103 protein-coding genes, 3 tRNA genes and 1 pseudogene (2 of these 107 running past the window's edge) are annotated in these 113244 nt (G+C 67.7%); 38 read left to right on the top strand and 69 right to left on the bottom strand.

Features of this window, described 5'->3' with window-relative positions; translation table 11 throughout:
* The 5 genes in view from era to nagZ are tightly spaced (at most 6 nt apart) and all read left to right on the top strand, a layout consistent with a single transcriptional unit that may run on beyond the window.
* Window positions 1-311, top strand: partial view of a GTPase Era gene (gene era, locus BC358_RS08350; protein ID WP_079365462.1) — the 3' end only. It extends 721 nt beyond the left edge of the window; the window shows 311 of its 1032 coding nt (coding positions 722-1032); the start codon falls outside the window, past its left edge; the stop codon is at window positions 309-311.
* A 6-nt stretch (window positions 312-317) separates the two neighbouring features.
* Window positions 318-1118 (top strand): DNA repair protein RecO, encoded by an 801-nt coding sequence (gene recO / locus BC358_RS08345; protein ID WP_079365461.1) that lies wholly within the window; start codon window positions 318-320, stop codon window positions 1116-1118.
* 2 nt (window positions 1119-1120) lie between these two features.
* The gene (locus tag BC358_RS08340; protein WP_179130037.1) at window positions 1121-1897 is read left to right on the top strand and encodes a pyridoxine 5'-phosphate synthase; all 777 of its coding nucleotides are present in this window, start codon (window positions 1121-1123) and stop codon (window positions 1895-1897) included.
* Window positions 1894-2286 (top strand): holo-ACP synthase, encoded by a 393-nt coding sequence (gene acpS, locus BC358_RS08335; RefSeq protein ID WP_066157797.1) that lies wholly within the window; start codon window positions 1894-1896, stop codon window positions 2284-2286. The genes BC358_RS08340 and acpS overlap by 4 nt, the downstream gene beginning before the upstream one ends.
* 1 nt (window position 2287) lies before the next feature.
* A complete protein-coding gene (nagZ, locus tag BC358_RS08330; protein WP_079365459.1) occupies window positions 2288-3379 on the top strand; it encodes a beta-N-acetylhexosaminidase in 1092 nt (363 codons plus the stop codon).
* Here nagZ and BC358_RS08325 read toward each other — a convergent pair whose 3' ends face one another.
* The 9 genes from BC358_RS08325 to BC358_RS08285 all read right to left on the bottom strand — a co-directional run bounded on the left by BC358_RS08325 (window position 3380) and on the right by BC358_RS08285 (window position 13218).
* Window positions 3380-4039 carry an LON peptidase substrate-binding domain-containing protein gene (locus BC358_RS08325; RefSeq protein WP_079365458.1) on the bottom strand — a complete coding sequence of 220 codons (660 nt, stop codon included), beginning with the start codon at window positions 4037-4039 and terminating at the stop codon, window positions 3380-3382. It abuts the gene before it with no gap.
* Window positions 4036-4914, bottom strand: coding sequence for an acetyl-CoA carboxylase, carboxyltransferase subunit beta (gene accD / locus BC358_RS08320; protein WP_079365457.1), 879 nt, complete (start codon window positions 4912-4914; stop codon window positions 4036-4038). The genes BC358_RS08325 and accD overlap by 4 nt, the downstream gene beginning before the upstream one ends.
* A 52-nt stretch (window positions 4915-4966) precedes the next feature.
* On the bottom strand, window positions 4967-5776 hold the full coding sequence (gene trpA, locus BC358_RS08315) for a tryptophan synthase subunit alpha (RefSeq protein WP_079365456.1): 810 nt from the start codon (window positions 5774-5776) through the stop codon (window positions 4967-4969).
* Window positions 5773-7065, bottom strand: coding sequence for a tryptophan synthase subunit beta (gene trpB / locus BC358_RS08310; protein ID WP_079365455.1), 1293 nt, complete (start codon window positions 7063-7065; stop codon window positions 5773-5775). The genes trpA and trpB overlap by 4 nt, the downstream gene beginning before the upstream one ends.
* 42 nt (window positions 7066-7107) lie before the next feature.
* A complete protein-coding gene (locus tag BC358_RS08305; RefSeq protein ID WP_079365454.1) occupies window positions 7108-7782 on the bottom strand; it encodes a phosphoribosylanthranilate isomerase in 675 nt (224 codons plus the stop codon).
* 4 nt (window positions 7783-7786) lie between these two features.
* Window positions 7787-8584 (bottom strand): tRNA pseudouridine(38-40) synthase TruA, encoded by a 798-nt coding sequence (gene truA, locus BC358_RS08300; RefSeq protein WP_079365453.1) that lies wholly within the window; start codon window positions 8582-8584, stop codon window positions 7787-7789.
* 47 nt (window positions 8585-8631) lie between these two features.
* Complete coding sequence (locus tag BC358_RS08295) at window positions 8632-11244, bottom strand: FimV/HubP family polar landmark protein (protein WP_306292789.1); 2613 nt, start codon at window positions 11242-11244, stop codon at window positions 8632-8634.
* Between the two features lie 282 nt (window positions 11245-11526).
* A complete protein-coding gene (gene asd / locus BC358_RS08290; RefSeq protein ID WP_066157830.1) occupies window positions 11527-12657 on the bottom strand; it encodes an aspartate-semialdehyde dehydrogenase in 1131 nt (376 codons plus the stop codon).
* A gap of 243 nt (window positions 12658-12900) precedes the next feature.
* Window positions 12901-13218 carry a DUF2322 family protein gene (locus tag BC358_RS08285; RefSeq protein ID WP_079365567.1) on the bottom strand — a complete coding sequence of 106 codons (318 nt, stop codon included), beginning with the start codon at window positions 13216-13218 and terminating at the stop codon, window positions 12901-12903.
* A gap of 43 nt (window positions 13219-13261) precedes the next feature.
* Here BC358_RS08285 and BC358_RS08280 point away from each other — a divergent pair, with 43 nt between their 5' ends.
* On the top strand, window positions 13262-14200 hold the full coding sequence (locus BC358_RS08280) for a M14 family metallocarboxypeptidase (RefSeq protein ID WP_079365451.1): 939 nt from the start codon (window positions 13262-13264) through the stop codon (window positions 14198-14200).
* On the opposite strand, the gene BC358_RS08275 is transcribed toward BC358_RS08280, so the two are convergent.
* Window positions 14197-14826 (bottom strand): hypothetical protein, encoded by a 630-nt coding sequence (locus tag BC358_RS08275; RefSeq protein ID WP_066158161.1) that lies wholly within the window; start codon window positions 14824-14826, stop codon window positions 14197-14199. The genes BC358_RS08280 and BC358_RS08275 overlap by 4 nt on opposite strands.
* A gap of 169 nt (window positions 14827-14995) precedes the next feature.
* On the opposite strand from BC358_RS08275, the gene BC358_RS08270 reads away from it, so the two are divergent.
* Window positions 14996-15955, top strand: a complete 960-nt coding sequence (locus tag BC358_RS08270) for a chemotaxis protein (RefSeq protein ID WP_079365450.1) — start codon at window positions 14996-14998, stop codon at window positions 15953-15955.
* 19 nt (window positions 15956-15974) lie between these two features.
* On the opposite strand, the gene BC358_RS08265 is transcribed toward BC358_RS08270, so the two are convergent.
* Window positions 15975-17522 (bottom strand): PAS-domain containing protein, encoded by a 1548-nt coding sequence (locus BC358_RS08265; protein ID WP_179130036.1) that lies wholly within the window; start codon window positions 17520-17522, stop codon window positions 15975-15977.
* Window positions 17523-17651: 129 nt separating this feature from the next.
* On the opposite strand from BC358_RS08265, the gene yghU reads away from it, so the two are divergent.
* A complete protein-coding gene (gene yghU, locus BC358_RS08260; protein WP_079365448.1) occupies window positions 17652-18476 on the top strand; it encodes a glutathione-dependent disulfide-bond oxidoreductase in 825 nt (274 codons plus the stop codon).
* 27 nt (window positions 18477-18503) lie between these two features.
* On the opposite strand, the gene BC358_RS08255 is transcribed toward yghU, so the two are convergent.
* Entirely contained in the window at window positions 18504-18908 is a 405-nt protein-coding gene (locus BC358_RS08255; protein ID WP_066157845.1) for a hypothetical protein, read from the bottom strand.
* Window positions 18909-19003: 95 nt separating this feature from the next.
* A complete protein-coding gene (locus BC358_RS08250) occupies window positions 19004-19825 on the bottom strand; it encodes a hypothetical protein (protein ID WP_079365446.1) in 822 nt (273 codons plus the stop codon).
* A 140-nt stretch (window positions 19826-19965) separates the two neighbouring features.
* Here BC358_RS08250 and BC358_RS08245 point away from each other — a divergent pair, with 140 nt between their 5' ends.
* A complete protein-coding gene (locus tag BC358_RS08245; RefSeq protein WP_079365445.1) occupies window positions 19966-21729 on the top strand; it encodes a DUF2235 domain-containing protein in 1764 nt (587 codons plus the stop codon).
* 58 nt (window positions 21730-21787) lie between these two features.
* Window positions 21788-22702, top strand: coding sequence for a DUF3014 domain-containing protein (locus tag BC358_RS08240; RefSeq protein ID WP_079365444.1), 915 nt, complete (start codon window positions 21788-21790; stop codon window positions 22700-22702).
* A 26-nt stretch (window positions 22703-22728) separates the two neighbouring features.
* Here BC358_RS08240 and BC358_RS08235 read toward each other — a convergent pair whose 3' ends face one another.
* Genes BC358_RS08235 through BC358_RS08225 form a run of 3 tightly spaced genes read right to left on the bottom strand, consistent with a single transcriptional unit; the run spans window position 22729 to window position 24287 of the window.
* Complete coding sequence (locus BC358_RS08235; RefSeq protein ID WP_066157851.1) at window positions 22729-23052, bottom strand: hypothetical protein; 324 nt, start codon at window positions 23050-23052, stop codon at window positions 22729-22731.
* A 16-nt stretch (window positions 23053-23068) separates the two neighbouring features.
* Complete coding sequence (locus BC358_RS08230; RefSeq protein ID WP_079365443.1) at window positions 23069-23779, bottom strand: nucleotidyl transferase AbiEii/AbiGii toxin family protein; 711 nt, start codon at window positions 23777-23779, stop codon at window positions 23069-23071.
* Window positions 23772-24287, bottom strand: a complete 516-nt coding sequence (locus BC358_RS08225) for a helix-turn-helix transcriptional regulator (protein WP_079365442.1) — start codon at window positions 24285-24287, stop codon at window positions 23772-23774. Before BC358_RS08225 ends, BC358_RS08230 begins: the two co-directional genes overlap by 8 nt.
* 233 nt (window positions 24288-24520) lie before the next feature.
* Here BC358_RS08225 and BC358_RS08220 point away from each other — a divergent pair.
* A pseudogene (locus tag BC358_RS08220) lies at window positions 24521-26341 on the top strand (DEAD/DEAH box helicase).
* 128 nt (window positions 26342-26469) lie between these two features.
* On the opposite strand, the gene BC358_RS08215 reads toward BC358_RS08220, so the two are convergent.
* The 9 genes from BC358_RS08215 to BC358_RS08180 form a co-directional block, all read right to left on the bottom strand.
* Window positions 26470-26976 (bottom strand): DUF523 domain-containing protein, encoded by a 507-nt coding sequence (locus BC358_RS08215; RefSeq protein WP_079365441.1) that lies wholly within the window; start codon window positions 26974-26976, stop codon window positions 26470-26472.
* A 44-nt stretch (window positions 26977-27020) separates the two neighbouring features.
* On the bottom strand, window positions 27021-27815 hold the full coding sequence (locus BC358_RS08210) for a hypothetical protein (protein ID WP_143434227.1): 795 nt from the start codon (window positions 27813-27815) through the stop codon (window positions 27021-27023).
* The gene (locus BC358_RS22490; RefSeq protein ID WP_079365439.1) at window positions 27803-28339 is read right to left on the bottom strand and encodes a dCMP deaminase family protein; all 537 of its coding nucleotides are present in this window, start codon (window positions 28337-28339) and stop codon (window positions 27803-27805) included. The genes BC358_RS08210 and BC358_RS22490 overlap by 13 nt, the downstream gene beginning before the upstream one ends.
* A complete protein-coding gene (locus BC358_RS08200; RefSeq protein ID WP_079365438.1) occupies window positions 28326-28997 on the bottom strand; it encodes an HD domain-containing protein in 672 nt (223 codons plus the stop codon). The genes BC358_RS22490 and BC358_RS08200 overlap by 14 nt, the downstream gene beginning before the upstream one ends.
* A gap of 232 nt (window positions 28998-29229) precedes the next feature.
* Window positions 29230-29667: a hypothetical protein gene (locus BC358_RS21795; RefSeq protein ID WP_179130034.1), complete on the bottom strand. Its 438-nt coding sequence runs from the start codon at window positions 29665-29667 to the stop codon at window positions 29230-29232.
* Between the two features lie 112 nt (window positions 29668-29779).
* Entirely contained in the window at window positions 29780-30709 is a 930-nt protein-coding gene (thyA, locus tag BC358_RS08195; protein ID WP_079365437.1) for a thymidylate synthase, read from the bottom strand.
* Window positions 30710-30788: 79 nt separating this feature from the next.
* A complete protein-coding gene (locus BC358_RS08190) occupies window positions 30789-32705 on the bottom strand; it encodes a glutamine--tRNA ligase/YqeY domain fusion protein (protein ID WP_079365436.1) in 1917 nt (638 codons plus the stop codon).
* Between the two features lie 119 nt (window positions 32706-32824).
* On the bottom strand, window positions 32825-33169 hold the full coding sequence (locus BC358_RS22485) for a hypothetical protein (protein WP_179130033.1): 345 nt from the start codon (window positions 33167-33169) through the stop codon (window positions 32825-32827).
* Between the two features lie 94 nt (window positions 33170-33263).
* Complete coding sequence (locus BC358_RS08180) at window positions 33264-33869, bottom strand: DUF924 family protein (protein ID WP_079365434.1); 606 nt, start codon at window positions 33867-33869, stop codon at window positions 33264-33266.
* A gap of 133 nt (window positions 33870-34002) precedes the next feature.
* Here BC358_RS08180 and BC358_RS08175 point away from each other — a divergent pair, with 133 nt between their 5' ends.
* The gene (locus BC358_RS08175) at window positions 34003-34437 is read left to right on the top strand and encodes a hypothetical protein (protein ID WP_079365433.1); all 435 of its coding nucleotides are present in this window, start codon (window positions 34003-34005) and stop codon (window positions 34435-34437) included.
* Between the two features lie 18 nt (window positions 34438-34455).
* Here BC358_RS08175 and hutG read toward each other — a convergent pair whose 3' ends face one another.
* From hutG to BC358_RS08145, 6 genes are read right to left on the bottom strand one after another with little or no spacing between them, the layout of a single operon-like run.
* A complete protein-coding gene (gene hutG / locus BC358_RS08170) occupies window positions 34456-35406 on the bottom strand; it encodes a formimidoylglutamase (RefSeq protein ID WP_079365432.1) in 951 nt (316 codons plus the stop codon).
* Window positions 35403-36617: an imidazolonepropionase gene (gene hutI / locus BC358_RS08165; RefSeq protein ID WP_079365431.1), complete on the bottom strand. Its 1215-nt coding sequence runs from the start codon at window positions 36615-36617 to the stop codon at window positions 35403-35405. The genes hutG and hutI overlap by 4 nt, the downstream gene beginning before the upstream one ends.
* On the bottom strand, window positions 36614-37198 hold the full coding sequence (locus tag BC358_RS08160) for a HutD family protein (RefSeq protein WP_079365430.1): 585 nt from the start codon (window positions 37196-37198) through the stop codon (window positions 36614-36616). The genes hutI and BC358_RS08160 overlap by 4 nt, the downstream gene beginning before the upstream one ends.
* 5 nt (window positions 37199-37203) lie before the next feature.
* Window positions 37204-38745, bottom strand: a complete 1542-nt coding sequence (gene hutH / locus BC358_RS08155) for a histidine ammonia-lyase (protein ID WP_079365429.1) — start codon at window positions 38743-38745, stop codon at window positions 37204-37206.
* Window positions 38746-38765: 20 nt separating this feature from the next.
* Complete coding sequence (hutU, locus tag BC358_RS08150; RefSeq protein ID WP_079365428.1) at window positions 38766-40463, bottom strand: urocanate hydratase; 1698 nt, start codon at window positions 40461-40463, stop codon at window positions 38766-38768.
* A gap of 40 nt (window positions 40464-40503) precedes the next feature.
* Window positions 40504-41829 carry a YjiH family protein gene (locus tag BC358_RS08145; RefSeq protein WP_079365427.1) on the bottom strand — a complete coding sequence of 442 codons (1326 nt, stop codon included), beginning with the start codon at window positions 41827-41829 and terminating at the stop codon, window positions 40504-40506.
* 123 nt (window positions 41830-41952) lie between these two features.
* Here BC358_RS08145 and hutC point away from each other — a divergent pair, with 123 nt between their 5' ends.
* Window positions 41953-42654: a histidine utilization repressor gene (hutC, locus tag BC358_RS08140; RefSeq protein WP_066157897.1), complete on the top strand. Its 702-nt coding sequence runs from the start codon at window positions 41953-41955 to the stop codon at window positions 42652-42654.
* A gap of 437 nt (window positions 42655-43091) precedes the next feature.
* Here hutC and BC358_RS08135 read toward each other — a convergent pair whose 3' ends face one another.
* The 3 genes from BC358_RS08135 to BC358_RS08125 are packed head-to-tail and all read right to left on the bottom strand — an operon-like array spanning window position 43092 to window position 45551.
* On the bottom strand, window positions 43092-43886 hold the full coding sequence (locus BC358_RS08135) for a LytTR family DNA-binding domain-containing protein (RefSeq protein WP_079365426.1): 795 nt from the start codon (window positions 43884-43886) through the stop codon (window positions 43092-43094).
* On the bottom strand, window positions 43883-44977 hold the full coding sequence (locus BC358_RS08130) for a sensor histidine kinase (RefSeq protein ID WP_079365425.1): 1095 nt from the start codon (window positions 44975-44977) through the stop codon (window positions 43883-43885). The genes BC358_RS08135 and BC358_RS08130 overlap by 4 nt, the downstream gene beginning before the upstream one ends.
* A gap of 37 nt (window positions 44978-45014) precedes the next feature.
* On the bottom strand, window positions 45015-45551 hold the full coding sequence (locus BC358_RS08125) for a DUF6622 family protein (protein WP_079365424.1): 537 nt from the start codon (window positions 45549-45551) through the stop codon (window positions 45015-45017).
* 183 nt (window positions 45552-45734) lie between these two features.
* Here BC358_RS08125 and BC358_RS08120 point away from each other — a divergent pair, with 183 nt between their 5' ends.
* From BC358_RS08120 to BC358_RS08110, 3 genes are read left to right on the top strand one after another with little or no spacing between them, the layout of a single operon-like run.
* Window positions 45735-46310 carry a DUF1439 domain-containing protein gene (locus tag BC358_RS08120; RefSeq protein ID WP_143434225.1) on the top strand — a complete coding sequence of 192 codons (576 nt, stop codon included), beginning with the start codon at window positions 45735-45737 and terminating at the stop codon, window positions 46308-46310.
* Between the two features lie 10 nt (window positions 46311-46320).
* Window positions 46321-47145, top strand: coding sequence for an undecaprenyl-diphosphate phosphatase (locus BC358_RS08115; RefSeq protein WP_079365422.1), 825 nt, complete (start codon window positions 46321-46323; stop codon window positions 47143-47145).
* Between the two features lie 28 nt (window positions 47146-47173).
* Window positions 47174-48445, top strand: coding sequence for an MFS transporter (locus tag BC358_RS08110; protein ID WP_143434224.1), 1272 nt, complete (start codon window positions 47174-47176; stop codon window positions 48443-48445).
* A gap of 15 nt (window positions 48446-48460) precedes the next feature.
* Here BC358_RS08110 and BC358_RS08105 read toward each other — a convergent pair whose 3' ends face one another.
* The 4 genes from BC358_RS08105 to mutS are packed head-to-tail and all read right to left on the bottom strand — an operon-like array spanning window position 48461 to window position 54678.
* Window positions 48461-50365, bottom strand: coding sequence for a PAS domain S-box protein (locus BC358_RS08105; RefSeq protein ID WP_079365421.1), 1905 nt, complete (start codon window positions 50363-50365; stop codon window positions 48461-48463).
* Window positions 50366-50399: 34 nt separating this feature from the next.
* On the bottom strand, window positions 50400-51254 hold the full coding sequence (locus BC358_RS08100; protein ID WP_079365420.1) for an alpha/beta fold hydrolase: 855 nt from the start codon (window positions 51252-51254) through the stop codon (window positions 50400-50402).
* The gene (locus tag BC358_RS08095) at window positions 51254-52081 is read right to left on the bottom strand and encodes a proteasome-type protease (protein WP_079365419.1); all 828 of its coding nucleotides are present in this window, start codon (window positions 52079-52081) and stop codon (window positions 51254-51256) included. Before BC358_RS08095 ends, BC358_RS08100 begins: the two co-directional genes overlap by 1 nt.
* Entirely contained in the window at window positions 52078-54678 is a 2601-nt protein-coding gene (mutS, locus tag BC358_RS08090; protein WP_079365418.1) for a DNA mismatch repair protein MutS, read from the bottom strand. Before mutS ends, BC358_RS08095 begins: the two co-directional genes overlap by 4 nt.
* 205 nt (window positions 54679-54883) lie before the next feature.
* On the opposite strand from mutS, the gene BC358_RS08085 reads away from it, so the two are divergent.
* Window positions 54884-58120, top strand: a complete 3237-nt coding sequence (locus BC358_RS08085; RefSeq protein WP_179130032.1) for a PAS domain-containing protein — start codon at window positions 54884-54886, stop codon at window positions 58118-58120.
* Between the two features lie 7 nt (window positions 58121-58127).
* On the opposite strand, the gene BC358_RS08080 is transcribed toward BC358_RS08085, so the two are convergent.
* Window positions 58128-59054 carry an inositol monophosphatase family protein gene (locus BC358_RS08080; protein ID WP_079365416.1) on the bottom strand — a complete coding sequence of 309 codons (927 nt, stop codon included), beginning with the start codon at window positions 59052-59054 and terminating at the stop codon, window positions 58128-58130.
* A gap of 117 nt (window positions 59055-59171) precedes the next feature.
* Here BC358_RS08080 and BC358_RS08075 point away from each other — a divergent pair, with 117 nt between their 5' ends.
* Together BC358_RS08075 and cysE are read left to right on the top strand one after the other, a co-directional pair.
* The gene (locus BC358_RS08075; RefSeq protein WP_079365415.1) at window positions 59172-59921 is read left to right on the top strand and encodes an RNA methyltransferase; all 750 of its coding nucleotides are present in this window, start codon (window positions 59172-59174) and stop codon (window positions 59919-59921) included.
* A 31-nt stretch (window positions 59922-59952) separates the two neighbouring features.
* On the top strand, window positions 59953-60723 hold the full coding sequence (gene cysE / locus BC358_RS08070; RefSeq protein WP_066157937.1) for a serine O-acetyltransferase: 771 nt from the start codon (window positions 59953-59955) through the stop codon (window positions 60721-60723).
* Here the strand turns inward: cysE and BC358_RS08065 are convergent, their stop codons facing one another.
* Genes BC358_RS08065 through yjgA form a run of 5 tightly spaced genes read right to left on the bottom strand, consistent with a single transcriptional unit; the run spans window position 60724 to window position 65329 of the window.
* Entirely contained in the window at window positions 60724-62544 is a 1821-nt protein-coding gene (locus tag BC358_RS08065) for a chorismate-binding protein (RefSeq protein WP_256861447.1), read from the bottom strand.
* On the bottom strand, window positions 62541-63017 hold the full coding sequence (locus BC358_RS08060) for a peptidylprolyl isomerase (RefSeq protein ID WP_066157942.1): 477 nt from the start codon (window positions 63015-63017) through the stop codon (window positions 62541-62543). The genes BC358_RS08065 and BC358_RS08060 overlap by 4 nt, the downstream gene beginning before the upstream one ends.
* A gap of 19 nt (window positions 63018-63036) precedes the next feature.
* Window positions 63037-64026: a hypothetical protein gene (locus BC358_RS08055; protein ID WP_079365414.1), complete on the bottom strand. Its 990-nt coding sequence runs from the start codon at window positions 64024-64026 to the stop codon at window positions 63037-63039.
* 54 nt (window positions 64027-64080) lie between these two features.
* The gene (gene mog / locus BC358_RS08050; RefSeq protein WP_079365413.1) at window positions 64081-64674 is read right to left on the bottom strand and encodes a molybdopterin adenylyltransferase; all 594 of its coding nucleotides are present in this window, start codon (window positions 64672-64674) and stop codon (window positions 64081-64083) included.
* Complete coding sequence (yjgA, locus tag BC358_RS08045; protein WP_079365412.1) at window positions 64667-65329, bottom strand: ribosome biogenesis factor YjgA; 663 nt, start codon at window positions 65327-65329, stop codon at window positions 64667-64669. Before yjgA ends, mog begins: the two co-directional genes overlap by 8 nt.
* Before the next feature lie 42 nt (window positions 65330-65371).
* Between yjgA and pmbA the strand changes: the two genes are divergently transcribed.
* Complete coding sequence (pmbA, locus tag BC358_RS08040; protein WP_079365411.1) at window positions 65372-66796, top strand: metalloprotease PmbA; 1425 nt, start codon at window positions 65372-65374, stop codon at window positions 66794-66796.
* 71 nt (window positions 66797-66867) lie between these two features.
* Window positions 66868-67806: a DMT family transporter gene (locus BC358_RS08035; RefSeq protein WP_256861446.1), complete on the top strand. Its 939-nt coding sequence runs from the start codon at window positions 66868-66870 to the stop codon at window positions 67804-67806.
* 10 nt (window positions 67807-67816) lie between these two features.
* Here BC358_RS08035 and BC358_RS08030 read toward each other — a convergent pair whose 3' ends face one another.
* From BC358_RS08030 to lysA, 3 genes are all read right to left on the bottom strand, one after another.
* The gene (locus tag BC358_RS08030; RefSeq protein ID WP_079365409.1) at window positions 67817-69016 is read right to left on the bottom strand and encodes an ABC transporter substrate-binding protein; all 1200 of its coding nucleotides are present in this window, start codon (window positions 69014-69016) and stop codon (window positions 67817-67819) included.
* A gap of 96 nt (window positions 69017-69112) precedes the next feature.
* Complete coding sequence (locus tag BC358_RS08025; RefSeq protein ID WP_066157959.1) at window positions 69113-69559, bottom strand: GatB/YqeY domain-containing protein; 447 nt, start codon at window positions 69557-69559, stop codon at window positions 69113-69115.
* A 40-nt stretch (window positions 69560-69599) separates the two neighbouring features.
* Window positions 69600-70850, bottom strand: a complete 1251-nt coding sequence (gene lysA, locus BC358_RS08020; protein WP_079365408.1) for a diaminopimelate decarboxylase — start codon at window positions 70848-70850, stop codon at window positions 69600-69602.
* A 70-nt stretch (window positions 70851-70920) separates the two neighbouring features.
* Here lysA and BC358_RS08015 point away from each other — a divergent pair, with 70 nt between their 5' ends.
* Window positions 70921-71853 (top strand): LysR family transcriptional regulator, encoded by a 933-nt coding sequence (locus tag BC358_RS08015; RefSeq protein ID WP_079365407.1) that lies wholly within the window; start codon window positions 70921-70923, stop codon window positions 71851-71853.
* A gap of 54 nt (window positions 71854-71907) precedes the next feature.
* Here BC358_RS08015 and rpsU read toward each other — a convergent pair whose 3' ends face one another.
* The 8 genes from rpsU to nirB all read right to left on the bottom strand — a co-directional run bounded on the left by rpsU (window position 71908) and on the right by nirB (window position 82180).
* Entirely contained in the window at window positions 71908-72120 is a 213-nt protein-coding gene (gene rpsU, locus BC358_RS08010) for a 30S ribosomal protein S21 (protein WP_056273869.1), read from the bottom strand.
* Between the two features lie 147 nt (window positions 72121-72267).
* Entirely contained in the window at window positions 72268-73470 is a 1203-nt protein-coding gene (locus tag BC358_RS08005; protein WP_079365406.1) for an NAD(P)/FAD-dependent oxidoreductase, read from the bottom strand.
* Window positions 73471-73474: 4 nt separating this feature from the next.
* On the bottom strand, window positions 73475-74542 hold the full coding sequence (locus BC358_RS08000; protein WP_373270136.1) for a sterol desaturase family protein: 1068 nt from the start codon (window positions 74540-74542) through the stop codon (window positions 73475-73477).
* Between the two features lie 141 nt (window positions 74543-74683).
* Entirely contained in the window at window positions 74684-75502 is an 819-nt protein-coding gene (gene cobA / locus BC358_RS07995; protein WP_079365404.1) for a uroporphyrinogen-III C-methyltransferase, read from the bottom strand.
* A 2-nt stretch (window positions 75503-75504) separates the two neighbouring features.
* Window positions 75505-76452: a DNA-binding protein YbiB gene (gene ybiB, locus BC358_RS07990; protein ID WP_079365403.1), complete on the bottom strand. Its 948-nt coding sequence runs from the start codon at window positions 76450-76452 to the stop codon at window positions 75505-75507.
* A gap of 36 nt (window positions 76453-76488) precedes the next feature.
* Window positions 76489-79287, bottom strand: coding sequence for a nitrate reductase (locus tag BC358_RS07985; protein ID WP_079365402.1), 2799 nt, complete (start codon window positions 79285-79287; stop codon window positions 76489-76491).
* 4 nt (window positions 79288-79291) lie between these two features.
* On the bottom strand, window positions 79292-79675 hold the full coding sequence (gene nirD, locus BC358_RS07980; RefSeq protein WP_143434242.1) for a nitrite reductase small subunit NirD: 384 nt from the start codon (window positions 79673-79675) through the stop codon (window positions 79292-79294).
* A 51-nt stretch (window positions 79676-79726) separates the two neighbouring features.
* On the bottom strand, window positions 79727-82180 hold the full coding sequence (nirB, locus tag BC358_RS07975; protein WP_079365400.1) for a nitrite reductase large subunit NirB: 2454 nt from the start codon (window positions 82178-82180) through the stop codon (window positions 79727-79729).
* Between the two features lie 370 nt (window positions 82181-82550).
* Here nirB and BC358_RS07970 point away from each other — a divergent pair, with 370 nt between their 5' ends.
* Window positions 82551-83846 (top strand): type IV pili methyl-accepting chemotaxis transducer N-terminal domain-containing protein, encoded by a 1296-nt coding sequence (locus tag BC358_RS07970; RefSeq protein WP_079365399.1) that lies wholly within the window; start codon window positions 82551-82553, stop codon window positions 83844-83846.
* A gap of 47 nt (window positions 83847-83893) precedes the next feature.
* Window positions 83894-85666, top strand: a complete 1773-nt coding sequence (locus BC358_RS07965) for a bifunctional protein-serine/threonine kinase/phosphatase (RefSeq protein ID WP_079365398.1) — start codon at window positions 83894-83896, stop codon at window positions 85664-85666.
* Window positions 85667-85720: 54 nt separating this feature from the next.
* Here BC358_RS07965 and BC358_RS07960 read toward each other — a convergent pair whose 3' ends face one another.
* Window positions 85721-86080, bottom strand: coding sequence for an arsenate reductase (locus BC358_RS07960; RefSeq protein ID WP_079365397.1), 360 nt, complete (start codon window positions 86078-86080; stop codon window positions 85721-85723).
* A 46-nt stretch (window positions 86081-86126) separates the two neighbouring features.
* On the opposite strand from BC358_RS07960, the gene pip reads away from it, so the two are divergent.
* From pip to BC358_RS07910, 10 genes are all read left to right on the top strand, one after another.
* Window positions 86127-87074 (top strand): prolyl aminopeptidase, encoded by a 948-nt coding sequence (pip, locus tag BC358_RS07955; protein ID WP_079365396.1) that lies wholly within the window; start codon window positions 86127-86129, stop codon window positions 87072-87074.
* Window positions 87075-87110: 36 nt separating this feature from the next.
* The gene (folC, locus tag BC358_RS07950; protein ID WP_143434223.1) at window positions 87111-88460 is read left to right on the top strand and encodes a bifunctional tetrahydrofolate synthase/dihydrofolate synthase; all 1350 of its coding nucleotides are present in this window, start codon (window positions 87111-87113) and stop codon (window positions 88458-88460) included.
* Window positions 88461-88494: 34 nt separating this feature from the next.
* The gene (locus BC358_RS07945) at window positions 88495-89178 is read left to right on the top strand and encodes an SPOR domain-containing protein (protein WP_066158005.1); all 684 of its coding nucleotides are present in this window, start codon (window positions 88495-88497) and stop codon (window positions 89176-89178) included.
* Window positions 89179-89209: 31 nt separating this feature from the next.
* The gene (locus BC358_RS07940) at window positions 89210-89695 is read left to right on the top strand and encodes a CvpA family protein (protein ID WP_079365394.1); all 486 of its coding nucleotides are present in this window, start codon (window positions 89210-89212) and stop codon (window positions 89693-89695) included.
* A gap of 33 nt (window positions 89696-89728) precedes the next feature.
* Entirely contained in the window at window positions 89729-91234 is a 1506-nt protein-coding gene (gene purF / locus BC358_RS07935; RefSeq protein WP_079365393.1) for an amidophosphoribosyltransferase, read from the top strand.
* Window positions 91235-91240: 6 nt separating this feature from the next.
* Complete coding sequence (locus BC358_RS07930; RefSeq protein ID WP_079365392.1) at window positions 91241-92455, top strand: O-succinylhomoserine sulfhydrylase; 1215 nt, start codon at window positions 91241-91243, stop codon at window positions 92453-92455.
* A 17-nt stretch (window positions 92456-92472) separates the two neighbouring features.
* Window positions 92473-93855 (top strand): glutamate--tRNA ligase, encoded by a 1383-nt coding sequence (gltX, locus tag BC358_RS07925; RefSeq protein ID WP_066158017.1) that lies wholly within the window; start codon window positions 92473-92475, stop codon window positions 93853-93855.
* A gap of 85 nt (window positions 93856-93940) precedes the next feature.
* A tRNA-Ala gene (locus tag BC358_RS07920) sits at window positions 93941-94016 on the top strand.
* Window positions 94017-94076: 60 nt separating this feature from the next.
* Window positions 94077-94152: transfer RNA gene (locus BC358_RS07915), tRNA-Glu, on the top strand.
* A gap of 54 nt (window positions 94153-94206) precedes the next feature.
* Window positions 94207-94283: transfer RNA gene (locus BC358_RS07910), tRNA-Asp, on the top strand.
* A 76-nt stretch (window positions 94284-94359) separates the two neighbouring features.
* Here BC358_RS07910 and BC358_RS07905 read toward each other — a convergent pair.
* From BC358_RS07905 to BC358_RS07895, 3 genes are all read right to left on the bottom strand, one after another.
* Window positions 94360-95265: a DMT family transporter gene (locus BC358_RS07905; protein WP_079365391.1), complete on the bottom strand. Its 906-nt coding sequence runs from the start codon at window positions 95263-95265 to the stop codon at window positions 94360-94362.
* A 61-nt stretch (window positions 95266-95326) separates the two neighbouring features.
* The gene (locus tag BC358_RS07900; protein WP_079365390.1) at window positions 95327-95854 is read right to left on the bottom strand and encodes a methylated-DNA--[protein]-cysteine S-methyltransferase; all 528 of its coding nucleotides are present in this window, start codon (window positions 95852-95854) and stop codon (window positions 95327-95329) included.
* Window positions 95838-97391, bottom strand: a complete 1554-nt coding sequence (locus BC358_RS07895) for a DNA-3-methyladenine glycosylase 2 family protein (RefSeq protein ID WP_079365389.1) — start codon at window positions 97389-97391, stop codon at window positions 95838-95840. Before BC358_RS07895 ends, BC358_RS07900 begins: the two co-directional genes overlap by 17 nt.
* 107 nt (window positions 97392-97498) lie before the next feature.
* Between BC358_RS07895 and BC358_RS07890 the strand changes: the two genes are divergently transcribed.
* Genes BC358_RS07890 through BC358_RS07875 form a run of 4 tightly spaced genes read left to right on the top strand, consistent with a single transcriptional unit; the run spans window position 97499 to window position 101881 of the window.
* A complete protein-coding gene (locus BC358_RS07890; protein WP_079365388.1) occupies window positions 97499-98881 on the top strand; it encodes a phosphomannomutase/phosphoglucomutase in 1383 nt (460 codons plus the stop codon).
* Window positions 98871-99794 carry a glycosyltransferase family 2 protein gene (locus tag BC358_RS07885; protein WP_256861445.1) on the top strand — a complete coding sequence of 308 codons (924 nt, stop codon included), beginning with the start codon at window positions 98871-98873 and terminating at the stop codon, window positions 99792-99794. The genes BC358_RS07890 and BC358_RS07885 overlap by 11 nt, the downstream gene beginning before the upstream one ends.
* Window positions 99787-100581 carry a glycosyltransferase family 2 protein gene (locus BC358_RS07880; RefSeq protein ID WP_066158028.1) on the top strand — a complete coding sequence of 265 codons (795 nt, stop codon included), beginning with the start codon at window positions 99787-99789 and terminating at the stop codon, window positions 100579-100581. Before BC358_RS07885 ends, BC358_RS07880 begins: the two co-directional genes overlap by 8 nt.
* Before the next feature lie 49 nt (window positions 100582-100630).
* Window positions 100631-101881 carry an O-antigen ligase gene (locus BC358_RS07875; RefSeq protein WP_066158031.1) on the top strand — a complete coding sequence of 417 codons (1251 nt, stop codon included), beginning with the start codon at window positions 100631-100633 and terminating at the stop codon, window positions 101879-101881.
* Here BC358_RS07875 and BC358_RS07870 read toward each other — a convergent pair.
* From BC358_RS07870 to mdeB, 10 genes are all read right to left on the bottom strand, one after another.
* Window positions 101863-103866 carry a 3-deoxy-D-manno-octulosonic acid kinase gene (locus BC358_RS07870; RefSeq protein ID WP_079365387.1) on the bottom strand — a complete coding sequence of 668 codons (2004 nt, stop codon included), beginning with the start codon at window positions 103864-103866 and terminating at the stop codon, window positions 101863-101865. The two genes, BC358_RS07875 and BC358_RS07870, sit on opposite strands and share 19 nt — an antisense overlap.
* The gene (locus BC358_RS07865) at window positions 103857-104597 is read right to left on the bottom strand and encodes a glycosyltransferase (RefSeq protein ID WP_066158037.1); all 741 of its coding nucleotides are present in this window, start codon (window positions 104595-104597) and stop codon (window positions 103857-103859) included. Before BC358_RS07865 ends, BC358_RS07870 begins: the two co-directional genes overlap by 10 nt.
* A gap of 80 nt (window positions 104598-104677) precedes the next feature.
* Window positions 104678-106021: a TolC family outer membrane protein gene (locus tag BC358_RS07860; RefSeq protein ID WP_079365386.1), complete on the bottom strand. Its 1344-nt coding sequence runs from the start codon at window positions 106019-106021 to the stop codon at window positions 104678-104680.
* 32 nt (window positions 106022-106053) lie between these two features.
* Window positions 106054-106401 carry a rhodanese-like domain-containing protein gene (locus BC358_RS07855; RefSeq protein ID WP_079365385.1) on the bottom strand — a complete coding sequence of 116 codons (348 nt, stop codon included), beginning with the start codon at window positions 106399-106401 and terminating at the stop codon, window positions 106054-106056.
* Window positions 106402-106412: 11 nt separating this feature from the next.
* Window positions 106413-107102 carry a protein-L-isoaspartate O-methyltransferase gene (locus tag BC358_RS07850; RefSeq protein ID WP_079365384.1) on the bottom strand — a complete coding sequence of 230 codons (690 nt, stop codon included), beginning with the start codon at window positions 107100-107102 and terminating at the stop codon, window positions 106413-106415.
* A 56-nt stretch (window positions 107103-107158) separates the two neighbouring features.
* Window positions 107159-110326 carry an efflux RND transporter permease subunit gene (locus BC358_RS07845; protein WP_079365383.1) on the bottom strand — a complete coding sequence of 1056 codons (3168 nt, stop codon included), beginning with the start codon at window positions 110324-110326 and terminating at the stop codon, window positions 107159-107161.
* A gap of 10 nt (window positions 110327-110336) precedes the next feature.
* Window positions 110337-111524, bottom strand: a complete 1188-nt coding sequence (locus tag BC358_RS07840) for an efflux RND transporter periplasmic adaptor subunit (RefSeq protein ID WP_079365382.1) — start codon at window positions 111522-111524, stop codon at window positions 110337-110339.
* Between the two features lie 27 nt (window positions 111525-111551).
* The gene (locus tag BC358_RS07835) at window positions 111552-112193 is read right to left on the bottom strand and encodes a TetR/AcrR family transcriptional regulator (protein ID WP_079365381.1); all 642 of its coding nucleotides are present in this window, start codon (window positions 112191-112193) and stop codon (window positions 111552-111554) included.
* Between the two features lie 26 nt (window positions 112194-112219).
* Window positions 112220-112831: a DUF2239 family protein gene (locus BC358_RS07830; RefSeq protein WP_066158056.1), complete on the bottom strand. Its 612-nt coding sequence runs from the start codon at window positions 112829-112831 to the stop codon at window positions 112220-112222.
* Between the two features lie 74 nt (window positions 112832-112905).
* On the bottom strand, window positions 112906-113244 hold the 3' end of the coding sequence (gene mdeB, locus BC358_RS07825; protein WP_373270135.1) for an alpha-ketoglutarate dehydrogenase. 2235 nt of this gene lie beyond the right edge of the window; only the last 339 of its 2574 coding nucleotides appear in the window; its start codon lies beyond the right edge, outside the window; it ends in the stop codon at window positions 112906-112908.

Raw genomic sequence — 113244 nt, 5'->3', positions numbered from 1 at the left:
CCGAGATGGTGCGCGAGAAGCTGTTCCGACTGACCGGCGACGAGCTGCCCTACACGTCGACCGTGGTGATCGACAAGTTCGAGGAAGAGGGCGGGCTCAAGCGCATCGCGGCCACCATCGTGGTTGAGCGCGAGGGACACAAGGGCATGGTGATCGGCGAAAAGGGCGAGAAGCTCAAGCGCATCGGCACGGAGGCCCGCCAGGAGCTCGAAAAGATCTGGGACTGCAAGGTGTTCCTGGAGCTGTGGGTCAAGGTGCGCTCCGGCTGGGCCGACGACGACGCGCGCGTCCGGTCGTTCGGTTACGAGTGACGGGTCATGGCCACGCGCCGGACTTCTGAAGAACCCGCATTCGTCCTGCACCGCTACGACTGGAGCGAGTCCAGTCTCATCCTGGAAGTCTTCACCCGCCACCACGGACGCATCGCCCTGGTGGCCAAGGGGGTCAAGAAGCCGACTTCGCAGTTCCGTCCCGTGCTGCTGCCCTTGCAGCCGCTGGCCCTGAGTTGGGGTGGAGACGCCGAAGTGCGCACGCTCAAGGCGGCACAGTGGCAGGGCGGGCACGTCATGCCCACCGGCGATGCGCTGCTTTCGGGCAGTTATCTCAACGAGCTGCTGATGCGCCTGCTGGCGCGCGACGACCCGCACCCCGGCCTGTTTGACCACTACGCGCTGGCGGTGCAGCTGCTGGCCGAGCGGTCCGATGCGCAGCAGCTGGTCCTGCGCGCCTTCGAGCTGCTGCTGTTGCGCGACACCGGACTGCTGCCCGATCTGTCTTGCGAAGGCAGCACGCTGGCGCCTCTGCAGGAGGGGACTTCCTATGTGCTGGGCGCCGAGTCCGGACTGCGTGTGGCGCACGGCGACGATGTGCACTCGCTCGAAGCCAGCCAGTGGCTGCTGTTGCAGACCGCGCTGAATGACCGTGACCCGCTGATCGCCAGCCTGCGCGCCTGCGCTGGCTGCCAGCAGAGCCTGCAGCCTCAGTTGCGCGCACTGCTGCACTACCATAGTGGCGTCCGGGTGTTCCGGACCCGCCAGCTGTTGCTGGACCTGCAGTCGCTGGTCCGGCCGAAAGCGGTTCCTGATCCGGTTGCTTCTTTCGGCCCCACATCCTCCTGACCATGGCTCACGCTGCTCACCACCCGACCGCGCTGTCGGTCAATCTCAACAAGGTCGCGCTGGTGCGCAACACGCGCCACCTGGGCATTCCGTCCGTCACCCGCGCGGCCACCCTGTGCCTCGAAGCCGGTGCGCGAGGCATCACGGTGCATCCCCGGCCGGACGAGCGCCACATCCGCAGCCACGACGTGTTCGATCTCGCCGAGCTGATGCAGGACTGGCCGGACCGCGAATACAACATCGAAGGCAATCCGTTCCACAACCTCATGGATGTCGCGCGCGAGGTCCGGGCGCGTGGCCTGCCGCTGCACCAGCTGACCTTCGTGCCCGACAGCGAAGGCCAGTTCACCAGCGACCACGGCTGGAGCTTTCCTCAGGACGCCGACCGGCTGCGGCCCGTGATCGCGCAGGCCCAAGCCCTGGGCGCTCGTGTGAGTCTGTTCATGGACCCGGAGCCCGGACAGATGGCGGCGGCCCGGGCCGTGGGGGCTGACCGAGTGGAGCTCTACACCGAGCCCTATGCCGCCGCCTGGCACACCCCTGACCGTGGGCAGCAGCTCGAACGCTACCGCTCTGCGGCGCAGGCGGCCCTGGAAGCAGGGCTGGGTGTGAACGCGGGCCATGACCTCAACCGCGAGAACCTCACCGCGTTTCTCAAGGTGGTGCCGGGCGTGGCCGAAGTGTCGATCGGTCACGCTCTGATCGCCGATGCGCTGGAGCGGGGTTACGCCGCCACCGTGACCGACTACAACCGCTGCATCGCCGAAGCGTTCCGATGATCTTCGGCATCGGCACCGACGTCTGCGATATCCGGCGCATCGAAGCGACCTTCGAGCGCCAGGGCGAGCGCTTCGTGCGGAAGGTGCTGGGCGAGCAGGAACTGGCGATCTGGCAGCGCCGAAGCGAGCGCTGGCCCGGGCGCGGACTGCGCTACCTGGCGACGCGGTTTTCCGCCAAGGAGGCGTTCTCCAAGGCCATCGGCCTGGGCATGCGCATGCCCATGACCTGGCGGGCCTGCGAAATCCTCAACATGCCCAGTGGTCAGCCGGTGATCGTGCTGCATGGCACGCTGAAAACCTGGTTCGAGGCCCAGGGCCTGCGCGCACACGTGACCGTGACCGACGAGACCGACTACGCCGCGAGCTTCGTGGTGGTGGAGAGAGACTGACATGCACACACACGCCCCGTTGATCATCGACGTCGCCGGGTTCGAGCTGACCGACGCCGACCGCCAGCGCCTGGCACACCCCCTGGTCGGCGGAATCATCCTCTTCGGCCGCAACTGGCAAAGCCGGGAGCAGCTGACGGCGCTGTGCGCCCAGGTCAAGGAGGTACGAGAGGACCTGCTGATCGCTGTCGACCACGAGGGCGGCCGCGTGCAGCGTTTCCGCACCGACGGATTCACCCACCTGCCCCCCATGGCGGCGTTCGGACAGCTGTGGCTCTCGGCTCCCGCGCGGGGCGAGTGCGAGGGCGGTTCTGCGATGCGGGCCACCAATGCGGCCACCGCGGCCGGCTACGTGCTCGGTGCCGAACTGCGCGCCTGCGGTGTCGACCTGAGCTTCACGCCGGTGCTGGATCTGGACCACGGCGAAAGTTCGGTGATCGGCGACCGCTCGTTCGGCCGCGACCCTCGGATGGTGGCGGTGCTGGCACAGGCGCTGATGCATGGCCTGCGCACCAGTGGCATGGGCAACTGCGGCAAACACTTCCCGGGCCACGGCTTTGTGAAAGCCGATTCGCACCTGGCCATTCCCGTCGACCGGCGCAGCCTCAAGGCCATCCTGGCCGACGACGCGGCGCCCTACGGCTGGCTGTCGGCCAGTCTGGACGCGGTGATGCCGGCGCATGTGATCTACCCGAAGGTGGACAGCCGGCCCGCAGGCTTTTCAGCACGCTGGCTGCAGGAGGTGCTGCGGCACCGCCTGGGGTTCACCGGCGCGATTTTCAGCGACGACCTGAGCATGGAAGCCGCGCGCCACATCGACGGCCGGGGCGTGAGCTTCACCGAGGCGGCGCTGGCAGCGCTCGGTGCGGGGGGCGACATGGTGCTGCTGTGCAACCAGAGCGTCGTGGAGGGCGGCGCGCCCATCGACGAAGCGATTGAGGCATTGTCCAAGGCGCTGGTGCAAGGCGACTGGGTGCCCAACCCCGCCAGCGAAGAGCGGCGGCAGGCCCTGCTGCCGCAGGGCCCTGCCATGGACTGGGACCTTCTGATGGTCAGCGCGCGCTACATGCAGGCGCTGTCGCTGATCCCCTGACTACCGCTCGACGCCGAGCTTGTCCAGCAGATCCGAAATCAGCTCCAGCCGCAGCATCGGGTTGTCCAGCGCCATCAACCGTTGTTTGAGTTCGGCCGGTGCGGGCAGCAGTTCGGCCCAGCGGTTGGCGACCCAGCCGCTGTCGTCCCACTGGTAGGGCGGCTGCAGCGGCAGCTCGTTCATGGATCCGGGTTCGCGCTCGCGCAGGTTGGCCAGCACGCGTTGCAGAGCGTCCCGCGTGCTGCGCAGGTGTTCCGGGACCGCCACGACCCGCTCGGGCTCGTCGAGCCGCACGTCGGCCACCCACAGTCCATGGGGCAGGCGGCGGCTGGCGGTGATGTGAAAGCGCTGCTGGCCGCGGCAGTGGATGAGCATCAGGCCGGCCTGCGGGTGCTCGACCTGTTCGATGCGGGCGATGGTGCCGACCTGGTGGAACGCCTCATGCGCAAAGCCGTCGGGCGAGGCGGGGTCGGCGCGCCGCACCTCGCTGCCTTCGCTGAGGCACACCACGCCGAAGGGCGCGCCCGCCGCGTGGCAGCGCTTGATCATGTCCAGGTAGCGCACCTCGAAGATGCGCAGCGGCATCCAGCCGCCGGGAAACAGAACGGTCTGCAGCGGGAACAGCGGCAGCTGGTTCAGCGTCAGCGGCGTTTCGCTCAATCCGGCACCACCGCGTCGGCGCTCTGGCGCTGCAGCATGGCCAGGGTGCTGGCCACGGTCCGGCGCAGCTCGCGGCGGTCGCAGATGAAGTCCACCGCCCCCTTGGTCTGCAGGAACTCGGCGCGCTGGAAACCTTCGGGCAGCTTCACACGCACGGTGTTTTCGATCACACGCGGGCCGGCAAAGCCGATCAAGGCCTTGGGCTCGGCGATCACCACATCGCCCACGAAGGCGAAGCCGGCGGAGACTCCGCCCATGGTCGGGTCGGTCAGCACACTGATGTAGGGCAGGTTCTTCTTGGCCAGGCGGGTCAACGCCGCGTTGGTCTTGGCCATCTGCATCAGCGACAGCAGGCCTTCCTGCATGCGCGCGCCGCCGGTGGCGGTGAAGCAGACGAAAGGCACCTTCTGGGCAATGGCCTCTTCGACGCCGCGCACGAAACGCTCACCGACCACCGAGCCCATGGAACCACCCATGAAATCGAACTCGAAGCAGGCGACGACCAGGCTGATGCCTTGCACCGCACCACCCATGACGATGAGTGCGTCGGTCTCACCCGTGGTTTCCAGGGCTTCCTTCAGGCGCTCGGGGTACTTGCGGCTGTCCTTGAACTTCAGCGCGTCGACCGGCAGCACTTCCTGCGCCAGCTCGTAGCGGCCTTCGGCGTCCAGGAAGGCGTTCAGGCGTGCGCGAGCGCCGATGCGGTGGTGGTGGCTGCAGTGCGGGCAGACGTTCTGATTCTTCTCGAGATCCGTCTTGTAGAGCACGGCCTCGCAGCTGGGGCACTTGATCCACAGACCCTCGGGCACGCTGCGGCGCTCGGCCGGGTCGGTGTGCGTGATCTTGGGCGGCAGCAGTTTTTCAAGCCAGGACATCGGAAACTCCTAACGATGGGCCGGACTCTGGGGCCGGCTTAAAGATGGCGGATTATGCGTCCAGCGCTTTCCGGATGGTGCGCATGAAGTGCGCCGCCACCGGCACCACCTTCTCGAAGGGCTCGTCCTCGATCAGCTGGATGATCTTGCTGCCGATCACCACCGCATCGGCGGTCTTGCCGATGGCCTTGGCGGTCTCGGCGTCGCGGATGCCGAAGCCCACGCCGACGGGGATGCTCACGTGCGCGCGGATGCGCGGCAGCATGGCCTCGACCTGACCCACGTCCAGCGTGCCGGCGCCGGTCACGCCCTTGAGCGAGACGTAGTAGACATAACCGCTCGCCACGCGCGCGACCTGCGCCATGCGCTCGTCGGTGGAAGTGGGGGCCAGCAGGAAGATCAGGTCCATGTTCGCGGCGCGCAGCGCGGCCGCGAACTCCTCGCATTCTTCGGGCGGGTAATCCACCACCAGCACGCCATCCACGCCGGCGGCCGAGGCGTCGCGCACGAAGCTGCCCGCACCGTGCTTCTGATCGTAGCGCTCGATGGGGTTGGCATACCCCATCAGCACCACCGGCGTGCGGTCGTTCTCCTTGCGGAATTCGCGCACCATGGCGATCACCTGCGCCAGGCCGATGCCCAGCGACAGCGCGCGGTCGCCCGCTTTCTGGATCACCGGGCCGTCGGCGGACGGGTCGGAGAACGGGACGCCCAGTTCGATGATGTCGGCACCGCCTTCGACCATGCCGTGCATCAGCTTGGGCGTGATGTCGGCATACGGGAAGCCAGCGGTGACGAACGGGATCAAGGCCTTGCGGTTCTGGGCCTTCAGGTCGGCCAGGGTTTTTTCGATGCGGCTCATTTGGACACCTTCACAACGGAATCGGCGCCGCCCTTGACGGACTGGCCGCGACAGCTGGGTCGGCAGTAGAAGTCGGCGTTGGACAGGTCGGCCACGGTGCCGATGTCCTTGTCGCCGCGGCCGGAAAGGTTGACCAGCACCGACTGCGTGGGCTTCATGGTCTTGGCCAGCTTCATGCCATAGGCAACAGCGTGGCTGGATTCGAGAGCGGGGATGATGCCCTCGGTGCGGCAGAGGTAGTGGAAGGCTTCGAGGGCTTCCTGGTCGGTGATGCCGACGTATTCGGCGCGGCCGATGTCCTTGAGGAAGGCATGCTCGGGGCCGACGCCGGGATAGTCGAGGCCCGCGCTGACGCTGTGCGTTTCGGTCACCTGGCCGTTGTCGTCCTGCAGCACGTAGGTGCGGTTGCCGTGCAGCACGCCGGGGCTGCCCTTTTGCAGGGACGCCGAGTGCTTGCCGCTGTCCAGGCCTTCACCCGCGGCTTCGACGCCGATCAGGCGTGTGGCGGTGTGGTTGATGTAGGGGTAGAAGATGCCCATGGCGTTGCTGCCGCCGCCCACGCAGGCGACCACCGCGTCGGGCTGCTCGCCCACACAGCCGGCTTCTTTCAGCATTTGCGGCATCTGCACCAGGCATTCGTTGCCGATCACGCTCTGGAAGTCGCGCACCATCATCGGGTAGGGGTGCGGGCCGGCCACGGTGCCGATGATGTAGAAGGTGTTGTCCACGTTGGCGACCCAGTCGCGCATGGCTTCGTTGAGCGCGTCCTTCAGCGTCTTGCTGCCCGACTCGACGGGCACGACGGTCGCTCCCAGCAGCTTCATGCGGTAGACGTTGGGGCTCTGGCGCTTGACGTCCTCGCTGCCCATGTAGACCACGCACTCCAGGCCGTAGCGGGCGCAGATGGTGGCGGTGGCCACGCCGTGTTGTCCGGCGCCGGTCTCGGCGATCACGCGCGGCTTGCCCATGCGCTTGGCGAGCATGGCCTGGCCGATCACGTTGTTGATCTTGTGCGCGCCGGTGTGGTTGAGGTCTTCGCGCTTGAGGAAGATTTGCGCACCGCCGACCTCGCGGCTCATGCGCTCGGCGTGGTAGACGGGGCTGGGCCGGCCGACGAAATGGGCCAGTTCCTTGCGGAATTCGGCCAGGAAGGCAGGGTCGTGCTGGTACTTCGCGTACGCGTCCTTGAGTTCGTTGATGGCGTGGGTGAGCGTCTCGCTCACGAAGCTGCCACCGTAGATGCCGAAGTGGCCGCGGGCGTCGGGTTGCTGGTAGGTGCCGGTGTCCATGTGGGGTGTCTCGTTGCTGGGCCCGAGCCACCCGAAGACGGGTCAGCTGGGGCGGGGGTTCTGTGCATCGGCCGCGCGCACGGCGGCCACGAAGGCGAGCATCTTGTCTGGGTCCTTGATGCCTTTGGCGGCTTCGACCCCGGAGCTCACGTCAACGGCCCAGGGCCGCACGAGGCGAATGCCATCGGTCACGTTTGCAGGCGTGAGTCCACCAGACAAAACGAGGCGAGAGCTGGCGTTTAGTTGCGGATGTGACCAAGGGAAAGCGTTCCAGTCAAAGGATTGACCACCTCCGCCGTAGCCCTCGACATGGGCATCGAGCAGGATCGCCTGCGCGGCGGTGAAGTCGGACGCGTATTTTAGGAGATCGAAGCCCGCGCCGGCCGGGCCAGGGGGAATGCGCGCGGCGCGGACGAACGGTCGGCAGGCGGCTGTGCAGTCGGCGGGCGTTTCGTCGCCGTGGAATTGCAGTAGGGCGTTGGGCACAGCGGCCAGACCCTGGGTGATGAACTCGGGGCTGGCGTTGACGAACAGCAGCACGGGCGTGACGAAGGGCGGTAGCCGGCGAGCCAGTTCGCCCGCTCGTTCCGGACTGACAAAGCGCGGGCTCTGCGGGTAGAGCACGAAGCCGATGGCGTCGGCCCCGGCATGGACGGCGGCGTTCACATCGGCCTCGCGCGTGAGGCCGCAGATCTTGATGCGGGTCCGGTGGGGCATGGGCTCAGGGCAACCAGTCGAAGGCGGGTGTGCGGTCCGGGATGTTCCAGGACGCATCGTAGACCGGACCCAGGAAATACAAGCCGTCGGGTGCAAAGGTGGGCGCGGCGGCGTCGCGGCTTTGGGCGGCCAGCACCTCGGCCATCCACGACGGCGGGCGGTTCCCGGTCCCGACAGCAATCAGGCAACCCATGATGTTGCGGATCATGTGGTGCAGGAAGGCCGAGGCTTCGAATTCGAAGCGCCAGTAGGCACCGCGCCGGGCGATCTCGATGCGGCGCATGTCCTTGACCGGGCTGTGAGCCTGGCATGCCGAGGCGCGGAACGAGGTGAAGTCGTGTTCGCCCAGCAGCGCGTTGGCCGCGCTTTGCATGGCTTGCTGATCCAGCGGACGGAACACCCAGCCCACCTGTCCGTGGTCCACACTGGGGCGCACGGGCGATTCGAGCAGCACATAGGCGTAGCGCCGGCCGGTGGCGCTCGCGCGCGCGTGAAAGCCCGGTGGAACGATCCGGGCCCACTGCACGGCGATGTCGGGCGGCAGGAAGCTGTTGGTGCCTCGCACCCAGGCACTCTCGGGCCGCACCAGCGGGCTGTCGAAATGCACCACCTGGTTCAGTCCGTGCACGCCAGCATCGGTGCGCCCGGCGCACAGGGTATTCACCGCAGGCACATCCAGAAAGCGGGCCAGGGCCCTTTCGAGCTTGTCCTGGACCGTTTGGCCGCTGGGCTGGCTCTGCCAGCCGTCGTAGTTCCGGCCGTTGTAGGACACGCCCAATGCGATGCGCCCACCGGCCGGCAGCGGGGCCGGTGTGGGCGCGTCGGGGAGGGGGGCAGAGAGGGCGAGGATCAGGAGAGGTCTGCCAGGAAAGCGCTGGCCTTGGTCTTGAGCGAGCCCGATGCTTCTGCCAGCACCTCTTCTGCCAGGGAGCGCGCGCCTTCCAGATCGCCGATGGCGCGGAATTCTTCTGCCAGCGAGAGCTTGGTTTCCAGCGGGCTTTCCGCGCCCAGCTCGTTGCCTGCCAGCGGATCGCCCGCCTCGGGTTTGCCATTGAGGTCGAGGCTCAGGTCGCCCAAATCAAAGGACATCAGTTCCGGAGAGGCTGGTGCAGCTGCGGGCGCACTCGCCGGTGTCTCGATGTCGAAGTCGGGCAGGACTTCCGCATGGTCGAAAGTAGGCTGCTCTGCCGCGGGCATTGAGGTCAGCGGCATGGGGTCCGACGGGAAGTCAAGATCGAAATCCATGGGCCGCGACGCCGGGTCGGCCAACTGGGCGGGCTCAGGGGTCAGGGCGTCGGTCTGGGACAGGTCGTCCATTGCCGACACCGGAGCGTCAGCCTTGCCGTTGGCGGCAGCCAGCGGCGAGCGCGAGGACTCTTCCATGAAGTCCAGATCGAGATCCAGGTCGCCTGCGTCTCCCGACTTGGCGTTGTCTCCCAGCGTGCTGCTGCCAAACGGGATGGTGGCGCCGGTGGCCATCGGCACGGCCGCGCCGGGTTTGACCGCCGGACTTCCTCCGGGCTGGTACAGCGGGTTGGCAGGATCCAGTTCCTTGCCCAGTTCGCAGGCGTGCTCCCACTCCGGTCCCTGGCCTTGCGTGAGTGCATAGGCCTCCGTGGCGACCACCTCGAAAGCCTTCGAGTCGCGGCGCTTGGCATAGATCTCGAGCAGCTTGTTGTGAATGGCGACCCTGGTGGGTGCGCTGCGCATGGCTTCTTTGAGGATCTCCTCGGCTTGCAGGTCCCTGCCGTAGGCGAGGTAGACGTCGGCCTCCGCCACGGGATCGACATCACCGGCGGCGTCCAGCTGACTGGGCGAATACACCATGGACGATCCGGACGCCGCGGCTTCGTTGGTGTCGATGCGTTGCCCCCCGCTGGAGCCAAAGAACGAGTCGGGCTGCAGGCGGCTTTCCAGGAAGGAGCTGTCGACGCCGCTGCCCTTCTTCTTCTGGCGCGTGCGGTAGAACGCGAAGCCTCCGAGCAACGCCAGCAGGGCGGCCGCGCCAGGCAGCACCATGGGGTTGTCCATCAGCTGGCCGACAAACGACGGCTCTTCGACAGGCGCGGGGGCAGGCGCTGGACGTGGTTTCGGTGCAGGAGCTGGGGCTGGTGCCGGAGGGGGAGCAGGAGGCTCAGCGGCGGCAGGTGCCTCGGGCGCCGGAGCAGGTGCAGATTCCGCGGCAGGGGTTGGGGTGGCCGGGGCTGCGGCCGGTTCCGGGGAGGGTGCGGCAGGTGTGGCGGCCACAGGTGCGGGCGCCGCAGCTGGTGCGGTTGGAGCCCCCACAGGCAGAGACGGGGCCGGGGTGCTGGCGGCGGGTTTGGCTGCAGGAGCCGCTGGCGCACCCGATGCCGCGGCCGGTCCCAGCTTGGACAGCTCGTCGATGTTGCGAGAAAGCTCTGCCACCCGGGTCGATGCTTCCTTGGCCTGGCGTTCCTGGGCGATCTTGTCTTCCTTGGCATCCTGGCCCGCAACCGCGCCCTTGGACAGCGTCAGCTTGTCCTGAGCCGACTGGGCCGGCTTCTTGTCTTCGACTTCGGTTTGCACCTTGCCGGACGCCTGGCGGTCGGCGGCCGCCACAGGTGCTTCGGGGACTGCACCCGCCAGCCGGCGACGGAACTCGTTGAAGTCGCGGCTCTGGGCCGCCACGATGCGCTTGGCTTCTCCGGCAGAGACGTCGATGGATGCTGCTTCGGTCGGCAGGTTCAGGATCGCGCCGGCTTTCATCCGGTTGACGTTGTTGCCGATGAACGCCTGCGGATTGGCGCGGAGCATGGCCACCAGCATCTGGTCAAGCGATGCATTGGCGGGCAGGTTGGCCGCTGCGATGCGGCCAGCGGTGTCGCCAGCCTTGGTGGTGACCTGTTTGGACGGGCCGTCGGCGGAGGGCGCTGCTGCCGGCTTGGCCGCCGCAGGGGCTGCCGCAGCGGGCTTGTCTGCCTTGGGGGTTGCGGCCGCCGATGGGGTGGCCGCTCGGCTCGGGGCAGCGGGTGCTGCGGCGGCATTGCTGCGAGCCGCCGGGGCTGGCGCAGGTGCTGCCGCGGCAGCGTTGAGCGGTGCTGGTGGCGCCGCCGTGGTCTTGGGTGGGTCCAGCAGCAGTGTGTATTCCCGCACCAGCCGGCCGGACGACCAATTGGCCTCCAGCACCATGTCCACGAAGGGCTCGTTGACAGGGCGCGAGCCCACCACGCTCAGGTATGCACGGCCGTCTGCCCGGCGCTGCAGGGTGATCTGGAGCCCGGCGATGGCCGAACTGAGGTCCATGCCCGAGGACCTGAAGGCTTCAGGTGCCGCCAGTCCGACACGCAGGCTGGAGGCCTCTTCCTGCGTGATTTCGAGCACATCCACCTCGGCCCGCAAAGGCTCGCCCAACGAGGACTGCACCGCCACGCGACCAAGCGCGAGAGCGAGCGCGTCGTCGTGCTGCATGAGGCCGGCAGACAGCAGTGCAGCTGCTGCCACGGCATGTAACCGCGAAGTTCCTCTGCGACCGACGCCCCCGAGGGTGGTCATGGTCCCGAACAAGGGGGTATGGCGGGTGGATTTGGGCACTTGAACCTCGACGTAAAAAACCGAGAATTGACCTTAACATCAACGCATTACGGTGACAAGCTGAGAATCCGCTTGAGTTTCCGGGGTGGCCTTTGGTCGGCCCACGGGCGTTGTTCGCGTTGCGGCGTCACAACGACAAAGCCGGCGCGCAGGCCGGCTTTTTTGTGAATGTAAGTAAGAAGTAGTGACGAATCAGGCGTCGAGAAGGATGCGCAGCATGCGGCGCAGCGGCTCGGCGGCGCCCCACAGGAGCTGGTCGCCGATGGTGAAGGCGCCCACGTACTCGGGGCCCATGGCCAGTTTGCGGATGCGGCCGACCGGGATGCTCATGGTGCCGGTCACGGCCACCGGCGTCAGGTCCCTGATGGTGGCTTCGCGGGTGTTCGGCACCACCTTGGCCCAGGGGTTGTCGGCGGCGATCATGGCCTCGATGTCGGCCACCGGCACATCCTTCTTCAACTTGAAGGTCAGGGCCTGGCTGTGGCAGCGCATGGCGCCCACGCGCACGCAGAACCCGTCCACCGGGATCGGCGCCGAGCCGAAACCTTCGCCCATGCCCAGGATCTTGTTGGTCTCGGCCATGCCCTTCCACTCTTCCTTGGACATGCCGTTGCCCAGGTCCTTGTCGATCCAGGGGATCAGCGAACCGCCCAGCGGCACGCCGAAATTGGCGGTCTCGGCGCCGCTCAGGCTGCGCTGCTTGGCGATGACCTTGCGGTCGATTTCCAGGATGGCGCTCTTGGGGTCGTCCAGCAGGGCCTTCACCTCGGCGTTCAGCGTGCCGTACTGCGTCAGCAGTTCGCGCATGTGCTGGGCGCCGCCGCCCGAGGCTGCCTGGTAGGTCTGGGTGCTCATCCATTCGACCAGACCGGCCTTGTACAGCGCGCCCACGCCCATCAGCATGCAGGAGACCGTGCAGTTGCCGCCGATCCATTCCTTGCCGCCCTTGGCCAGGGCGTTCTTGATCACCGGCATGTTGACCGGGTCGAGCACGATGACGGCGTCCTTTTCCATGCGCAGGGCGGAGGCGGCGTCGATCCAGTGGCCGTTCCAGCCGGCGGCGCGCAGCTTGGGGTAGACCTCGTTGGTGTAGTCGCCACCCTGTGCGGTGATGATGATTTCGCAGCGCTTGAGGGCGTCGATGTTGTTCGCGTCCTGCAGCGTGGTTTCGTTCTTCGCCATGGCAGGCGCCTTGCCGCCGGCGTTGGAGGTGGAGAAGAACAGCGGCTCGATCAGGTCGAAGTCCTTTTCCTCGACCATGCGATCCATCAAAACGGAGCCGACCATGCCGCGCCAGCCGACCAGACCAACCAACTTGCTCATTGAGAATGCCCTTTCAAGTGAATAAACAGGTCCAGACCAGACCGACTTGCCCGGCTCGTCTGGCCGGGGAGGGCGCACGACGAACCAGGCTGGATCAGCCCTTAATGGTCGTGGTTTTGATGGAGATTGCGCGCGCAGCAACACCGGCCATGGCGGCGGGTGCGGTGTTCAGGGAGAACGGGCTGGCGTCAAACATAGCCCGCAATTGTAGTTCACGCCCCTTGACGTGAATCTGACCGCCGGTCAGGCGTTGTGCGGCCGCACCAGATAGATGGCCGTTCCCTGCGACCAGGCCAGCAGCCGGTCGATGTTGGGGTGCTTGCCGGGGTTCGCCAGGGCGTCCGCCGTGTGTTCTCCGTACCACTGCAGGCCCAGTGCCGCGGCTTCGGGCGTGATGGTGCCGCCGTACTGCTTGGCCAGCGCGTGGTAGATCGCCAGCGAGCCGGCCTGGCCAGGCTGGTTGTGGATGCTCGCCACCAGGGCGCCGCTGGCGTCGAGCAGGTCCAGCGACGCGAGGTGGGCGACCGACGGAAGGGTTCTGAGGTGTTCGGCAAAATTCATGGCTGCATTGTCGCTGCGCCACCGCACCACAGAAAGTCCGTCCATGACGTCTTCAGAGGCCACCACATCCTTCTATCCCATCGGAACGCCGGGCAAGCCCTGGGGCCCGGAAGAGCGGGCCCTCTGGCGCTCGCGCCAGCGGCGACAGCGCTCCCACCGCGACGACGTGGTGGCGGCGGTGGACCGGTTGCGCGGTCATTTCGACGTGCAGACCTATGGAGAGGTGGAGTCCGGCGACGGGCGTCTGCCGTTGCTGGCCGTTCGCAGTCGGGGGTGGGGCAGCGACTTGCCGGTCGTCCTGGTCACCGGCGGTGTGCATGGCTACGAGACCAGTGGCGTTCATGGCGCCCTGCAGTTCCTGGCGCAGGATGCCGCGGCGTTCAGTGACCGGGTCAACCTGCTGGTGGTGCCTTGCGTCAGTCCATGGGCCTATGAGCGCGTCCAGCGCTGGAACCACGATGCCGTCGACCCCAACCGCTCGTTCCGCGAGCCGAGCCCGGCGCCCGAGTCGGCGGCGCTGATGCGTCTGGTCGCGCCGTTCAAAGGGCAGTTCATCGCGCACATCGACCTGCACGAAACCACCGACAGCGACGAATCCGAGTTCCGGCCGGCCAAGGCGGCCCGCGACGGCGAGACCTTCGAACCCGGCACGATTCCCGATGGCTTCTATCTGGTGGACGACACCGAGAACCCCCAACCCGGGTTCCAGCAGGCCATCATCGACGAGGTCTCCAGGGTCACGCACATCGCGCCCGCAGATGCGGCTGGTGGCATCATCGGCTCGCCCTTGGTGGCGCCCGGTGTGATCCGGTATCCGTTGCGCGAGCTTGGCCTGTGCGCCAGCATCACGGGCGCGCGCTACACCACGACCACCGAGGTGTACCCGGACAGCCCGCGGGCGACACCGTCCCAATGCAATCTGGCGCAGACCACGGCAGTGCGCGCAGCGATCAGCTTCGCACTCGCCAGCCGGGGTGGCTAACCGTCGATCTCCACCGCTTCCACCTCGATCACGCCCTCGAACAGGTCGATGGCCGTGGCTGCGACCTGTGCGGTGTCGTAGTACGCGTAGGCCCCCATGCCGACAGCGCCGACCACCGGAATCCAGCGCGCCACGCCTCTGCCCGCGGCCTTCTGTGCCAGCCTGGCGCCGATCCGCCGCGTGATCGTGCGGATCAGCACCGGCGAGGCGCGCCGCACCAGCGTGCGCTGGCCGACACGGACCACCAGGTCGCGCACCCCTTGCGCCGCTGTGTGCTGGAACAGGCAGTACACCACCTGCTCGGGCGTGAGCGTGGCGTGTTTGCCGTAGAGCGCTGCGATGTCGGCCACCATCTGCCGCTGGATCTTCCAGACGCCCATCATCTCCGGCAGGATGGTCAGCCAGCCCACCACGCCGGGTGGCAGCGCCAGCGCGCCTGCGGCCAGCGCGGCCTTGGCCGCCGCAGCGTTGGCCGCCTTGCGGGCGTCGTCCATGGGTGCGCTGCTCACCGGCTCCCGGGAGGAGGGCACCTTGCCGATCAGCGACAGCAGCGCCCGACCGATGGGCGAAGCGTCCGGAATGCTGGCGGGTTCCGCGTCGATGGCTTTTCGGGGGCGTCGGGTCATGGCGGGAGCGGGTGGGTTGGCGGCGGGCATGAACTGTGAATCAAGTGTCCTCCGTTTTGCGGCTGGTGCACAGGGCGAGTGAATAAGCGGGTTTTCGCCGCGCTGATCCGGACTTAGGCTTGGGCGCTTGCTTCGTATCCTGCAAGTGATATTCCCTCCGGAGCCCCCCATGAGCCTGAGTACCACGCTGCACGACGTCAACGAGCGCGCGCAGCTCACCAGCAACAACCAGTTCGAGCTGATGCTGTTTCGCCTGGGCGAGGCGCCCGGCAGCGACCGCCGCGAGCTGTTCGGCATCAACGTCTTCAAGGTGCGCGAAATCCTGGTCATGCCCAAGATCACGGGCATCGCCAACGCACCGCCACAGGTGCTGGGCGTGGCCAACATCCGTGGCCAGATCATTCCTGTGATCGACCTGCCCGCCATGGTCGGCTGCACGCCCAAGCGCGGGCACAGCATCCTGATGGTCACCGAGTACGCCCGCACCACCCAGGCCTTTGCCGTGGAGGAAGTGGATGAGATCGTGCGGCTGGAGTGGAGCGACGTGCTGGCCGCCGAAGGCAATGGCGGTGACCTGGTGACCAGCATTGCCAAGCTGGCGGGCGAGAACGGCAGCACGCGTCTGGTGCAGGTGCTGGACGTGGAGCAGATTCTGCGCAGCGTGATGCCCGCAGCCGCCAACGAGACCGCCCTCGACGCCGTGGGCGACCAGGTGGTCCTGCCTCCCGGTTCGATCGTGCTGGCCGCCGACGATTCGCCGGTCGCGCGCATGCTGATCGAGCAGGGGCTGGGCGCCATGGGGGTGAGCTTTGTCATGACCAAGACCGGGCAGGAGGCCTGGGACCGGCTGCAGTCGATCGACGACGAAGCCCGCGCCGAGGGTCGTTCGGCCGCCGACCGGGTGGCCCTGGTGCTGACCGACCTGGAGATGCCGGTCATGGACGGCTTCACACTCACGCGCAACATCAAGCAGGACCCGCGTTTCAGGTCCATCCCGGTGGTCATCCATTCCTCCCTCACCGGTTCGACCAACGAGGCCCATGTGCAGTCCGTGGGCGCCGACGCCTACGTGGCCAAGTTCGTGGCTTCCGAGCTGGCGTCGGCCCTGAGAAAGGTGCTCGTGCACTGAGCCCCAGGTCCCGGGCGGTTCAGAGTCCCTGGGGCGCCTGGGCCTGCACGCAGGGCAGGCAGAAGCGGAAGAGTGCACCCTGGCCGATCTCGGCCTGTCCGTTGATCGAGCCCCCGTGGCGCTGCAGGATGCGCTGCACGATTGCCAGCCCGATGCCCGTGCCCTCGAACTCGTGCGGACGGTGCAGCCGCTGGAAGGGCTGGAACAGCTGGTCGGCGTACTGCATGTCGAATCCGGCGCCGTTGTCCTGCAGCTCGAACCAGCACATGCGGTCGATCTCGCCGCTACCACTCAGTTCGATCACCGCCATGTCCCGCCGCGCGGTGTACTTCCATGCGTTGCCCAGCAGGTTCTGCAGCACCAGTCGCAGCAGCCCCGGATCGGCCTGCACCCACAACCCGGGCACGATGCGCCAGTCGGCCTGACGGTCCGGGTCGGCCCGCTGCAGCTCGTTGGCGACCCCCTGCGCCATGGCGCTCAGGTTCACCTGCTGCAGGTCCAGATCCCCCCGGCTGTGCTGGGCCATGGACAGCAGATCGGTGATCAGCGAGCCCATGCGGCCGGCGTTGGACTGGATGCGCTGGAGCGAAGTGCGGCCCTGCTCGCTGAGCTTCTCCGCCTCGGTCTCCAGCAGCAGCGTGGAAAAGCCCTGGATGCTGCGCAGCGGCGTGCGCAGGTCGTGCGACACCGAGTAGGTGAACGACTCCAGCTCCTTGTTGAGGTCCTGCAGCGCCCGTGTGCGCTCGGTCACCCGCTGGTCCAGCTCGGCGTTCAGTCGCTCCAGGGCTTGCTGGGCTTCGCGCAGCTCGGTGACGTCGGTGTAGGTGGTGACAAAGCCGCGGATCTGCCCGTCGATGCTCAGGGCGCTGCCCACGATCTCCAGCGTGCGCCCGTTCGGGCGCTGGCGGATCAGCCGGTGCGGCAGGAACTGGCGCGCCAGCGCAGCCGCTTCGACCACCTTGGCCTCCACGTCCACTTCACCGTACTCGCCGCGCTGGGCGTTGCTGCGGGCCACATCCTCGAAGGTCACCCCCGGTTTCATCAGACCCTCGGGCAGGTCCAGCAGCTGCTCGAAACTGCGGTTCCACAGCCGGATCACCAAGTGCTCGTCGATCACCGTCACGCCCTGCGGCAGCGCGTTGATCACGGCGTCCAGATAGACCGCCAGGCGGCGGGTTTCCTGCTCGGAGCGCTTGCGTTCGGTGACGTCGGTGTAGATCGAGACGAATCCGCCGGTGGGTAAGGGGGTGCCGCGAATTTCGATCACGGTGCCGTCGGGCCGCTGGCGTTCGAACACATGCGGTTGCAGTGACCTGGCGCGATCACTCACCGCCTGTGCCTGCTGTTCGGGGTTGCCTGGTCCGTATTCACCCCGCCGTGCGTTGAACAGGGCAAAGTCGTACAGCGTGGGCATGCCGTGGGCGAACAGCTCGTCCGGAAAATCCAGCAGCTTGCGCGCTTGCTGGTTGTAGGCCACCAGACGCTGCCCGGCATCGAACATCGTGACCCCGCTGGGCAGGTGGTCGATGATGCTTTGCAGAACGGTGTGGTGGAGGGTGGACAGCATGGACCCGGGCGTCTGGTCAGGTCGGTGGCGGATCTTCCCGGAGCAGGCTATCACAGGGCCTCTGCGCTTGCCACACCTCTTTGGGGTTGTGCCATGGCAGGGTTTCTGCCGCTGGACTAGCATGGGCTCATGAGCACCAACACCCCTTACATCCCCCCCGCTGTCTGGACCTGGGACCAGGCCAATGGCGGTCAGTTCGCCAACATCAACCGCCCCATCGCCGGCCCCACGCACGACAAGGCCCTGCCGGTGGGCAAACACCCGCTGCAGCTGTATTCGATGGCCACGCCCAACGGCGTGAAGGTGACCGTGATGCTCGAAGAGCTGCTGGCTCTGGGCCACAGCGGCGCCGAATACGACGCCTGGCTGATCAAGATCAGCGAGGGCGACCAGTTCTCCAGCGGCTTCGTCGAGGTCAACCCCAACTCCAAGATCCCGGCCCTGCTGGACCGCAGCACCGAACCGCCGACGCGCGTGTTCGAGTCTGGCTCCATCCTGCTGTACCTGGCCGAGAAGTTCGGCGAGCTTTTGCCCAAGGCCCACGGGCCGCGCACCGAAGCGCTGAACTGGCTGTTCTGGCAGATGGGCTCTGCACCCTACCTGGGCGGCGGTTTCGGGCATTTCTACGCCTACGCGCCCGAGAAGTTCGAGTACCCCATCAACCGCTTCGCGATGGAAACCAAGCGCCAGCTCGACGTGCTCAACCGCCACCTGGCCACGCACACCTTCATGGCGGGTGACGAATACAGCATCGCCGACATCGCCATCTATCCGTGGTACGGCGCCCTGGTCGAGGGCAAGATCTACAACGCGGGCGAGTTCCTCTCGGTGCACGAGTACACGCACGTGCTGCGCTGGGCGCAGACCATCGGCGAACGCCCGGCCGTGCAGCGTGGCCGCCGCATCAACCGCGTGTGGGGCGACGAGGCAGGGCAGGTGCCCGAGCGGCACTGAAGCGGCCCCGCCAGCGGTGCTTCGGAGTCAACGCGCGGCGTCGACCGGCGTCGGGGCGGGCACCGTCACCGTGAGCTCGCGCAACACACCGCCGCTGGCCACATCACCCTGCACCCGGCCTTCGCCCCGCACCATGCGTTCGCACATGTCGCGCTCGGTGCCCGCCGGGTGCACCTGGCAGCGCACCAAGGCGTTGCGGGTCAGGGTGGCGGCATCGGGTGTGGGCGCACGCTGACCCTGCAGCGCCTCCTGGCGCACCGCTCCGGCTTCTCGCAGGCAGTCCTGCCGCGCCACGGGATCGGTGAGCAACAGGCAGGCCTGGCGGTCGGCCTGGTATTGCGCCTGCACGGACGGCCGGTCGCCCGCGGCCCACGCAGGGACGAGGGATCCACAGAGGGCGACGGAGAAAACGCTGCAAGCCAGTGCATTCATGGTGGGTCTCCTGTGATGGTGGACCGATCATCCCTGAACCCGCAGAGCCCGCGCGTCCGACGAAGCCTGAGGCGCGTGTAGGACAAAGCCGCAGGTCAGCAGGCAAACACGCTCAGGTACAGGGGCGTGGCGTTGTTCACGGGCCTCAGCGGCAGCCGGGTGCCGCCGGTGGAGAGGATGCTGGCCAGCTCTTCGGCGGCGCGGGCTTCCGTGGCGGTTTCATATCGCACCTCGCTGCGGGTGATGCCATAGCCCGGACTGGCGTTGATGGACGGCGCCAGTTCCCTGACCCGCACCTGTATGCCAGCGATGCGTTCCCTGAGCGTTTTCTGGACCCACTGGGCCTTGCTTTCATTGGCGGCCGCCGACACCCCGGCGCAGTAGAAGACATCCACCCGGTATGCAGCCAGGGGGCTCTCCCGTGCAAAGGGCTTTTCCGCCCGCCGCAGCACGTCGGCTTCCAGTGCCTTCTGCTCGGTCCTGAAAGTCGCTTCCTTGTTGGCGGCCTCGATCAGCTCCTGTTGCTTGGCCGGCGGCGCGCCCAGGGACAGCGCGCGGATCAGGCCCACCCGGAGCTCGGACTCGACCGGGTCGTTCGTGGACAGCAGGCTTTCGACCAGCGCGCGCGCCGCCTCGACATGCCGGTCCTCGCCTTTCTGCAGGGAGACCGACACCTTGTCGAACAGCTGCAGCCGCATCTGCTCGCGCGAGCCGCGCTCCTCGCGCTGATCGCGGTTCGTGGCCAGCAGGGACTGCAGCTTTTCGATGGCCAGCTTCTGCTCGTCGAAGGCCAGCTTCTGCTGCTGGGAGTTGAAGTTCAGCCAGAAACCCAGTGCCGCCAGCACCATCGTCAGCACCAGATTCAGCTTGACCAGCCAGCCCTCTTTGGCCGGTGGCTTGTCGTTCGTGTCGCCCATGGAAACCTCCGAATGGTTGGTGAGAGGTGCTGCCAAGCTACTCCTCAACGCAGGCCTGCGCCTCCCTCATTCAGGGGGGAGTGGCCGGTCATTTTTCGGATCACACTTGCAGCTCCCACGGCTTGTGAAGGAGCAGACCCATGAACGCTTCGACGCCACGCCAGATCGTGCTCTGCTGCGACGGGACCAACAACAACCTCACTGGTGGCGAGAACGACACCAACGTCGTGCGGCTGTGCCAATTGCTCCGCACCCACGGCGATGAGCAGCAGCTGGTGTTCTACGACCCCGGCGTCGGCAACCCGGGCGAGCTGCCCGGCGCCACCGTGTGGGACAGCATCAACCGCTACGGCGAGCGGCTGGCCGGCCTAGCCTTCGGCCGCGGGGTCTACGAGAACATGGCCGAGTGCTACCAGTTCCTCATGTCGAGCTACCAGCCCGGCGACGAGCTCTACGTCTTCGGCTTTTCGCGCGGGGCCTTCACGGCGCGCAGTGTGGCGGGGCTGGTGAACATGTTCGGCATCCTGCAGCCGCACATGGTCTCGATGGTGCCGTCGCTGCTGCACGTCTACTTCTCGGACCGCGACAGCCGCGGCGAGAGCGCGCGCCGCATCGCCCGGCAGGCCACGCAGCTGTTCGCCGACCCCTTCGAACAGCACGTCAACATCCATTTCGTGGGCGTCTGGGACACGGTGGCGTCCGTGGGCATGCCGCCGTTCTCCAAACAGTTCACCGCGCGCGCCGACGTGGGCGGCAAGCGCTTCCTCAACGTCCGGCAGGCGCTGGCCCTTGACGAATACCGCGCGCAGTTCGCTCCCCGGCAGTACGTCGACCCCAACGGCCAGTACCGGTCCGACCGCGGTCTGCCCGTGTCGCTGAAACAGCTCTGGTTCTCTGGCGCTCATTGCGACGTGGGGGGCGGCTACACGCCCGACCGACTGGCGCTGGCCGACCGGGCCATGGGGTGGCTGGTGGGCGAAGCCGTGCAATGTGGCCTTCGCCTGAGTGCGGCAGACGGCCAGCCCATGACCGACCAGCAGGTGCTGGAAGCGCTGTACGCCGACCTGCCCAGCCCCAAGCCGCTGGTGCCCGTGGCCCACAGCGAACTGCACCGCACCCCGTTGTGGGCCGTCACCGGCATGGCGGTGCGCACGCCGGGCCGGGTCGACGACGGCGCCGGCGGCCGGCAGACCATCCCCGCCGAAGAACACCCCAGCGTCCAGTCCCTTGCCGTGGCCTTCCCGAAAGACACCGACTGGGCGCGGCCCCGGCCCTGGCTGCCCATCCTCGGCTGGTGCCTGGCCTTCCTGGTGCTGTACGGCGGCATCGGGCAGATGCTGCTGAAGTCCGAACACTATGCGCAACTGAGCTTCCGGGCCGACCTGTGGCAGGCGGTCTCCAGTTACCCGGCGTTCCTGGCCACCAACCTGGACTTTGTGCGCTGGCAGATGTTCTGGTTCTACGACGGTCTGGCCGCTGTCCAAAGGGGACAGATCTGGGAGGGCCTGATCACGGGGTTGCAGCAAGTGAACCTGTTCGGCTCACCGCGCTGGTCGCTGCTGTGGGACCTGGGGCTCATCGTGGCCTACGCCCAGGTGCTGTCGCGCTTCTGCGTGGCCGGGTTTGCGCGCGGCGCCGGGTTGCGGCGCGTCGGGCAGCCCGTTTCGCGCTGGCTCAACCGCCTGGGCTGGGCACTGCCGCTGATGGTGTTTTCCGACGTGGGGGAAAACCTGTTCACCTGGCTCACGGTCACGCTCACCCACAGCGAGTACTTTTTCGTCGCGGCCATCACCGGCGCGCTGATGTCGCTGCTCGCGCTGCTGAAGTGGCTGGGGCTGGTGGGGGTGGTGTGGCTGGTGATGTGGCCGGGCAGGGCGGGAGGTCGGGGCGCAGGGTGGACCTGACCCCTCCAGACGCGTAGGATGGTCCGCCTGTCCACCCGCTACGGCGCAGATGAGGCCCATGGAACCTGAACTGGATCGCGACGAGTACCGTCCCCCCGAACCTTCCCGCATTCCCTCCCTGCTCGTGGCAGCCATCGTGCTCGCCCTGGTGGCCGCAGGCGGCTACTACGCCTGGAAGCGCAGCCAAGCGGTGCCCGCACCCGAAGCCGCACCGGTGGCCGCCGCACCCGCTGCACCCGCCGAACCTGCCCCTCCGGCCGCCCCCGCAGCCGCGCCCGCCACGCCCGCGGTCGAACACCCCATCGACGCCGCCGAACCCGGCGCCGACGGCCAGGCCGACAAGGAACCCCTGCCTGCGCTGGCCGACGCCGGGCCGCAGGTGAACCAGATGCTGGAGCGACTGATCGGCCGCAAGAACGTGCTCAACTTCCTGCAGATCGACGGCTTCCTCTCTCACGCGGTGGCCACCGTGGACAACCTCGCACGGCCGCACGCGCCGGTCACCGTCTGGCCCGTCAGCCCCACGCCGCAGCGCTTCACCACCCGGCGCAACAGCGCCGACGGCACCGAGACCATCCACCCCGACAACAGCCGGCGCTACCAGCCACTGGTGAGCCTGATCGAGTCGATCGACACCGCCCAGGCGGTGGGCATGTACCGCCGCCTCTACCCGCTGGTTCAGCAGGCCTATGTGGAGCAGGGCTTCCCGGGGCGTTACTTCAACGACCGGCTGGTGCAGGTGATCGACCACCTGATCGACACGCCCGTGCCCGCGCAGGCGCCGGCTGTGCATCTGGTGGAAGTCAAAGGTTCCGTGCCTTCGCAACGGCCCTGGGTGCGCTACGAGTTTGCCGACCCGCAGCTGCAGAACCTGTCGGCCGGGCGCAAGATCCTCATCCGCGTCGGGCCCGACAACCAGCGGCGCCTGCAGGCCAAGCTGGCCGACCTCCGCCAGCATCTGGTGAAGAAGTAGACCCCGCGCACCCGACCTGAAACGGTTCAGGCCTGCCACACCCCGAAGCCCGCCGAGCGCAGGTCGATGCCGATCTCGACCTCGCGCTGCTGCGCATCCTCATAGGACATCGGGTTGAAACCCTCGTACAGGTCCGGCAGCAGGCGCAGGCCGTACTTCATGACATAGCCATTCGCCTGGATGCCTGCCTTGTGCTTGTCGAAGCGCACATCCGGGTCCAGCCCCGTCATCCCCACATACACGCACGGCTTGCCCTGGACATAGCCCGGATTGCACTGACGGAACTTGCGCTCCTGCAGCACATCCGGGTGCAGCTCGATCACGTAGACGTGGTGGTGGGGGCGGGGCATGGGTGGCTTCCCGAACCTACCCGGCTTTCAACACCCTGCGCAGGGCGCGGACCTTTTGCCAGAGCAAGGCCCTGGGCAGCGTCATGGCCATGGCTTGCATGCAGCGCTCCAGCCACCCCTGGCGCCCCTGCAGGCGGTCGATCGCCTTGGCCAGATCGCGCGCCACTGCAGGCCCGTAGGCCTGTTCGGCCTTGGTCAGCGCCATGCGCAACAGGGGCAGGCGCAGGCCCATCATGGCCAGGTCGATCACATCGCGACTGAACACGCCGTCGTCCGCTTGTCGGTCCGAGTTGGCCAGCAGTTTGGACGCCGCCAGATCGAGCCGCGTCAGCGTGCCGATGCCACACACCACGTCGCCCGGGCCGGGCACCTCCAGTTCGATCCGAGCCTCACGGACGATCTCGAACTTGATTGCCTGACCGTCCATCTGCACCACCGTGCGCACGCCGTACTGATCGGCACGCACCTCGCGCAGCATCGTCAGCGGCTGGGCGCCGGGCTGCACCACCGCGTTGAGCCCGGTTGGTCCGGTGAGCAAATGACGCAGTTCCCGGTAGCCCGCTGCGTCCGACACCAGAAAGTCGATGTCCACGGACTCGCGGTACTCGCCGTGGCGCAGAGCGATGCAGGTGCCCCCTCCGAACAGGCAGCCGTGCTGGCGCAGCGCAGCACCATCCAGTGCGGCCAACACATGTGCAATGCGCTGGTGGTACGGGCGCTCAAACATCGGGCGTGCCCACTGCCGCCCCGCTGCCCAAGCCCGTGCGCAGGGCCTGCAGCAGAGCCCGCTCGGCGGGCGACATGGCTGCTGTGTCCAGATGGCGCGCGTTGCGTTCGTAGATGCCGAGCGCCTCGACGGGCGTGAGCGTGTCGGTGCCGTGCACCTGCCAGGCCAGCGCCTTGAGCTGCGGGTAGTCCGCCAGGCGCACGCGCACCGGTATCCAGTCAGCCGTGTCCACCCGGCTCGCACCCCCAGGACCAGCGGTGCGGGCGTCTTCAGTGTTGATGGCCACCAGCGACATGCCCAGCGCTGCCATGGCGTTGGCCCAGGCGCCGGCCGCCACAGAAGGCTCTCCCTTCTCGATGCGATGCAGCGTCACCCGCGACATACCGGCGGCCTCCGCTGCCGCCGTGCTGCTCACCCGCAGCGCCTTGCGGCGTGCGCGAAGCTGTGCGCCCAAGGCTTGCAACTGGGCGGCGCTTTGGGTGAGCGGAAGGGGTGGTTGGGCTGGCATTTGTTCCTCATTCTGTTCAATATGGCCATATTGTCAAGTTTGAGAAACACTATTTATCAAATGAATTGGTGCTCGCGATCCGGTTGTTCATGCCGCACATTCGCGTTGTGGTGCCAGGGCTTGGCAAGGAGGCGCGAGGCGTCGCGCAGGTGGCCGACGTTGGCAGGTAAACGAGCACGTCCCTGCCAAAAGCGTGCATCATGCGCCCAGGGAAACAAAAAGACACAAGTCAGATGGCCACACTGATACCCGCCCTGGGCAGTTGCGTTGCACGCATGACGCCCGGCGAACGCCGCACCGCCGAGCGGCTTGAACAGAAGCTCGACGCCGACTACCTGCTCTGGTACGACGTGGCCGTCGGCCCCCGGCACCAGCACCCGGACTTTGTGGTCATGCACCCGCGCCGGGGCATCCTGATCCTGGAGGTCAAGGACTTCCGGCTCTCCTCCCTCATCCAGGCCAACAAACAGACCTAGGACATCCACGGCGAGCTCGGCCCCAAGACCATTCCCAACCCGCTGGAACAGGCCCGGCAGTACGCGCACCAGGTGGTCAACGCGCTGGAGCGCGACCCGCAGCTGGTGCAGCCCGAAGGCCGGCACAAAGGCAAACTGGCCTTTCCGTGGAGCTACGGCGTGGTGCTGCCCAACATCACCCGCGCGCAGTTCGACAAGGCCGAACTCGCCCACGCCATCGAACCGCACCGCGTCATCTGCCAGGACGAGATGGGCGAACAGGTGGAGCCCGAGGCGCTGCAAAGTCGGCTGTGGGACATGTTCCCCTTCATGATGGGCGGCGTCATGTCGCTGCCGCAGATGGACCGGGTGCGCTGGATCATGTTCCCCGAGGTGCGCGTGCAGGTGACCGGCGAGCTGTTTGACGATGCTGACGAAGCCGCCGAACTGCCCAGCATCATGCGGGTGATGGACCTGCAGCAAGAGCAGCTGGCCCGCAGCCTGGGCGACGGCCACCGCGTCATCCACGGCGTGGCCGGTTCGGGCAAAACCATGCTGCTGGGCTACCGCGCCGAACACCTGGCCAAGGCCCAGACCGCCGCCAACAAACCCATCCTCATCCTCTGCTACAACGAACCGCTGGCCCGGCAGATTGCGCGCGTGATGGCCGCCAAAGGCATAACCGACCGCGTGCACGCCGTGCACTTCCACAAATGGTGTCGTCAGCAACTGGTGGCCTACGGGCAAGACCTGCCCCCGCAGAACCTGTCGTGGGACGCCTTCTTTGAAGACATGGTCCAGCGCGTCATCACCGGCGTGGACCGCGGCCAGATCCCCAGCGGGCAATACCAGGCCGTGCTGCTTGACGAAGGCCACGACTTCGCGCCCGAATGGCTGCGCCTGGTGGTGCAGATGGTGGACCCCACCACCAACAGCCTGCTCGTGCTGTACGACGACGCGCAGAGCATCTACGAACGCACGCAGAAGAGCAAAAACTTCAGCTTCAAAAGCGTGGGCATCCAGGCGCAGGGGCGCACCACCATCCTCAGGATCAACTACCGCAACACGCGGCAGATCCTGCAAACCGCCAGCCTGGTCGCTGCTGATCTATTGACCGCCGAAGACAAGGACGACGACGGCGTGCCCCTGCTCAAACCCGTCAGCTGCGGGCGCGACGGCGAGGCGCCGCTCATCGTGCGCCTGCCCACCCTGCGCGAAGAGGTGGCCCAGGTGGCCGAGCTGCTGGCCACCGCCCACCGCGAAGGCCACGCCTGGGCCGACATGGCCATCCTCTGCCGCCACCACAGCGAAATGGACATGTGTGCCGAATTCCTGCGCAAACGCAAGCTGCCGCACCAGCTGCGCCGCAATTCGTCCAGCGTGTTCGACCCCGCGCACGACAGCATCAAGGTGATGACGCTGCACGTCAGCAAAGGGCTGGAGTTCCCGGTGGTGGCGCTGGTGGGTGCCGGGCGCATGCCCGCCGAGGGCGAAGACGAGCGCGAGGAAGCGCGGCTGTTCTATGTGGGGGCTACGCGGGCGACGCAGCGGTTGGTGATAGGGGCGAGTGGGGGTGGGAGGTTTGCTGCGCGACTGTAGGAAAAAAAGCGAGATCTGCCCCCAATACCCTGCCAGTTTCCGGGTCCGACCCTCGTCGAAGGCAACCGGAGACGCTCTGCTCGGACTTAGCGGGACCGCTAGTCATGGTGGCGCCCAACAGCTAACAATTAGTCGCTGCTGGGGTCCAGGTATGCCTCGTAGAGTCGGGCCGCCTCGTCAATTTGGGACTCGTTGAATACACTTATCCCAGCTGACTTGAGCAATGCTGTGGTTACGCCGTCCTCTTTGACCAGCATTCCATTGAAAGACCCATCTCCAATTAGACCCGAGCCGCACGACGGGCTCTTCGCCTTCAAGATTGCTATCCTGATTCGATGCTGTCTTGCAAGCCCTAAAGCGAGTTGCGCCCCCAAGAGGAAGTTGCTCGTAACGTCGATCCCATTCCTGTCTCTAACAAATGAGGTTCCTATTAGAACACCGTGTCCGCCTAACGGACCTTGAATCTCAGATGGCAACCTGGGCACTCCCATCCCGCCAGATATCTCGGGACAGAAGGGGATTAGCTCTCCCTCCGCTAGCCATTGGTGGAGTCTCGGATGGTCGCAGGTCACCGCTCTCCCATCGAAGCGCGTAGGGTTATTGAGCAGACATGCACTAACTAGTATCTTAGCCAATGCTTACAACAGAGAGATTTATGATGCCCGGAGTCCAAGTGCCATTAGATCCTGCGTGAGTCCTTCAGGTACAAGTACAGGGAGATGATAGCTAGGGCGCCACCAATAGCGGACCCGACGCCGCCAGCGATTGTTATGGTCTTCTCGTATGCTTGGATTGTCTCAATATCAAGATACTGGACTGCTAGCGAAAGCAAAATAATGAGTGCGGAGAACGCCAGGTAGATGTTCCTCCTTCGTCTCAGTCGACTCGCTATGGTCGCCTCTTGAGCATACCTAGTCCAGATCTTGTTAACCTTCTCGGCGCTTACCTCTGGTTGCTCGCCCTTATAGGGGATGGCACTGACTGATTCGAACAGCACAATTGTCGCTATTTTATGACCAATTGTAAGATTCTGGCCTCTAGGAAGGGTGTTTGTGAAGGTCAAAACAAGTTGACCATCCCAGCCCGGATCAATCGTGGTACTGATATGAGAGTACCCATATGAGACCATCCGCACTTTTGACGCAACCAGTCCCCCCAGCTTCTCGCCCAGCCGAATACGTTCGTTCGTCAACACAGAAATAGTGGCGTGTGGTGGCACCGTGACGAAGGCACCCTGTTGCCCGGCCGAGTGGATCTCAAGATACTGCTGGGACGTCAGGTTGTAGACGTGTTTCTCGCTGAGAGTAACGTCGAGACCGACATCAGTAATAAGCGACTGTGCACTCTCTATTCCATAACGCTTTAGGGCGTCTGGGGGCACATCTCCGAAGCCTATGTAATAGCGCTCTTGAGAGAGCCCTTCTGGTTCTGGAGATAGTCTTTCCTTCAGTAATTGGCGATTTAGGTGTGCCAAGATGGGCCCCCTTTCTGAGTGCTGAGATAGGAGGTAAGCCCTCCAGACCACGAAATAAGATCTTCAGATAACTGGACGTACTTGACGCCAGATGCATCCAGCATTTTCTGGGCGGCCGCATTTTGAGATGTATGGAGTTTCTTCGAGTGCAAGTACTTGATCTGCCTAATCCCAGCTTGGATAATTGCTTGGGTGCACTTAACGCAGGGGAATTGCGTGGTGTACATCACGGCATCATCTATGGGTAGGATTGCGCAGTTCAGAATTGCGTTTATCTCCGCATGTACAACATAGCTATGTTTCGAATGGTACGCATCATCATCATCGTCAAGCCAGAAGATCGGATCTCTATCGTCGCAACCGACAGGGAGACCGTTATAACCCACCCCAAGAATCTTCTGTTTGGTACTCACGACACATGCTCCGTTCTGGGTCTTCGGATCTTTCGACCTAGCCGCCGCGAGCAATGCGACACCCATGAAGAAATGGTCCCAATCGAGATGGTTCGTTCTAGCGTTCGACATTCACAGGTGCCTCATGTTGAATGACGGCCTGGAGTTCCCGAAGGGCTCCCCGGTCTAGGATCTGGCCAAGGCCAGGAAGTGCCGAGATGAGGAATATCAGCCGATCTGTTTGCATTTGAAGCACATGGGCCAGAAGTGGGAGGTTCTTGACATCCTCTTGAACTTGCTCAAGCGCAAAGAGCAAGTACCCATATCGCTCTACAAATTCGAAAACCCGCGCTTCCGGTGTCTCCTCGGAGCCCCCACAATCAAGCGTTCCTGCGATTGTGTCCGATTGCAGCGCGAACGAGTACTCAAGCCTCTCCCTCACAGACCCCGGCAGTAACTGGAACATAGATCTCAATGCCCATGCCTCTTCGATCTCGTGAATTGACCTCTTCTCCGCATATGCAATGTCACCCGTTCGCACCTCCGGCACATCGTGGAGCAATGCGCATGCAAGTATCTTGTATTTGTCGAGCTTCAGTTCGGGGTGTGCAATGTCAACGATCTCCGAGGCAACTAGTGCAAGCAGCGCGGTATCGAAGGTATGCTCAAGTAGAGACTCGTGCCGGATTGGCAGGTGTTGCACAAATTTCTGCCATCGAATGATTCTGCCGAAACCTAGGCGAATCTCGGAGAATAGCGGTATGAGTGTATCGTGGAGGCTGCTAGTCACATTCCTGCCCTAGTGTTCGGAGTTTGAAGGCGGAATTGGCAAGAGGTCTGGCAGGGGCGACCCTCCATGGAACCTGGCGTAGCAATCAAGAGAGCAAAATAACCCGTCCTCGAACCTTCCGCTTCCTGTTATCTTGGTCCTATTGAGATCGGCCCCGCAGTATGCGCAACGCCGATTTTCTATGCTCCAGCGAATGCGGGTGTCATGGTCATGTGTCATCCGGATATCTTTCCTACGTACTGAACGACCATATGCCACTTCTGAATGCTGATGCTCCGGTGAAGAGTTTGCTCTCATCCACTCGCGCAACGACTCCATCTTCTGGTTCCACGAGATCTATCTCTGACCTATTAGTAGTGACCCCTGTAATGAGGCCCATGTGCCCGAGGCTCTCCCCTTCCTCGAACACTATCTTGTAATCGTAACCAATGACAAGTTGCTCGTCTCTAGATAGCAGTTCCGAGACATACTCGGGGAAGTTATCTCTCTGGATGTTGGCTATTGGATGGAATGAGGTCTTGAGCTCGAAGCCAAATTGCTGCAGGAAGCAGCTTAGCCGTTGGAGTTCTTTGTCACGAAGTCTGATGCCATGGGAAGTGGGATCATCATCTGCGATGGAGCCAGGGTAGTCTGAGACAGCGGCTGTTGGCACTCTCAAACCAAGGAGCATCGAGAGTGTCGGCTCGTCTAGAGGGGGCAAACGAAGTGCCCTGAGTACCATAGATACACATGCGATCCCGCAGGTATACCTGCGAGACCGCACGATGCTGATTGGCTGTGTCTCAATCATTTGGACGCGAGTGCCCCGTCGTGCGCCAAGCTTGTGGCAGTCGAACCCCCTTCCCTGGTTGACCTTGAGCCGAGACTTCGCCCGGAACATAACCAGCTGATTCGTAACCTACCAGAACAAAGTCCTCGAACCGATAGTCATCGATCGACTCCGGTGTTCGCTTGAATTCGATCTTAGGCGGGGGGAGTATTGGGTTCTTCAGCTGTAGACTGACCTGTTCGAAGTGGTTCTCATAGATATGAACGTCTCCCCCAACCCAGATGAATTCCTTTGCCGTGCAGCCGAGTTGATGCGCCACCATGTGCGTTAGGAGTGAGTATTGTGCGATATTGAAGGGGACCCCGAGATATGCATCGCAGGAACGTTGAGTTAACATCAGGCTGAGTTCGCTGCCGTGTCTGTAGAATTGGAGAAGGATATGGCATGGCTTGATTGACATCAGCTTCAGGTGGTCAGGGCGCCAAGCTGTGATCATGTGACTCCTAGCTTCAGGTCGATTCCTGAGCGAGCTAATACACTCCGCTAACTGGTCTATCTCAGACTTGCCACCATAGAATGGTGCAGCCTCGGGGTCTACCCTCCAATGTCGCCACTGGAAACCGTAGAGAGGTCCTACGACTCCCTCTTCGTTCGCCCACAGATCCCAGATCTTGACGTTTCCGTTCTTCAAGGGTTCGACATCCTGTTCCCCAGAAATAAACCAGAGCATCTCAACCGCGAGCGACTTAAAGAAGGTCTTCTTGGTTGTCATAAGAGGCAGCTTGTTGTCCGAAAGGTCAAAGCGTAATGGTTGGGCGAATAACTCCTTTCGTCCCTCCTCTCCTTCTGGTTTCCTATACTTTCCATCTGTAAGTATCCGATGGAGCATGTTCAAATAGCCCTGTTCGCCGTGATTCGAGCTGTCTGGTATGAAATGTGTCATTGTGATCCTTGGTGCACTGTTGAAATATCAACTCGAGATTACTCTGCTCAACCTTGTATCATAGTGTCGCAACGTACGGTTACTTCCCCCAAGAGTCCTTCAACCCCGTCACCCGGTTGAAAACTACCTTCCCGCCAACCCCATGGTCCGCACGGTCGGCCACGAAGTAGCCGTGGCGCTCAAACTGGAATTTCTGGTCCGGCTTGGCTGCAGCCAGTGACGGCTCCACATACGCCGTCACCACCTTCAGGCTGTCGGGGTTCAGCGCGTCCAGGAAGTCCTTGCCGCCCGCATCGGGTTGCGGGTTGGTGAACAGGCGGTCGTACAGGCGCACTTCGGCGCTCACGCCGTCGGCGGCGCCCACCCAGGTGATGGCGGCCTTGGCCTTGACGCTGTCGGCGCCGGGGGTGCCGCTCTTGGTGCCGGCAATCACTTTGGCGTGCACTTCGGTCACTTTGCCGTCCGCATCCTTCGCGCAGCCGGTGCATTCGATGACGTAGCCGCCCTTGAGGCGCACCACAGCGCCGGGGGACGTGGACCCGTCAGGGTTCACCTTGGGCGGGGTCAAGCGCTTGTAGCCCTTGGGCGGCACTTCTTCAAAGTCTTCGCGTTCGATCCACACGTCCTTGCCGATCTTGAACACGCGGTCGGGCGGGGGCACGGCGCGTCCAGCGCCATCATTCCCATCTTTGCCTTCGCCGATTGCGCTGTGGGGCAGGGCAGGCAAGGTGCAGTCTTCGGTGTAGCCGTCAGAGCCGAACACCTCGGCCCAGTTGGTGAGCACCAGCTTGACGGGGTCGAGCACGGCCATGCCGCGGTGGGCCTTGTTTTCCAGGTCTTCGCGCAGGCAGCCGTCGAGCGTGCTGTAGTCGATCCACGAGTCGCTCTTGGTCACGCCGATGCGTTCGGCAAACAGCTGGATCGCTTCGGGCGTGTAGCCGCGGCGGCGCAGGCCGACGATGGTGGGCATGCGCGGGTCGTCCCAGCCGCTGACTTTTTTCTCGTTCACCAGCTGCGCCAGCTTGCGCTTGCTGGTGATGACGTAGGTGAGGTTCAGGCGCGCAAATTCGTACTGCCGCGGCGGCGGGGCCTTGAGCAGGCCGCCTTCGATGAGGCGCTCCATCAGCCAGTCGTAGAAGGGGCGCTGGTCTTCAAACTCCAGCGTGCAGATGGAGTGGGTGATCTGCTCCAGCGCGTCCTCGATGGGGTGCGCGAAGGTGTACATGGGGTAGATGCACCAGGCGTCGCCCGTGTTGTGGTGCGTGGCGCGGCGGATGCGGTAGATGGCCGGGTCGCGCATGTTGATGTTGGGCGACTGCATGCTGATCTTGGCGCGCAGCACGGCGGCGCCGTCGGCCAGTTTGCCGTCGCGCATCTCGCGGAAGCGGGCCAGGTTTTCCTCCGGCGTGCGGGCGCGGAAGGGGCTGTCCACGCCGGGCTTGCCGAAGTCGCCGCGGTTGACGCGCATTTCTTCGGCGGTCTGTTCGTCCACATAGGCGTGGCCGGCGGTGATGAGGTATTCGGCCGCGCGGTACATGAAGTCGAAGTAGTTCGACGCGTAGTACAGGTGATCCTCAGTCTTGCCGTTGAAGCTGCTCTGCCAGTTGAAGCCCAGCCACTGCACCGCGTCGAGGATGGAGTCCACGTACTCCTTTTCTTCCTTCTCGGGGTTGGTGTCGTCAAAGCGCATGTGGCAGACGCCGCCGTAGTCGCGCGCCAGGCCGAAGTTCAGGCAGATGCTCTTGGCGTGGCCCACGTGCAGGTAGCCGTTGGGTTCGGGCGGGAAGCGGGTGCGGATCTTGGCCGGGTCGGGCTGGCCGGCTTCATGAAAGTCGCCGTCGCCGGGGCCACCGCCCCATTTGCGGGTGGCGTAGGTGCCCTGGGCGAGGTCCTTTTCGATGACCTGGCGCAGGAAGTTGGAGACCTTGTGCTCCTCGCCGTCGGCGGCGGCGGGAACGTTGTTTTTAGAGGGGGAAGAAGGGGTGTTGGAGCTCATCCGGCCATTCTAGGGCGGCGCTCCGCGCGGATTCCGGGGCGGTCCGGCCTGCAAGCCGACAGGGGGAGCGTTTGGGGGGTGTCAGCGGCAAAGGGTTTCCGATATCGTTGGCGCCACTTTCAATACAGACCGACGCGCCACGCCGACCGAGGGAACCGACGATGAACAAGGACCAGGACAACCCGGACACGTTCGTGATGGACGAACAGTCCGAGTGGCAATCCACGCAGGTGGACGACGTGTTCCTGCCTTCGGTCCAGGTGCTGATCCGCTGGAGCGACGTGGAGGCGGCGGTGGAGAGCGGCGCGGTGGTGCCTTCCGAGGCGCACGGCCTGTGGGCCGCCTGGGCGGCGCCGGGCAGCCCGCTGCGGCGCGGCGGCGCGGCGGTGGACCCGTCCTACCTTCCGACCCAGGTGGAAGACACCGTGGCGGATGATCTGCCCGACGAGTTGCCGCCCGCGCACCAGGGCGGAGGCATCAAGCAGGTGGTGATGCTGCTGGTCGGCGCGGTGGCGGGGGCCGCGCTGATGTTCGTGCTGGGGAACTGAGCGCGCGCCCTCACTGTCCGAAGCGCGGCCCGTGGGTGAGGAACGCGCTTTCTTCGGGCGTGCTGTCGCGGCCGAGCACGGCGTTGCGGTGCGGGAAGCGGCCGAAGCGCAGGACGATGTCGGCGTGCGCGCGCGCGGCCTTGAGGTTGCCCAGCAGCTTCTGCTGCAGCGCGGGCGGGCTCTGGCGCACCAGGGCCTCGAACTTCAGCACACACTCGTCCTGCAGCGCCGGGCTTTCGGCGTGCATCAGCGGCATGTAGAGAAAGACCCGGCCGATGGCCGGCAGATCGGCGTCCTGGTCGAGCGCCAGGCTCTGCAGCACCAGCCGCTGCGCCCGGCCGTCGCCGGCAAAGGCGCGCGCCTGGCCCCGGTGCACATTGCGGGTGAACTGGTCCAGCAGGATGACCAGCGCCAGCCGCTCCAGCAGGTCGTTCTCCCACTCCACGAGCTGGCCGTCCAGCGCCTGCTCCACGCGGCTGCCGAAGCGTTCGCTGATCTGCCGGTCCAGCGCGGGGCCGCCACCGAACCAGAGCGCGCTGCGGTCGTCGCTGGGCCAGCCGGTCGACAGGCCGTCGCCGAACCAGAAATCGAGAATGTCTTTGGGTTGTGCAGACATGCGGGTAAACCAAGGGGCTGCTGTTACGAATGGCTACGAGATTGACCGAGCGTGAGGTGCAGGTTACCGGGATTCGGCCTGTAATTCGGGCACCGGGTCCGAATCCAGGCCCCGACACATGGAGAACCTCACGATGAACACCCTTTCACCCAGCCTGCGACGCACCTCGGCCTGGGCCCGTGGCCTGGCCGCCGTGAGCCTGGTGGCCGGCGCCTGGGCGCTGTCCACCGCCGCCAGCCAGGCGCATGCCCGCGATGTGTACTGGTCGGTGGGCGTGAACAGCCCTGGCGTCAGCATCGGCGCCTCGAACGCGCCGGTGGTGGTGCACCAGCCGCCCGCCTATTACTACGCGCCGCCGGTGGTGGTGCAGCCCGCCCCGGTGTATTACCACCGTCCGCCGGCCGTGGTGTATGGCCCGCCGGTGGTCTACGCACCCCCGCGCCCGGTGGTGATCGGTGGCCACTGGCGCGACCGCCCGGGCCGCTGGGACGACCGCGGTCATGGTCACGGGCACTGGCACGATCGCGGTCGCGGTCACGGCCGCGGTCACCACAAGGACCGCGACTGACGGTGGCCGCCGCGGCCCTCAGCGGGCCGCGAAGCCGCGCGCGATGCGCGCCGCCAGCCGGGCGGCCACGCGCGCGGTGCGCCCCCCTTCGTCGAGCGGGGGGTTGAGTTCCGCCAAGTCGGCCGCCAGCACGCGGCCACTGGCCATCACCTGGTCCACCAGCGCTTCCACATGGGCCAGCGGCAGGCCCAGCGGGGCCGGGGCCGAGACGCCGGGCGCCCACGGTGCCGGCAGCACATCCAGACAGAGCGTCAGATAGACCCCGTCGCAGCGCGCCAGGTCGTCGGCCAGTGCGGCCTGCGCCTGCGCCAGCTGCCCGGCGGACTGCAGTTCTTCGTCCAGCCGGTGGCGCACGCCCAGCGCCGCTGCGCGGTCGAACAGCGCCTGCGTGTTGGCAAAGCGGCTGATGCCCAGCACGTGGTAGTCGAACGGCCGGCCCTGCGCCTGGCACCAGTCGGCGATCTGGCGGAACGGCGTGCCCGAGTTGCCCTGGGCGGCCATGCGCAGGTCGAAGTGGGCGTCGAGGTTGACGATCAGCACACGCTGTCGGTCGGGGTGCGCGCGCGCGATGCCCTGGAACGTGCCCCAGGCGATTTCATGGCCGCCACCCAGCACCAGCGGCCGGCAGCCCCGGGCCACCACGTCGGCGATGCGGCCGGCCAGAGCCTGCTGCGCGTCCTCCAGGCCGAGGCGGCTGCCGTCCACATCGCCCGCGTCCCACAGCGCCGGTTCGCCCAGCAGCGGCAGATTGGCCAGCGCGCCGCGCAGCGCCCGCGGGCCTTCGGCGGCCCCGGGCCGGCCGCCGTTGCGGCGCACGCCCTCGTCGACCGCAAAACCGATCAGCGCCACGCCGTCCTGCGAGGCGGCATCGAAGGGGCGCACCACGTGGTGCCAGCGGCGGCTGTCGCCGGTTTCTTCGCTGTCGGTCCGGCCTTGCCAGACGAAGGGGTTGTGTTCAGTGCTGTTCATGTGCGCTCCATGCCCGCCGCCACGACGCGGCGGCAGGGGTTGTGGCCGAACCAGTAGGCCAGCTCGTTCGGGTGGTCGAGGTCCCAGGCCACGAAGTCGGCGCGCTGGCCGGCGGCGAGCAGGCCGCGGTCGTGCAGGCCGAGTGCCCGCGCGGCCTGCACGGTGATGCCGCGCACGGCCTCCAGCGGCGTGAGGCGGAAGAAGCTGCAGGCCATGTGGGCCGCCAGCAGCAGCGACAGGCCGGGCGAGGTGCCGGGGTTGTGGTCGGTGGAGACGGCCATGGGCACGCCGGCCTCGCGCAGCGCGGCAATCGGAGGGAGTTTGATTTCGCGCAGCATGTAAAAGGCGCCCGGCAGCAGCACGGCGACGGTGCCGGCGGCCCTCATGGCGGCGATGCCTTCGCTGCTCAGGTGTTCCAGGTGGTCGCACGACAGAGCGCCGTACGAGGCCGCGAGTGCGGCGCCGCCCTGGTCGGACAGCTGTTCGGCGTGCAGCTTGACCGGCAGGCCCAGCGCCCGCGCGGCCTCGAACACGCGCCGCGTCTGGGCGGGTGTGAAGCCGATGTTCTCGCAGAAGGCGTCGACCGCGTCGACCAGGCCCTGGGCGTGCAGCGCCGGCAGCCACTCGCAGACGGCCGTGATGTAGTCGTCGGGCCGGCCCTCGTACTCCGGTGGCAGGGCGTGGGCGCCGAGGAAGGTGGTGCGCACGTCGACGCGGCGGTCGCTGCCAAGTTGGCGTGCCACGCGCAGGCAGCGCGCCTCGGCCTCCAGCGACAGGCCGTAGCCCGACTTGATCTCCAGCGTGGTCACGCCTTCGGCCATCAGCACCCGCAGGCGCCGGGCGGCGCTGGTGAACAGCTGGTCTTCGCTGGCGGCGCGCGTGGCCGCCACGGTGGAGCGGATGCCGCCGCCCGCGCGGGCGATGGCCTCGTAGCTGGCACCGTTGAGCCGCATCTCGGCCTCGGCCGCGCGGTGGCCGCCGTAGACCAGGTGGGTGTGGCAGTCGACCAGGCCGGGCGTGACCAGCGCGCCGCCGAGGTCCACCTCGTGTGCTGGCCGGGCGTGGGCGGGCAGGCCCCGGTTCGGGCCGACCCAGGTGATCCGGTCGCCGACGGTGAGCAAGGCGCCGTCGTCGACCAGGCCCCAGCCGTCGGCGCCGTGGTTGGGGTCCAGCGTGGCGAGGCGGGCGTTGTGCCAGAGGGTGGTGGTCATGGGGTCATGCCTTCGGGAATGTGGTGCAGCCACCAGCCAACGGGCGCCTCAGGTGTTGCGGGGGCGTCGGGTTCGAAGCGCCAGTCGCCCGGCGGTGCTGCGTCGAACCAGAGCAAGCCGAGGGCGGGCAGGGTGAGTGCTTCCGTTCCGTTGCGCCAGCGGCCGGGCACCCGCGCGAACAGGCCGGCCTGGGCACCGACGGGGGCTTGCCAGGCGGCGCCAGGCAACGCGGCGGCCATGCCACCCGAGCCGCCGCGGATCATGAGGTTGAAGTCGCGCACCGGGCCGCCCAGCAGGCGGCAGCCGGGCGCCGAAGCGCCGTCGAACACCCGCGGTGCGTCACCGGGGCGCTGCTCGACCTCGCGGCCGGCGAAGCCCAGGGCCACGCCATCGCCTTCGAGCACCACGAAGTGGCGGACCACGCCGGGAAAGGCCGAAAACGGGCCGTCGCTGGCGATGTCCGCCACGCTGAGGCGGCAGCGCCAGTCCTGCGGCGAGGGCCAGGCCAGGAGCTCTCGCGTGAGGCCACCGCCGTTGCGCCAGGGCACCGGGGCGATGTCGAGCGCGCAGAGCTGCCGCATGGCGTTCAGTGGGACCAGAGGCCGGCCAGCGCGTCGGCGTTGCCGTCGGTGGCGTGGCCCTGCAGCACCAGGCTGCGCGCGGCCTCGATGTCCGGCGCGAACAGGCGGTCCTGGTCGTAGAACGGCACGCGGGCGCGCAGGGTGGCGTGCGTGGCCTGCAGGCGCGGCGAGGTGGCCAGCGGGCGGTGGAAGTCCACGCCCTGCGCGGCGGCCAGCCATTCGATGCCGAGGATGGTGGCGGTGTTGTCGGCCATCTCGGCCAGACGGCGACCCGCGTAGGTGGCCATGCTCACGTGGTCTTCCTGGTTGGCGCTGGTGGGCAGGCTGTCCACGCTGGCCGGGTGGGCATGCGATTTGTTTTCCGAGGCCAGCGCGGCGGCGGTGACGTGGGCGATCATGAAACCGCTGTTGAGGCCCGGGTTGTTCACCAGGAAGGGCGGCAGGCCCGAGAGCGTGCTGTCGATCAGCAGCGCGATGCGGCGCTCGGAGATGGCGCCGATCTCGCTGATCGCGAGCGCCAGTGTGTCGGCCGCGAAGGCGACCGGCTCGGCGTGGAAGTTGCCGCCCGAGAGCACCTCGTTGGTGTCGGTGAACACCAGCGGGTTGTCGGTGACGGCGTTGGCCTCGGTGAGCAGCGTGCGCGCGGCATTGGCGATGAGGTCGCGGCAGGCGCCCATGACCTGGGGCTGGCAGCGCAGGCTGTAGGGGTCCTGCACGCGCTCGTCGTTGTCCATGTGCGAGAGGCGGATCTGGCTGCCCTGCAGCAGCGTGCGCGTGACGGCGGCCTGCGCGATCTGACCCGGCTGTCCGCGCGCGGCGTGGATGCGCGGGTCGAACGGCGCGTCGCTGCCCTTGGCGGCGTCGACGCAGAGCGCGCCGATGGTGGTGCCGGCTTCGAGCAGGCGCTCGGCCATGAACAGGCCGTGCAGCGCCAGTGCGGTCGAGACCTGGGTGCCGTTGATGAGGGCCAGGCCTTCCTTGGCGGCCAGCGTGAGCGGTGCGATGCCGGCGGCCTTCAGCGCCTCGGCGGCGGGGCGCATCTCGCCGTTCACCCGCACCGGGCCTTCGCCCATCAGCGCCAGCGTCATGTGCGACAGCGGCGCCAGGTCGCCCGAGGCGCCCACCGAGCCCTTGACCGGGATCACCGGCATCACGCCCGCGTTCAGCAGCGCGAGCAGGGTGTCGATGACCACCGGGCGCACGCCCGAGTAGCCGCGCGCCAGGCTCACCGCCTTCATCAGCATCACCAGGCGCACGGTGGCGTCGCTCATGGGTTCGCCGGTGCCGACCGAGTGCGACAGGATCAGGTTGCGCTGCAGCTGTTCGAGCTGCTCGTCGGGGATGCGGGTCTTGGCCAGCTTGCCAAAGCCCGTGTTGATGCCGTAGGCCGCGTCGCCCTTGGCCACGATGGCGTGGATGGCCGCGGCCGAGGCGTCGATGGCGGCGCGGGCCTCGCCGTTCAGCGCGACGGTGACCGGCTGCTGCCAGACGGCGCGCAGGTCGGCCAGGCTCATCTGGCCGGGGTTCAGGGTGAGGGTGGTGCTCATGGGTGCAGTGTCTCTTTGGATCAGCCAATCATCGGCAGTTTGAGGCCTTGCTTCTTGGCCGTGGCAATCGCCAGCTCGTAACCCGCATCCGCATGGCGCATCACGCCCGAGCCGCAGTCGTTCACCAGCACGCGCGCCAGGCGCTCGGCCGCGGCGTCGGTGCCGTCGGCGACGATCACCATGCCCGAGTGCTGCGAGTAGCCCATGCCGACGCCACCGCCGTGGTGCAGCGACACCCAGCTGGCGCCGCCGGCGGTGTTGAGCAGGGCGTTGAGCAATGGCCAGTCGCTCACGGCGTCGGTGCCGTCCTTCATGGCTTCGGTTTCGCGGTTGGGGCTGGCGACCGAGCCGGTGTCCAGGTGGTCGCGGCCGATCACGATGGGCGCCTTCAGTTCGCCGTTCTTCACCATTTCGTTGAAGGCCAGGCCCGCCAAGTGGCGCTCGCCCAGGCCCAGCCAGCAGATGCGCGCCGGCAGGCCCTGGAAGCTGATGCGTTCGCGCGCCATGTCCAGCCAGCGGTGGGTGTGCTTGTTGGCCGGGAACAGCTCCTTGATCTTGGCGTCGGTCTTGTAGATGTCCTCCGGGTCGCCGGAGAGCGCGACCCAGCGGAACGGCCCCTTGCCCTCGCAGAACAGCGGGCGGATGTAGGCGGGCACGAAGCCGGGGAAGTCGAAGGCGTTCTTCACGCCCTGGTCGAACGCCACCTGGCGGATGTTGTTGCCGTAGTCCACCGTGGGAATGCCCATGGCCTGGAAATCCAGCATGGCCTGCACGTGCACCGCACAGCCCCGGGCGGCTTCGGCGGTCAGGCGCTGGTGCTGCGCCGGGTCCTTCTGGGCAGCCTTCCACTGCGTCACCGTCCAGCCGATAGGCAGGTAGCCGTTGATGAGGTCGTGCGCCGAGGTCTGGTCGGTCACCAGGTCGGGTTTGATGCCGCCGGCCTTCGCGCGCTTGACCAGCTCGGGCAGCACCTCGGCGGCGTTGCCCAGCAGGGCGATGGAGACGGCTTCTTTCTTGCCGGTGTGCTCCTGGATGAGTTCCAGCGCGTGGTCGATGTCGCGCGCCTGCTTGTCCACGTAGCGCGTGCGCAGGCGGAAGTCGATGCTGCTCTGCTGGCACTCGATGTTGAGCGAGCAGGCACCGGCCAGCGTGGCGGCCAGCGGCTGTGCGCCACCCATGCCACCCAGGCCGGCGGTGAGGATCCACTTGCCGGAAAGGTCGTTGTTGTAGTGCTGGCGGCCCGCTTCGACGAAGGTCTCGAAGGTGCCCTGCACGATGCCCTGGCTGCCGATGTAGATCCAGCTGCCGGCGGTCATCTGGCCGTACATGAACAGGCCCTTGCGGTCCAGTTCGTTGAAGTGTTCCCAGTTCGCCCACTTGGGCACCAGGTTGCTGTTGGCCAGCAGCACGCGCGGCGCGTTGGCGTGGGTCTTGAACACGCCCACCGGCTTGCCCGACTGCACCAGCAGGGTCTCGTCGTCGTTGAGGTCTTTGAGCGAGGCCAGGATCTGGTCGAAGCAGGCCCAGTCGCGCGCGGCGCGGCCGATGCCGCCGTAGACGACCAGGTGCTGCGGGTTCTCGGCCACCTCGGGGTCGAGGTTGTTCTGGATCATGCGGAACGCGGCCTCGGCGATCCAGTTCTTGCAATGCAGCTGGCTGCCGCGCGGGGCGCGGATGACGCGGGTGGGGTCGAGGCGGGGATCGGTGTTGGTGGACATGGGGTGACTCCTGAAGGACAAGCTGTGGGGAGGGGCGGGATCAGGCGATCCAGCCTTGGGCGAGGGCGAGGTGGCCGATGGCGGCGGCCATCAGCAGGCTGAGCACGGTGCGCACGAACCAGACGGCGACCATCTGGCGCAGCGACAGCGGGATGCGCGTGGCGAGCACGCAGGGGATGGAACCCGAGAAGAACAGCACCGAGCTGACCGAGACCACGGCGGCGACGTAACGCACCACCGGATCGGCGCCCTTGAGCTGGATGGCCGGCAGGAACATCTCGGCCAGACCCGATGCCAGGGCCTTGGCGGTCAGCATGGGCTCGGCCAGGCCGGCGATCCACACGAAGGGCACCAGCAGCAGGCCCAGCAGGTCGAACACCGGCGTGTAGCGCGCCAGCAGCAGGCCGATCAGGCCGACGGCGAGGATGGTGGGCACCACGGCGCTGGCCATGGCGATGCCGTCGCGCAGGTTCTCGGTGAGCACGCGCCAGAGCGAGGGTGCGCTGCGGGCCTGGTGCATGCCGGCGTCCCAGGCGGCCTGCCAGCGGCTGCGGCCGACCGGCAGCGTGTCGCTGACGCCGCCGCTGTTGTCCATGCGCGAGATCGGCGGAATCCAGGCGGTGATGGCGGTCACCGCGAACGCAATGACGAAGGTGGACCAGAAGTAGAAGTTCCACGCGTCCATCAGGTTGAGCGTCTTGGCCACGATGATCATGAAGGCCGCCGAGACGGTGGAGAAACCGGTGGCGATGATGGCGGCCTCGCGCGCCGTGTACTTGCCTTCCAGGTAGACGCGGTTGGTGATCAGCAGGCCCACCGAGTAGCTGCCCACGAAAGACGCCACGGCGTCGATGGCCGAGTGGCCGGGCGTGCGCCAGATGGGGCGCATGACGGGCTGCATCAGCACGCCCACCAGCTCCAGCAGACCGAAGCCGACCAGGAAGGCCAGCGCCACCGCGCCCAGCGGCACGATCAGGCCGACCGTGAGCGCCAGCTTGTCGAACAGGAAGGGCAGCATGTCCTTCTGGAACAGTACGGCCGGACCGGTGCCGGTGAGGTACATCAGCGCCAGCACCAGGCCCAGCACCTTGAGCGCGCTGAACACGGTGGCGGTGGTGCTGGCACGCCAGCTGCCTTTGATGAAGGGCGAGGCCGCGCCCCAGGCCATGAGCGCCAGCACGAAGGCAATCGCCAGCGGGCGCTGCTGCGTGGCCAGCCAGGTGGCGGCGTGATCGAACAGGATGGTGGTCTTGCCGGCGATCTCCACCGGCAGGAAAAACATCACCAGCCCGAGGCTGCTGTAGGCCAGCATGCGCAGGGCGGCGGTGGGGTTGGGGGCGCTGGCAGCGGCGGCGCTGGTGTTCATGCGGTGTCTCCTGGTCTGACAGACAGCTTTTAAAGCTGTCTTGTTGAAATGTATATACAACTTTATGGGCCAGAATCCGGTCTGTCAATGCCATTGATCGCGTGGCGTACCCGGGAAAACCCTATGTCCGACAAGCTGCCCGCCTACCAAACCATCAAGCGCCACGTGCTCGCGCGCATCCACGACGGCACCTGGAAAGAGGGCGACGCGATCCCGGGCGAGGAAGCGCTGGCGCGCGAGTTCGGCGTCTCGCGCATGACGGTGAACCGCGCGATCCGCGAGCTGAGCGAGGAGCAGATCGTCGAGCGGGTGCAGGGCTCGGGCACCTATGTGGCGCAGCAGAAGTACCAGGCGACGCTGGTGGAGATCCGCAACATCGCCGAGGAGATCGCCGCCCGCGGCCACCGGCACCGCAGTGAGCTGCACAAGCTGGAGCGGGTGAAGGCGGGTGAGGCGCTGGGGCGTGCGTTCGGCGTGTCACCGGGCCACACGCTGTTCCATTCGGTGGTGGTGCACTTCGAGAACGATCAGCCGATCCAGGTGGAGGACCGGCACGTGAACCCGGAGGTGGCGCCGGACTACCTGACGCAGGATTTCACCTCGCAGACGCCGAACGCCTACCTGATGCGGGTGGCGCCGCTGCAGGGCGTGTCGTTCGAGATCGAGGCGCTGCATCCACCGCAGGCTGTGGCCGAGATGCTGGCGATGCAGGCGGGGGAGCCTTGTCTGGTGCTGCGGCGGCAGACGCGGTCGATGGGCAAGGTGGCTTCTGTCGCTGCTATGTGGCATCCGGCTTCCCGGTACCAGTTCACGGGGAGTTTTTGACTTCTTTTTTGCCTGCTGTGTTGGGTGGGCTGGGACGTGGGGTGCCCGTTCTCCGGCTCACCTCGCGGGCGTCGGTGCCTGTTTGCCGGTGCCACTTCGTCAACACCGGACCTGTGCGCGGCTGTGGGGGCAACCGCGAATGGAGCCTGCGCCCGGGCTCCCCACGCCCCAGCCCCGCAGACGGGTTGGCGCGCCAAGAATCAAACGCCATGTCTCTCTTCGAGTGTCCGGGTCGCACTGCATGGGGGTGGTGAGGTCGGCGGGCGTAGGCTCCATTCGCGGTTGCCACAGAGTTGGCGCGCCAGTGACATGGTTGACGAAGGCATGCAGGCGGGTCGAGGCGCGTCGCCCGCGAGCGTGAGCCGGAGAACGCCGGCCTCACCACCCGCATGACGCGAGGTGGATGAGCGAAACCGCCCGAACGCCAGCCACCCAGCTCACATCGCCCGAAACCGCCCCGCATAGAGCCGACTCACCGGCACCCGCTCCATCAACCCCGCCACTTCCAGACTCAGCTTGCCGGCCTCGTCCCGGTGCACCGTTCGGACCGCGGTGGCACGCACCACCGTGCCCCGGTGCACCTGCCAGAACACGCTGCCGTCCAGCTGCGGCAACAGGTCCTTCAGCGGCGTGCGGATCAGCAGCTCGGCCTCGCCCGTCAGCACCCGCACGTACTTGTCGGCGGCCTCGAACACCAGCACTTCGTCCACCGGCACCAGCCGGATCGTGCTGCCGACGCTGGCCTGGATCACCTTCAGCGCGGGCGCAGCGGGCGCGGCGAGCAGGGCGCGCAGGCGCTCGAAGGTCGCGTCGTCTCCGCCTGCCGCCGGCACCGGTGACGCCTGCTCGCCCAGCCGCGCCTGCAGCCGCTGCACCGTGCGCGCCAGCCGTTCCGGCACCACCGGCTTGAGCACATAGTCCACCGCCTGCGCCTCGAAGGCCTGCACCGCGTACTGGTCGTAGGCTGTCACGAACACCAGCGCGGGAAACGGGTGGTCGTCCGGCCACTCCTCGGCCAGCTCGGCGGCCGCTTCCAGCCCGGTCAGGCCGGGCATGCGGATGTCCAGGAACAGCACCTCCGGCCGCAGTGCCAGCGCCTGGCGCACCGCGCTCGCACCGTCCCCCACCTGCGCCGCTATGCGCAGTTCGGGCCAGACACGCGCCAGCTCGGCCCGCAGCGCGGCGGCCAGCAGCGGTTCGTCTTCGGCGATCAGGGCGGTGATGGATGTCATGGGGTGATCTGAAGGGGCAGCGTGAGCCGCACCGTGGTGCCCTGACCGGGCTGGCTGGAGACCTGCACCGACCCCGCGCCACCGGGCAGGCTGGCCATGCGCTCGCGCACCTGGGCCAGGCCGAAGCCGCCATCGGTGTCGGTGCGCTGCGCGTCGGGCGCCATGCCCACGCCGGTGTCGGTGATGTCGATCCGCAGCGTCTGGCCTTCGCAGCGCGCGACCACGTCGATGCGGCCGCCCTCGACGCGCGGCTCCAGCCCGTGGCGGATCGCGTTTTCCACCAGCGGCTGCAGCAGCAGCGGCGGCACCGGGTGCGCCTGCAGCTCGGCCGGCAGGTCGAAGCCGAAGGCCAGCCGCGGCCCCATGCGCACCGCCATCAGCTCCAGGTAGTCGCCCAGCCGCGCACACTCGTCGGCCAGTGTGTGGGAGCCTGCGGCGGCGTCGGCGCGCGAACCGCGCAGCGTGGCGCGCAGGTAGTCGTTGAGCCGGTCCAGCATCTGGACCGCACGCGGCGGGTCGGTCTGGATCAGCACCCTCAGGTTGGCCAGGGTGTTGAACAGCATGTGCGGTTCGAGCTGCGTCTCCAGCAGCTTCAGCCGCGCTTCGGTGGCCTGTCGGCGCAAATCCTCGGCCTTGGCGCGCTGGTAGAAGCCCATCACGAAGAAGCCCGAGATCACCATGCCCGAGAACCAGATGCCGAACAGCCGTTTGGGCGACTGGCTGACCATCTCCCAGGTCGAGCGGCCGGCATAGGCGTCGCCGATGGCGGTGCCCAGGGTGTAGCCCAGTGTCGCCGCCACCAGCATGTAGGTGAACACACGCAGATTGGACGCCCAGTAGTGCGGCGGCGGTGTACGCAGCCAGCCATGCAGCGCGATGCGCAGCGGGTCGCTGAAGAACCAGATCGAGGTGCTGATCGCGTAGCTGTAGACCAGCGAGATGTCCAGCGGGTGGCTGCGTGCCCCGATGCCCCAGAGGATGAGGCCGATGGCGAATGCGAAGCACCAGATCACCAGCAAACGCCGCAGCGCCCGCTCGCGTGCATCGGCAGGCAGCCAGCCGAACAGGCGGTGGGCGACGGCGGAATTCATGGCTGATTCGGTGGCGGGCGGAGCGGCAACGATTCTGTCATGCGCGGCGGCCGGCCATGAGCCAGAGCGCCACGGGCCGGGCCGAGAACAGTCCGGTGAGAGCGCCGTAGCCGGCGGCCATCGAGAGGGCAAAGAGCGGGTCCAGGCGCAGGCCGGGCTGCATGGACAACTCGACGCCCACGCCGTACTTGAGCAGGAAGATGGCGGAGATGGTCAGCAGGGGCAGGGCGCTGCCGGGCAGGGTGAACAGGCCGGTGGCGGGGTCGCGGGCGGTGCCGGTCGGCAGGGCGCGCGGGCCTCGCCAGGCCAGCACCAGGGCACCCGCGGCCAGCCACACCAGCAGGCCAGGGGCCAGCCAGGGGCCGGCGGCCAGGTCGCCGCCCAGGCTGATCAGCGAGAACGCGGTCAGGCCCATCGCCGGAGCGGCCGCGCGGCGCAGGCCGATGTGGCGGGTGCGCAGCTGGATCGCGCCCAGAAGCAGCAGGCCGGCCAGCAGGCCCCAGACCCAGGTCGGGGTGCGCCGCAGGATCTCGGCGCCGGCTTCGGGGTGGTTCATCAGCAACTGGATCAGCATGGGGTTCTCCGTCGGGTGGCGATGGGCGCACTGTGCCGGTCGCCCGCGTGCCCGGCCAGTGCCGCGAGACGGAACATCTGGAAACCTTCGCGAAGTGCGGCCAGCGGGGAGCGAAATGCAGGCTTCCTACAATCGACCGACCGCTCCCCGCCCGGGGTGGCGGCCTTCGAGGACACCGACTTCATGACGCTTCCCGTGCTTCCCCGGCGCCGCCTGGCCGCCGCATCGCTGACCCTGCTGGCCCTGGCCGGCTGCAACGCCCTGCCCACCGGCCCGCGCCAGGTGAATATCAGCGAAGCCCAGCTGCTCGAACGCATCGCCACGCGCTTCCCGGTCAAGCAGCGCTACCTGGGCTTGCTGGAGACCACGCTGGACCAGCCGCGGCTGCGCCTGCGGCCCGAGGAGAACCGGGTCGGCACCCTGGTGAACTATCTGATCGCGCTGCCCCTGCCCGGGCAGTCGGACATCAAGGGCCAGCTGGAGCTGAGCTACGGCCTGCGCTTCGAGCCCTCGGACACCACGCTGCGGCTGACGCAGGCGCGGGTGGAGCGGCTGGACGTGGACGGGATGAACGCCGCCCAGGCGGCGCAGGTGAAGAAGGTCGGCGGCCTGCTGGCCGAGGACCTGCTGAACGAGGCGGTTGTGCACCGCTTCAAGAAGGAAGACCTGGAGTCGCTGGCCGGCCGCGGCTACCGGCCCGGCGCGCTGCGCGTCGTGCCCGGCGGGCTGCAGCTCACCCTTGAACCCCTGCAGCGCTGAGGGCCACACCATGGACCTCATGCTGCTGATCAAGGCCGCCATCATGGGCGTGGTGGAAGGGCTGACCGAGTTCCTTCCGATTTCGTCGACCGGCCACCTCATCCTGGCCGGCACGCTGCTGGACTTCCACGACGAACGCGCCAAGGTGTTCGAGATCGCGATCCAGACCGGCGCCATCTTCGCGGTGATCATCGTGTTCTGGCAGCGCATCCGCGCCACCATCGTCGGCCTGCCGTCCGAGCGGGACGCGCAGCGCTTCGCGCTCAACGTGGTGATCGGCTGCGTGCCCGCCGTGGTGCTGGGCCTGCTGCTGGGCAAGGCCATCAAGGCGCATCTGTTCACGCCGACCGTGGTGGCGCTGGCCTTCATCGCCGGCGCCTTCGTGATCCTCTGGGCCGAACGGCGCCCGCCCTCGGCGGCGCGCGTGCAGTCGCTGGACGAGCTGACGCCGCTGGACGCGCTCAAGGTCGGGCTGGCGCAGTGTTTCGGCCTGATCCCGGGCACCAGCCGCTCGGGCTCCACCATCATCGGCGGCATGCTGTTTGGCCTCTCGCGCCAGGTGGCGACCGATTTCAGCTTCTTCCTGGGCATCCCGATCCTGATCGGCGCCGGTGGCTACAGCCTCTACAAGGAGCGCGCACTGCTGTCGGCCGCCGACATCCCCATGTTCGCGGTCGGTCTGCTGTTCGCCTTCCTCAGCGCCTGGGTCTGCATCCGCTGGCTGCTGCGCTATGTGGCCAGCCACAGCTTCGTGCCGTTCGCCTGGTACCGGATCGCCTTCGGTGTGCTGATCCTGCTGACCGCCCATTTCGGCTGGGTCGACTGGTCGGCCTGAGGGTGGAGAACCCGGCCCGGTGACCACCATGGGTTCGCTGCTCTGGCGGCTTTCCACGCTGCTCGGTGGCGTCGGGCTGCTGGTGGTGGGCGTGGGCCTGCTGTTCTCGGTGCTGGGCTTGCGTGCGGGGGCGGCCGACTTCTCGCGCCTGGCGCTGGGTCTGGTGACATCGGCCTATTTCGCCGGCTTCGTGCTGGGCACCTACCTCTGCCCGAAGGTGATCCGCCGGGTGGGCCACATCCGTGCCTTCGCGGCCATGGCCTCGCTGGCATCGACGATGCCGATCCTGCACGCGCTGTGGATCGACCCCTGGTTCTGGGGCCTGTTGCGCCTGGTCACCGGCGTGTGCATGGTGGGTCTGTACATCGTGGTGGAGAGCTGGCTGAACGCGCTGGCACCCAGCGAACACCGCGGCAAGTTGTTCGCGGTCTACATGGCGATCAACTTCGTGGCGCTGGCGCTGGGGCAGTGGCTCATCCTGGTGGGTGACCGGCTGGGCTTCGTGCCGTTCGCGTTGGTCTCTGTGATGTTCTCGTTCGCACTGCTGCCGATCACCATGACGCCGGTGGACGAACCCGAGCCGGTGCAGGCGCCCCGGCTGAGCATGCGCAGCCTCTACGACGCGTCGCCCATGGGCATGGCGGCGGCCCTCTGTTCGGGGCTGGTCACCGGGTCGTTCTACGGGCTGGCGGCGTCGTTCGCGCAGGGCGCCGGGCTGGGCGATGGCGCTGTGGCCAGTTTCATGGCCGCGACCATCCTGGGTGGAGCGGTGTTCCAGTGGCCGGTCGGGCATTTCTCGGACACCCACGACCGGCGCCTGGTGCTGCTGTGGGTGTGCCTGCTCGGTGCAGGCCTGTGCGGCCTGGGCTGGCTGGTGGCGGGCATCGCGGCGCCCTGGCTGCTGGCGCTGGCGCCGCTGCTCGGCGGCCTGATCTTCGCGATCTATGGCCTGGGTGTGGCGCACGTGAACGATGTGATCGACTCCAGCCGGCTGGTGGAGTTCACCGGAGGCCTCCTGTTGCTGCATGGTGCCGGTGCGGCACTGGGACCGACCCTGGCCGGCACGGTGATGGAGGTGGCCGGTTCCGACAGCCTGATGCTGTGCTTCGCCGCGGTGCTGGGCGGGCTGGCGATCTACACCCTCAAGCGCCTGGGGGTCGCCGGCCCGGTGCCTGCCGAGGACAAGGCGCAGTTCGTGCTCATGGGCGGAGGGTCCCAGGCGGTGCTGCAGATGGACCCGCGCCAGTCCGGGGCAACAGGCCCGGACGATGCGGCGTCCGCCAGCACGCCGCCCCACTGAACGTCCCAGGCGGGGTCAGGCGAGATCGCCCAGCGTGAATCCGAATGTGGCTCCCGCGCCCGGACGGGCTTCGGCCCGCAATTCCCCGCCATGGCGCTGCACGATGCGGCGCGCCGTGGCCAGGCCGATGCCCAGACCGGCGAACTCGCTCGGTCCGTGCAGGCGCTGGAAGGGCTGGAACAGCTTGCTGGCGCGCGCCATGTCGAAACCCGTGCCGTTGTCGCTGACGCAGAACTCGCGCCCGCCATCGGCCTTGCGCGAGAACACCCGGATGCGGGCCGGTGCCACACCGGAGGTGTACTTCCAGGCGTTGTTCAGCAGGTTCTGCATCAGCGCCTCGATCAGCGCCGGATCGGCCTGCACGAGCAGGTCGGGCTCGATCTCCCACTCGACCGCGCGCTGGGGTTCGGCCACCGACAGCTCCTCGAGGATGCGGGTGGCGATGGCGCTCAGGTTCACGTTCTCGCGTTGCACCTCGCCGCGTGAGTACTGCGAGAGCTTGAGCAGCCCGTCGATCAGCTCGCCCATCTTCTTGCTTGCGCCCATGATGCGGCCGAGGTGTTCCTGGCTGGCGGTGTCCAGGGCCGGGTTGTCCTCCCGCAGGGCCTGCGCGAAGCCATTGATGATGCGCAGCGGCGACCGCAGGTCGTGCGCCACCGCGTACGAGTAGCTCTCCAGCTCGTCGTAGGCGTCTCGCAGCGCGCGTGTGCGGTCGCGGATGCGCTGCTCCAGCGTCGCGTTGAGCTGCTGGAACTCCAGTTCGATGCGTTTGCGTTCGGTGATGTCCTGCGTCACGCCCAGGGCCCGGATCGCGCGGCCCTGGGGGTCGCGTTCGAACTCCGCCTTCACCGAATGCCAGTACTCGTGCCCGTCAAGAACGACCCGGTACTCGATCTCGTAGACGGCCTCTCCCTTGACGGCCCGTGGCCACAGCGCCATCACCCGCAGGCGGTCGTCGGGGTGGATCATGTCCAGCATGTCCTTGGTGCCGTATTCGTTGGACGGGAAGGAGAGGAAGGACTCGCTCTTGGTGAGGTTGCCGATCCGGCCGGTGGCGAGGTCGGCCTGCCAGGCGCCGATGTTCGCCAGCTTCTGTGCCTGGCTCATGAGGTTCTGGCTGGTGCGCAGGGCCTCTTCCGCGGCCTTCTGGGCGCTGATGTCCTGCACCACCGCAATGAGGTAATCGGGCTCGCCGCTGGACTTGCGCACCAGCGCCACCGTCAGCTGGACCCACACGATGTGTCCGTCCTTGTGCCGGTAGCGCTTCTCCAGCATGTAGCTGATCCGTGCGCCGGTCAGCGCCTCGTCGAGCATACGCAGGTCGGGGCCGATGTCCTCGGCGACGGTGATGTCCTGGAAGCTCAGGTGCGCCAGCTCGTCCTTGCTGTAGCCGACCATGTTGCAGAAGGTCTGGTTGGCGCGGAGCAGCCGGCCTCGGGTGTCGACGTGGGTGATGCCCGATGCCGCATGCTCGAAGGTGTCCAGGAGGTGCTGCTGCGCCAGCCGGATCTGCCGGTCCGCTGCCTGCAGCTGCCGGTTGCGCGACTGCATCAGCGCAATCGCCCCGACCACCACCAGCTGGGTGATCAGGTGCCAGGTGTTGAGCCAGAAGGCTTCCTCCAGGTTCTGGAACACGAAGGACCCGTAGGGCGGCACCATGAAGAAATTGACCAGCAGCATGCCCAGTGCGAGGCTGACCAGTCCGGGGCCGAGCCCGCCGTAGAGGGCCGAAAACGCCACCGCGAGCGCAGGGGTGATGAAGCGCCCGCCGGAGTCGGCCGGCGCCAGTGCGACGCGCGCCCAGACCGCGATCAGCGTCAGCACGATGGCCGCTCCATAGCGCAGCCAGGCCGGATGATCGGTCCAGTCGAGGAGGGCACGGCCGGCAGTGGCCGTGTGTGGGTTGGACGCAGCGCTCATGGTGCTTGAAGCATCCTACCCCGAGTACCCGGGATCAAGCGCCGGAAAAGCCCGGATTTTTCAGCGCCTGCAGGCAGGCGTCGATGGCCGCAGCGGTCTCGTGGGGGCGTTCCATGGGGAACAGGTGGCTGCCCGGGAGCATGCGCAGGCGCCCGGGATGGGGGCCCACCAGCTTGTGCGTCATGGCCATGCCGACCTGTTTCATCTCCTGCGAGTCGTGGCCACCCAGGAAGCCCACCGGGCACTGCAGCGGGTGGCGTCGCAGCAGGCGGTCGAGGTTGTGGGGCAGGGTGTTGTAGATCGCGGTTTCGACGTCGCGGTCGAAGGCCAGCACGCGGCGTGGCCCCTGGGGCGTGTTCGCATCCAGCGTGCCGTGTTCGATGTAGTCGCGCAGCACCTGGGGGTCCCAGGCGGCGAAGGCCTTCTTGCGGGCAAAGTGGTCGAAGGCCGACTGGGCATCGGGCCAGCTGTGGCGGCGGATGCGGCTGATCTTGCCGGGCGAGATCGATCCCACCAGCTGCGTGCGCTTGGCCAGCTCCAGCGCCCGCGCCCGCCAGCCGCCCAGCACCGGCGAGTCGATCAGCAGCACGCCCTGCACGCCGTGGCCGCCGAGCCGGGGGTGGCGCGCGGCGCACATGATGCTCAGGAAGCCGCCGAGCGAGTGCCCGACCAGCCAGGCGGGCTTGCCGTGCTTCTCGATCTCGGGGCCGGCGAAGTCGGCGAGCTGCTGCACCAGGTGTGGCCAGTTGCTGGTGACCGGGTACTTCGGGTCGTGGCCGAACTTCTCCACCGCACGCACCGCGTGGCCGCGCGCCCGCAACGACTTGAACAGCACGCCGTAGGTGCTGGCCGGGAAGCTGTTGGCGTGGGAGAAAACGATCAGGGACATCAGATCAGCTTCTCTTTCGGGTTCGTGATCTTCTTGAGGGGCTGGCTGCGCGTGCTGCAGCCCATCAGCGGCACATTCGTCGGCGCCCCGTCCCAGACCGGATGCTCGATGGCGTCGAACACCTCGCGCAGCTTCTGGCCCCAGGTGTTGCGCACCATGCGGAAGTAGGGGTTGTTCTCGTCGATGCAGGTGATCCGGTCGGTCTTGAGCGCGTCGGCTTCGTAGACCACCAGGTCCAGCGGCAGGCCCACCGACAGGTTGGACTTGAGCGTGCTGTCCATCGACACCAGCGCGCACTTGGCGGCCTCGTCCAGCGGTGTGTCGGGTGTGATCACACGGTCCAGCACGGGTTTGCCGTACTTGGATTCGCCGATCTGGAAGAACGGCGTCTCGGGCGTGGCCTCGATGAAGTTGCCGGCCGAATAGACCTGGAACAGGCGCATGCCCTCGCTGCCGATCTGCCCGCCGAAGATCATCGAGACGTTGAAGTCCACGCCGGCGCGCTTGAGCGCCTCGCCATCGCGTTCGAACACATGCCGCACGGCCGATCCCAGCACGCGCGCGGCGTCGAACATGCTCCTGGCGTTCCAGATGGTGACCGGGTCGCCGCCCTCGTGGTCGGCCAGCTGCTCGACCTGCAGGATCTCGCGCACCGACTGCGAGATGCTCAGGTTGCCGGCCGAGAGCAGGCACATGAAGCGGTCGCCCGGCTTCTCGTAGACGATCATCTTGCGGAAGGTGCTGATCTGGTCCAGGCCCGCGTTGGTGCGGGAGTCGGACAGGAAGACCAGGCCGGCCTTGAGTTTGACGGCGACGCAGTAGGTCATGGTTTCGTGGCGAGTTTCTTGAGGGCGTAGAGCTGGTCCAGCGCCTCGCGTGGGCTCAGCGCATCGGGGTCGATGGTGGCCAGGGCGGCCAGCACCGGGGGCGTTTCAGGTTCGGGTGGGGCCGGTGGCGGGGCGAACAGGTCCACCTGCACACGGCTGCTTTCGCTGTGCGCCTCCAGCGCGGCCAGCGCGTGCTTGGCGTGCTGCACCACCGCGCCGGGCACGCCGGCCAGGCGAGCGACCTGGATGCCGTAGCTGCGGCTGGCCGGGCCGGGCTCGATCTGGTGCAGGAAGACGATGCCGCTCTTGCCGCCACCCTCGACCGCGCTCACGTGCACGTTCACCGCGCCGTGGTGGGTGGCCGGAAACTCGGTCAGCTCGAAGTAGTGGGTGGCGAACAGTGTGAAGCAGCGCGCCTTGTCGTGCAGGTGCGCGGCGATGCCGCCGGCCAGGGCCAGGCCATCGAAGGTCGAGGTGCCGCGGCCGATCTCGTCCATCAGCACCAGGCTTTCCGGCGTCGCGGCGTGCAGGATCTGCGCGGCCTCGGTCATCTCGACCATGAAGGTGGACTGCGCGTTGGCCAGGTCGTCGGCCGCGCCGATGCGGGTGTGGATGGCATCGATCGGGCCCAGGCGGCAGCTGGCGGCCGGCACGTAGCTGCCCATCGAAGCCAGCAGCACGATGACCGCGACCTGGCGCATGTAGGTGCTCTTGCCGCCCATGTTGGGGCCGGTGATGACCTGCATGCGCTGCTTGCCGCCCAGCACCGTGTCGTTGGCGATGAAGCTGCCGCCGGTGGTTTCGTTCAGGCGCGCTTCCACGACGGGGTGGCGGCCCCCCCGGATCTCGATGCAGGGCTCGGGCGCGAACGTCGGTTCGTTCCAGTTCAGCGTCAGCGAGCGCTCGGTCAGCGCACACAGCGCGTCCAGCGCGGCCATGGCACGGGCCAGCTTCGTCAGCGGGTCGATCCAGGCCTGCATCTCGTCGAGCAGCAGCTCGTACAGATACTTCTCGCGCGCCAGGGCACGGTCCTGCGCGCTGAGCGCCTTGTCTTCAAAGGCCTTGAGCTCGGGCGTGATGAAGCGCTCGGCGTTCTTGAGCGTCTGGCGCCGGCGGTAGTCGTCGGGCACCTTGTCCAGCTGGCCCTGCGTGACCTCGATGTAGAAGCCGTGCACCTTGTTGAACTGCACGCGCAGGTTGGCGATGCCGGTGCGCGCGCGTTCGCGGGTTTCGAGGTCGATCAGGAAGCCGTCGCAGTTGGTCTGGATGGCACGCAGCTCGTCCAGCTCGGCGTCGAAGCCGTCGGCGATCACGCCACCGTCGCGCACCAGGGCGGCCGGTTCGGGCGCGATGGCCTGGGCCAGTCGTTCGGCGCAGCCGGCGGGCGGTGTCAGGTCGGCGGCGATGCGCGCCAGCAGGGCAGGCGGTGTGGGGCCCAGGCTGGCGGCCAGCGCCCGCGCGAGCTGCTGCGAGCGGGCCAGCGTGGCGGTCAGCCCCACCAGCTCGCGCGGGCGCACCTGGCGCAGCGCGGTGCGGGCGGTGATGCGCTCGACGTCGCTCGACCCCTTGAGTTCGGCGCGCAGGGTCTGCCACAGCCCACCCCGCAACAGGCCGATGGCGGCCAGCCGCTCGCGCGCCTGCGTGCGCTCGCGGCGCGGCTCCAGCAGCCAGCTGCGCAGCGCGCGGCTGCCCATGCCGGTGTGGCAGGTGTCCAGCAGCGAGAACAGCGTCGGGCTGGTCTCGCCGCGCAGGGTGTGGGTGAGTTCGAGGTTGCGCCGCGTGTTGACCGGCAGGTCGATCAGCTCGCCGCTGCGCGCCACCTGCAGGCTCCTGATGTGGGTGAGCGCGCGGCCCTGCGTGTGTTCGGCATAGGCCAGCAGCGCGGCGGCGGCGGCGTGCGCGTCCTTGAGCTCCTGCGCGTCCCAGGCGGCCAGGCTGGCGGCCTGGAGTTGTTCGAGCAGCTTGCGCTCACCCAGCCCGGCGTCAAAGGCCCAGGCCGGCCGCACCACGGCCACGCAGCGCGCGCCGCTGGGCAGGGGCTGGGCGCTGATCTGCTGCAGCGATTTCTCGAACGCGGGGGTCACCTCGGCGCTGTAGAGCACCTCGCCGGGGCCCACGCGGGCGATCCAGTCGGCCAGCTCGTCGCTGGCGCACTGCGCCAGGAAGACGATGCCCTGGGTCACCGACAGCCAGGCCAGGCCCAGGCCGGTGCGGGCACCGGGGTGCACCGCCATCACCAGCGCCTCGGTCTTGTCGGACAGCAGCTCGGTGTCGGTCAGCGTGCCGGGGGTGACCACGCGCACCACCTTGCGCTCCACCGGCCCCTTGGCGGTGGCCACGTCGCCCACCTGTTCGCAGATGGCGACCGACTCGCCCAGCTTGATCAGCCGCGCCAGGTAGCTCTCGACCGAGTGGAAGGGCACGCCGGCCATGATGACCGGCTCGCCGGCCGACTGGCCGCGCTGGGTGAGGGTGATGTCCAGCAGCCGCGCGGCCTTTTCCGCATCGGCGTAGAACATCTCGTAGAAGTCGCCCATGCGGTAGAACAGCAGCGTGTCGGGGTGCCCGGCCTTGAGGGCCAGGTACTGCTGCATCATGGGGGTGTGGCGGTCCAGCGGGGCGGTCAAGGCAAGTCCGGGAAACAGTGCACAAAAGCGACCTACTTTAGCAGTTCGGGGTCTTCCCGCAGTGCGACCTTGTGACCCACAATGGGCCATTGTCTGTCCGCAGAGCCCTGTCTTTTTGAACATGCCGCCGTCCACCAGCGCGTACCCGTCCGGAACCGGTTTGTCCGCTGCGGTCATGCCCCTGCCGTTCGAGCAGATGTTCGAAGACGCCCCGTTCGCTGCCTCGCTGTCCCGGCGCGCGGATGGCCGTCTGGTGGCGGTCAATCAGGCGTGGGAAACCCTTTCGGGCATCGCCCGTGACCAGGCCATCGGACGCTCCACCATCGAACTGGGGCTGTGGCCCGACGCCACCCAGCGCCAGGCCTATCTCGACTCGCTCAAGGAGCAGGACAAACCCCGTTGCACGGTGATGATCGACGGCCGCGCGCGCCACCTGCGTCTGCACACCTCGGTGCTTGGCGGGGACGAGCTGCTGCTGGTGTACCTGCTGGACATCAGCCATGAGGTGGCGTCTGAAAAGGAGCGCGACCGGACCCAGAAGGAGCTGAGGGCCGCCAACCTGGACCTGCAGCACCAGGTGGAGCTGCATGCCGCCATCGAGAAGCTGGCCATGGTCGGCCACTGGACCAACGCACACGACGACGACACGGTGAACTTCTCACCGGGGCTGTTCGAGATCACTGGTCTTGCGCCGGCAAACACGCTGGAGCGCACCGTGGGGCGCGGCGGCATCCATCCCGAGGACATGCAGGCGTGGCTGGAGGCACGTGCGGCGCGCGACGGGCGCGAGCTGGATTTCCGTTGGACACGGCCGGATGGCGCGGTGCGCTGGATGCGCACCCGCATCAGCCAGACCGCCGTCAAGGGCATCCCACAGACCGACTTTGGTGTGGTGCAGGACATCACGGCCCAGCGCGAGGCCATCGACGCCCATGTGAAGCAGCTGCAGTTGCTGCAGCACATCACGGCCAGGGTGCCCGGCGTGGTGTTCCAGTCGCGCATGCCCGTCAAGGGCTGGGGCAGCTTCGAGTTCGTCAGCGACATGGTGCGCGATCTGTTCGACCTGACGCCCGAGCAGCTGTACCAGGATGGACGAATCCTGTTCAGCCGGGTGCATGCAGACGACCAGCAGGCCCTGGCGCACTCCATCTGGTCGTCCACGAACAAGCTGGAACCCTGGCGCACGGTGTTCCGGGTCAACCATCCGGGCAAGGGCACGCGCTGGTGCAGTGCGGAAGGCCTGCCGCAGGCGCAGCCGGATGGTTCGGTGCTGTGGCACGGCTATGTCCACGATGTGACCGAGGCCCGCCAGGCCGCGCAGGCGCTCGACCGGCAGCACCGGATGCTGGACGCTGTGCGGCAGGCGCAGGCCGCCTACATCGAAGCCGACGACAAGCGGCAGGCCTTCGAAGGGCTGCTCAAGGCCTTCCTGTCGGTGACGAACAGCGCTTACGGCTTCGTGGGCGAGGTGCTGTACAACCCGCAAGGGCAGCCGTACCTCAAGTCGCATGCGATCACCGACATCTCCTGGGACGAGGCGTCCAGGCGTGTGTTCGCCGAGCAGATGGACTCGGGCATGGAGTTCCGCAATCTGAAGACCCTGTTCGGGCACGCGCTGCTGACCGGCGAGACCGTGCTCACCAACCACCCGGAAACCGACGCGCGCCGGGGGGGACTGCCGAACGGCCACCCGCCCATGCACTCGTTCCTGGGGATTCCGCTGGAAGTCGGTGGCCTGCTGATCGCCATGGTGGGGTTGGCCAACGCCACCGACGGCTACCGCGAGGACGATGTGGAGTTCCTGCAGCCGCTGCTGGGCACGGTGCGGCAGCTGGTGCTGGCCCGGCGCGGACACGACGAGCGCCAGCGCTCCCGTCAGCAGCTGCAGGCCACCAGCGCCTTGCTGGCCGACAAGACCTCGGCCCTGCAGGTCACGCTCGACACCATGAGCCAGGGCCTGTCCAAGATGGATGCCCAGGGGCGGGTGACCGTCTACAACCGGCGCCTGCTGGAGATGCTCGACCTGCCCGACGAGCTGATGTCCCGGCAGCCCACGCAGGACGAGGTCGTCGCTTTCCAGACGGCGCGCGGAGATTTTGGTGTGGACTATGGTCTGGTTGAGCCAGGGGCGCGCCGCTATGTCGAGGCCGATGCCGGACCTGTGCCCGACCGCTACATGCGCCGCACATCTGACGGCCGTGCGCTGGAAATACACAACCGGCCACTGCCCGACGGTGGCATGGTGCGCACCTACTCGGACGTCACGTCCTACATCGAGGCCGAAGAGGCGCTGAGGGATGAGCGCCAGCGCCTGGAGTGGGTGCTGGAGGCCACCGGCCCCGGCATCTGGGAACTCGACATCACCACCGGCCTCACGCACTACAGCGACCGTTGGGCAGGTCTGCTGGGCTACCGCCTGGAAGAGCTGCAACCGCCCACGCGCGAGACCTGGCAGGCGCTGGTGCACCCCGACGACCTTGGCCGGGCGCAGTCGCTGCTGCAGGCCCACCTGCGGGGCGGAACACCGGTCTACGACTGCGACCTGCGCATGCGCCACAAAAGGGGCGCATGGCTCTGGTTCAACGACCGCGGCCGGGTGCACCGTCGCGACGAGGCGGGCCGGCCGCTCTACATGTCGGGCACGCTGCTGGACATCCACGAACGGGTCACGGCGCAGGAGGAGGTGCGCGCGCTCAACGCCAGCCTGGAGCGGCGCGTGGCCGAGCGCACCGCCGAGCTGGAGCGCTCGATGCGCGACATGGAGGTCATCTCGTACTCGATCGCCCACGACCTGCGGGCGCCACTGCGCTCGGTCAACGGGTTCGCATCGCTCGTCGGCGAAACCGACGGCGAGCGCCTGAGCCCGGAAGGGCGGCTGATGTTCGAGCGCATCGTCAGCGCCTCGCGCAACATGGGCCAGATGATCACGGACATGCTGGAGCTGCTGCGCGTGGTGCGGGTCGAGATCGAGCCGGTGTCGGTCGACATGAACGCGCTGGCCCGTTCGGTGGCCGAGGCGCTGGCACCGGGCGTGCCCCACGCCAGGGTCCAGTTGCATCCCCTGCCGCGGGTGATGGGTGATGCCAAGCTGCTGCGCCAGCTGCTGTCCAACCTGATGGACAACGCGCTGAAATACTCGCGCCACCTGGAGTCGCCGCTGATCGAACTGGGCTTCGATGCGGCGCGCCGGGCGTTCTATCTCCGGGACAACGGCATGGGCTTCGACATGGCACACGCCCAGAAACTGTTCGGATTGTTCCAGCGCCTGCACGCCGGTGCCAATGCACCGGGCGGCACCGGCGTGGGGCTGGCCATCGTGGCGCGCACGCTGGAGCGCCATGGCGGCCGCATCTGGGCCGAGGCCCGGCCGGGCCAAGGGGCCACCTTCTGGTGGACCCTGCCCTTGTCCTGATCGACGCTCAGAACGGCGCAGTGGGTTCCGCAGGCGGCGTATCGGTGCCGGAGGGCTTGTCTTCTTCGGCCACCTCCGGCGTCTTGGCGACCGCCTGCCGCACCGAGGCCTTGTCGCCGGCGCTGGCGAACTTGCTGTACTTGCCGGTCAGGCCCACCAGCTGGCCGTAGATGCGCGGGTTGGCGGCCATGCACTCGCGCTGTTCCAGGAAGTCGGCTTCGCCGGTGAAGTTGCCGATCAGGCCACCGGCCTCGGTCACCAGCAGCGCGCCCGCGGCCACGTCCCAGGGCGAGAGGCCCATCTCGAAGAAACCGTCGGAGAAACCGGCCGCCACATAGGCCAGGTCCAGCGCGGCGGAGCCGGGGCGGCGCACGCCGGCGCAGCGGGGCATCACGTCGGCCAGCATCTGCAGGTAGGTCTGGAACGCGTCGCCCGGGCGGAACGGAAAGCCGGTGGAGATCAGGCAGTCGCGCAGCGTGGTGCGCTTGGCGACGCGGATGCGCCGGTCGTTGAGGTAGGCGCCGCGGCCCTTGGTCGCGCAGAACAGGTCGTTGCGGGTCGGGTCGTAGACCACGGCCTGCTCGATGCGGCCGTTCACCATGAGCGCGATGCTCACGCAGTAGACCGGGAAGCCGTGGATGAAGTTGGTGGTGCCGTCCAGCGGATCGATGATCCAGACGTGGTTCTTGTCGCGGCCCTTGCCTTCGCGTCGTCCGGATTCTTCGGCCCAGATGCCGTGGTCGGGGTAGGCCGTCAGCAGGGTCTCGATGATCGCGGCCTCCGCCACGTGGTCGATTTCGGTCACGAAATCGTTGGTCTGTTTGGTGGTCACGCGCACGGTTTCGACATCGAGGGCGGCGCGGTTGATGATGGCGCCGGCGGCGCGGGCGGCCTTGATGGCCACGTTCAGCATGGGGTGGAGGTTGGACGACATGAATTGTGTTCCTTGACGGCGCCGCAGAAAGCGGCCGTGGGCAGGGGGAAGAACGGGAGCGCGGTGTCCGGCGATGCGGGCGGCGACAATACCCGGTATTTTACCGGCTCACCCGACATGCGCACCCGCTTCATCCTGATCCAGACCAGCCATGCCGGCAATGTGGGCGGCGCCGCCCGCGCCATGAAGGTGATGGGCTTCGACGATCTGGTGCTGGTGGCGCCGCGCTGGCCGAATGTGCTGCGCAAGGACGAGACCATCCAGCGCGCCAGCGGCGCCAACGATGTGCTGGCCAAGGCGCGCATCGTCGAGACACTGGACGAGGCGCTGGACGGCGTGAGCCACCTCTGCGCCACGGCCATGACACCGCGCGACTTCGGCCCGCCCACCAGGGCGCCGCGCGAACACTTTGCGCAGTTCCTGGCCGAGGCCGCCGCGCCGGACGCGGTGCAGCCCGAAGGCGTGGCCTTCCTGTTCGGGTCGGAGCGCTTCGGCATGCGCAACGAAGACGTCTACCGCTGCCACGCCTGCCTGTCGATCCCCACCAGCGAAGGCTTCGGCTCGCTCAACCTCGCCGCCGCGGTGCAGCTGATCGCCTACGACTGGCGCCAGGCGCTGGGCGGTTTTGCGCTGCCGCCGACCACGCCCCAGCGCCCGGCCGCCGATGCGGCGGCGGTGGCCGGCATGCTGGGCCACCTGGAGCAGGCCCTGGTGGCGGTCGATTTCCTCGACCCCGCCGCGCCCAAAAAGCTGATGCCGCGGCTGAACGCGCTGTTCAACCGGGCGCAACCGACACCGGAGGAAATCCACATCCTGCGCGGTGTCGCCAAGGCGATGCTGCAGACGGCCGAGCGCGCGAAGCGCTAGACTGATTCCCCGTTTACATACTCCCGGCCCCATGTTTGCCAGAATCCGATCCGACATCCAGTGCATCCTCGAGCGCGACCCCGCCGCGCGCAGCACCTGGGAAGTGATCACCTGTTACCCGGGCCTGCACGCCGTCTGGCTGCACCGCCCGGCGCACTGGTGCTGGACGCACGGCCTCAAGTGGCCGGGGCGGTTCATCTCGCACGTCGCGCGCTTCCTCACCGGGATCGAGATCCACCCCGGCGCGAAGCTGGGCGAGCGCGTGTTCTTCGACCACGCGATGGGCGTGGTGGTGGGCGAGACCGCCGAGATTGGCGATGGCTGCACCATCTACCAGGGCGTGACCCTGGGCGGCACCTCGCTCTACAAGGGCACCAAGCGCCACCCGACGCTGGGCAAAAACGTGGTGGTCAGCGCGGGCGCCAAGGTGCTGGGCGGTTTCGAGGTGGGCGACGGCGCCAAGATCGGCAGCAACGCGGTGGTGATCAAGCCGGTGCCGGCGGGTGCCACCGCGGTCGGCATCCCGGCGCGCATCATCCCGAGCAAGACCGGGGAGAGCGCCGACGTGACCGAAGACGCCAAACCCAAGTTCCAGGCCTATGGCATCACGCAGGAAGACGACCCGCTGTCGCAGGCCATGCGCAGCCTGATCGACAGTGCCGCCGGGCAGGAGCACCAGATCGCGCTGCTGTGGCAGGCGATTGAGAAGCTGTCGCTGGCTCAGAAGGACTGTGTGCCGGCCGACGCCGCCAAGACCGAGTGTTTCGAGGCCGAGAAGCTCAACCAGCTGGTCGGCAAGTGATCAGCGGGGCGGCGGCGCGGGGTCCAGCGCCGCGTCCAGCCAGCCGCGCAGGCCGTTGAAGAAGGCCAGGCCCTGGGCCTGTGCCAGCTGCTGCACCGGAATCACTGCCTCCTGCAGCCGGCCCTGGGCCAGCAGCTCGCGCCGGTAGGTGCCGGGCAGCAGGCCGCAGGCCAGCGCCGGCGTCCACCACTGCCCGTCCAGCTGAATGGCCACATTGCCGCGGGTGAACTCGGTGAGCTCGCCGCGCTGGTTGAACAGCAGGTGGTCGAACACGGCGGGGTCGGTGGGCGCCAGCGCCTCGTAGTGCGCGCGCCGCGTGGTCTTGTGCTGGATGAACTCCTGCAGCGCCTCTTCGGTGTTCAGTGGCGAGGGTGCCAGCGCCACCCGCACGGGCGACGGGGTCTCGGTCATGGCATAGGCCTGGGCCTCGGCCCGGCCCGAGGCGTCCAGCAGCAGGCGCACGCGCCACAGACCCTGGGGATGCGCCTGGCGCACGGCTTCCAGCGCACCGTCGACCGCCGAAGGATCGAACACGTGGCCGAAGTGGGCCGCACTCTCGCGCAGGCGGTCGAGGTGGTGCGGCAGCAGCCAGTAGCGGCCGTGCTCCAGGCGCAGGGTTTCCAGCAGATCGAACGGCTCGCCGATGCGGTGCAGGTGGCGGCTCTTGGTCATGAGTTCTCTCCATTCGGCAGCCGGGTCGGCGCACACGGTCAGTCCGCTGCCGACGCCGTAGCGGGCGTGCCAGCCGTCGTCGCTGGCTCCGGAGCCCGGCCGGTGCAGGCAGACGGTGCGGATTGGCACGTTGAAGGTGGCGTGGCCGCCCGGCCGCACCACGCCGAGGGCGCCGCAGTAGAAGCCACGTGGCGCGTCTTCCAGCGCGGCGATGTGGTGCATGGCGCGGCGCTTGGGCGCGCCTGTGACGCTGCCGCAGGGAAAGAGTGCGGTCAGCACATCACCGAGGGTGGTGTCGGGCAGGGCGGAGGCGGTGAGGGTGGAGGTCATTTGCCACACGGTGGGCCAGGCCTCCACCTCCAGCAGGCGGTCCACGCGCACGCTGCCGGTCTGGGCCAGGCGGCCCATGTCGTTGCGCAGCAGGTCCACGATCATCACGTTCTCGGCCCGCTCCTTGTCGCTGGCCTGCAGCGCCTCGCGCGCGGCCCGGTCGAGCACCGGGTCGCTCTCGCGCGCGGCCGTGCCCTTCATCGGGCGGCAGCACAGGCGCCCGCCCTGCGGGCCGGGTTGCCAGTCAAAGAACAGCTCGGGCGAGGCACTGAGCACCTGGCGCACACCATCGCCCAGCCACAACAGGTAGCCGCTGCCCTGGTGGTGCTGCAGCTCATCCATCCAGCCCGCGGGGTCTCCTCCCAGAGTGCCCTGCTGGACCGTGGTGAGGTTGATCTGGTAACACTCGCCGGCCGCCATGGCCTGGCGAGCGGTGTCGGCCTGCTGCAGGTAGTGCGGGCGGTCCCAGTCCATGCGCCAGTCGACAGGAGCCGCGGCTGGCGGCTGCGCGGCGGGTGCTTCCGAGGGGGCGTCGTAGACGCCGAACCAGACCAGCGGCCAGCGGGGGTCGGCGGGCCACACGGGCAGTGCCGGGTCGAACGCCGGGGCTGCTTCGTAGGCCAGCCCGCCGACGCACCAGCGACCCGCCGCCGCATGAGCCTGCACTTGCTCGATGGCTGGCCGCACCTGGTCCAGCGACCAGGCCTCGATCACCGCGAGCGGTTGTTCAAAACGCAGCCGCAGCCGGGCGCCGGGCAGGGCTCCCGGCGCGGTGTCCGGGAAATCGAGGGAGGCGGTCAGCGGGGATCGGCGACTCAATGGTGGTGGCCGTGCGCACCGTGGGCGTGGCCGTGGGCGATCTCTTCGGCGCTCGCAGCCTTGACGTCCAGCACCTTGAGCTGGAAGGTCAGCGTCTGGCCGGCCAGCGGGTGGTTTCCGTCCAGGTGCACGGTGTCGCCCTTGATCTTCACGACCGTGAACACCTGGTGCCGGCCCTGGTCGTCGTGGCCTTCGAGCTGGCCGCCCACCTTGACGCCCGGCGGGAAGTCCTTCTTCGGAATGGTGGTGACCAGCGACTCGTCGCGTTCGCCGAAGGCATCGGCCGGCGCGAGCTTCACAGTGGTCTGGTAACCGGCCGCCTGGCCTTCCAGCGCCGCCTCGATGCCCGGCAGGGTGTTGCCATAGCCGCCATGCAGGTAGCTGCGCGGCGTCTTGCCATCTTCGAGCAGCTTGCCGCTGGCATCGCTGGCGCGGAAGGTGAGGGTGACGACGGTGTCTTTGGTGATGTTCATGGGATGGAATGGCAGGGTTTCAGACAAGGCTGTTCAGATGGCGCGCAAGAGAGGCCGGGTTCACAAAGGTGAGGTCGTACATGGCCGTGAGGCTGACAGCCTGTTCTTCCGTGATGTCGGTGGCGCAGATGATGAAGCGGCTCCGTTCCACTCCCAGACGCTTGCGAAGGCGCTGGTACTTGTCGATCTCGCGCCGGAACTCACCTGTCTTGCACTCGATGCAGATGGGATTCTGACCGGAGGGCAGCACCACGACATCCAGTTCGTGCATGTCCTCGTTGGGGAAAAGGACCTCCACACCACGGGCGCAGGAAAAACCCAGCTTTCTCGCTTTGAGGTGGTCCACCAGCTCCAGCAGCGCGAACCACTCGAGCCAGGCGCCTTCAAAGAACTGCCTGACCTTGGGCGCGGGCTGGAGCGAAAGCCGGATGACCTTTTCCTGCTTCTGATACTGGTATCGGGCAAACAGGGTGTGGCTGTAGAACTGGCGGCAGAGCGTCGTGAGTGCCAGCACGTCTTTCTGCGCGACGCCGGTCAGATCGATGTTCAGCCCGGTGTGGCTCTTGCGGTAGGACCAGGTGACGCGCTGGATCAGCTCGCCAAACAGCGCATGGTTTTTCCCCAGTTTCTGGGCGGCTTCATCGAAATACCCGCTGGTGTCCACATTGCTGTGATCGAAGCGGGCTTCAATCTGTTTGGCCTTGAGCCAGCGCTCGATGGGCGCGTGCTGGGCGGCCGTTGCAAAGTTTTCCGTGTCGGTGTCCCCGTCAGGTTCTTCCTGCTGAGCGGGCTGGCCCGCATTCGGGTCACCGTCGGCGGCCTGCCGCTCATCTGCCTGCAGGGCCCGGATCTCCCGCATGGCGGCGGCGTAGCGTTCGATCAGCTTCTGCACATAGAACACCGTGTCGAACACCGAACACGGCGCCTGGCAGACGGCGCAGGCCACCTGCGTCCCGGCGACACCCGATTCGCTCACGTGGCCGCATTTGTTGCAGCGATAAACCGGCATGCTTCCCCCCGAAGCGTTGTTGTCTGCGGGGCGTGACGGGCCCCGCGATGGATGTCAGCGCGCCGGGCGAACGGCGGTTTTCGGACGCCAACCCTTGATCACGTCATCGTTGGTTTCGAGGTAAGGCCCGCCGATCAGGTCGATGCAATAGGGCACGGCGGCAAAGATGCCGTTGACACGCACGCTGCCGTCGGCGTTTTTCGCGCCTTCCAGCGTCTCGGCGATGGCCTTGGGCTGGCCCGGCAGGTTGATGATCAGGCTGCTGTCGCGGATCACGGCGACCTGGCGCGAGAGGATCGCCGTGGGCACGAAGGCCAGGCTGATCTGGCGCATCTGTTCGCCGAAACCGGGCATTTCCTTGTGCGCCACGGCCAGGGTGGCCTCGGGCGTCACGTCGCGTTTGGCGGGGCCGGTGCCGCCGGTGGTCAGCACCAGGGCGCAGCCGGCGTCGACCAGTTCGATCAGGGTCTGGCTGATGGTCGCCTGCTCGTCGGGGATCAGGCGTTCTTCGAAGGTGATCGGGTTCTTCAGCGCCTTGCCCAGCCACTCGCGCAGGGCCGGCAGCCCCTTGTCTTCGTAGACGCCGGTGCTGGCGCGGTCGCTGATGGAGACGATGCCGATACGCACCGGGTCGAAGGATTCACTCATGGTCGTCTTCTGCAGAGGTGGGTTCGTCGGTGTCGTCGCGGCTCAGCGCGGCGCGCACCAGCTGGAAGATCTCGCGGTAGGCCTTGCCGTGACGTTGCGCCTCGCCGGGACGCTCGGCCACGCCCTGGGCGTCCTTGCGGGCCTGGCGGATCAGGGCGCGCAGCGGCTGCACGTCGGTCTCGGGCGCGGCCTGCATCCAGTCGGTGAGCGCGCCGTCGTCGGCGATCAGGCGGTCGCGCCACTGCTCGGCCTGGTGCAGGGCCAGGGTTTCGCGGGCCGAGGGTTTACGCTGTTCTTCGAGCGCCGCTTCGATGGCGGCGACCGTGCCCTCGTCCAGCTTGCGCATGAGCTTGCCGATGAACTGCATCTGGCGGCGCTTGCCCTCGAAGTTGGTGATGCGCTTGGCCTCGACCAGCGCGTCGATCAGCTTGTCGTCGATGCCCTCGTGCTGCTCGCGCAGCCGGGTCATGAGGTCGCTGCGCAGCGTCAGCAGGCTCTCGCCCAGCGACTGCAGGTGGTCGCTGTGTTTCTTGAGGTCGGTCTTGCTCATGTCGACCGAACCCTTGAGTTCGCGTTTGAGTTCGAGGTCCAGTTCGCTGCCGATGGCGACGAAATGGCCGCGGACGAAGTAGCCTTTTGTGGGTTTGCGGGACATGGGGAAGGGGGAAAGAGGGCGGCAAGTATCATAGCCGCCGACATGAAAAACACCCCCACCGCTCCCGTTTCCACCCCGTCCGATCCCTCCGCACCGTTGGCCGGGTTCCAGTATTCGCGCAGCCGCTTCGAGGAGGTGGTGGACCTTGCGCTGGCCGAAGCGAAGCGTCTCGGGGCGGCGGACGCGGCCGCCGAGGTCTCGGAAGGCGCTGGCCTGAACGTCAGCGTGCGCAAGGGCGAGCTGGAGAATGTCGAACGCAACCGCGACAAGTCGCTGGGCGTGACGGTCTATCTGGGCCGCCGCCGCGGCAACGCCTCGACCTCCGACTTCTCGCCCGGGGCGGTGCGCCAGACGGTGCAGGCCGCCTACGACATTGCGCGCTTCACCGCCGAGGACCCGGTGGCCGGCCTGCCCGACCCCGAGGACATCGCCGACCGCTACCCCGACCTGGACCTGTTCCACCCCTGGGCCATCACGTCCGATGAGGCGGTGCGCCTCGCGCTGGCCTGCGAACAGGCGGCGTTCGCCACCAGCAAGAAGATCAGCAACAGCGAGGGCGCGAGCGTCTCGGCCCAGCAGTCGCACTTCTTCACCGCCCACATGCGCGGCGGCGAGCGCGGCAAGCCCGGCATCTTCAGCGGCGGCTACGCCAGCTCGCGCCACAGCCTGTCGGTGGCGCCGATCGCCGGCCGGGGCGCCCACATGCAGCGCGACTACTGGTACAGCTCGGTGCGCGCGCCGCAGGACCTGGCCACGCCCGAAGCCGTGGGCCGCTACGCCGCCGAGCGTGCGCTCTCGCGCCTGAACGCCCGCAAGATCCCGACCATCGAATGCCCGGTGCTGTTCGAGTCGCCGCTGGCCGCCGGACTGCTGGGCGCCTACGTGCAGGCCACCAGCGGCGGTGCGCTCTACCGCAAGACCACCTTCCTGGCCGACAGCCTGGGCAAGAAGGTGATGGCGCCGCACCTGGACATCGTCGAGGACCCGCACATCGTGGGCGGCAAGGGCAGTGCGCCGTTCGACGACGAAGGCGTGAAGACGGTGCGCCGCAAGGTGCTGTCGGCCGGCAAGGTGCAGGGCTACTTCCTCTCCACCTACTCGGCGCGCAAGCTGGGCATGCGCACCACTGGCAACGCGGGCGGATCGCACAACCTCACGCTGTCCAGCCGCCTGACGCAGTCGAGCGACACCCTGGACGCCATGCTGAAGAAGCTGGGTCGCGGCCTGTTCGTCACCGAGCTGATGGGCCAGGGTGTGAACTACGTGACCGGCGATTACTCGCGCGGCGCGTCGGGCTACTGGGTCGAGAACGGCGAGATTGCGTTCCCGGTGCAGGAAATCACCATCGCCGGCAACCTCAAGGACATGCTCAAGGGCATCGAGGCGGTGGGCGCCGACGCCTACAACTACGGTTCCAAGACGGTCGGCTCGATCCTGATCAACCGCATGAAGGTCGCCGGGAGCTAGGCCATGGCCCCCACGCTCCGCCGCTGCGCGGGTCGCTCCCCCGGTGCAGGGAAGGGCCCCGGCGGCTGCCGGTGCCTGGGGCTGATACAGCTTGGGGCGGCCCTGCGCTGCATCGCTTGAGGCCCGAGGCGCTCGCGGTCGTGGCCGCCGCCAGCTGGGCGGTGTCCAGTCTCTTCTCCGCGCCGCCGGCGCAGCGCCTGGGGGCGTTTGCCTTCAGCCGCTGGCGCATGCTGTTCGCCAGCGCGATCCTCTGGGCGCTGGCCTTGGCCGGTGGCGGCTGGCGCGATCTGGACGCCGCTGCGGTCGGCCTGCTGGGCCTCTCGGGCGTGGTCGGCATCTTCATCGGCGACACCGCGCTGTTCGCCTGCATGAACCGCCTCGGCCCGCGCCGCTCGGGCGTGCTGTTCGCCACCCACGCGATGTTCTCGGCGCTGCTGGCCTGGTTGTTCCTCGGCGAGCTGATCCAGGGCTGGGCACTGGTGGGCAGTGCGCTGCTGGTGGGCGGCGTGATGATGGCCGTGCTCTGGGGCAAGCGAGAGGATGAGTCGCACGGCTGGGAACAGACGCGCGGCCGCTTGCTGATCGGCGTGGGGCTGGGCCTGGTCGCGGCCCTGTGCCAGTCGGTCGCGACGCTGATGCTCAAGCCGCTGATGGCCACCGGCATCGACGCGGTCAGCGCCTCGGCGGTGCGCATGAGCCTGGCGCTGGCGGCGCACGGCCTGCTGCTGGCCTCGGGCTGGCCGGGCGCTCGGGTCAAACAGCCACTGCGTGTGCGCGATGCACTGCTGACCTTCCTGAGTGCCGCCGTGGCGATGGCGCTGGGCATGACCCTGATCCTCTATGCCATGCGCCACGGCCAGGCCGGCCTGGTCGCGGTCTTCTCGTCGGTCACGCCGGTGCTGCTGCTGCCCCTGCTCTGGGCGGTCTACCGGCGGCGGCCGGCCGCGGGGGCCTGGCTCGGGGCGGCGCTGGCGGTGGCGGGCACGGCGCTCATCCTCGCCCGTTCCTAGCGGTCCGAGGTCACTTCTTGCGCTGCACCACCAGGTTGCGGCGCGCGTCTTCCGGGTAGGCGAAGGTCACGGCGCCGTTCTTCACCTTGCCCATGACCAGCATGTTGGGCGTGACCGCGTCCTTGTCGTCGGTGCTGAAGGGCTTCTCGTAGGTCGAGACCACGCCGTAGTACACGCGCGGGATGTTTTCCAGCGCGGACTTGACGGCCGGGCCGGTGAACTTGCCGTCGCGGATCGAGAACAGCGCATAGGTCAGCAGGTAGGTGCTGTCGTAGGACTGCGCCGCCGCCATGGGCACGGCGATCTTGTGCTTGTACTTGCGCTGGTAGGCGGTGAGGAAAGCGGCCCGGCGCTCGTTGCTCGGCTCGGCGATGAAGGTCTGGGCCATCAGCGCACCGTCGGCTGCGGCCTTGGCGCCGTCGATGAAGAACGGGAAGGACAGCGGCCATGCACCGACCTGCGGCGCGTCCCACTTGAGGTCGCGCATGCCGTTGGCGATGGTCGCGTTCTCCGGTCCGACGGTGTAGCTGAACACCACATTGGCGCCGGCGTCGCGCGCGGCGGCCAGCTCCTTGCCCAGGTCCTTCACGCCCAGCGGGAAGCGCGCCACATGCACCGGCTTGAGCTGCTTGGCCGCCAGCGCCGCCTCCACGTCCTTCATGCCGGCTTCGCCGTAGCCGGTGGTGTCGGCAAAAATCGCGACCTTGGTCCAGCCGCGTTTGACCAGATCGCCGACCACAAAGGGCGCCTGGATCGCGTCGCGCGCGGAAGTGCGGAAGATGTAGCTCTGCGGCGCCGGGAACTTGGCTGTCAGCGGCGTGCCGGTGGCGCAGGGGATGATCAGCGGCAGCTGACCGTTCTGGAACACGTCCAGCGACTTGGCGGCCACGCCGGTGTTGCAGAAGCCGATGGCGGCGATCACGCCTTCCTTGGCCAGTTCCTGCGAGCCCTTCAGGCCCACGTCCGGGTTGCCCTGGTCGTCCTTGACCACCAACTCCAGTGGGCGACCCAGGTAGCCGCCGACGGCGTTGATCTCTTCGACCGCCAGCTGCACGCCGTGCAGCATGGGGTTGCCGAAGTCGGACGAGGGGCCGCTGAACGGGCCGATGACGCCAATGCGCACCGGCTGGGCGGTTGGCGCCTGGGCCAGCGCCAAGCCGGCGGCGCACAGGCCGAGGGCCAGGGTCAGACGGGAGAACAGAACTCGCATGGGGCACCTCCGGAAAAGTGCCGCGAGTGTAGGAACGCAGCTGTCGCCAGCCTGACCCGGTTTACCCTGAAAGGCCGCCGGGTGTTCAGCGTCCTGTCAGCTTGCCAGCGCGGCCTTGACGGCGGCGGACACCTGGCCCATGTCGGCCTTGCCGGCCAGCTTGGCCTTGACGGCACCCATGACCTTGCCCATGTCGCCCGGGCCCTTCGCGCCCAGCGCGCTCACGATGGCCTGGACCTCGGCGGCGATTTCGTCGGCCGACAGGCGGGCCGGCAGGTAGGCCTCCAGCACCACCAGCTCGGCCGCTTCCTTGGCCGCCAGGTCGGCGCGGCCGCCCTGTTCGAAGGCGGTGATCGAGTCCTTGCGCTGCTTGACCATCTTGTCGATGACAGCGATGACGGCGGCGTCGTCCAGCTCGATGCGCTCGTCCACTTCCTTCTGCTTCATGGCCGCGGTCAGCAGGCGGATGGTACCCAGGCGCTCGCTGTCCTTGGCGCGCATCGCGGCCTTCATGTCGTCGGTGATCTTCTCTTTGAGGCTCATGGTGTGTTCCCGTGGATGTTCTGGAAAACCCGTGATTCTCTCAAACCTGTTCCAGCGCCAGCAGCTCGTCGACCGTCTGGCGGCGGCGGATCAGGCGGTGGCTGTCGCCGTCCACCAGCACCTCGGCCGCGAGCGGACGGCTGTTGTAGTTGCTGGACATGGAGGCGCCGTAGGCGCCCGCGTCGTGCAGCACCAGCTGGTCGCCGACCTTCGCTTGCGGCAGCGCGCGCGTCAGCACCACACCGCCCTCGGCCTGGGTGAACACGTCGCCCGATTCGCACAGCGGACCGGCGACCACGGTCTCGACCGTCGGTCGCGGCGTGTCGTCGGCGGGGATCAGGCCCATGCCGTGGAAGGCGCCGTACATGGAGGGACGCATCAGGTCGGAGAAGCCGGCATCCACCAGGGTGAAGCGGTTCGACCCCATGGGCTTGGTGGCTCGCACCTCGGTCACCAGCACGCCAGCCTCGGCCACCAGGAAGCGGCCGGGCTCCAGTTCCAGGTGCACCGCGTGGCCCAGGTGGGCGGCGATGGCGCGGCGCGCATGGTCCCAGAGGCTGAAGTAGTGCGCGGTGTCGATGCGCGGCTCGCCTTCGCGGTAGGGGATGGACAGGCCGCCGCCCGCCGAGATGGCTTGCAGGTCGATTCCACCAACGTCCGTGGCGCGCTTCACCAGCTGCACCATGGCGTGGCAGACCTCCTGCAGGTGGGCGTAGTCCACGCCGGAGCCGATGTGCATGTGCAGACCCACCAGCGTCAGGCCGTGCTGCTTCACGGCCGCCAGCGCATCGTCCAGCTCGGCGTGCCAGATGCCGTGCTTGCTGTGTTCGCCGCCGGTGTTGGTCTTGTTGCTGTGGCCGTGGCCGAAGCCGGGGTTGATGCGCAGCCACACGGCATGGCCGGGCGAGACCGCGCCCAGCTGGTGCAGCATGTCGATGGAGCCGGCGTTGACCGGCACACAGTGCTCGACCACGGTGGCCAGGGTGGCGTGGTCGAACAGGTCGGCGGTGAAGACGATGCCCGAGGCGCCCTGCGCGTCCAAGTCGGCGGTGTAGCCGGCGGCCAGGGCGCGCAGGATCTCGCCGCGCGAGACCGCATCGACCACCACGCCCTGCTCGCGCATCAGGCGCAGCAGATGGATGTTGGAGTTGGCCTTCTGCGCGAAGCGGATGGTGTCGAAGGCGCGCAGTTCGGCGATGCGGGTGCGGATGGTGGCGGCGTCGTAGACCCAGAGCGGGGTACCGTGCTCGCGGGCGAGGGACAGGAGGAGGGCATCGGAAAAGGGGTTCATGGGCGTCGATGATCCCGGTTATGGTCATATTGATCAATGCCAGATAATTCGATATCAATTTAAAATTGATATGAAACTCAGCCACCGCCAGATCGACTTCTTCCGAGCCGTCATGGGCACGGGCCACGTCACGCGCGCGGCCGAGCTGCTGCACACCTCGCAGCCCACGGTCAGCCGCGAACTGGCGCGGCTGGAGCAGGTGCTGGGCTTCGCGCTGTTCGAGCGGGTGAGGGGGCGCCTGAAACCCACCGTGCGGGCGCTGGCGCTGATGGACGAGGTGGAGCAGTCCTACGTGGGGCTGGAGCGCATCGCCGCCACGGCCGTGGCGCTCAAGGGCTACGCCCACGGGCGACTTCAGCTGGCCTGCCTGCCCGCGCTCTCGCATGCCCTGCTGCCCGATGCGGTGCGCCGCTTCGCCCTGAAACAGCCCGAGGCGGCGGTGGCCCTGACGCCCATCGAGTCGCCGCAACTGGAGGCCGCGCTGTCCGAGCAGCGTTTCGATCTGGGCCTGAGCGAGCGGCACGAGGCACCGGCCGCCTGCACGCTGGACACGCTGCTGGTGGCCGACGAGGTGGCGGTGCTGCCGGCGGGGCATGCGCTTGCGCAGAAAGCGGTGCTGACCCCGGGCGATTTCGCGGGCCAGTCCTTCATCAGCTTCGCGCCGGCCGACCCCTACCGGCAGCAGGTGGATGCGCTGTTCGCCGCGGCGGGCGTGGCGCGCGTGCTGAAGCTGGAAACCCCCAGCGCGGTGTCGGTCTGCGCCTTGGTGCGACAGGGTCTGGGGCTGGGCATCGTCAACCCGCTGACGGCGCTGGAGCTCGCTGGGAATGGGGTCGAGGGTGGTCTGGTGGTGCGGCCGCTGGCTGTGAGCATCCCGTTCCATGTGGCGCTGATCCGGCCGAGCTGGCGCACCGAGCACCCGCTGCGGCCAGACTTCGAGGCCGCTCTGGCCGAGGCGGCCGGCGCCCTGAAAACCCGCTTGGCGTTCGCCGCACAGACGTAAAAAAACCCGCGCGGCGTCCCGGGCGGGTTCTTGTCGAAGCGACTGACGTGTGGATCAGTACAGCTTCTTGGGCAGCTGCATGCTGCGCACGCGCTTGTAATGGCGCTTGACGGCGGCGGCCTTCTTGCGCTTGCGCTCGGCGGTCGGCTTTTCGTAGAACTCGCGGGCGCGCAGGTCGGTCAGCAGACCCAGTTTTTCGATGGTGCGCTTGAAGCGGCGCAGGGCGACGTCAAACGGCTCGTTGTCTTTAACGCGGATGGTGGTCATTAGCTAATGGTTCCAAATGTGCGGGCAGAGGATGGACGGGAAGATCGGGCCCGGCCTTCGTACCAGCGGTTTTCCCCGTCTGAAAACTAGTATTGGCCGACGGGGTTTTGCCAGCAAAGCCTTGGATTATAGCGTTTTGGATGCTCTTCACAAGCTGGAAGCGCAGGCGTGTGCGCTGGCCCAGGCCCACTGGAAGTTGTAACCGCCCAGCCAGCCGGTCACGTCTACCACCTCGCCGATGAAGTACAGGCCCGGCTGCTTCGACTCCATGGTCTGCTGCGACAGGTCGCGGGTGTCCACGCCGCCCAGCGTCACTTCGGCCTTCTTGTAGCCCTCGGTGCCGGTGGGCACCAGTTCCCAGCGCGCCAGGCGCTCGGCCAGCCGGGCCAGCGCCTTGTCGCTGCATTCGGCCACCGGGCGCTGCCAGTCGGCGTCCTGCGCCACCCAGGCCTCGGCCAGGCGGGACGGCACCCACTGCGCGAGTTCGTTGACCAGCAGCTTGCGCGAGCGCTGCTTGGCCTCGGCCAGCGCCGCGGGCAGGTCCACCTCGGGTGCCAGGTTGATGCGGATCGGCGTGCCGGGCCGCCAGTAGCTGGAGATCTGCAGCACCGCCGGGCCGGAGAGGCCGCGGTGGGTGAACAGCAGGTCTTCGGCGAAGACGGTGCGGTGCTTTTTGTCGCCGGTTTCGATGAGAACGGGCAATGCGAGGCCTGCCAGACCCGCGTAGGGCGCCCAGCCGGCACCGTCAAAGGTCAGCGGCACCAGGCCAGGTCTCGGTTCGACGGTGCGCAGGCCGAACTGCTGTGCCACCCGGAAGCCGAAGTCGGTGGCCCCTATGGCCGGGATCGACAGGCCGCCGGTGGCGATCACCACCTTGCGCGCCTGCACCGGCCCGCGGTCGGTATCGAGTTCGTAGCCGCCGCCGGCCGTGGTGCGCAGGTCCTTCACGCCGCAGGGCTGCCAGCGCGCCACGCCGCCGGTTGCGCATTCGGCCAGCAGCATGTCGATCAGGTCGCCGGCCGAGCGGTCGCAGAAGAGCTGTCCCTTGTGCTTTTCGTGGAAGGCGATGCCGTGCTTCTGCACCAGGGCGATGAAGTCGGTCGGGGTGTAGCGCGAGAGCGCCGAGCGGCAGAAGTTCGGGTTCTCGCCGACAAAGTGCTTGTGCGGCTGGCGCACGTCGATGTCGCGGTTGGTGAAGTTGGCCCGGCCGCCGCCCGAGATGCGCACCTTCTCGGCCACCTTCTCGCTGTGGTCCAGCAGCAGCACCTTCAGGCCGCGCTGGCCCGCGAGGCCCGCGCAGAACAGGCCAGCCGCACCCGCGCCGACGATCACCACATCGAAAGACTGCACCGGGTCAGCCTTTCCAGACAAAGGGGAACTTCACCTGCTTCCAGAACCCGTCGGGCACGTAGTCGCCCAGGACGCCGTACTGGGCCGGCCATTCGCGGTCGCTCTTGACGGCCGTGCCGAACAGGTGGTCGAGGAAGGCGTAGTGCGCGGCGTAGTTGCGGTCCAGCGCCTCCTGGTCCTGGCTGTGGTGCCAGTGGTGGAAGTTGGGCGTCACGATCAGGTGGCGCAGCGGCCCCAGGCGCACGCTGACGTTGGCGTGGTTGAACACGGCCTGGAAGCCGACCACGATGATGTAGGCGTCGATCACGTCCTTGGAGAAACCCAGGGTGAAGATGGGCGCCAGCACCAGGGTGCGGGTGATCAGGATCTCGATCACGTGCTGGCGCGAGCCGGCCATCCAGTCCATGTGCTTGGCGCTGTGGTGCACCGCGTGCAGGCGCCAGAGCAGAGGCACCTCGTGGTAGGCGCGGTGCGTCCAGTACTGCACCAGGTCGGCCACCAGGATGATCAGTGGCAACGCGACCCAGAACGGCAGCGTCGCGACCCAGCCGCGGATGCCGTCGCTGGCGGCCCAGCCGAACAGCTTGTGCACCAGCAGGTTGGTGGCCAGCAGCATGAAGCCGATCAGCATGTGGTTGACGATGAAGTGCTGGAAGTCGGTCTGCCACTCGGGGCGGAACACCGGCTGGTCCTTGCGCAGGCCGAACAGCTTCTCGATGAAGATGAAGATCAGCGCCGAGCCCAGCAGGTCGAGGATGAACCAGTCCAGGCCGATGTAGGGCGTGTGGTCGGGGAAGTTGGGGTCCACCTCCACCTGGTGGCCGCCCAGCAGGGCCGACACCAGCACCAGGGCAAATGCCGAGGCGGCCAGCCAGGGCGCGCGACGGAACACCAGGTTCACCAGGCTCAGAGCGCCCGCGACCACCAGCGACCAGAACAGCAGCTGGCGCATCAGCGCCACGTCGTAGCTCTTGCGCAGCTCGGGTGTGGTCAGGTACTCGGGGAAGTGGAAGGCCATCACGCCGAGGAAGCACAGGCAGGCCAGGGTCAAGGCGATGACGCCGGTGACCATGCCGCGGCCCGTGTGCAGGCTGCCGTGGCTGTCCACGAAACGCTTGAGTTTGTTGATCACGGGCATCCTCCGCCGGCGGCCTTCGCCGCACTTGTATTGGTGTGCGCGGAGTGTAGCGAGGCAGGCCCCCGCGGCCGGTGCTCAGGCGGCGCGCCGGGCCTGCGCGCCCGCCGGCTGCGCCACGGCCGCGATGCCGCGCACCACGTCGCCGACCACGATCACCGAGGGGCTGCCCAGGCCTTCGCGCGCCAGCGTGTCGGTGAGGGCGCCCAGCGTGCCCACCGCGTGGCGCTGCTGCGGCAGGCTGGCGTGCTGGACGATGGCCAGCGGCGTGTCGGCCGGCAGGCCGGTGAGCAGGTCGGTCTGGATCTGCGCGGCACTGGAGACGCCCATGTAGATCACCAGGGTCAGCTTCGCGTCGCGCGCGGTGGCGGCGAGCTGCTGCCAGTCGGTGCCGCGAGATTCGTGTGTGATGCCGGGTTTGGCGTGGCCGGTGATGAACACCACGCCGTGCGCGTGATCGCGGTGCGTCAGCGGAACGCCCAGCGAGGTCAGGCCGGCCAGGCCCGAGGTGATGCCGTTGATGACCTGCACCGCGATGCCGGCTTCGCGCAGGTGTTCGACCTCTTCACCGCCGCGGCCGAAGATGAAGGGGTCGCCGCCCTTGAGGCGCACCACCACCTCGCCTTCGCGTGCGGCCATGATCATCAGCTTCTCGATGAAAGCCTGCGGTGTGCTCTTGCAACCACCGCGCTTGCCCACGTACACGATGCGCGCGCTCGGGGATGCATGGGCCAGCACGCCGTCGCCCACCAGGTCGTCCACCAGCAGCACTGTGGCCGCGGCAATCGCCTTGGCGGCCTTGATGGTGAGCAGATCCGGGTCACCCGGTCCGGCGCCCACGAGGGTGACGGTGCCGGGGTGGAACTGGCTTTCGGAGGTGATGATGGCGGCGGGCATGTTCATGGTGTGCTGACCGCGGCGACGCGGTTTGTCTCTGGTGTGGCAGGGCGAGAGACTTCTTGCAGGATGTGTGCCACCTGCAGGGCGATGGGGGCGGGCACGGGCAGGCGGCCGCTCAGCACGCCGCGGATGTAGGCGGCGGTGGCGTCGGCCGAGATGTCCTTGGGCAGATCGGGCAGGGCGGCCAGCGAACCCTCCTGTGCGGGCTGCAGCAGGTGGCGTTGGCCATCGCGGAAGGCGTCCATCTGCGGCGTGCGGCGCGCGTCGGCCACCGGCTCGCCTTCGGTGCCGCGCAGCAGCAGGGCGTGCGCGCCGACCAGGGCGAAGGTGTCGGCCATGGACACCGCGTATTCGGGGTGGGTGTAGCTGCCCACGATCAGCGCGCGGCCTTCGCAGGGATTCATCAGCTTGACCAGGCTGTGCGCCGGGTTGCGCAGGCCGACCGCGCGGCGCACGTCCAGCAGGCGCTTGAGGCCGGGGTGCAGCACCTCGGTGGGCACGAAGGCGCATTCACCCGGGCCCAGCAGGCCGACCGCCGAGCGGGCGGGCTGGCCCAGTGCGGCGAACACCGCCTCGCTGGTGACTCGCCGGTCTTCGGTGGCCGTGCCGTGCACCAGCACCGCCGCGCCTGCGCGCGCCAGCAGCAGCGCCAGCAGGGGCGTGAGCACCGGCAGCTTGCGTGCACCGTTGTAGCTCGGCAGCACCACGGTGGTGATGGTGTTGTCAGGGATGCGCCGCAGGCGGGCGTGGCTGGCGTCCAGGAAACCGGCCATCTCGTCGGGCGTTTCGCCCTTGATGCGCATGGCCAGGCAGAAGCCACCGACCTCCAGGTCGGTCACGGCGCCGTCCAGCATCTGGCCGAACAGGTCGGCGGCTTGCTCACGGCTGAGCGAACGGGCGCCGTCCTTGCCGCGCCCGATCTCCTTGATGTAGTGGCTGATGCTCATGGGCCGCCATTGTCCGCGAGGTCAGATGACTGCGGGTTATATGGCTACCAGGGACGCAGGGACGGCTTTCACCAGCCGCCGCAGCTCCGGGATGCACGAACCGCAGTTGGTGCCGCATTTGAGCTGGCCTTGCAGCTGGGCTAGGCGCTGGTCGTCGGCGCCGCCGCAGCGTGGCAGTTCAGAGCGGATCGCGTCCTCGCTGACGTTGAAGCAGGTGCAGACCTGGGGGCTTTTCGCGACCACGGCCACCGGGGCCGCGGCACCGGGCATCAGCAGCAGGCGGCCGTAGCGGCCGGCGGGCAGCTCGTCCTGCAGCAGGGTCTTGATCCAGCCCTCGGCGCTGGTGTCGCCGGCCAGCAGGAAGGCTTCGAGCGTGATGTCGTCACCGCTGCGCTGCAGCCGGGCGCTGCGGCGCTGCTGGCGGCGCTTGTCGGCGTAGCGCAGGGTGTCCGGGGTGGACAGGCCCAGCAGCGCCTCGATGCGCTCCACCAGCGCGGGCTCCGGTGCTTCGTGCGCGGCGGCGCGGAACAGCACGCCGGTGCGTTCGCGGCCGAAGGGCACGCAGGACGCGAACTCGAACGACGGCATCAGCGCGCGCAGTTCGGTCAGCGCCGTCAGCGCCGAGGCTTCGGGCAACCAGGCCACGCCCAGCAGGGTCCAGGGCAGTTCGGCCTTGAGGACCTTGACCGCCGCGTGCTTGAGTTCGGGCTGTTTGGACGTGGGGCAACAGGCCGAGGTGGTGATGGCGTTGACGCCGGCCAGCGCCTCGCCCTGGCTGCTGCGGCCGCTCAGGTACTCGGGGCCCCAGTGCATGGCGATGAAGGCCTGCGTGGTGTGGACCGTGCGCGAGCCCTGCACCGGCAGCACGATGGAGCCGCGCTTGCTGGTGACGTGCACCAGCTCGCCGTCCTTGAGGCCGCGGCGCTCCATGTCCTGCGGGTTCATCTGCACCGCCGGCTCGGCCACATGGCCGAACAGGCGGCCGATGGTGCCGGTGCGCGTCATGCCGTGCCAGTGGTCACGCAGGCGGCCGGTGGTCAGCGAGAAGGGAAAGCGCGATTCGCGCACCTCCGCGGTGGGCTGGTAGCGCAGGGCAGCGAACTTGGCCTTGCCGTCGGCGGTGGGGAACACGCCGTCTTCGTACAGCCTTGCCTGGCCGCAGGCCTCGCCCTCGCGCAGCGGCCAGCTCTGCGGGCCGCGCTGCTCCAGCATGGCGTAGCTCAGGCCGGTGATGTCGAGATCGCGGCCGCGGGTGGATTCGCGGTGTTCGTTCCAGATCGCTTCGGGCGTCTCGTAGGGGAAGAGGGTGGGCTGGCCGGGGCGCAGCTGTGCTTCCAGGCGGCGCGCCACATCGACGGCGATGCGCCAGTCGTGCCGCGCCTCACCGGCGGCGGGCACGGCGGCGCGCACGCGGCTGATGCGGCGTTCGCTGTTGGTGACGGTGCCTTCCTTCTCGCCCCAGGTGGTGGCGGGCAGCAGCAGGTCGGCGAAGTCGCAGGTGGCGGCGGTGGCGAAGGCTTCCTGCACCACCACGAATTCGGCGCGCTGCAGGGCGCGGCGCACCGTGGCCTGGTCGGGCATGGACTGCGCGGGGTTGGTGCAGGCGATCCACAGCGCCTTGATCTCGCCATCGGCCGCGGCCTGGAACATCTCGACGGCGGTCTTGCCGGGTTTCGATGGGACATCGGCCACGCCCCAGAGCGCGGCGACTTCGGCGCGGTGCGCCGGGTTGGCCAGGTCGCGGTGGGCACTGAGCAAGTTCGCCAGGCCGCCGACCTCGCGCCCGCCCATGGCGTTGGGCTGGCCGGTCAGGCTGAAGGGGCCAGCGCCGGGCTTGCCGATCTGGCCGGTGGCCAGGTGCAGGTTGATCAGGCTGGCGTTCTTGGCGGTGCCGCTGCTGCTCTGGTTCAGGCCCTGGCAGTACAGGCTGAGCGTCGGTCGGCGATGTGCGAACCCCTGGCCGTCAAGGCCAGCGAACCACCTTGCGGCCTTGAACAGGTCTTCTTTGGGGATGCCGCAGGTCTGCGCCACCACATCGGGCGTGCAGTCGCGCACCAGCGCCTTCAGTTCGTCGAAGCCGTTCGTGTGCGCAGCGATGTAGGCGTTGTCGGTCCAGCCTTCCCACAGCATCACGTGCAGCAGGCCGTGGAACAGCATCACGTCGGTGCCCGGCAGCAGGGGCAGATACAGGTCGGCCAGTTCGGCGGTGTCGGTGCGGCGCGGGTCGGCCACGATCACCTTCATGCCTGGGTTCTTCTGCTTCGCTGCCTCGATGCGGCGGAACAGGATGGGGTGGGCGTAGGCCGCGTTGCTGCCGACGATGAACAGGCATTGCGCGTGGTTCACGTCGTCGTAGCAGGCGGGCGGCGCGTCAGCGCCCAGCGTGGCCTTGTAGCCGGCCACCGCGCTGCTCATGCACAGGCGCGAATTGGTGTCGACGTTGTTGGTGCCGATGAGGCCCTTGGCCAGCTTGTTGAAGACGTAGTAGTCCTCGGTCAGCAACTGGCCGCTGAGGTACAGGCCCACCGCGTCGGGGCCGTGGTCGCGCACGATGCGGCCGAACTCGCCGGCCACGCGGTCCAGCGCCGCGTCCCAGCCCATGGTCACCGGCGCCTGGCCGCGCTGCAGCCGCTGCATGGGTTGCAGCAGGCGGGTCTGGCGCGTGATGGCGGGCGTGGCCGTCAGGTGCAGCGTGCTGCCCTTGGTGCAGAGCTTGCCGAAGTTCGCGGGGTGATCCGGGTCGCCGCGCACACCGGTGATCTGCGGCCCATCGGATTCGATGATGACGCCGCAGCCCACACCACAGTACGGGCAGGTGGAGCGGGTTTCGGTCATGGGCTCAGGCCTTGGCGGTGCGGCGGGCGGGGCCGGCGATCGGACGCTCCAGGTCGGTCGCGTGCGACGCGAGCTGCGTGGCGTCCAGGAACACCTGGCCGTTCTCCACCTTCACGCTGAACCTGGGCGTGCAGCCCTCATCGGGCGCCGACGCCTGGCCGTCGCACAGGCCGATGGTCCAGTTGTGCAGCGGGCAGGCCACGTGGGTGCCGAAGACGATGCCCTGGCTCAGCGGGCCGCCCTTGTGCGGGCAGCGGTCGAGCAGGGCGAACACCTCGTCCTGGTCGTTGCGGAAGATCGCGACGTCCAGGCCCTGCTCGCGCGCCACGCGGCGCGAGCCGAGCACGGGGATGTCGTCAACCTGGCAGATGGGGGTCCATTGGCTCATGTTCATGGCTCTCTCGGAATTCAGAAGTTGGGGCTCAGCGGAAGGTGTTGCTCAGGCCTTGACCATGGCCACGGGTTCAAACTGGCGCGTGTCCACAGCCGCATCCTTGAAGTCGAACCACGGATCGGGCTCACCGTCGAGCGCGAACTGCAGCTGTTCCCACAGTGCCTTGCGGCCGACCGCGTCGTCCAGGATGCGCTTCTTGATGTAGTCCAGGCCCACGCGGTTGACGTAGTGCACCGTGCGCTCCAGGTACCAGCCTTCCTGGCGGTACAGCTCGCAGAAGGCGCCGGTGTATTCCATGACCTCCTCGGCCGTTTTCACCTTGACAAGGAAGTGCGCCACCTCGGTCTTGATGCCGCCGTTGCCGGCGATGTACATCTCCCAGCCCGAGTCGACGCCGATCACGCCCACATCTTTGATGCCGGCTTCGGCGCAGTTGCGCGGGCAGCCGCTGACGGCGAACTTCACCTTGTGCGGCGCGTACATGCGCCACATGGCTTTTTCGAGGTCCTTGCCCATCTGGGTAGAGTCCTGCGTACCCATGCGGCACCACTCGCTGCCCACGCAGGTTTTCACCGTGCGCAGCGCCTTGGCGTAGGCGTGGCCACTGGGCATGCCGATGTCTTTCCAGACGTTGACCAGGTCTTCCTTCTTCACGCCCAGCAGGTCGATGCGCTGGCCGCCGGTCACCTTGACGGTCGGGATCTTGTACTTGTCCACCGCGTCGGCGATGCGGCGCAGCTCGTCGGCCGTGGTCTCGCCACCCCACATGCGCGGAATGACGGAGTAGGTGCCGTCCTTCTGGATGTTGGCGTGCGAGCGCTCGTTGATGAAGCGGCTCTGCGGATCGTCCTTGGCTTGCTTGGGCCAGGTGCTGATGAGGTAGTAGTTGATGGCCGGTCGGCAGGTGGCGCAGCCGTTGGGCGTCTTCCAGCCCAGGGCGCTGAAGGTGTCGGCGATGGTCAGCAGCTTGTCGTTGCGGATCGCGTCGCGCACGTCCTGGTGGCTGTGCTCGGTGCAGCCGCAGATGGCCTTTTTCTTCGGCGTGGCCGAGTAGTCGCCGCCGGCCGTGAACATCAGGATCTGCTCCACCAGACCGGTGCAGGAGCCGCACGAGGCACTGGCCTTGGTGTGCTTCTTCACCTCGTCCAGTGTGAACAGGCCTTTCTCTTTGATGGCCTTGCAGATGGCGCCCTTGGTCACGCCGTTGCAGCCGCAGACCTCGTCGCTGTCGGCCATGGCCGCGGCCTTGTTGTGGCCCTGGTGGCCGGTATCGCCGATGTTGGACTCGCCGAACATCAGCCTGTCCCGGATGTCGCCGACCGTGCGGCCTTCGCGCAGCAGCTTGAAGTACCAGCTGCCGTCCACCGTGTCGCCATACAGGCAGGCGCCGACCAGCTTGTCGTCCTTGATCACCAGCTTCTTGTAGACGCCGCCGAAGGGGTCGCTCATCACGATCTCTTCCGTGCCGTCGCCGCCCATGAACTCGCCGGCGGAGAACAGGTCGATGCCCGTGACCTTGAGCTTGGTGGAGGTGAGCGAGCCGGTGTAGCGGCCGATGCCGAACTCGGCCAGGTGCGTGGCCAGCACCTTGCCCTGCTCGAACAGCGGCGCCACCAGGCCGTAGGCGATGCCGCGGTGCGCCGCGCACTCACCCACCGCGTAGATGCGCGGGTCGGTCACGGTCTGCATCGTGTCGCTGACCACGATGCCGCGGTTGACGTGCAGGCGCATGCTTTCGGCCAGCGCGGTGTTGGGGCGGATGCCCACGGCCATCACCACCAGGTCGGCCGGCACCTCGGTGCCGTCCTTGAAACGGATGGCTTTCACGCGGCCATCGTCACCGCCCACCAGCTCCTGCGTCTGCGCGCCGATCAGGAACTGCATGCCGCGCTCCTCCAGCGACTTCTGCAGCAGCTTGCCCGCCACGTCGTCCAGCTGGCGCTCCATCAGCCAGGGCGCCACGTGCACCACGCTGACCGTCATGCCGCGCTTCATCAGGCCGTTGGCCGCTTCCAGGCCCAGCAGGCCGCCGCCGATGACGACCGCGTGCTTGTAGGTGGCGGCGGCGTCGATCATGGCCTGCGTGTCGGCGATGTCGCGGTAGGCCAGCACGCCCTGCAGGTCCTTGCCGGGGATGGGCAGGATGAAGGGGTTGGATCCGGTCGCCATGATCAGGCGGTCGTACTCGGCCGACACTTTCTCGCCATTGGGGCCGACCGAGTGCACCACGCGCCTGACGCGGTCCACCTCGGTCACCTTGTAGCCCGCGTGCAGGGTGATGCCGTTGTCGGTGTACCAGGACCAGTCGTTGAGGATGATCTCGTCGATGGTCTGTTCGCCCGCCAGCACGGGGCTGAGCAGGATGCGGTTGTAGTTGGGGTGCGGCTCGGCGCCGAAGACGGTGATGTCGTAGAACTCGGGTGCGATCTTCAGCAGCTCTTCGAGCGTGCGCACACCGGCCATGCCGTTGCCCACCATCACGAGTTTCATCTTTTTCATTGCGGCGACTCCTGTCTGAAGATCACGGGGGATTGCGGGAAAAGGGGTCTGGCTCCGGTGCACGCGCGAGGGCGAACACACAGCGGCACGCAAGCCGGAACACAGGGGTAAGGGAGGTTCGAAGCCCGGCCGGTCGGCCGGGGTGGCGCGGGCACAGGGCCGTTGCCGAATCGGTCACTGCGCACGTCGTTGTGCACAGGCCCCGACGCTGCGGTCGGGGTGGGACGCGTCGTCACGTCTGGCCTGTTCAATGCAAGAGGTGTGCCATATGATCGGCGCCCCATTCGCGGGCCTTTGCCGCACCCCTGGCGCCGCGCCGGTTTCGCCCGCAAAGAGCAGGGCGCTCACTGATCACAAGTGCTTGATTCTTATGACTTCCGTGCTGCTTCTTCGCCCCGGTTCCCGGGCCCTTCTGCCGTTGCAGGACGACCTGCCCGCCGCGGGATGCCAGGTCCTGGCCATCGTCGAGGACTGCAGCAAACTGGTGCAGGTCGCCGTGCAGCACGCACCAGATCTGGTGGTCGGTGAGGTCGCGCGCCCCGATGAAGCCCTGTTCAAGGCCACGCAGACGCTGGCGGAGGTGCTGCCCCGGCCAGTGCTGCTGTTCACGTCCGATGCCGACGCCGCCCACATCGAGCGCGCCACGGGCGCCGGCGTGCATGCCTGGGTGGTGAACGGGTACGGGGCGGCGCGCCTGCGGCCACTGGTGCAGCTGGCGCAGGCGCGTTTCGAGCGCGAACAGGCGCTGCTGGAACAGCTGCGCGACGTGTCGCAGCGCTTCGAGGAGCGCAAGCTGGTCGAGCGCGCCAAGGGCATCCTCATGCGGGCGCGCGCGCTGACCGACGACGACGCCTTCCAGATCCTGCGCACCGCCTCCATGCACACCAACCAGCGCCTGGGCCAGGTGTCGGAACAGATCATCCAGTCGGCCCATTTCGCCGAGGCCGTCAACCGCGCGGGCCAGCTGCGCATGTTCTCGCAGCGCCTGGTGAAGCTGTACCTGCTGCGGCTGGCCGACGTGCAGTCGCGCCAGCAGCAGGCCCTGCTGGACGAGTCGATCCAGCGGGTGGACGCCAACCTGGCCTGGCTGGGCAAGGGCCTGTCGCAACCCAGCTTCGGCGACCTGCTGGGCCTGCTGGGCGCCACCTGGCAGGCGCTGAAGGCCTCGCTCAAGGGCAAGCCCGCCCCGGCGCAGGTGCCCCGGGTGGACGAGCTGGCCGACCGCCTGCTGCAGGACGCCGAGCGCCTGACCGCCAGCCTGCAGCACGCCGGTGCCATGGCCTCGCTGCAGGTGCTCAACGCCGCCGGCCGCCAGCGCATGCTCTCGCAGCGTTTCGCCAAGATGGCGCTGATGGACCTGCTCGATCTGGAAGAGGGCAGCGCCAGCCGCAGCGCCGCCATGACCGAGGTGCAGCACGATTTCGAGCGCGCACTGGCCTACCTCAACGGCCTGCCGCTGACCACGCCCGACATCCGCACCGCACTGGACCAGGCCACCACCGGCTGGCGGCAGATGCTGGCCGCCACGCCGCAAGGCCATCGTCCGGCGGGGCGCGACCGGCTGGCGCGGCTGGAGACCGTGGCCCATGCCAGCGAGGGTCTGCTGGCCCAGTTTGAAAGCCTGTCCACCCACTACGAGCGCAGCATGCAGATGCTGATGGGCTAGCCCTGCGTCGCACCAACGTTGGGCGCTGTTCTTGCTAGAGGTGGTGCATGGCTTTTGACATCGACATCGGCTACGCCAGCCAGGCCGGCCGCAAGGACACCAACGAGGACTTCTGCGCCGCCATGCTGCCGCCCCCGGGGCAGGCGGACATGGGGTCCATCGTCGCCATTGCCGACGGCGTGAGCGCGGGCGGGCTGGGCAAGGAAGCGGCGCAGACCACGGTCACCAGCCTGGTGCGCGACTACTACGGCACACCCGAGACCTGGGACACCACGGTCGCCATGGACCGCATCATCGGCGCGCAGAACACCTGGCTGGCGGGCGTCAACCGCCGCCGCCATCCGGCCATGGGCCTGACCACGCTCACCGCCATGGTGCTGCGCGGCCACAGCTACACCCTGGCCCATGTGGGCGACACGCGCGCCTGCCTGATGCGCGGCGGGCAACTGACCCAGCTCACGCACGACCACGTCGCCGATCACCCCGACCTGAGCCACCAGCTGCTGCGTTGCATTGGTGTGGAAGACCGTGTGGTGGTGGACTACAGCCAAGGCGACTTGCTGGTGGGCGACCTGTTCCTGCTCATGTCCGACGGCGTGTACAACGTGCTGAACGAGGCGCGGCTGAAGGCCCTGATCGGTGAACAGCCGGGCACAGACGATGCCCAGGCCCTGTGCGAAGCCATGGTGGCCGCGGCCCTGCAGCGTGGCAGCAACGACAACGTCACCGCCCTGGCCGTGCGCGTGCGCGGGCTCGACAGCGCCACCCTGCAGGACCAGAACCGCCTGGCCGCGCGGCTGCCCATCCCGCCCAGGCTCAAGCTGGGCGAGCAGATCGACGGCCTGGCCATCACCGCCGTGGTGGCCGACAACGGCATCAACCTCGTCTACCAGGCGCGCGACCCGGCCACGCAGAAGCTCTACGCCCTCAAGACCCTGCACCCCCAGCGCGCACACGACGCCGAAGAGCGCGCCATGCTCGCGCACGAAGCCTGGCTGGCGCGCCGCATGGCCACCAGCCGCGCGGCCGAACACCTGGTGGCCTTGCACGACGCGCCGCCGACGCTGCCGGCCGGGCAGGGCGCCAGCGCCTTCTACCTGCTGTACGACTGGCACAGCGGCGAATCGCTGCAGCACATGCTGGACCGCCAGCACCGACCTGGCGTGGCCCAGACCATCGCCACGGCCACCCAGGCCGCCCGGGCCCTGGGCCACCTGCACCGCCAGGGCGTGATCCACCGCGACGTGAAACCCGCCAACCTGCACCAGGGGGAAGACGGCGTGCTGCGCCTGCTCGACCTGGGCGTGGCGCTCAGCGGGCGCGAGCCTGCGTCGGCGCGCGCGCTGCACGCCGGCACACCCAGCTTCATCAACCCCGAACAGTGGGGGTTCCGCCTGCGCGGCGGCGGCGTGGACACCGACGCGGAGCCGCAAGCCGCCGATCCGCGCAGCGACCTGTTCGCGCTTGGCGTCACGCTCTACCAGCTGCTGACGGGCAAGCTGCCCTATGGCGAGGTGCTGCCCTACCAGGCCGGCCGCTATTTCCGCGACCCGGTCGCGCCCAGCCGCCACCACCCCGAGGTGCCGATCTGGCTCGACCACATCGTGCTCAAGGCCGTCAGCCGCGACCAGAAGCAGCGCTTCGAAACCGCCGAAGAGCTGCTGCTGGCACTGGAGCGTGGCGCGTCGCGCCCGCTCACCGCGCCGCCCGCCACCCCGCTGATCCAGCGCGACCCGACCATGCTCTGGAAGCTGCTGCTGGGGTTCAGCGTGCTGCTGAACCTGCTGCTGGTGTACTGGCTGGTGTTCCTGCCGCGCTGAAGGTTGGCAGTCAGGACGATAACCCTTGGCCGGTTGAGAGGATGGCAACTGCGCTCAGCGAGGGAGATCAAGCATGGTGTCCCAGTCCTCGGGGTCGAAACCAGCGCTGACCGAGCCATCTGCCCAGCCGACCACCGGGCGTTTGATCAGGCTGGGATGCAGCAGCAGCACGACGCGTGCGCTCGGGTTGTCGACCACGGCTGCGCGGGTGGCTTCGTCCAGCCCACGCCAGGTGGTGCCTTTGCGGTTGACCAGGGTTTCCCAGCCCGCCGCAGCCAGCCACTGGTCCAGTGCGGCCTCGGGCACACCCTGCTTCTTGAAGTCGTGGAAGCTGTGTGCCACGCCATGCTCGTTCAGCCAGGCCCGGGCCTTTTTGACGGTGTCGCAGTTGGGGATGCCGTAGAGTGTGGTCATCCCCGAATTCTGTCACGCGGCCTCTTGGTGAAGGTCGCGCTTCACCATGACCCTGCGCAGCTTCTATCCCCCCATCGAACCCTTCAAGACCGGCGTGCTCGACACCGGCGACGGCCATCAGATTTACTGGGAGCTCTGCGGCAACCCGCAGGGCAAGCCGGCGGTGTTCCTGCACGGTGGGCCGGGCTCGGGCTGCTCGCCCGACCACCGCCGCCTGTTCGACCCGCAGAAGTACTGCGTGCTGCTGTTCGACCAGCGCGGCTGCGGCCGGTCGAAGCCGGCGGCTTCGCTGGAGAACAACACCACCTGGCACCTGGTGGCCGACATGGAGCGGCTGCGCGCTCTGCTGGGCTTCGATCGCTGGCTGGTGTTCGGTGGTTCCTGGGGCAGCACGCTGGCGCTGGCCTATGCGCAGACGCACACGGAGCGCGTGTCCGAACTGGTCGTGCGCGGCATCTTCACCCTGCGCCGCGACGAGGTGCGCTGGTACTACCAGGAGGGTGCTTCGTGGCTCTTTCCCGACTTGTGGGAGGGCTTCCTCGCGCCGATCCCCGAGGCCGAACGCGGCGACTTGCTCACCGCCTACCGGAAGCGGCTGGCCGGCGACGACCCGGTGGCCCAACTGGCCTGCGCGCGTGCCTGGAGCCTGTGGGAGGGCCAGACCATCCGCCTGCTGCCCGACGCGGCCAACACCGCCAAACACTCCGACGACGCCTTCTCGCTGGCCTTCGCACGCATCGAGAACCATTATTTCGTGCACGACGGCTGGCTCGAGGAGGCGCAGCTCATCCGCGACGCGCACAGGCTGGCCGGCGTGCCGGGGGTGATCGTGCAGGGGCGCTACGACGCCTGCACCCCGGCCCGCACCGCCTGGGATCTGCACCGCGCCTGGCCGCAGGCCGACTTCCACATCGTGCCCGATGCTGGCCACGCGTTCAACGAACCCGGCATCCTGGACCGGCTGATCGAAGCCACCGACCGTTTCGCGGGCTGAGCACGGGGCTTTGTGATGGCCGGGATAATCCCGGTCATGAACACCTTAGACGAGTGGCTGGCCCATTGCGAGCGCCAGCATCCCCAGGGCATCAGCGGCATCGAGCTTGGGCTGGACCGGGTGCAGCGGGTGGCGCAGCGCATGCGCCTGTCCATGCCCTGCCCGGTGATCACCGTGGCCGGCACCAACGGCAAAGGCTCGACCTGCGCCATGCTGGAGGCCATCTACAGCGAGGCCGGGTACCGGACCGGGGTCTACACCTCGCCCCACCTGGTGCATTTCGAGGAACGTTGCCGCATCGGGCGCGAGCCGGTCGCTGCTGATGCCCTTTTGCCGGCGTTCGCCGAGGTCGAGCGTGCGAGGCTCGGGGACGGTGGATCGGGTGATGACGGCGTCGTGGTGCTGACCTATTTCGAGTTCACCACACTCGCCATCCTGCGCACGCTGTCGCTCAGCGGGCTGGAGGTGGCCATCCTGGAGGTGGGACTGGGCGGGCGGCTGGACGCGGTGAACATCGTCGACCCGGACTGCGCGGTCATCACCTGCATCGCGCTGGACCACATGGCCCTGCTGGGCAACGACCGCGAGGCCATCGGCTACGAGAAAGCCGGCATCATGCGCACCGGCCGGCCGGTGGTGGTCAGCGATCCGGTGCCGCCGCAAAGCGTGCTGGACCGGGCGCTCGAAGTCGGCGCCCAGCTCTGGCGCATCGGCAAGGACTTCCATTTCGCCGGTGACAAGCAGCAGTGGGGCTGGGCCATGCACCCTTCACAGGGTGGGCGCAAGTTCAGTGGTCTGGCCTACCCGGCCCTGCGCGGCGCCAACCAGCTGGTGAACGCCTCGGGCGTCCTGGCCGCCATCGAGGCGCTGCGGCCCCGCCTGCCCGTGACGGCACAGGCCGTTCGCAACGGGCTGGCCATGGTCGAGCTGCCCGGCCGTTTCCAGATCGTGCCCGGAGAGCCCGCACTCGTGCTCGATGTCGCCCACAACCCCCATTCCGTGGCCGCGCTGGCCGAGAACCTCGACGCCATGGGCTACTACCCGGTCACGCACGCGGTGTTCGGTGCCATGGCCGACAAGGACCTGCCCGCCATGCTGGAGCGCATTTCGCCGCTGATCGACCGCTGGCACCTCACCGATCTGCCATTGCCGCGCGCCAGCCGGGCGACCGATCTGGCGGCCGTGCTCGACAGCGGCGCCGGCCAGGCCTCTGGCGGGCGTTCGCGGGTGGCCGGATGCCATCCGTCGCCGCTGGAGGCGCTGCGCGCGGCGGTGCTGGAAGCGGACCCCACTGATAGAATCGTCGTCTTTGGTTCCTTCCACACGGTGGGGGGTGTTCTGAAGGATGGCGTGCCGCGTCTGGCGGCCAGGCACCTCGCGAACTGATCCTCTCCGTGATCTCCGCCGGACCCATTTCCGCATGCTCACATCCCGTTCCGGTTCTGCGGGCCACACCGCCCCACCGCCGCCGCAAAGCATCGAGGCCGTGCGTCGTCGGGCCCGGCACCGCCTGATCGGGGCGGCCGTGCTGGTGCTGGTGGGGGTGCTCGGGTTCCCGCTGCTGTTCGATACGCAACCCCGCCCCATTGCGGTCGACGTGCCGATCGAGATTCCCTCCCGCAACACGCCTGCAACGCCTGCACCCAAGACCGAGGCTCCTGCCGCGGCCAGGCCGGCGCCGGTGGCCACGGCCGACAGCCTTGCCGCGCGCGAGGAGGTGGTCGAGCCGAAGGCTGTGGCCAAGCCGGCCGACAAACCCGTTGAAAAGCCCGCAGAGAAGCCTCCGCTTGAGAAGCCCGTTGCCGACAAGGCTGCGGCGGGGAATACCACCGAAAAACCACCTGAGAAGCCCTCTGAAAAAACCGCTACCGGCAACGAGCGCATCGTCGTGCAGGTGGGGGCGTTTTCGGAGGCCGAACGTGCCCGCGAGGCCCGTTTGAAGCTGGAGCGGGCCGGACTCAAGACCTACACCCATGTGGCCGAGACGCCGCAGGGGCGTCGCATCCGGGTGCGCCTGGGACCTTTCGCCACGCGCGCGGAGGCCGAAAAGGCCGCAGAGCGCGCCAAGGCGCTGGGTCTGTCGACGGCCCTGCTCTGGCTGTGACGGCGTTGGCCCGGGGCCTGGGGGCGGCGACATGAACGCAGTGGATGGGTTGTTGCTGTTCGTGCTGCTGCTGTCGGCCGTGGTCGGCATGTGGCGGGGTCTGGTGTACGAAGTGCTTTCTTTGATGGTCTGGGTGGCGGCGTTCTTGCTGGCCCAGGCCTATGCAGGAGATGTGGCGCGCCTGCTGCCGCTGGACGGCCTCTCCGCGGCACTGCGCATTGCGGTGGCATTCGTCCTGGTGTTTGTGGCCAGCGCGTTCGCCGGCGGGTTTGTGGCGTGGCTGGTGAAAAAGATGGTGGCGGCCGTGGGTTTGCGTCCCATTGACCGCGTGCTGGGTGGTGTGTTTGGCCTGCTGCGTGGCGCGGTGGTGCTGCTGGCGGTGGCGGTGGTGGTGGGAATGACACCGCTCCAGTCGCAACAAGCCTGGCAGACGTCAGCGGTGGCCCAGGTGCTGGGTGACAGCCTGCAGGCCCTCAGGCCGCTGCTGCCCGAGCCGGTGGCCCGTTACCTGGCCTGAGTCGACAGTCTTTGTTTCGTTGAGGATCCAATCATGTGTGGAATCGTGGGCGTGGTGAGCCAGGCGCCTGTCAATCAGCTGATCTACGACGCTCTGCTGCTGCTGCAGCACCGGGGACAGGATGCCGCCGGCATCGTCACCCAGCAAGGGCGCAAGTTCTTCATGCACAAGGCCAAGGGCATGGTGCGCGACGTCTTTCGCACGCGCAACATGCGCGCGCTGCCGGGCAATGTCGGGCTCGGTCAGGTGCGTTACCCCACCGCGGGCAACGCCTTCAGCGAGGAAGAGGCCCAGCCGTTCTACGTCAACGCGCCGTTTGGCCTGGTGATGGTGCACAACGGCAACCTGACCAATGCCCAGGGTCTGAAGCAGGAGCTGTTCCAGACCGACCACCGCCACATCAACACCGAGAGCGACTCCGAGGTGCTGCTCAACGTGCTCGCGCACGAACTGGAAAAGTCCACCCGCGGGGCATCGCTCAAGCCGGCCGACGTGTTTGCCGCGGTGCGTGGCGTGCACCGGCGCATCAAGGGCTCGTATGCCGTGATCGCGCTGATCGCCGGCCACGGCCTGCTGGCCTTCCGCGATCCTTTCGGCATCCGTCCGCTGTGCATCGGTCGCAACACCGATGGTGCCCGCATGGTCGCCAGCGAATCGGTCACGCTTGAGGGCAACGGCTTTGAACTGGAACGCGATGTGGCGCCCGGCGAGGCCGTGTTCATCGACCTGGATGGCCAGGCCAGCTTCGAGCAATGTGCGGACAAGGTCAGCCACAACCCCTGCATCTTCGAATATGTCTACCTGGCCCGGCCGGACTCGGTGCTCGACGGCATCTCGGTGTACCAGGCGCGCCTGAACATGGGCAAGACCCTGGCCAAGCGGCTGGTGTCCACCGTGCCACCGACTGAAATCGACGTGGTCATCCCGATCCCGGAGTCCTCGCGCCCGAGTGCCATGGAACTGGCACAACTCCTGGGCCTGCCGTACCGCGAAGGCTTCGTGAAGAACCGCTACGTCGGCCGCACCTTCATCATGCCCGGTCAGGGTGTTCGCAAGAAGTCGGTGCGCCAGAAGCTCAACGTGATCGCCAGCGAGTTCAAGGGCCGCAACGTGCTGCTGGTGGACGACTCCATCGTGCGCGGCACCACCTCCAAGGAGATCGTGCAGATGGCGCGCGACGCCGGTGCGCGCAAGGTCTACATGGCCAGCGCCGCGCCGCCCGTGCGCTACCCCAACGTCTATGGCATCGACATGCCCACCGCGACGGAGCTGGTGGCGCACGACCGCACGGTTGAGCAGATCCGCGAACTCATTGGTTGCGACGCGCTGATCTACCAGGACGTGGATGCGATGAAGCAGGCCATCGCCGCGCTCAATCCGAAGCTGGCGGGTTTCGACGCATCGTGCTTCGATGGCGTCTATGTCACGGGCGACATCACGCCCGAGACCATTGCCCGCATGAACCAGGGCCGCGACCAGACCGAAGAGGGGCAGGAAGACAGCTCGCGCCTGGCCCTGCCCAACGCCCAGACCGCCTGATTCGTTATGTCATCGAACGCGAAATCCGCTGACGCTCTGCACCGCGAAACTCTGGCGGTGCGGCTGGCGACCGAGCGCAGCCAGTACGGCGAGAACTCCGAGGCGCTGTTCCTGACCAGCGGTTATGTGCAGCCGTCCGCAGAAGACTCCGCACGCCGCTTTGCCGGCGAAGACGACGGTTACACCTACGGCCGCTCCGGCAACCCCACGGTGACCAGCTTCGAGATGCGCCTGGCCGCGATGGAAGGTGCCGAGGCCTGCATGGCCACCGCCTCGGGCATGGCCGCGGTCATGCTGATGTGCTTTAGCCTGCTCAAGGCGGGCGACCACGTCATCATTTCGCAGTCCATGTTCGGCTCCACGCTCAAGCTGATTGGCTCGGAGTTCGGGCGATTCGGCGTGGAAACCTCGGTGGTGCCGCAGACCGATCTGGCGGCCTGGCGCGCGGCCATGCGGCCCACGACCCGCCTGCTGTTTGCCGAAACGCCCACCAACCCGCTGGGCGAGGTGTGCGACATCCAGGCGCTGGCCGATCTGGCCCACAACGCCGGTGCGCTGCTGGCGGTGGACAACTGCTTTGCCACCCCGGTGCTGCAGCGCCCCATCGCTCTGGGTGCCGACATCGTCATGCACTCTGGCACCAAGTACCTCGACGGGCAGGGCCGCGTGATGGCCGGTGCCCTGTGTGCCCGCGAAGCCATGGTGCGCGAGAAGTTCCTGCCGGTGCAGAAGAACTCCGGCATGGTGCTTTCGCCGTTCAACGCCTGGGTGGTGCTCAAGGGCCTGGAAACGCTGGAGCTGCGCATGAAGGCGCAGAGTGCGCAGACCTTGGCACTGGCGCACTGGCTGGAGGCCCACCCTTCCGTGGGCCGCGTGTACTACCCCGGTCTTGCAAGCCACCCGCAGCACGAATTGGCCATGCGCCAGATGAACGGCATCGGTGGCGCCGTGCTGTCCTTCGACGTGAAAGCAGCCAGCCCCGAGCAGGCGCGCCAGCGCGCCTTTCATGTGCTTGATGCGCTGCAAGTGGTGTCGCTGTGCACGAATCTCGGCGACACCAAGACCCTGTGCACCCACCCCGCCAGCACCTCGCACGGCAAGCTGTCCGAAGCGCAGCGCCAGGCCGCCGGCATCGGTCAGGGCCTGATCCGCGTCGCCGTCGGCCTTGAACACCTGGACGACATCCGCAGCGACCTGGATCGCGGCCTCTCCAGTCTTTGAATATTCTTTTCCCTCACATGACCGTTCGCACCCGCTTCGCACCATCGCCCACCGGCTTCATCCACCTGGGCAACATCCGCTCGGCGCTGTACCCGTGGGCCTTTGCCCGCGCCACCGGCGGCACCTTCATCCTGCGCATCGAAGACACCGATCTGGAGCGCTCTAGCCAGGCCGCGGTGGACGTGATCATCGAAGGCATGAAGTGGCTGGGCCTGGACCACGACGAAGGGCCGTTCTACCAGATGCAGCGCATGGACCGCTACAAGGCGGTGCTGGCCGAGATGGTTGAAAAAGGGCTTGTCTACCCCTGCTACATGAGCGTGGCAGAGCTGGATGCGCTGCGCGAGCGCCAGATGGCCAACAAGGAGAAGCCGCGCTACGACGGCACCTGGCGCCCGGAGCCTGGCAAGACCCTGCCGCCCATCCCGGAAGGTGTGAAGCCTGTGCTGCGCTTCAGGAACCCGCAGGGCGGTTCGGTGGTCTGGGAAGACAAGGTCAAAGGCCGTGTCGAGTTCAGCAACGACGAACTCGATGATCTGGTGATCGCGCGCCCCGATGGCACGCCCACCTACAACTTCTGCGTGGTGGTGGACGACATCGACATGGCCATCACGCACGTGATCCGTGGCGACGACCATGTCAACAACACGCCGCGCCAGATCAACATCTTCCGTGCCCTGGGCAAGGAGCCGCCGGTCTACGCCCATCTGCCCACCGTGCTCAACGAGCAGGGCGAGAAGATGAGCAAGCGCAACGGTGCCAAGCCGGTGACGCAGTACCGCGACGAAGGCTATCTGCCCGACGCGATGGTGAACTACCTCGCCCGCCTGGGCTGGAGCCACGGTGACGACGAGATTTTCAGCCGCGAGCAATTCCTGCAGTGGTTCAACCTCGACCACCTGGGCAGCAGCGCCGGCCGCTTCGACGAAGCCAAGCTGCGCTGGGTGAACGCGCAGCACCTCAAGGCCATGGACGACGCTGCACTGTCGGTGCTCGTGGCTGAGCAGCTGGCCAAACGCGGCATCGCCGCCGACGAGCGCCTGCCGCGCATCTGTGGTCTTTTCAAGGACCGCTGCGACACCACGGTGGCGCTGGCCGACTGGGCAGCGGCCTTCTACACCGACGTGACACCGTCGGACGCCGAGCGCACGCAACACATCACCGACGTCGTCCGTCCCGCGTTGCAGACCCTGGCCAGCAAACTGGTCGACTGTGCCTGGGACAAGGCCAGCCTTTCAGCAGCGATCAAGGAGACCATCACGGCGCATGGTCTGAAGATGCCGCAACTGGCCATGCCGGTGCGCGTGCTCGTGATGGGCACAGCACAGACACCGTCGCTTGATGCGGTGCTGGAACTGCAAAATCGACAAACAGTTTTGACGAGGTTGCAGAAAGCCTGAAAAATGGTCTATAATTTGAGTCTTGCTGATTCACACTGAGTTGCTCGCAACAAAGCAGGGTCGGCATCCCAAAAATAGATTTCGTGGGGGTATAGCTCAGCTGGGAGAGCGCTTGCATGGCATGCAAGAGGTCAGCGGTTCGATCCCGCTTACCTCCACCAAAAATTGAAGAATTGGGCAGCGTGGTTTTGCTACAATGCACAGTTCGGTTCTTAGGTTTTGACCCTATCGTCTAGAGGCCTAGGACATCACCCTTTCACGGTGAGTACCGGGGTTCGAATCCCCGTAGGGTCGCCAAGTTTGTGGCACTTGGCCTGATGCGAGAGCAGAAGGCAGAAGCTGCACCACTGCGGAGTGGTAGTTCAGTTGGTTAGAATACCGGCCTGTCACGCCGGGGGTCGCGGGTTCGAGCCCCGTCCACTCCGCCAGTTTTGATAAGCCGTTCAGATCTCTGGTCTGAACGGCTTTTTCATTTCCGCAACACGCACGCCGGCGTGTCTGCTTTTATGCGCTGCCGACCTGTGGGCGTCGCCTCACCAGGCCCGTCGACAGGGCCGTGCCCGCCATGATGACGAGGCCGCAGCCGATCATCCACGGGGTGATGGCTTCGTCGAGAAAGAGGCGCCCGTAGATCAGCGCGAACACGGGTACCAGGAAGGTCACGGTGAGCGCCTTGCTGGGGCCTGCCTGGGCAATGATGCGAAAGAACAGGACGTAAGCGAGCGAGGTGCACAGCAGGGCCACGGCGACCAGCGCGCCCCAGGCGCCGGTGCTGACTGGCTGGTCAGGCCACAGCCACAGCGTGGGCAGAGCCAGCCCCAGGGCAGCGCCGATCTGGCTACCCGAAGCGGTGGCCAGCGGGTGGACGCCGGTGAGGTGGCGTTTGGTGAAGCTGGCCGCCAGCCCGTAGCAGAACGTGGCGACGAGACAGGCCAGCATGGCCAGCAGGGCTTGTCCAGCGGAGGCGGCTCCCGGTGCCAGGCTGAAACCGGACTTGCCGATCACCAGCAGGCAGACTCCCACGAAGCCGATGGCCAGGCCGGTGGCGCGCCAGGCATCGGGCCGGTCCTTGAGCCATGCCCAGGCCACCAGGGCCCCCGTCAGCGGCACCGTGGCGTTCAGGATCGAGGTCAGGCCGGTGCTGATGTGCAGGACCGCATACGCGAACAGGGCGAACGGGATGCCCGAGTTGAGCAGGCCCACAAAGAGGATGAGCCGGGCGCGCTGGCGGAAGTCGGCCCAGACGCCTTTGAGCAGAAACACCGGCAGCAGGAACAGCGCCGCCAGCGCCACCCGCATGCCTGCCGTGGGCAGGGCGCCGAACTCTGCCGCCCCCAGTCGCATGAAGAGAAAAGACGAGCCCCAGAGGGCGGCGAGCAGGAAAAATTCGAGAGCGAGTGTGGGCGACATGGATTCAGTGTGCAGGCAAAGGCCGTGCGGCGGGCTGAAGCGTTGATGATGTTCGCTCTGGTCATTGATGCGGTTTGTCGATCAATGCGCCCTCGAGCTGCAGCAGAGCCTGCTTGCGGTCCAGACCGCCGGCGTACCCCGTCAGTGAACCGTTGCCGCCAACCACCCGGTGGCAGGGCACCACGATGCTCAGTGGATTGCGACCGACAGCAGCGCCCACCGCGCGCACCGCCTGGGGCTTGCCCAGGCCGGAGGCCAGAGCGCCGTAACTCGTGGTGGCGCCGGCCGGAATCTCCAGAAGGGCCTGCCAGACGGCGCGCTGGAACGGTGTGCCTTGCCCCAGATCCAGTGGCAGGTCGAAGTGCTGGCGGCGCCCGTGAAAGTACTCGTCCAGTTGCCGCGAAGCCGCTTCGAAAACCGGGTGCGACGCCACGGTGGGCCAGGCAGCCAGGCGCTCCGCGGGTGGCTCGTGGCGTTGCCGCTGCACGAACCAGAGGCCGGCCAGTCCGTTGGTGCTGGCTACCAGACGCAGATCGCCCAGCGGGCTGCCCACGATGGTCTGGACACGGCGGTCAGGGGCGGTGTTCATCAGGGATATCCTCAGGAGGGTGGAAACATGGGGGTGTGGCCCAGGCGCGTATCACGGCGTAGCTGCGCCAGGGCTGCCAGCGCCGGGCTATGCGATCGGCTTCCCGGCGTGCCGCGGCGGCGGGCAGGCCCCGCAGACCCAGCGCCTGCAGGAGCACGGCGTCGCCGCTGGGCCAGGCGTCGGGCCAGCGCAGGGCCCGCATCGCGATGTACTGGGCCGTCCAGGGGCCGATGCCGGGCAGGGTCTCGAGGCTCTTCAGGGTCGATGCCGGGTCGGCACGACCGTCGAGCACCAGGTGGCCGTCCGCCACTGCGCGCGCCAGCGCGCAGATCGCTTGCTGGCGCTGGCGCACGATCCCGATCTCGCCCAGCACCTGCCCGTCGACATCGGCGAGCGTCTCGGGCGTGGGGAACAGGCGTTGCAGACCCGGTGGACCGTCGGCCAGCGGGGTGCCCAGCCGTTCCAGCAAGCGGCCACACACGGTGCGGGCCGCCGCCACCGTCACCTGCTGGCCCAGCACGGCCCGCACCGCCAGCTCGAAGCCGTCGAAGGTGCCGGGCACGCGCATGCCGTCGCTGTGGGGGAAATCAGGGTGCAGCACGCTGTCGATGGCCAGCGGGTCGGCGTCCAGGTCCAGGGCCGCGCGCACTCGGTCGATGACCGCGGGCAGTGCCGGCAGCAGGCCCTCGCTGACCCGCAGACCGATGCGGTGCTCGTCCGGAAGGAATCGGATGAGCATCCAGCCGCACGCAACCGTGCCGCGCACCGAGAGGCGCAGCGTTCGCACCAGGGTCTCTTGCACCGTGTCGACGGCCTCGAGTCCCGGCAGGGCACGGTCGGCGAAGAAGCGCAGCACGTCCTGCACCCTGTAGGGCGGCCGCCAGGAGAGCCGCACCTCGGCCGGCGCCCGCGGGGCGTTGGGCGAGTCGGTGGACCGGCTGCGCCGCAACTGGGTCGGATTGAGGCCGTAGCGGCCCACGAACGCGTCGTTGAAGCGGCGCAGGCTGCTGAACCCCGCGGCAAGGGCCACCTGGGCCACCGGCAGGTCGGTGTCGGCCAGCATCTGTTTGGCGGCGAGCAGGCGCCGCGTCTGCAGGTACTGCAGGGGCGAGACGCCCAGTCGGCTTTCGAACAGCCGGCGGATGTGACGTCCGCTCACCCCCAGTCGAGCCGCCAGCTGCTCCAGCGGTGGTTCATTCGCGCCTGTGTTCCAGGTCTCCGGCGTGTCGAGCAGGGCGGTGGCCTGGCGGATCAGGATGTCCCCGGCGTCCTCGGTCGACCAGTGGCGGTCGCGCGGCGCCAGCTCCGGCCGGCAGCGCAGGCAGGGGCGGAAGCCGGCCTGTTCGGCCTGGGCGGCGTGTTCAAAGAACTGGCAGTTGTCTCGCTTGGGTGTGCGGACCCGGCAGATCGGGCGGCAGTAGATGCCGGTGGAGGTGACGCCGGTGAAGAAGCGCCCGTCAAAACGGGCGTCGCGCGCGCCCAGCGCCCGGTAGAGGGCGTCGGCGTCGAGCGGGGCAGGGCGGTTCATGGCTGGCATGGTAGGTGTTATTCCGAGTTGAGACTGGCCATTTCCGGACATGTCCCGGGCCGGGAGGCATGGCCCGGCCACCTACAATCGCGGGTTTGTTCCCCCGAGCGACGACCATGCAAGTGACCGCCTCCATCTTCAAGGCCTACGACATCCGGGGCATCGTTGCCGGCGCCCTCAACGAGACGGTGGCGGAAGCTTTGGGGCTTGCCTTCGGCACGGTGGCCCTGCAGCAGGGCGAGCGCTCGGTGGCCGTGGGCCGCGACGGGCGGCTCAGCGGCCCCGGCCTGTCGGCGGCGCTGATCCGGGGCCTGGTGGCCGCAGGCATCGACGTGATCGACATCGGCATGGCGACCACCCCCATGCTGTACTTCGCGGCCAGCACGCTGTGCAGCAGCGGCATCCAGGTCACCGGCAGCCACAATCCCAAAGACTACAACGGCTTCAAGATGGTCATGGGTGGCCGGGCGATCTATGGCGAGGACATCCAGGCCCTGCGCCGGATGATGGAGACCGAAACCCATGTGCGCCAGGACGGCGGTCGGGTGCGGCATGTCAATGTGCTGAAACCCTATACCGACCGCATCGTCGGCGACGTGAAGCTCTCGCGCCCGATGAAGGTCGTGGTCGACTGCGGCAACGGCGTCGCTGGCGCCTCGGCCCCGGCGTTGTTCCGCGCGCTGGGCTGCGAGGTGATCGAGCTGTTCAGCGAGGTCGATGGCGAGTTTCCGAACCACCACCCGGACCCGAGCAAGCCTGAGAACCTGCAGGACGTGATCCGCGTGCTGCGCGAGACCGATGCCGAGCTGGGCATGGCGTTTGATGGCGATGGCGACCGCCTGGGCATCGTGACCAAGGACGGTCAGAACATCTTCCCCGACCGCCAGATGATCCTGTTCTCTCAGGACGTGCTGTCGCGCGTGCCGGGCGGCCAGATCATCTTTGACGTCAAGTGCTCGCAGCGCCTGGCGCCGGCCATCGAGGCGGCCGGCGGTGTGGCCAACATCTACAAGACCGGCCACTCGCTGATCAAGGCGCGCATGAAGGAGCTGGACAGCCCGCTGGGCGGCGAGATGAGCGGCCACATTTTCTTCAAGGAGCGCTGGTTCGGCTTCGACGACGGCAGCTACGCCGGTGCGCGCCTGCTGGAGATCCTCAGCCGAAGCCCCGACGCCAACGCGGTGCTCAACGCGCTGCCCACCTCGCACAGCACGCCGGAGCTCAACGTGGCCTGCGCGGAAGGCGAACCCCACGCGGTGGTGGAACAGTTGCTGACCCTGGCGCGCTTCGAGGTGCCGGCCAAGGTCTCGACCATCGACGGCCTGCGGGTCGACTGGCCCGACGGTTTTGGCCTGATCCGTGCCTCCAACACAACGCCCGTGCTGGTGCTGCGCTTCGAGGGCCATTCGGCCGAGGCCCTGCACCGCATCGAACACACCATGCTGGATCTGCTGCGCCAGGCCAAGCCCGACGCGGTGGTGGGCGCGAGTGCGCACTGAGGATACCCTGGTGCCGAGCAGCCACGACGTGCCCCTGGATCCAGCGCGCCTGAGCGGTGATGCCCTGGCGGCGGTCACCATCATCGTGGTCACGCGCGAGAGCGCGCACTGCCTGCCGGCCCTGAACACGCTGCTGTCGCACTGTCCGAACGTCATCGTGTCGGACAACGGCAGCGCCGATGGCACGGCCGCCTCGGCGCGCCGGCTCTGGCCGCATGCGATCGTGCTGGACCATGGTCGCAACCTGGGGTTTGGGGCGGCCAACAACCGCGCGCTGGCCCGGGTGCAGACCCCGTTCGCCTTCCTGCTCAACCCGGACTGCGAGATCGACGGCCCGGGCCTGGAAGCCCTGCTCGCAACCGCGGCCGCGATGCCCCAGGCCGCCGTGCTGGCGCCGCAGCTGGTCAGCGCCTCCGGCAAGCCCGAGATCAACTACCGCTTTCCCCAGACCTGGTGGGCACCGCGCGGTCCGGGCGCTTCCGGCCCCACCTGCGTGGGCTTCGTCTGTGGCGCGGCGATGCTGCTGCGCATGGCCTCGTTCCGCGAGGTCGGGTTTTTCGACGAGCAGTTCTTCCTCTACTACGAGGACGACGACCTGTGCCTGCGCCTGTTCAACGCGAAACAGAACATCGTCGTCGTGCCCGCGGTGCAGGCCATCCACCATTCGCGCGGCTCGGTGCGCGGCGCGTCGCCCTGGCGCCACGAGTACGCACGGGGCTTCCACCACGCGCAGTCCAAGCTGCAGTTCGCCACCAAGTACCGCTCGCGCGAGGAGGCGCAGCGCCTGCGCCGATGGCTGCTGGTGACCACCACCCTGGGACTGCCCCTGCGGGCCATCGTGTTTTCGCCCAAGCTGCTGGCCCGCATGTTCGGCCGCTGGCGCGGGCTCATCGGCTGGAGGGCCCGTGGCTGAACATCGCAAACCGACGCTGTGCATCGGCATCCTCACGCTCAACGAAGCGCACCGCATCGCGCGCTGCATCCAGAGTGCGTCGTTCGCCGACCAGGTGGTGGTGATTGACAGCGGCAGCGAGGACCGCACGCGTGAGATCGCCCAGGAGATGGGGGCCCAGGTGCACCTGTATCCGGACTGGCGCGGTTTCGCCGAGCAGCGCAACCGGCTCATGACCCATGTGAAGGCGGACTGGATCTTCTTCCTGGACGCCGACGAGGTGATTCCGCAGGGCCTGCAGGACGAGATCAGGGCTGCGGTGGCCTCCGGTGAGAACGCGGTGTGGAAGATCTACTGGGACCAGGTGGCTTTCGGCCGCACCCTGCACCGCATGGCCAAGACCGAAGGTGGCGTGTGGCGCCTGTTCCGCACCGACCAGCTGCTGCGCTACGAGGGCGTTGTGCACGAACACGCGGTGCTGCGCGACCCGGCCACGCCGGTCAGGACCTTCCGCACCCGCCTGCTGCACCACTCGCGCGAGTCGGTCTATGGCGGCCTGCTCAAGATGGCGCAGTACGCCCAGCTCGGCGCGGTGCGCCGCGTGCAGGCCGGGCGCCGCGGTGGCGTGCTGCGCGGCCTGGCCTCGGCCACCAGCAACTTCATCCGTCTGTACATCTTCCGGCGCGGATTCCTGTGTGGCGCGGAAGGCTTCCTGTTCTGCCTGCTGGTGGCACTGGAGTGCTTCTTCCGCTACGCCATCATCCGCTACGACCGGCCTGTGCCCGGCGACACCATGGTCAAGCGCTGAGCCGCTGCCGACCTCCTGAACCGGCACTTCTTCCCACGACAAGTCTGCAATGAGTTTCCGAACGTTTGCCCGCAGGGCCGCCATCTACAGCCTGGCGCTGCTGTTCGGCGCCTTTCCGATGTCGGTGGCGCTGGCCAACAGCCTGATGCTGATCGTCGTCCTGCTGTGGGCGCTGAGCCTCGACGGCACCGACTTGCGCGAGTTCCTGCGCAGTTCCTGGGCCAACCCGGTGGTGCGTCCGGCGCTGGCGCTGGTGCTGCTGATCGTCCTGGCCTCGTTCTGGTCGCCCGCCAGCTGGGCGGAGATCGGGGGCTACTACAAGAAATACGTGAAGTTCCTGCTGCTGCCGGTGTTCATCTTCCTGCTGGCGCGCCGCGAAGACCGGGCCCACTGCTGGACGGCGTTCGGTCTGGCTCTGCTGTTCACGCTGGTGTCCACCTGGCTGAACGTGTGGTTCCAGCTGCCCTGGTCGCGCACCTACAACCAGGGCTTCGGTGCCGACCACACCGTGTTCAAGGACCACATCTCGCAGGGCATCATGATGTCGCTGTTCACCGTCCTGTGCGCGCACTGGGCGATCAAGGCCACATCGAACTGGAAGAAGGTCCTGTGCTGGCTGGTGGCCGGGCTGGCCGCAGTGAGCATCCTGGTGCTGACGCAGGGCCGCACCGGTTACCTCAGCCTGTTGCTGGCCACTGTCGTGTTCTCGCTGGCGATGCTCTGGCGCCGCCCGCAGATGCTGCTGGGCGTGGTGCTGGCCGGCGCGCTGGCCCTGATGTCGGCCTACACGCTCTCGCCGCAGTTCCAGCACCGCACCAACCTGGCCTGGCAGGAGGCGCAGAACCACAGTGCGGGGACCGTGACCTCGATCGGCGCGCGCATCGAGGTCTGGCGCTTCATGGTCCGGCAGACCGACTTTGACAACGCCAAGCTGATGGGCGCCGGAACGGCGTCCTATCCGGTGCTGGCGCGTTCATACTTCAAGGACCCGAAGTTCTGCGACGCCATCTGTCCGCACCCGCACAACCAGTTCATCCTGTTCTATTTCGAGCAGGGGCTGCCCGGCTTCGTGCTGATCCTCTGGTTCATGGGCACCATCGTGCGGCAGGGGTTGCGCTACCGTTCGACACACCGGGCGCTGATGCTGGCCTTCGTGAGCATCATGCTGACCTCGAACATGACCCACAGCTCGCTGTGGCTGTCGACCGAGAGCCACTTTTTCATCCTGATGACCGCGCTGCTGATGGCCTCGGCGGGCCGTCGCCCGCCATCATCGGCGGTTCAGGCCTCGCCGGCGTAGCCCTTCAGCAGGTCGTCCCAGCGGGCTTCGTCCCAGTGGAACGGGTGGCGCCGGCCCTGTTCCTTGCGCAGCGAACGGCGCAGGCGCTCCAGGTTCTCCTGCTTCCAGGCCTCGCCCGGTCGCACGCCGCATTTGTCGAAGTCCACGATCCAGGCGCGGCCCTGCGCGTCCAGCAACAGGTTGTGGCAGTTCAGGTCGGAGTGGAACACCTGGCGGTCGTGCAACTGGCGGATGGCGCTTCCGAGTGCGATCCAGTCCGTGGCCGGTAACGGTCCTTCGGACAGCGCCTGGGCCACGTTGCGGGTCTGCGGGATCATCGCGACCACGATGTCGGCGGTGTGGCCGATCAGGCCGCGCACCTGTCGCGCGGCCACGGGCGCCGGCACCGGGAGGTCCCAGGCGCGCAGGCGGCGCAGCAGGGTGAATTCGTTCATGGCCCGGCTGGACAGCGGCGAACGGCCCAGGTAGCGGTCGGGGCTGAGCCGGGCCATCAGGCCACCGCGCCGGTAGTGGCGCAGCACGCCCTCGCCGTGGTCCAGCGCCACGCGGTGGGCCTGGCCACGGCCGCTGCCCGTCGCCAGCGCTGCGCTGTCGTCGTGTGGCGGCGTGAACAGGGCCGGCAGAGCCTCGACAACCTGGGTGGGGTCGAACCAGATGGTCTGGCCGGCCGGCGTCGAGGCCCGGGCCGGTGCCAGGCGTTCGGGCCGCATCGGTGCCCAGACCTGTCGCAGCGCTTGCAGGCTGCGCTGGCTGCTGCCTTGCTGGCGCAGAACAAAATCGCGCGCCTGCTGGCCCTTGCGCTGCAGCAGGCCCTTGTCGCGCATCCACTGCGCAGCGGTGTGCAGCATCAGGCGGGCCGAGTCGACGCGCTCGCCGGCGCCGCAGGCCTCGACGTCCTGGTAGAGCTCCTGGAAGTGGTGGGTGTGCGGGCCGAACAGCACCGGCCGGGCACAGGCCATGGCCTCCAGCGCGTTGTGACCGCCGATGGGCACCAGGCTGCCACCGATGAAGCACACGCTGGCGTGCAGGTACCAGGTGCCCAGTTCGCCCATGGTGTCGGCCAGCAGCACCGCGGTGCCAGCCGCCGGCGTTTCGCCACGGCTGCGCCGCACGAAGCTCAGGCCGCTGGCGGTGATCTGTTCGGCCACCTCGTCGAAGCGCTCCGGGTGACGCGGCACGAGGATCAGCAGCGCGCCGGGGTGCTGGCGCGCCAGCTCGGGCCAGGCCAGCAGCAGGGCCGCTTCTTCGCCGTCGTGCGTGCTGCCGGCGACCACGATGGGCCGTCCCGCCAACCAGGGCAGGCGGTCCGGGCTCTCGGGCGTGTCGCGCTGGTCGAACTTGAGGTTGCCGGTGAGCACCAGGCGGTCGGCGGGCACGCCCAGGGCCGCGTAGTGCTCCACGCTGGGCGCGTCGGCGGCAGCCACCACGGCCATCTGCGACCAGACGGGCGCCATCAGGGCGCGCCAGCGCTGGTAGAACTGGGCCGAATCGGCCGACAGCCGGGCATTGACCAGGGCCACGGGCGTGAGCCGCTGGCGGCACTGCCAGAGCATCTCCGGCCAGATCTCGCGCTCGATCAGCACCAGCAGGGAGGGTTGCAGCCGGTCCAGGAAGCGGCGCGTGGCACCGGGTGTGTCGATGGGCGCGAAGACGTGGCGGATGTCGTCGCCCCAGTGGGAGCGCAGCGTGCGTGCGCCCGTGGGCGACTGGGTGCTGACCGTGATCGCATGGTCGGGCCAGGTTTCGCGCAACGCCGCGATCAGCGGGCGCGCCGCCTGCACCTCGCCCACGGACGCGGCGTGAATCCAGAGGCCGCCCATGGACGCGGGCTCGATGCGGATGAAGCCCAGTCGCTCGCGCAGCCGTTCACGGTAGCCGGCGTCCTTGCGGCCGCGCAGCCACAGCCAGCCCAGCAGGGGCAGCGTCAGACCACGCAGCAGCAGCCGGTAGCCGCGCTGGGCCAGGCTGGCCTTGTTCAGCGCCAATGGTCGGCGACCCACTGGGTCGGCAGGACACGGCGGTACCACTTGCCACTGACGCCGGCGATGGCGTCGGGCGGGTTGGGCTTGCCGTGGAAGGCGATGAGGCGGGCACCTTTGGGGATGGTGGGCGGCTTGAACCAGCCCATGATGCCCGGCTGCAGGCAGTGTCGCTTGAAGCTGCGGCACCACTCCTCGGGCCAGTAGCTGAGCTTGCCCTGGCGCGCGAGATACAGCGTGATGAACTCCTGCTCGTTGCGCACCGGCGCGATCGAGGCGGGGTAATCGTTCTTCAGGTGCTCCAGCGCGTCGGCGTGCGCGCCGATGGTGTAGAGGTAGCACGAGGTGTTGCCCGTACCGTCCTTCTTGTCCCATTCCTTGATCACGATGAACTCGCCCTTCTGCTCGAAGAACGGGTCCAGGCTGTCGAGGATGACGATGTCCAGGTCGAGGAACAGGGTGCGGCCCTGCAGGTCGTACAGCGGATTCGCGAACGAGGTCAGCTTGAGCCAGCCGTGTCCGAAGGTCCAGGGCTTGCGCTGGTCGAACTCTTCGAAGCCGACCATGGGGATGGATTTGACCTCGACGGCGGGGTCGATGCCGGCGCCGTCATCGGTCAGGCAGACAAAACGGAACGGCCGGTGCAGGTGGCGGCGGACCATGCTGTGCAGCTTGTTGACGTACTCGGGGCCGTACTTCTTGCCCCACTTGATGCACAGCACATTGACCGCTTGCATGAATCACCTTTGGCTCTGTCTTGCCGCCGCGGACGGTATGTCCCCAGCGGCCGACCCGGCAGTTTATCCCAGCAGGGGGATCACTTCAGCAAGGCGTTGACCGGCTGCAGGTCGTCGGCCTTGAGCACGCCGCCGGCCTGCTTCAGGCGCAGCTGGCCCACCAACACGTTGTAGCGTGCCACAGCCAGGTCGCGCTTGGTCTGGAACAGCTGGCTCTGGGCGTTGAGCACGTCGATGTTGATGCGCACGCCCACCTGGTAGCCCAGCTTGTTCGCGTCCAGCGCGCTCTGGCTGGACGCCTCGGCCGCTTCCAGGGCCTTGACCTGGCTGGTGCCCGAGACCACGCCGAAGTAGGCGCTGCGGATGGCCTGCGAGATGTTGCGCAGCGCGGTCTCGCGGTCGGCGCGCGACTTCTCGACCAGCGCGAGCGCTTCACGGACCCGGTTCTCGATCGCGTTGCCGGCGTACAGCGGCAGGTTGAACTGCAGGCCGACGCTGGCGTTGTTGGTGCGCACGTTGCCGGCGGTCGGGAAGTTCGAGTTGGGGCCGCGCGCCACCTGGTACTGGCCGACCAGGTCCAGTGTCGGCTTGTGGCCAGCCTGGGCCTTCTGCACCTCGACCTCGGCGATCTCGAAGGCCTTGTCCGCCTGGCGCACCGCGGGATGCTGCGTCAGCGCCTGTTCCACCCAGGCCTCGGCGCTGGCGGGCTGCACCGCGGGCAGGTTCACCGGGGCGGCCAGCGGCTTCGGGCTGGCACCGCTGCGGCCCACCAGCTGGTCGAGGGCGAGCTTCTTGACCAGCAGGTCGTTGCTGGCGGCGATCTCCTGGGCCAGCACCAGGTCGTAGCGGGCCTGGGCTTCGCGCGAGTCGGTGACGGTGGAGGTGCCGACCTCGAAATTGCGTTTGGCCGCGGCGAGCTGCTCGGCCACGGCGGTTTTCTGTGCCTGCACGAAGGTCAGCGTGTCCTGCGCGGCCAGCACGTCGAAGTAGGCCTGGGCGGTGCGCACCATCAGGTCCTGCTCGGCGGCCTCCAGCTGGGCACGGGCAATCTCCACCGAGAGCTGACCCTGTTCGTCGTTGTAGCGGTTGACCGGGCGGTACAGCGGCTGGCTGGCCGACAGGGTGACGTTCTGCGAGTTGTTGGTGCGGCTGGTGTCGGTGACGTCGTTGCGGCTGTTGGTCCAGTTGGCGCCGGCGCCCAGCCCCGCCTGCGGACGCAGGCCGGCCTTCGCCTGGTCGGCCTTGGCGAGACTGGCGTCGTACTGGGCACGCGCCGACTGCAGCGTGGTGTCGTAGCCCCGTGCCGCCTCGTACAGCTCCACCAGGCTCTGGGCCTGGGCGCCCGCCGCGCCCAGCGCGAGGGCGACCGCGAAGGACAGGCGGGTCAGGGCGGAACGGTGGGGGGCGAGAGACGGAGCGGTCATGGGGTTTCCTTGGGAACGGGGCGCCGGCGGGGTCAGTAGGTGGGAACCCCGGGATCGCGTTGCTGGGACCAGGCGTCGATGCCGCCGTGGACGTTGACGACGGCGGTGAAGCCGTTCTGGATCAGGAAGTGCGCCACCTGGGCGCTGCGTGCGCCGTGGTGGCACAGGCAGGCGATGGGGCGGTCGCGTTCGAGTTCGAGGTAGCGGGCGGGGACGCTGCGCATCGGCATGGCCACCAGCTCGAAGCCGGCGGGCCGCACCGAGGCGGTCTGCAGCTCCCAGGGCTCGCGCACGTCCAGCACCACCGGCAGTGCGCCGGGTTTCTGTGCGCTGGCGTGCTGCAGCCAGTCGTCGAGTTGGGCGGGGTGGATGGCTTGCATGGCGTCGCGGCTCAGAAAGAGAAGCGCGAGGGCTCGGCAAAGTTCCGCAAGCGGGGCGCGATCGTGTCCCAGGGTTGCTGGGTGCTGAAGCCGGCGTCGTCCACGCGGGTGACGACGGTGGCGCGCATCACCGGCTCGTGGCCGACGATGGCGATCAGACGGCCGCCCTTGGCCAGCAGGGCCAGCAGCCCGGTCGGCACCTCGGCGACCGAGCCGGCCACCAGGATGGCGTCCCAGGGGCCTTCGGCGGCGCAGGCGGCAAAGCCGTTGGCTGCGGCGTCGGCCACCCGCACCTCGGCGTTGGTGATGCCGGCCTGCTGCAGGTTCTTGCGCGCGGCGCTGGCGATGGCGTCGTCGATTTCCAGCGAGACCACGCGCTGGGCCAGGCTGGCCAGCAGCGCGGTGGTGTACCCGCTGCCGGTGCCGATCTCCAGCACCTTGTCGGTGGCTTTCAGTGCCAGGTCCTGCACCATGCGGGCCTGCACACGCGGGGCGAGCATGACCTGGTCGGCGCCGTGGCCCAGGGGCAGTTCCATGTCGACATAGGCCAGCGCCTTCTGCGCGGGCGAGACGAACTGGTCGCGCCTGACGCGGTCGAGCAGCTCCAGCACAGCCGGGTCCAGCACCTCCCAGGGGCGGACTTGCTGTTCGATCATGTTGAAGCGGGCACGGTCGAGGCTCAGGGGCGTCGAAGAGGTCATTTTTGATACTCCGGTGGGTATGTTAGCCGATCTGTTCCGATTTTACCGAGCGGGGGTCATCGGGCCGCTGACGCTGCGGGTGCGAAGCCCAGCCGGCGGCGCACCCAGTTCGCCAGATCGTCCATGTAGCAATAGACCACCGGCACCACGACCAGGGTCAGGATCGACGAGGTGATGACGCCGCCGATCACGGCCTGCCCCATCGGGGCGCGCTGCTCCGAGCCTTCGGTCAGCGCAAAGGCCAGCGGCACCATGCCGAACACCATGGCCAGGGTGGTCATCAGGATCGGGCGCAGCCGCACCTTGGCCGCCAGCAGCAGGGCGTTCTCGCGGTCCAGCGGCGGCTGGCCCTCGAAGCCCTCGCGCGCCCGGATCGCGAAATCCACCAGCAGGATGGCGTTCTTGGTCACCAGGCCCATCAGCAGCACGATGCCGATGACCGAGAACATGCTCATGGTCGAGCCGAACATCAGCAGCGCCAGCACCACGCCGATCAGGGTCAGCGGCAGCGAGGTCATCAGCGCCAGCGGCTGCAGGAAGCTCTGGAACTGGCTGGCCAGGATCATGTAGATGAAGATGATCGCCAGCGCCAGCGCCGAGACCGCGTAGGCGAAGGACTCCTGCATGTTCTTGGTCGAGCCGCCGAACTCGTAGCGGTAGCCGGGCGGAAAGCTCATCTGGTCGAGCACCTGGCGGATCTCGCCCGAGACCTCGCCGGCCGAGCGGCCGTAGACGTTGGCGCTGATCGCGACCTCGCGGTTGAGGTTGCGGCGGTTGATCTGGTTCGGACCGGTGGCGTCGACCACGTCGGCGATCTGGCCCAGGCGCACCACGCGCGCGCTGCCGTCGGCGTTGTTGCCGACCACGAAGGGCAGTTGTTCCAGGTCGGCGGCGCGGGCGCGCTGCTCCGGCGCCAGGCGCACGTTCACGTCGTAGCTCTCGCCGTCGGCGGCACGCCAGTTGCCCACGGTCTGCCCGGCCACGAAGGTGCGCAGGCTGCTGGCCACGGCGGCGCTGTTGAGGCCCGCGTCAGAGGCGATCTCGCGCCGCATCACGATGTCCACCGTGGGTTTGTTGGGCTTGATGCTGGCGTCCAGATCGACCAGGCCGACGATGGGTCGCACGCGCTCCGTCACCTGGGCGGTCAGCCGCTCCAGCTCGGCCAGGTCGTCGCCCTGCAGCGAGAACTCGATCTGCTTGTTGCCGCCCACCGGGTCGAGCAGGCCCGCGTGGGTGACGGTGATGCCGGGCACGGTGCGCAGCCGGTCGCGCAGCTTCGCCGCCATGGCGTCGGCGTTGAGGGCGCGTTCCTTGCGGTCGACCAGGCGCACATAGACGCTGGCGTACATCGTGCCCTGCGCGTTGCCGGTGTTGATGGTCGAGAGCGTGTACTGGACCTCGGGGAACTCGCGCAGGATGGCCTCGACCTGCTTCGTCTTTTCCTCGGTCGCCTGCAGCGAGGAGCCGACCGGCGTGTGGAAGGAGAGCGAGGTCTCGGAGAAGTCGGCCTTGGGCACGAACTCGGTGCCCAGCAGCGGCAGCATGAACACGCTGCCGACGAAGACCGCGAGCGCCAGCGCCATGGTGGACAGCTTGTGCGAGAGCGACCAGCGCAGCGCGCTCTGGTAGGTGTCGGCCAGCCGGTCCTGGATGTGGTCGAACCAGCCGGTGATGCGGCCGATGGTCTTGTCGTAGAGGCTGACGGGCGTGAGGTGTCTTCCGTGCTTCTCGATCTCGGGGTCGTGCCAGACCGAGGACAGCATGGGGTCGAGCGTGAAGCTCACGAACATCGAGATCAGTACGGCCGCGACCATGGTGATGCCGAACTCGTGGAAGAACTTGCCGATGATGCCGCCCATGAAGCCGATGGGCAGGAACACGGCGACGATGGACAGCGTGGTCGCCAGCACCGCCAGCCCGATCTCCGAGGTGCCGTCCATGGCGGCGTCGAACGGCTTCTTGCCCATCTGCACGTGGCGCACGATGTTCTCGCGCACCACGATGGCGTCGTCGATCAGCAGGCCCACCGACAGCGTGAGCGCCATCAGCGTGATCATGTTGATGGTGAAGCCGAACAGATTCATGAAGAAGAAGGTGCCGATCACCGAGATTGGCAGCGTCAGCCCGGTGATCACCGTCGAGCGCCACGAGTTCAGGAACAGGAACACGATCAGCACGGTCAGCAGCGCACCTTCGATCAGCGTCTGGCGCACGTTCTCCACCGAGACGCGGATCGGCCGCGAGCCGTCGGCAATCGGTTCGAGCTTCACGCCCGCTGGCAGCTCGGCCTTGAGCGACTCGACGGTGGCCTTCAGCCCGTCGGTGACCGCGATGGTGTTCTCGTCCTGCGCCTTCTGCACCTGCAGCAGCAGGGTGCGCTGGCCGTTGTAGAGCGCCAGGCTCTCGACCTCCTGCGTGCCGTCGCTCACGCTGGCGACCTGCGACAGGTGCACGGGGCTGCCGCCGCGCCGCGCCACGATGATCTGGCCGAAGTCCTGCGGGTTCTTCAGGCGCGAGAGCACCTGCACCACGCGGTCGCGCTCGTTGGTTTTGAGCGTGCCCACCGGCAGGTCCTGGTTTTCGTTGCGCACCGCCGTCGTGACCTGGTCGGCGGTGACGCCCAGCGCCTCCATCGCGGCCGGATCGAGGTGGATGTTGACGGCGCGCCGGGTGCCGCCCACCAGGGTGACCGAGCCCACGCCGCGCACGTTCTCCAGCCGCTTCTTGAGCGTCTGCTCGGCCCAGGTGGTCAGCTCGACTGCGCTGAGCGCCTTTCCGTTGACTGCTTCAGGGAGCACCGCCATCGACCAGATCGCCCGGCTGGCGGGGTCGAAGCGCAGCACGCGCGGTTCCTTCACGTCGGTGCGGAAGCTCGGCTTGAGGATGGCGATCTTCTCGCGCACGTCGTCGGCGGCCTTGCGGCCGTCGATGTGCAGCTGGAACTCGATGATGACGACGGACTGGCCTTCGTAGCTGCGCGAGGTCAGGGCGTTGACGCCGGCGATGGCGTTGACCGACTCTTCCACCTTCTTGGTGACCTCGGATTCGACGATCTCGGGCGAGGCACCGGGGTACTCGGTGGTGACCACGACCACCGGGAAGTCGATGTTGGGGAACTGGTCGACCTTCAGGCGCTGGAAGGCGAACAGCCCCAGCACCAGCAGGGCCAGCATGACCATGGTCGCGAAGACCGGGTTGCGCAGCGAAACGCGGGTGAACCACATGGTGCGGCGCTCAGTTGGCGGCGGCCTTGGCCGGGAGTGTGGCGGTGGGCGCCGCCAGCTTCACCTCGGTGCCCTCGCGGATCAGCCCGGCCTGCACGCGCAGCAGCTGCGTGCCCGCGGGTGCGGCGGTCACGCCGTCGACCACCAGCATGGCCTCACCGCCGTGCTGCCCCTGTCGGCCCAGGGGGACCGGCACGTGGGCGATCTTGCCGCTCTGGATCACCTGGATGTAGGGCTGGGGCTTGTCGTTGCGCACCGCCGAGAGCGGCACGGCCAGCGCCTGGATCTGGCCGGTGACGATCTCGCCCTGTGCGAACAGGCCCTGGCGCATGCCGGCTGCGGCGGGCAGGCGCAGGTAGACCAGCACGCTGCGGCTGCCGGCCTGCACGCTGGGGTTGATGCGCGCCACGGTGGCGTCCACCGGTTTGTCCAGACCTTCAATCTTGAGCCGCGCCTTCTGCCCCACCGCCACGCCGGCCGCGTCGGCCGGGGCCAGCGCGGCTTCCAGCTCGAAACCGCTGAGATCCACCACCTCCAGGATGCGGGCGTCCACGCCGACGCGCTCGCCGTTCTGCACCAACCGCGCCGAGACCTGGCCCGACAGCGGCGCGCGCAGCGTGGTGTCGCCCAGCGCCTTGCGCGCGATGTCCAGCGCCGCGACGGCGGCCTGGTGGTTGGCCTCGGCGGCCGCGAGGTTGTTGGTCGAGGTCTCCAGCGCGGTGGCCGAGATGAAGCCCTGCTGCACCAGCGACTGGTTGTTGTCCTGTGCGCGCTTGGCAATCGCCACCTGTGCCAGCGCCGACTTCGCCTGCTGCTCGGCCTGGCGCACACGGGCCTGGGCCTCGGTGCTGTCGATGCGGGCGACCACTTCGCCCGCCTTCACGCTGTCGCCCTCCCGCTTGGTGATGCCTTGCACCTCGCCGGCCACGCGGGCCTTGATCGCGGCGGTCTGCAGCGCCCGCAGCGAACCCGAGACGCCGACCGACTGCGCCAGGTCCAGCCGTTCGACGGTCGCCACGTCCTGCGGCGGCAGTTCGTACACCGGCGCCTGCTGCGCGGCCACGGCCGCCGCGGTGGCGGCCTCGTTCTGGGCCTTGCGCTTGCCCAGCGCGCGCAGCACACCGAGGGCGATGGCGATCACCAGCAGGGCCAGCAGCAGCCATTTGATCCAGCCGGAACGGGAAGAGGGAGCGTTCATGGGGTGTCTTTGTTGGAGGTCTCGTGTTCAGGGGCGCACGCGCATGCCATCCAGCAGCAGGCCGACCTGCGTGCCGAGGAAGGCCTGCGGGTCCAGCCGGTCGGCGGGCGGACAGCAGGGCGCCATCGAGTGTTTCCACATCAGCAGGAAGATCATCGGGGCGATCAGGCTGTAAACCGCGCTGTCCAGGTCCATCGGCCGGAAGTCGCCGCGGTCGATGCCGCGCTGCAGCACCCGCTTGAGCAGGGCCCGGCCGGGGGCGATCACCTCGTGCTGGTAGAAGCTGGCGATCTCGGGGAAGGTGCCGGCCTCGCTCATCACCAGCTTGGTGATGCCCGAGGCGGCCGTCATGCCGATGCGTTCCCACCAGGCGTTCATGGTGTAGCGCAGCAGTTCGGCGCTGTCGCCCTGGAAGGCGTCCAGCTCGTCGTTCCACTCGCCGAAGCGGCCGGCGATGGTTTCGCGCACCACGGCCTTGAAGAGTTCTTCCTTGCTGGGAAAGTAGAGGAAGAGGGTGCCTTTGGAGACGCCCGCGCGCGCGGCGACCTCCTCGACGCGGGTGGCGGCGAAGCCTTTTTCAACGAACAGGGCGAGCGCGGCGTCCAGCAGTTCGCCCGGGCGGGCTTCCTTGCGGCGTTCGCGTTTGGTGGGGGAGAGCGCGGAATTCATCTTCTAATGACTGACTGGTCAGTAGTTTAGTTCCGCACCCCCGCAGCGTCAATCTGCGACAGCAGCGTGCGCAGGTGGGCCGTCACATCGGTCGGCCAGTCCGCCGCCAGCGCCTCCACCCGCGCCAGATCGCCCGCGAACAGCGCGCGGCTGACCTCTTCGTACTGCGGCAGGTCGCCGCACACGATGGACATGAAGCGGTAGGCCGCCTCGGTGGCGCGCCGCTGGGCCTGTGCCGAGCCGCCTTCGCGCATGGCCGACTGCACCAGCTTGCGCAGCGCGACCGAGGCGCCGCCGGGCTGGCGCGAGAGCCAGTCCCAGTGGCGCGGCAGCAGGGTCACTTCGCGGGCGGTCACGCCCAGCTTGGGTCGGCCGGGGCCGCGCGGCGCGTCGCTGCCGGGTGCTTCGTCCGGTTCGTCGGTGGCCGGGGCGGGCGGCAGCTGCGCCAGCAGCTGGGCGGCGGGTGTTCGCCAGTCCAGTTCGATGCGTTCGCTGGTGACGGCGTCGAGCACGAGCGGCAGCGCCTCGGGCTGTGCCGCCAGGTGCTGCTGCACGGCGGCGATCACGCCGGCCGGCTCGCCGCGGGCGAGCCGGCGGTGGTGTTCAAAGGCGATCCAGTGCGGGGAGAGCGAAGGCATGTGTGCGGTGTCCGAATATTACCCGGGTAAAAGTATAGCTCATTTTTACCCGGGTAATAAAGAGACCGCCGCCGTCAGGGGGCCGCTGCGCTCAGGGTCAGCGCCCGCTCCACGATGCTGGCGGCGTCGACCGCGAAGAAGCGCCGCAGCGCCGCGCGCGTGTCGCTGCGGCCGAAGCCGTCGGTGCCCAGGGTGGCGCAGGCGCGGTCGGCGGGCAGGTAGGCGCGCACGCTGTCGGGCACGGCGCGCACGTAGTCGGAGGCGGCCACGATGGGCCCGCGGGTCTGGCCCAGCAGGCGCGCGATGTAGGGCTCGGCTGCGCCTGCGGCGGCGCCTTCGCGCGCCAGTTCGCTCCAGCTGGTGACGCTGACCACGTCGACGCCCAGACCCTGCGCGGCCAGTTGCTGCGCGGC

This window comes from Hydrogenophaga sp. H7 (genome assembly GCF_002025745.1).
Taxonomy (GTDB): domain Bacteria; phylum Pseudomonadota; class Gammaproteobacteria; order Burkholderiales; family Burkholderiaceae_C; genus Hydrogenophaga; species Hydrogenophaga pseudoflava.
This window is presented reverse-complemented; position numbering and strand designations above follow the sequence as displayed.

Coding starts and splice junctions, on each gene's coding strand:
- recO (WP_079365461.1), top strand. CDS start 318: ATGGCCACGCGCCGGACTTCTGAAGAACCCGCATTCGTCCTGCACCGC.
- BC358_RS08340 (WP_179130037.1), top strand. CDS start 1,121: ATGGCTCACGCTGCTCACCACCCGACCGCGCTGTCGGTCAATCTCAAC.
- acpS (WP_066157797.1), top strand. CDS start 1,894: ATGATCTTCGGCATCGGCACCGACGTCTGCGATATCCGGCGCATCGAA.
- nagZ (WP_079365459.1), top strand. CDS start 2,288: ATGCACACACACGCCCCGTTGATCATCGACGTCGCCGGGTTCGAGCTG.
- accD (WP_079365457.1), bottom strand. CDS start 4,914: ATGTCCTGGCTTGAAAAACTGCTGCCGCCCAAGATCACGCACACCGAC.
- trpA (WP_079365456.1), bottom strand. CDS start 5,776: ATGAGCCGCATCGAAAAAACCCTGGCCGACCTGAAGGCCCAGAACCGC.
- trpB (WP_079365455.1), bottom strand. CDS start 7,065: ATGGACACCGGCACCTACCAGCAACCCGACGCCCGCGGCCACTTCGGC.
- BC358_RS08305 (WP_079365454.1), bottom strand. CDS start 7,782: ATGCCCCACCGGACCCGCATCAAGATCTGCGGCCTCACGCGCGAGGCC.
- asd (WP_066157830.1), bottom strand. CDS start 12,657: ATGAGCAAGTTGGTTGGTCTGGTCGGCTGGCGCGGCATGGTCGGCTCC.
- BC358_RS08285 (WP_079365567.1), bottom strand. CDS start 13,218: ATGAATTTTGCCGAACACCTCAGAACCCTTCCGTCGGTCGCCCACCTC.
- BC358_RS08280 (WP_079365451.1), top strand. CDS start 13,262: ATGACGTCTTCAGAGGCCACCACATCCTTCTATCCCATCGGAACGCCG.
- BC358_RS08275 (WP_066158161.1), bottom strand. CDS start 14,826: ATGACCCGACGCCCCCGAAAAGCCATCGACGCGGAACCCGCCAGCATT.
- BC358_RS08270 (WP_079365450.1), top strand. CDS start 14,996: ATGAGCCTGAGTACCACGCTGCACGACGTCAACGAGCGCGCGCAGCTC.
- BC358_RS08265 (WP_179130036.1), bottom strand. CDS start 17,522: ATGCTGTCCACCCTCCACCACACCGTTCTGCAAAGCATCATCGACCAC.
- yghU (WP_079365448.1), top strand. CDS start 17,652: ATGAGCACCAACACCCCTTACATCCCCCCCGCTGTCTGGACCTGGGAC.
- BC358_RS08255 (WP_066157845.1), bottom strand. CDS start 18,908: ATGAATGCACTGGCTTGCAGCGTTTTCTCCGTCGCCCTCTGTGGATCC.
- BC358_RS08250 (WP_079365446.1), bottom strand. CDS start 19,825: ATGGGCGACACGAACGACAAGCCACCGGCCAAAGAGGGCTGGCTGGTC.
- BC358_RS08245 (WP_079365445.1), top strand. CDS start 19,966: ATGAACGCTTCGACGCCACGCCAGATCGTGCTCTGCTGCGACGGGACC.
- BC358_RS08240 (WP_079365444.1), top strand. CDS start 21,788: ATGGAACCTGAACTGGATCGCGACGAGTACCGTCCCCCCGAACCTTCC.
- BC358_RS08235 (WP_066157851.1), bottom strand. CDS start 23,052: ATGCCCCGCCCCCACCACCACGTCTACGTGATCGAGCTGCACCCGGAT.
- BC358_RS08230 (WP_079365443.1), bottom strand. CDS start 23,779: ATGTTTGAGCGCCCGTACCACCAGCGCATTGCACATGTGTTGGCCGCA.
- BC358_RS08225 (WP_079365442.1), bottom strand. CDS start 24,287: ATGCCAGCCCAACCACCCCTTCCGCTCACCCAAAGCGCCGCCCAGTTG.
- BC358_RS22490 (WP_079365439.1), bottom strand. CDS start 28,339: ATGTCGAACGCTAGAACGAACCATCTCGATTGGGACCATTTCTTCATG.
- BC358_RS21795 (WP_179130034.1), bottom strand. CDS start 29,667: ATGCTCCTTGGTTTGAGAGTGCCAACAGCCGCTGTCTCAGACTACCCT.
- thyA (WP_079365437.1), bottom strand. CDS start 30,709: ATGACACATTTCATACCAGACAGCTCGAATCACGGCGAACAGGGCTAT.
- BC358_RS08190 (WP_079365436.1), bottom strand. CDS start 32,705: ATGAGCTCCAACACCCCTTCTTCCCCCTCTAAAAACAACGTTCCCGCC.
- BC358_RS08180 (WP_079365434.1), bottom strand. CDS start 33,869: ATGTCTGCACAACCCAAAGACATTCTCGATTTCTGGTTCGGCGACGGC.
- BC358_RS08175 (WP_079365433.1), top strand. CDS start 34,003: ATGAACACCCTTTCACCCAGCCTGCGACGCACCTCGGCCTGGGCCCGT.
- hutG (WP_079365432.1), bottom strand. CDS start 35,406: ATGAACAGCACTGAACACAACCCCTTCGTCTGGCAAGGCCGGACCGAC.
- hutI (WP_079365431.1), bottom strand. CDS start 36,617: ATGACCACCACCCTCTGGCACAACGCCCGCCTCGCCACGCTGGACCCC.
- BC358_RS08160 (WP_079365430.1), bottom strand. CDS start 37,198: ATGCGGCAGCTCTGCGCGCTCGACATCGCCCCGGTGCCCTGGCGCAAC.
- hutH (WP_079365429.1), bottom strand. CDS start 38,745: ATGAGCACCACCCTCACCCTGAACCCCGGCCAGATGAGCCTGGCCGAC.
- hutU (WP_079365428.1), bottom strand. CDS start 40,463: ATGTCCACCAACACCGATCCCCGCCTCGACCCCACCCGCGTCATCCGC.
- BC358_RS08145 (WP_079365427.1), bottom strand. CDS start 41,829: ATGAACACCAGCGCCGCCGCTGCCAGCGCCCCCAACCCCACCGCCGCC.
- hutC (WP_066157897.1), top strand. CDS start 41,953: ATGTCCGACAAGCTGCCCGCCTACCAAACCATCAAGCGCCACGTGCTC.
- BC358_RS08135 (WP_079365426.1), bottom strand. CDS start 43,886: ATGACATCCATCACCGCCCTGATCGCCGAAGACGAACCGCTGCTGGCC.
- BC358_RS08130 (WP_079365425.1), bottom strand. CDS start 44,977: ATGAATTCCGCCGTCGCCCACCGCCTGTTCGGCTGGCTGCCTGCCGAT.
- BC358_RS08125 (WP_079365424.1), bottom strand. CDS start 45,551: ATGCTGATCCAGTTGCTGATGAACCACCCCGAAGCCGGCGCCGAGATC.
- BC358_RS08120 (WP_143434225.1), top strand. CDS start 45,735: ATGACGCTTCCCGTGCTTCCCCGGCGCCGCCTGGCCGCCGCATCGCTG.
- BC358_RS08115 (WP_079365422.1), top strand. CDS start 46,321: ATGGACCTCATGCTGCTGATCAAGGCCGCCATCATGGGCGTGGTGGAA.
- BC358_RS08110 (WP_143434224.1), top strand. CDS start 47,174: ATGGGTTCGCTGCTCTGGCGGCTTTCCACGCTGCTCGGTGGCGTCGGG.
- BC358_RS08105 (WP_079365421.1), bottom strand. CDS start 50,365: ATGAGCGCTGCGTCCAACCCACACACGGCCACTGCCGGCCGTGCCCTC.
- BC358_RS08100 (WP_079365420.1), bottom strand. CDS start 51,254: ATGTCCCTGATCGTTTTCTCCCACGCCAACAGCTTCCCGGCCAGCACC.
- BC358_RS08095 (WP_079365419.1), bottom strand. CDS start 52,081: ATGACCTACTGCGTCGCCGTCAAACTCAAGGCCGGCCTGGTCTTCCTG.
- mutS (WP_079365418.1), bottom strand. CDS start 54,678: ATGATGCAGCAGTACCTGGCCCTCAAGGCCGGGCACCCCGACACGCTG.
- BC358_RS08085 (WP_179130032.1), top strand. CDS start 54,884: ATGCCCCTGCCGTTCGAGCAGATGTTCGAAGACGCCCCGTTCGCTGCC.
- BC358_RS08080 (WP_079365416.1), bottom strand. CDS start 59,054: ATGTCGTCCAACCTCCACCCCATGCTGAACGTGGCCATCAAGGCCGCC.
- BC358_RS08075 (WP_079365415.1), top strand. CDS start 59,172: ATGCGCACCCGCTTCATCCTGATCCAGACCAGCCATGCCGGCAATGTG.
- cysE (WP_066157937.1), top strand. CDS start 59,953: ATGTTTGCCAGAATCCGATCCGACATCCAGTGCATCCTCGAGCGCGAC.
- BC358_RS08060 (WP_066157942.1), bottom strand. CDS start 63,017: ATGAACATCACCAAAGACACCGTCGTCACCCTCACCTTCCGCGCCAGC.
- BC358_RS08055 (WP_079365414.1), bottom strand. CDS start 64,026: ATGCCGGTTTATCGCTGCAACAAATGCGGCCACGTGAGCGAATCGGGT.
- mog (WP_079365413.1), bottom strand. CDS start 64,674: ATGAGTGAATCCTTCGACCCGGTGCGTATCGGCATCGTCTCCATCAGC.
- yjgA (WP_079365412.1), bottom strand. CDS start 65,329: ATGTCCCGCAAACCCACAAAAGGCTACTTCGTCCGCGGCCATTTCGTC.
- pmbA (WP_079365411.1), top strand. CDS start 65,372: ATGAAAAACACCCCCACCGCTCCCGTTTCCACCCCGTCCGATCCCTCC.
- BC358_RS08030 (WP_079365409.1), bottom strand. CDS start 69,016: ATGCGAGTTCTGTTCTCCCGTCTGACCCTGGCCCTCGGCCTGTGCGCC.
- BC358_RS08025 (WP_066157959.1), bottom strand. CDS start 69,559: ATGAGCCTCAAAGAGAAGATCACCGACGACATGAAGGCCGCGATGCGC.
- lysA (WP_079365408.1), bottom strand. CDS start 70,850: ATGAACCCCTTTTCCGATGCCCTCCTCCTGTCCCTCGCCCGCGAGCAC.
- BC358_RS08015 (WP_079365407.1), top strand. CDS start 70,921: ATGAAACTCAGCCACCGCCAGATCGACTTCTTCCGAGCCGTCATGGGC.
- rpsU (WP_056273869.1), bottom strand. CDS start 72,120: ATGACCACCATCCGCGTTAAAGACAACGAGCCGTTTGACGTCGCCCTG.
- BC358_RS08000 (WP_373270136.1), bottom strand. CDS start 74,542: ATGGTCACCGGCGTCATCGCCTTGACCCTGGCCTGCCTGTGCTTCCTC.
- cobA (WP_079365404.1), bottom strand. CDS start 75,502: ATGCCCGCCGCCATCATCACCTCCGAAAGCCAGTTCCACCCCGGCACC.
- ybiB (WP_079365403.1), bottom strand. CDS start 76,452: ATGAGCATCAGCCACTACATCAAGGAGATCGGGCGCGGCAAGGACGGC.
- BC358_RS07985 (WP_079365402.1), bottom strand. CDS start 79,287: ATGACCGAAACCCGCTCCACCTGCCCGTACTGTGGTGTGGGCTGCGGC.
- nirD (WP_143434242.1), bottom strand. CDS start 79,675: ATGAGCCAATGGACCCCCATCTGCCAGGTTGACGACATCCCCGTGCTC.
- nirB (WP_079365400.1), bottom strand. CDS start 82,180: ATGAAAAAGATGAAACTCGTGATGGTGGGCAACGGCATGGCCGGTGTG.
- BC358_RS07970 (WP_079365399.1), top strand. CDS start 82,551: ATGACTTCCGTGCTGCTTCTTCGCCCCGGTTCCCGGGCCCTTCTGCCG.
- BC358_RS07965 (WP_079365398.1), top strand. CDS start 83,894: ATGGCTTTTGACATCGACATCGGCTACGCCAGCCAGGCCGGCCGCAAG.
- BC358_RS07960 (WP_079365397.1), bottom strand. CDS start 86,080: ATGACCACACTCTACGGCATCCCCAACTGCGACACCGTCAAAAAGGCC.
- pip (WP_079365396.1), top strand. CDS start 86,127: ATGACCCTGCGCAGCTTCTATCCCCCCATCGAACCCTTCAAGACCGGC.
- folC (WP_143434223.1), top strand. CDS start 87,111: ATGAACACCTTAGACGAGTGGCTGGCCCATTGCGAGCGCCAGCATCCC.
- BC358_RS07945 (WP_066158005.1), top strand. CDS start 88,495: ATGCTCACATCCCGTTCCGGTTCTGCGGGCCACACCGCCCCACCGCCG.
- BC358_RS07940 (WP_079365394.1), top strand. CDS start 89,210: ATGAACGCAGTGGATGGGTTGTTGCTGTTCGTGCTGCTGCTGTCGGCC.
- purF (WP_079365393.1), top strand. CDS start 89,729: ATGTGTGGAATCGTGGGCGTGGTGAGCCAGGCGCCTGTCAATCAGCTG.
- BC358_RS07930 (WP_079365392.1), top strand. CDS start 91,241: ATGTCATCGAACGCGAAATCCGCTGACGCTCTGCACCGCGAAACTCTG.
- gltX (WP_066158017.1), top strand. CDS start 92,473: ATGACCGTTCGCACCCGCTTCGCACCATCGCCCACCGGCTTCATCCAC.
- BC358_RS07905 (WP_079365391.1), bottom strand. CDS start 95,265: ATGTCGCCCACACTCGCTCTCGAATTTTTCCTGCTCGCCGCCCTCTGG.
- BC358_RS07900 (WP_079365390.1), bottom strand. CDS start 95,854: ATGAACACCGCCCCTGACCGCCGTGTCCAGACCATCGTGGGCAGCCCG.
- BC358_RS07895 (WP_079365389.1), bottom strand. CDS start 97,391: ATGCCAGCCATGAACCGCCCTGCCCCGCTCGACGCCGACGCCCTCTAC.
- BC358_RS07890 (WP_079365388.1), top strand. CDS start 97,499: ATGCAAGTGACCGCCTCCATCTTCAAGGCCTACGACATCCGGGGCATC.
- BC358_RS07875 (WP_066158031.1), top strand. CDS start 100,631: ATGAGTTTCCGAACGTTTGCCCGCAGGGCCGCCATCTACAGCCTGGCG.
- BC358_RS07865 (WP_066158037.1), bottom strand. CDS start 104,597: ATGCAAGCGGTCAATGTGCTGTGCATCAAGTGGGGCAAGAAGTACGGC.
- BC358_RS07860 (WP_079365386.1), bottom strand. CDS start 106,021: ATGACCGCTCCGTCTCTCGCCCCCCACCGTTCCGCCCTGACCCGCCTG.
- BC358_RS07855 (WP_079365385.1), bottom strand. CDS start 106,401: ATGCAAGCCATCCACCCCGCCCAACTCGACGACTGGCTGCAGCACGCC.
- BC358_RS07850 (WP_079365384.1), bottom strand. CDS start 107,102: ATGACCTCTTCGACGCCCCTGAGCCTCGACCGTGCCCGCTTCAACATG.
- BC358_RS07845 (WP_079365383.1), bottom strand. CDS start 110,326: ATGTGGTTCACCCGCGTTTCGCTGCGCAACCCGGTCTTCGCGACCATG.
- BC358_RS07840 (WP_079365382.1), bottom strand. CDS start 111,524: ATGAACGCTCCCTCTTCCCGTTCCGGCTGGATCAAATGGCTGCTGCTG.
- BC358_RS07835 (WP_079365381.1), bottom strand. CDS start 112,193: ATGAATTCCGCGCTCTCCCCCACCAAACGCGAACGCCGCAAGGAAGCC.
- BC358_RS07830 (WP_066158056.1), bottom strand. CDS start 112,831: ATGCCTTCGCTCTCCCCGCACTGGATCGCCTTTGAACACCACCGCCGG.